This window comes from Lactobacillus iners, assembly GCF_011058775.1.
Classification (GTDB): Bacteria; Bacillota; Bacilli; order Lactobacillales; family Lactobacillaceae; genus Lactobacillus; species Lactobacillus iners.
In genome coordinates this window covers 403,700-519,042 of sequence record NZ_CP049230.1, presented here as the reverse complement: position 1 = coordinate 519,042, position 115,343 = coordinate 403,700, and the positions used below count along the sequence as shown (strand labels likewise).

The window sequence follows — 115,343 nt, the reverse complement described above, 5'->3', positions numbered from 1 at the left end:
CAGCATAATCTCCAAATTTTGCCGTCATTAAATAATCTGATACCAATTGCTCATTTATTGAATCAACTTCAATTTTTTTATTTTGAATATCTAATGCTATCTTAGAAATAGCAGCAGTTATTTCTTGCCTAGAGCCATAATTAAAAGCAAAATTCAATATCATACCATCATTGTCAGCAGTTTCTTGCTCTGCTTTTTTTATAATTTCAGCAGTTGCTAGAGGAAGCTTATCATTAAAACCCATAATATTGACTTTAATATTATTTTTCTGCAACTCTGGCATAAATTTATCAAAAAAATTAATAGGTAACTTCATTAAATAGTTAACCTCATCGCGAGGTCTTCCCCAGTTTTCTGTAGAAAAGGCATATAAAGTTAAAACTTTAACTCCTAACTCGTTAGCTACTAATGCAATTTCCTTAACCTTATTCATTCCACTACGATGACCAATAATCCTAGGTAAGTGCCTTTCTTGAGCCCATCTGCCATTGCCATCCATAATAATAGCTAAATGATCTAATCTTTTATTTTCTTGCTTCATGCTACTTGGTAATCCTTATGCTTTAGTAATTTCTTTACTCTTCTTATCTGCTAAAGCATCTACATCTTTTGTAGCATCATCAGTTATTTTTTGAATATCTTTCTCAAATTTATGCAAATCGTCTTCAGTAATTTCGCCATCTTTTTGTTGCTTTTTTAAAGCATCTATACCTTCTCTACGAATATTTCTAATTGCTATTTTAGCTTGTTCAGCTAACTTACCTACTTTTTTAGCAATCTCTATTCTTCTTTCTCCAGTCAATTGGGGAATTACTATTCTAACTACACTACCATCATTTGCAGGTGTAATTCCCAAATCAGATGCCAAAATTGCGTGTTCAATATTATTAAGAGTTGTTTTATCAAATGGCGTTATCATTAGCACACGTGCCTCTGGAATTGTAATACTAGACATTTGTGTCAAAGGAGTAGGAACACCGTAATATTCAACTTTTATACCATCCAACAAACTTGCATTAGCAACACCTGCACGTATACCGCCTAATTCTTTTTCAAAAACAGAAATAGATTTACTCATATTTGCTTTTGCTTTTTCAATAATTACATTCGACATTATTTACCACCTTTTATTACTGTACCAATATTTTCGCCTTCAATTACTTTCTTGATATTACCAGCTTCATTCACATTAAATACAATTAAAGGAATATTGTTGTCCATAGACAGCGAACTAGCTGTTCTATCCATAACCTTCAAATCTTTTGCAATAATATCAAGTTGTGTAAGTTCATCAAATTTAACTGCTTCTGGATAGATTTTAGGATCTGCAGAATATACTCCGTCAACACCATTTTTAGCCATTAAAATTACATCTGCATTAATTTCAGCTGCACGTAATGCAGCAGTAGTGTCAGTTGAAAAGTACGGATTACCTGTTCCACCACCGAAAATAACTACTCTACCTTTTTCTAAATGTCGTATAGCTTTTCTTCTTATGTACGGTTCTGCAATCTGTCGCATTTCAATAGATGTTTGCACACGTGTAGGAACACCCAAATTTTCCAAAGCATCTTGTAAAGCTAATCCATTCATAATTGTAGCTAGCATTCCCATATAATCTGCTTGGGCTCTCTCCATACCTAAGTTTGCTCCAGTTTCACCGCGCCACATGTTGCCACCGCCACATACAATGCCTATCTGAACGCCCATATCATGAATTTTTTTAACTTCCATAGCTAAATGTGCAATAACTTCTGGATTGATACCCCTACCTTCAGAACCTGCAAGAGCTTCTCCTGAAACTTTCAAAATTACACGCTTATACTTTAATTGACTCATGTTGATCCTCCTCTATAGCTCCTACCATTTTACCATAACAATACTCGTAATTATATGCTAATTTATAATGCTAGTTTTTTTCTCTACTTTTAAAATATAATATCTAAAAAAAAAACTCAAAAATACTAACATAAGTATTTTTGAGTTGATTAAAATTTATCTCATTTGTTCACGAACTTCAGCAGCAAAATCTTCTTGTTTCTTCTCGATTCCTTCACCAACTTCATAACGAACAAAATTCTTAACTTCTGACTTAACTGATTTAACATATTCAGCAACAGTCATATCTGAATCCTTAACGTATGGTTGATCAACAAGACAAATTTCTGCTAAGTATTTATTCATACGACCTTCAACAATCTTAGGAATAATCTTAGAAGGTTTTCCTTCTTTTTCTGTTTCTTTAGTGAAGACATCAGTTTGATGCTCTAAAACTTCAGCAGGAACTTGACTCTTATCTAAATATTCAGGATTAATAGCAGCTACATGCATAGCAATATTCTTGGCAGCTTCAGCGTTATCACCATCAAGGATAGTAACAGCAATAATAGCACCATTATTATGCTTGTATGCTCCGAAGACTTCATTATCTTTCTTAGTCAAAATAGTAAATCTTCTAAGAGTAATCTTCTCACCAATTACAGCAGTTAACTCAGTTTCAGCACTCGCAATAGTACCTTCACCTAATGGCACATTCATAGCAGCTTCTAAGTCAGCAGGCTTGGCAGCTAAAATTGCTTTAGTAACGTCATCAACAAACTTAACAAATTTATCATTTGAAGAAACAAAGTCTGTTTCAGAGTTAATCTCTACCAACACTGCATTATTTCCTTCAACATCAAACGCAGCTAATCCTTCAGCAGCTATACGACCACTCTTCTTAGCAGCTTTTGCAGCTCCAGATTCTCTCAAAATATCTGTAGCCTTATCCATATCACCATCGGCTTTTACTAAGGCTTTCTTTACATCCATCATACCAGCACCGGTACGCTCACGGAGTTCCTTAACTTGTGCAGCAGTAATTTTTGCCATCATCAATCTCCTTATCACAAATATGTCAAATATTAATCTTCGTCAGCAATTTCTTCGATTGACTTTTCGTCATCAGCTTCTGATTTTTCTGTGAATTCAGCTTCAACAGATTTTTCATCATCTTGACCTTGCTTTCCTTCAATAACAGCATCTGCCATTGCACCTGCAATTAATCTAATTGCACGAATTGCATCATCATTTGAAGGTATAACAACATCAACAGGTTCTGGATCAGTGTTAGTATCTACCATAGCTACAACTGGAATACCTAAAATGTTTGCTTCGTGTACTGCAATCTTTTCCTTCTTAGGATCAACTACAAACATAACATCTGGTATTCTAGGCATATCTTCGATACCACCTAAAAATCTTTGTAATTTATCTAATTCTTTAGTTAAAACAGCTACTTCTTTCTTTGGTAATAGTTCGAAAGTACCATCTTCAGACATTTTCTTTAATTGCTTTAATCTTTGAACACGGCTTTGAATAGTTGACCAGTTAGTAAGAGTACCACCTAACCAACGTTCATTAATGAAGTATTGTCCAGCACGAATTGCTTCTTCTTTTACAGCATCTTGTGCTTGCTTTTTAGTACCTACAAATAAGAATACACCACCGTCAGTAGCTACATCTTTCATAAAGTTGTATGCATCATCTAACATCTTAATGGTTTTTTGCAAGTCAATTATGTAAATACCATTTCTTTGTGTAAAGATGTAAGGAGCCATCTTAGGGTCCCATCTTCTAGTTTGGTGTCCAAAATGTACACCTGCTTCAAGCAATTGTTTCATTGTTACAACTGTCATAATAAATTCCTCCTATGGTTTTTCCTCTCAAAAGTTTAACTAAAATTTAGACCTACAAGGCACCATAATTTTAATCGCTTTTGATGTGATTTATAGTATGTAAAGACATACAAAGTAATTATATATGAATTAGTTATTAATTACAATCAAAATTTAACATTATGTTCTGTCAAAAAGTTTTCTTTCCACTTTCGATCATGATGTTTAAACCAATACTCTCGTTTTAAGGCTGCTCTTTTATCATCAAATTCTTCAAAATATAATAATTTAACTGGTCTTCTAATTTTAGTATACTTTGCACCTTTGCCTGCATTATGAGCTTCAATACGTTTTTTTAAATTATCAGTAAAGCCACCATAAAAGCTCCCATCAGCACATTGTAAGCAATAAAAATAATATTTTTTATTTTCTGTCTTGGAACTTGCAGCTTTATTTTCATGAATAATATTTTCAATTTCATCAGTAAATGAACTATCAGAATTATGCACAATAATCGGATTATTTAAAACCAAACCATCTGTTGGTGCATTATTAACAGCTTCAACTACAACTAAGTTAGTTTTATGATCTTTTTGTGGTGCAAAAGGCTGAATATTTTTTACTCCCATATGGTTACTCAAACAATAGTGGATAATTTCAGCTAATCTTTCTGGTCGATGAACAATAAAAAGTTTTCCCTTCATTTTTAATAACTGACTTGCAACAATGATCACTTGCTCCAAATTTATTAAAATTTCATGACGAGCAATCGCTTTTTGTTGATTAGGATTAATTCTATGTCCATCAGGTACCTTAAAATATGGAGGATTTACGGTAACTACATCAAATTTATCCTTTCCCAAATTTTTAGGGGCATCCAGTGCATTAATACAATGAACAGTTATCCTATTTTCTAACTGATTCAAGCTAACTGATCGCTTGGCCTGTGACGCAATTTCAGGTTGTATTTCAACAGCATCATAATGAGCCAAGTTAAAATATGACATATACAAAGTAGCTGCACCATTACCACAGCAAAGATCTACTACTTTATCACGATCATGTATCTTTTCTTTAGCAAAATAGGCTAACAATAATGTATCCAAGGAAAATGAAAAGGCATCTTTTCGTTGTATAACTTTAAGATGATCACTATACATATAATCTATTCGCTCATTACTTTTCAGAATTTCCATTTCTATTCTCCTTTATCGATATATGCTGTATAATACTATACATGAATTGGGAGGAAAACATGTTTTATAAATTTTTACGCTCAACTGTTCGCATTATTTTTTGGATCATTAATGGTCATTTACATATCCATAATAGTAATTATATACCTGAAGGAAATTATATCTTAGCTGCTCCACATCGAACATGGTGGGAACCTTTTTTATTTGCAATAGCAGCAAAAAATACAGAATTTGTAGTTATTGCAAAAAAAGAACTATTTAAAAATCCTATATATAGATTTTTATTAAAAAAGTGTAATGCATTTCCCGTAGATAGAGCCAATCCTGGACCGTCAGCTATCAAGATTCCAGTTAAAGAATTAAAAGCAGGACAACGATCATTTATGATTTTTCCATCAGGAACAAGGCATTCTGATCAGTTAAAAAGTGGTGTATTTATAATAGCAAAACTTGCAAATAAGCCTATTGTTCCTGTTATATACCAAGGTCCTTTAACTTTTAAAGGAATCCTAAAAAGACAAAATGTTGAAATTCGTTTTGGCAAGCCAATTTATTTAGACAGAAAAATCAAAATTAATAATGAAAACACACCAATATTGTATGCAAAATTAGAAAATGCTTGGCAAGAATTGGATAATGAACAAAATCCTAATTTTAAATATATTCCCAAATAATATATTTGTATTAAAAAAACTAAGTCATATCAAATGACTTAGTTTTTTTTAATCTTCACTATTTGTCTGCAAAGTGTATAAATCATAATAATAACCTTTTTTGGCTAATAAACTCTCATGATTACCACTTTCAACAATACGACCTTTATCTAAAACGATAATTTTATCAGCATTGGCAATCGTTGATAAACGGTGAGCAATAGCCAAGGTTGTTCGACCTTGTCTTAATTTATCTAATCCTTGCTGAATTAAAGTTTCTGTTTCAGTATCAACATTGGCTGTAGCTTCATCTAAAACTAAAATTTTAGGATTAGTTACTAAAGTTCTAGCAAAAGAAATAAGTTGTTTTTGTCCTTGACTTAATCCTTCGCCGCCTTCTAATACTCTAGTTTTATAACCATCTGCCATCTTTTGAATAAAGCCATCTGCTTGAACATTCTTGGCAGCATTAACTAATTCTTTATCAGTAATATCTTTATTATAAAGTCTGATATTAGATGCTATATCACCATAAAACATAAATGGTTCTTGCAACACAAGTCCTATTTTTTTACATAATTCACTCTTAGAATAATTTTTAATATCTACACCATCTATCAAAATTTGACCTTGATAGAATTCATAAAATCTAAGCATAACATTGATGATGGAACTCTTACCTGAACCAGTATGACCAACAATACCTAAGGTTTTACCTGGATCAACACTAAAGGAAATATCATGTAAAATTTCATTTTTTCCATCGTATGAAAAACTAACATGTTTAAATTCTACTTTACCGTTAAAAATTATATTATCATCTTTAGCATTTGCCGACTGCTTAGGCTCCAATTCGGGATTATCAAGTAAAGCAAAGATTCTTTTACCTGCAACAATACCATCTTGAAATAATGTCATAGTATCCATAACCATTGCTATCGGATTAAAAAATGTAGCTATATATTGTGAGAATGCATAGACTACACCAGCAGGGATAAAGGTTTCACGCAAAGGATAACCAAAATATAGTAATGATGCTATTAAAGCCAAAGAATATAACAAACTAGTTAAAGGTGATAAAAGAAATGCATTTAATAAAATCATTCTTTGACGTGTTTTCATCAATGCTATATTCTTTTTTTCAAATAATGACATCATTCTCTTTTCTTGCTTAAATTGTTGAATAAGAGATACACCTTCAATAGCTTCATTCAAATTAGTATTAATATCACTTAGATATTCTCTAAACTTACGATATAATCTGGAACTATTTCTTGAATAAAACCAAATAATAAACAGCAAAATTGGTAAAAATGCTAAAACGATTAAAGAAGCTGGCTTATTTGTGCAATACATTGCTACAAAGGATGTTACCAAAGAAAAAATTCCGATAACTGCACTGGCCCAAACTGATAAGAAACGACTTAAAGTCATAGTATCATTGGTAATTCTAGAAACTATCGAACCAGCTGGAGTTTGGTCAAAATATCTCATACCTAAACTGTGCATTTTCTTGTATAAACAGCGACGCACATTCTCCAGAGTCTTTTCTGATCCAACGGCATAAAAGTATTCATAGATGAATTGAATGATCGCTTTCATGATTGTTCCCACCGCAAAAAGCAACGCAAAAAATAGAATTAGCTTTAATGCAGGGTGTGATTTAATCAAATATTTATCAATAAAATATTGCAATACAAATGGTAACAACATATTAATAACACTGACTAAAAAAGCACCAACTAATGCTAATATCATTTCTAGCTTATAAGGTTTAACAAAGTGTAACAATCTAACAAATATTTTTAACTGCTCTTTAACGGGTATCGAATGTGCCCAGATAGATTCTTGCTTGTTATTCGTCAATATTTTCACCTACCTTACTCTGTAATTCTTGCCGCTCCCACATTTTTGCATACCAACCTTTTTTCTTAAGTAATTCATCATGTACACCTTGTTCAACAATTTGGCCATGCTTTAAAACCAAAATTAAATCAGCATCCATCACGGAACTTAATTTATGAGAAGCAATTAATGCTGTTTTATCATGCATTTCAGCTTTCAAATTATGCAAGATAATTCCTTCAGTTTTAGCGTCAACAGCTGAAAGTGCATCATCTAAAATTAAAACGCGACTGTCTTTTAGCAATGCTCGAGCTATCGACATTCTTTGTCTTTGACCACCTGAAAGTGAAACGCCTTTTTCACCAACAATTGTTTCATACTGTTCTGGCATAGCCATAATATCATCATGTAGTCCTGCTTTTTTGGCAGCAGCTTGTATCTCATCCATCGTTGCATCTGGATTAGAAAATGCAATATTTCCAGCTATAGTAGTTGAAAAGAGAAAATTTTTTTGAGGAACATAAGAAATTGCTTCTAATAATTCTTTCAAAGGAATTTTTTGAATATTTTCTCCACCAAACTTGATATTTCCAGCGTAATTATCATATTCACGTAATAATAATTTGATCAATGTAGTTTTACCAGCTCCTACTTTACCTACCAACCCTAAAGTTTGACCTGGTTTCAGCGTAAAATGAATATTTTTTAAAATATTGTGATCAACATCATCTGGATATGCAAAGGAATCAATATTAAATTCTAAATCTGAATGTAAATCTTGAATATTCAACAGAGAATCAGCATTTTTATCAGTAATTAAAGGTTTTTGCACCAATAATTTTTCAATACGATCATAGCTTGCAGAACCACGCTCTAAAATATTAAACAAATATCCGATAGCAAACATTGGCCAAACCATGTTACTTATATATGCAACAAAAGAAACCAATTGACCAACAGTAATTGACTGATTATTAACCAAAATACTGCCATAAATAATAGCAATAACATATGTTAACCCAATTAATAAACTACCCAACGGGTCAAACATTGATTGCCATTTAAAAACTTGTTTATTAATACAGATGGTTTCATCAACCATTTTATTAAAAGAATTAGTATCTTGTTTAGCTTGGCCAAAAGTTTTCAATACTTTGATCCCAGATACTGACTCTTGAGTCTTATTATTTAATTTGGAAAAAGCAGCTTGTGATTTATCATAAGCTACATATAGTTTGTCGCCAAAATACCTAGCAAAAATAGCTAATAATGGCATGGGAAGTAATGCAATTAGCGTTAATCTAAGATCCACAAACAAGATCATAGCAATAGCGGTGCAACCACCCAAAGTAATAGCATCTACTACCGTTAAAATACCATCTCCTGCTACTTCTTGAACAGCCATAACATCATTAGTAGCATGAGCCATTAAATCACCTGTTCGATTATTTTGAAAAAAGGTTCTATCCATTTTCATAAAATGAGCAAACAATTTAGCTCTTAACTCTTTTTCTAAAATCGTAGCTCCTCCCCAAATCAGACTTCTCCAGAGCAGCCTTAAAACATACAGTGATAATGCAGCAACTAATATTAATCCGGTATATTTAAAATAGCTAAACCAGGTTATTTGCTTTTTATTCAACTGGTCAGCCATTAATCCCAATATTCTAGGTGGAACCAAATTAGCTAAGGATGTCAACATTAGCATAGCAATTCCAAAAATATATCTTTTCTTGTGCTGTTTAAAAAACCACCCTAACTTTTGATAAATTCCCATATAAATTCCTCATGATTAAGTATAAAAAAATGAATAAGAACATAATTCTTATTCTATAAATATTATATATAAATTTAGCGTTGACTATGTTTCATCATATTCATTACTTGATTTAGCTTCTTAGCAGAAGGTTTCTGTCCCATTTGTGACATCATAGCTGCAATCATATCTTCACTAATAGGTGGATTTTCCTTAAAATATTTTTTCATATATAATCTTGCACCATAAAAACCCGCAGCTAATCCAACTAAAAAAGCAACAATAATTAAAATAATCCAAATATAATTCATATTCATCACTCCTAAATTAACATTCCTATATTATACTAAAAAAAAATCCAATTGAAAAGTTTTATTTAATCTTTTCTTAAGCCTTTCTTTCGCTGTACAGCTTTGGCTTTTTCCGATGTAACTTCATTGCCTTTTTCATCCACAAACACAATATCCTCTATTTGTTGCTTAAAACCTGCTCTGAAATTAGCTAAAAACTGTAAGCGAAGTTTTTTTTGCTCCTTTATTTCTAATTCAGTCAATTTTCTTTGTTTACTCAAATGATAAAGTTCATTAATACGTTTAACTAATTTCTCATCTGCCTCGTTCAAATCAATTACCTCACTTATGTTATGTATTTCACTTTAAATCGTCAAACAATAAAAGTATAACATATTTTTTATTTACTAACTAAAGTATTGTTGTTAGAATATCCTTAATCAAGAAGAGTCATCATGGAATTAACTAATGATAAAAATAAACAACTAGCAATACTAAGTTTCATTTACAATTATATATCAAAAAATAATTTTCCACCCACAGTAAGAGAAATATGTGATGGCATTGGATTATCCTCAACAGCTACAGTACATGGTCATTTATTGCGTTTAGAAAAAAAAGGATGGATAGTCAGAAATGCAGCTAAGCCTCGTGCTATTGAAATTACTCAATTAGGTAATAAAAAATTAAATCTTGATTCTAAAGCCATTCCTCTAGTTAAAAATATTCGTTCAAAAAAACCATATTTTGCCAAAAGCGATATCATAGACCAGTTTCCTATGCTACCTAATTTACAAAATTACGATAACCAATTACTAATATGGCAATATCCCGATACTTCTTTAAACGAGTTGCAAATTATGAACAATGATATGTTAATTATTCATTTAAAAAATCAGGAAATTAATATTAATGATATAATCGTATATGCAAACAGCTTTGATAAAATAAAACTTGCCAAATTAGACCACCATTTCAAATCTAAGCACATAAAAATATTAGGCACTGTAGTGGGCATATATAGAAACTTAACTAATTAAAAAAATGTTGTATAAGGTATAAAAACTCATACAACATTTTTTATTTATTCAAGACTGGATAACATTTTTAATGCAGTCGTAAGACTATGTGTATCTAACTGATAATATTTATCATTAAGTTGCCACTTAAATACGTTATTCAAAGAGCCTTTGCTTTTTCCAGCGGTTATATAAATGGTAGACTTACCTGTCGTCTTTGGTAATCCATACTTTTCTATTAAATTCAATAATTTTAAAGCAGGTTTTTCAGCAGATTGATTCATTATAGAACTAGCATGTACGATAATAGACCAATTTCCCTTAACGAAATGTAAATATTGTTGACCAGCACCAGCATCAACAGCAGCAGTAATACTGTCATTCAATTTTATTTGACGTAATCCAGCATCATCCTTAGCATCTCGATATCCAATCAATTTATCCATTTTCTCATTAGTCATATTTGATCTCATTGTCAAAATTGCATAAGGTAGCTCTTTTTTTAAAATTTCATCATTAAATTTCTGCTTAGACTCACCAACACTATAATATACAACGCTCTGATCAGGATTATTTTCAAATCTCATATTAAGGTTAGAACTACCTTGTTTAAGACCATCATCCTGTGGTAAAAGAATACCAGATGTTACACTTTTTATTTTTTTATTAAAGAATATCAATCTAGAATTTTCTTTTTTATTATTTGCTTCAACTACTTTTTTATTAACCTTTGTTGAAGAATTATTATGAGCCTTTACATTAATTGCACTACGATCATCTTGCTTAGTACAACCAGATAACATTAAAGCTAGCATTAAAGTGCCAACGAACAATTTTTTCTTATTCATAACTGTTCTCCTATTCTAATTATCCATAAGTGTATATTATCATAATTAAACAATATCAGATATATATATTTAAATAAAAAAGCATCGGAAAAATACAATCCAATGCTTTCTTAGTCATAAACATAAATATGACTTAATATATATTATCCACGACGTTTCTCAGCAATTCTTGCTGCCTTACCATGACGATCACGTAAGTAGTAAAGCTTAGCACGACGTACACGACCATGACGTAGAACTTCTACTTCAGCAACACGTGGATCATTCACAGGAAAAGTACGTTCAACACCTACACCTGACGCAATCTTACGTACAGTATATGTAGCACTAATGCCCGCACCTTTTTTCTTGATTACGACACCTTCAAACATCTGTATACGTTCGTGTGTACCTTCAACAATACGTACATGAACTCTAACAGTATCTCCTGCACGAAATTCAGGAATATCAGTACGAAGTTGTTCTTTTGTTAGTTCTGCAATTAATGGATCCATGAATATCTCTCCTTCTACGGCATTCATACACATACATGTCAGCGGAACACCCATAACTCGTGGCTAAAACCACATCGATAATTGTAACAAATCTCAAAAAAAATGTAAATAACTATATTTAAGATTCACGTTTTATTTCCTCTAATAGTTTTTGCTCCTGTGCTGTTAATACCCTATAAGCTAACATATCAGGTCTCTTTTTATATGTCATTCTCAATGCCTCTTTCAATCTCCATTCTGCTATCTTTTGATGATTACCTGACATTAATACTTCAGGGACCTTTTTACCTTCAAAATCAGCAGGTCTAGTATATTGAGGATACTCCAACAAGCCATGTGAAAATGATTCATCCACTGGAGATGCTGCATTGCCTAAAACACCTGGTAACAAACGAACTGTTGCATCAATCATGCTCATAGTTGGCAATTCACCACCAGTTAAAACAAAATCTCCTATTGAAACAATTTCATCTACAAAATCATAGATTCGATAGTCAAAGCCCTCATAATGGCCACAAATAAAAGTTAAATTATCCTCTTGTGCCCATTCTCGTGCCATTTCCTGATTAAAAGTTTTCCCTTGTGGTGCAGTAATAATAACCTTTCCTTTGTTTTCAATGGTATCCAAGGCCTTTTTTATAGGCATAATTTGTAAAACCATACCAGCACCACCACCATAGGGACTATCATCTACATGATGATGAATATCTGAAGTAAAGTCACGAAAATTTATTAAATTTAAATTCCATTTTTTGTCTTCAAGTCCACGCCCTAACATTGATTGTTGGACTGGTGCAAACATATCCGGAAATAAAGTTAATACATTAATTTTCATCTCTTAATCCTTCTAACAAAATTACCTCAATTTTTTTATTGACAAGATCAACTTGCTTAACGACAGATGAAATATTAGGTATCCAAAATATTTTTCCTTTGTTAGGCGTTATTTCCCATATATCATTAGCTCCTGGCATTTCAATATCAGTCAATATACCTATTTTTGTTTTAGTTTCATAATCAAATACATCAAGTCCAATCAATTGATGTATATAATACGAACCTTTCGGTAAATCAGTTTGATCTTCATCAGAGACATAAAGATTTTTATTAACAATTCTATTTGCTTCATCGATATCATTAATCTGTAAAAATTTAACTAAATATGCTTGTTTATGAAATCTAGCAGTTTCCACTGTCATTTTTACTTTTTGATCTCCAACACTGATATATAAATTACTATTGGGGCAAAAACGCTGCTGGGGAAAATCTGTTTCTGCTTTAACTTTAACTTCACCCTTTAAGCCGTGAGTATTAATTATTTTGCCAACAAAATAATATTCTGTCATTAAATTAACTCCATAAATAAAATAGTTTGAGAAATCAATCCCAAACTATCAATAATTACTTATTATATTTTGCTTCGTGATATTTCTTCATCAAGCCAGCTTTTGAAAGCAAACTTCTTACAGTATCTGAAGGTTGGGCACCTTTTTGAAGCCAAGCAAATACTTTTTCTTCATCAAGTTTAACACTATCAGTATCTGAAAGTGGATTATAAAAACCAACTTCCTCAATAAAACGACCATCACGTGGCATACGTGAATCAGCAACAACTAAACGATAAAAAGGCTTTCTTTTTGAGCCCATACGACGCATACGTATCTTAACTGACATTAATAATTTCCTCCTAAATATTTTGCTTAATTAGTATACCACAAAATAAAAATGTCTGTAAAGCTTTTTTACTTAACAGCTAAAAAATATTATGAATGGAACCTTTTTATATTTTTCAGACGTTTTTGTTTATTCTTTTTAAAATTCTTACTCATAGATTTCATTGCCATTTTAGCCATAGGAGTATCCATTCCAGGTAGATTACTTAATCCTTTAAAATTACCCGATGTTACCTTTTGCATCATATCCTTAGCCTGCTTAAATTGCTTAATCATGCGATTAACTTCTACAACAGATAATCCACATCCTCCAGCAATTCTACGTCTCCTAGAAGGATTCAGCAGATCTGGATTCTCTCTCTCAGCTGGCGTCATTGAATACACTATTGCTTTAGTATGTGCGATTTGCTTATCAGGTACTTTAAAATTTTTCAATGCTGGATTATTAGCCATACCTGGTATCATCTTAATTATTTGATCTAATGGTCCCATTTTTTGCATTTGATCCATTTGATCAACAAAATCATTAAAATCAAAGGTATTTTCACGCATTTTTTGAGCAACTTTTTCTGCTTCTTTAGCGTCAAAATCCTGCTGAGCCTTTTCAATCAGACTCAACATATCACCCATACCTAAAATTCTTGAAGCCATTCTGTCAGGATGAAATGTATCAAGTTCTGTTAACTTCTCTCCTTGACCAGTAAACAAAATCGGCAATCCTGTAACTTCTCTAATAGATAGAGCTGCACCACCACGTGTGTCACCATCAAGTTTTGTCAAAATCAAACCAGTCAATTTTAATTTTGAATTAAATCCTTCAGCAACTGTTGCAGCAACTTGACCTGTCATCGCATCAGCAACCAATATGATATTTTCAGGATGAGCTACATCAACAATATTTTTTAACTCATCCATCAACTGATCATCAATTTCTAAACGTCCAGCCGTATCAATAATGACATAATCATTATGATTTCTATCTGCTTGCATCAATCCATTTTCAACAATAGCTACTACATCTGTATTATTTTCACTATAAACTGGAACATTTAAAGATGCACCGATTGTTTTTAATTGATCAATAGCAGCTGGTCTATATATATCACCAGCAATTAACAATGGCCTTGCTTTTTTATTTTTAATTAAATAATTGGCTAATTTTCCTACTGTAGTAGTTTTACCAGTTCCTTGCAAACCAACCATCATAATTATAGTAGGTATATGTTTCGCCTCAATAATAGATGCAGTATCACTACCCATCATTTTTGTTAACTCATCATTAACTATTTTTATAATTTGTTGACCAGGATTTAAGCTCTCTTGAACTTCTTTTCCTAAAGCTTCAGCCTTAATAGTTTTAATAAATTTTTTGACTACTTTAAAATTAACATCTGCTTCTAACAATGCTAATCTAATTTCTCTAGACGCTTGATTGATATCATTTTCAGAAATTTTACCTTTACCAGTAAGTTTTCTTAATGCTTTTTGCAATTTTTCACTTAAATTTTCAAAAGCCATATTATTCTCCCTTTAATCTACTTAGCATTACTTCTATTACTGATTGTGTTGCTACATAGTCATTAACATTTAAACTATCTATACACTTTTGCAATGATTGTTCAAAAAAATCATAATCACTTTTCATACGCAACTTTGCTTCAAAATTGTTCAATAATTTACATGAACGTTTTAAATTATCAAAAACGGCTTGCCTGCTCACTCCATGATTATCTGCTATTTCACCTAAAGACAAATCACTATAATAATAATCTTCAAAATAATCTTGCTGTCTTTTAGTTAAAAGCTTTCCATAAAAACCATACAAATTAGAATATAATTCATTTTTTTGCAATTCATTCAATTTTCTCACCTATAACTTAGTATATCAAAATTAACTTTAAAGAAGATAGTTGTCTGATAAGCAATTAATAACTTTTGAATAAAAAAGATATATTAACATATCAGTTATTCATTATGTAACTTAGTAATAAGTTCTAAAGCATTTTGCTTAGAAATCTCAGTAATATCTTTGCCAGCCATCATTTTAGCAATAGTAATTACTGTTTCGTCTTTATTTAAAGAAAGAGCTTTGGTAAATGTTTCACCATCTTTAACTATCTTGCTTATAGCAAAATGATGATCACTTGCTGCAGCAACTTGAGGTGAATGTGTAATAGCTATCACTTGTTTTGCTAAGCCTATCTTATGCATTTTTTTACCTATTGCCGCAGCAACTCTACCAGACACACCAGTATCTATTTCATCAAAAATCATTGTTCCAACAGGTTCACTTTCACTAAAAATGGCCTTTAAAGCTAATAACAAACGTGATTGTTCTCCTCCTGAAACTATTCTGACCAACGGATGTAAATCATCCCCTGGATTCGTAGCTATCATAAAAGCAACTTTATCTAAACCAAATTTATTAAAAGTATTACATGGCTCTATTTTGATGACAAATCGTGCTTTATCCATATATAAACTAGATAATTCCTGCTTTATTTTTTTCTCCAAAATTTTAGCATTATTTTTCCTAGCTTGCGTTAATTCATTCGCATAAGTCATCAATTTTGCTTGCAAAGATTGCAAATCTTTATTCAACTTTTCTTCATCAAAATATTGATTATCAAATTGATTAATTTCACGTTGTATATTGTCGTAGAATATGAAAACATCTTTTAAAGTTGGTCCATACTTTTTCTTCAGTGTATTTAACAAGTTGATTCGCTCTGTTAAATATGCATAATGTTCACTATCAAATTCCAAATTATCGATAATCGAGGTCAATTCTTCATGTGCATCTTCTAAAGCATACACTCCATCATTAAATGTTTTTTCAAAATTTGAAAATTGTACACTATATCCAGCTAACTCACTAGCCGTTTTTTGACCGTCATCTAGCAATGTAGATAATCCCTGTTCATCTTCATACAATTGCATGAAATAATTTGCAGCAGTCATAATTTTTTGATAATTAGTTAATTGACGATATTCATCATCAACTCTTTCATCTTCTTTTTCATCCGTTAAATTGGCTGCCTTTAACTCATTAAGCTGATATTCCAAAATATCATGTTTTTGAGCAATTTCTTGAGCATTCTTTCTAATTGCAGAAAGTCTTTGCTTAATTTCTTGCCATTTAGCATATATTTTTTGATATTGACACAAGCTCTCCTTGAAATCATTATTAGCATAATTATCCAATAAATTAATATGTAAATCTTGATCCATCAAAATTTGCATATCTCTTTGACCGTGTATATCAACTAAATATTGGCTAAGATTTTTCAAAATATTAATAGTAGTAATTTGCCCATTAATTCTAACAATACTTCTACCTTTAATCGATAATTCTCTACAAATAACTAGTTGATTATCATCTAAGGGGATCCCAGCTTCAATACACATATCTATCAATACTTTATTTGTATCATCTACACTAAATAATCCTGTAATTATTGCTTTGGATTCACCAGAACGTATCATATCTATTTGAGCTCTTGATCCTAAAAGTAATGATAGAGCATCTATAATGATTGATTTACCTGCACCTGTTTCACCTATTAAAACTGTCATATTTTCTTTAAATGATACTTTTAATGACTTAATCACAGCAAAATTTTGGATATCCAATTCAACAAGCATATTAATAATCTCCTATAAATCAGCAACTGCAGCTAGAACTAATTTTTCAATATCACCTTGCCACAAATTCTCACCTAAATGATTTAAGTCTTTACGCAGATGAATTAAAAACTCAATATTACCTTTTCCACCTTTAATTGGCGAATAATCTAAATTAATCACATTGAACCCAATCTTTTGAGCTTCTAAAATAGTATGTTCAATGACATTACAATGAACGCGGTGATCATGGACTATCCCATTTTTTCCTACATTTTCTGGTCCTGCTTCAAATTGCGGTTTTATTAAACAGACTGCATCACAATTATTTTTTAAAATTTCGAACATTGGCTTCATAATTAAATCTAAGGATATGAAAGAAACATCAGTCATCGCAAAATCAGGTAATCCTTCTGTAAAATCAGCTGGAGTACTATATCTAAAATTCTGTTTTTCCATCACAATTACTTGTGGATTATCACGCAATTTCCATGAAAGTTGGTTATAACCTACATCTAGTGCATAAACTAATTTTGCATGATTTTGAAGTGCCACATCAGTAAAGCCACCAGTTGAAGCACCTATATCCAAACAGACTTTATCTGTTAAATCAATATTAAATACATTTAATGCCTTTTCCAGTTTATATCCGCCACGAGAAACATATTTTCTACTATCCTTTTTGACATAAAATACTTCATTTATTGGAAACTTTTCGCCACTTTTATCAATTCTTTGATGATTATGATCAGATATAAGTCCTGCCATAATTGCATGCTGTGCCTCAGTTCTTGAATAAAATAGACCTTGTTCAAATAATAAAACATCTGCACGTTTTTTTTCCATTATAATGCCTTTCGATACAAATCAAAAAAATCACTCAACAATTGATTATCCATATCTTTAATAGCTACCTTACCACGGGCAATTAGGTCAGATAATTCCGCTTGACTTTTCTCTAATCCCAGCATAGTCAATGTGTTATTTTTGCCATTATCTGCGTCCTTATGCGTCTTTTTCCCTGCTTGTACTGAAGTTTGCATTATATCTACAATATCGTCATAAATTTGATAAGCTCTGCCAAAAGCCTCCGCAAAATGCAGTAAATTCATTTGCACTTTATCATTACTATTGGCATATTTAGCAGCCATTTGCACACTAGCTACAATCAAACAACCAGTTTTCAAAAATTCCATTTTATCAATAAAAGTTTCATTACGCTTATACGATAAATTATTAGTAGAATCTATATCCATATATTGGCCACCAGCCATACCATTAGGTCCTATGGCCCTAGTAATAACTTTTATTAGTTCATAAGAATTGCTAGCCTCTGCTATCCATTGAATTCCTAAAGGCAATAAAGCATCCCCAGCTAAAATTGCTTCAGCTTCTCCCCATTTTTTATGTGATGTTAACTTACCTCGACGATAATCATCATTATCCATCGCAGGCAAATCATCGTGAATTAAAGAATAAGTATGAATTAGCTCTATTCCACACGCAATCTTTATTTCTTTTTCAGATATAGGGTGAGATAAGATCTCTAATGTAGCCAAAAATAATAGTGGTCTTAATCTTTTACCACCAGCCAAGACTGAATATGACATAATCTCACTAAATTTATGATCATTAATAGTGCACTCTAGTTGCTCTTTCAAAAAACTATTAATTTGTGGAAGATATAGTTCAGAAAAATCAGTTAATTTCATCTTTATTCCTCTGGACTATTGGAATCTTCAGGGTTAAGTTGCTTAACATTACCATCTTTATCGATTAACTTAGCTACTATTTTTTCAGCATCATTTAATTTTTGTTCTAATTCACGACTTAATTTGACACCCTCTTGAAATTGATTCAATGCATCTTCTAATGGAACATTGCCACCTTCCAATTTTGTTACAATGTCTTGTAATTGTTTAAGTTGTTCTTCAAATGTATTCTTTTGATCACTCATGATTTTCACCTTTTATTTTTAAAACCCTTGTCTTTACCAAACCATCTTTAAAATTCAAATTTAAAATATCATTTTCACATATTTGATGAACAGATGTAACAGTTTTTCCATCCTCATTAGCAGTATATACATACCCTCTACTAATTGCCTTTAAAGGACTATTATCATCTAATTTTTGTGATAAATTATAAAAATTATTCTTGTTATTATTAATTAAATAACATATACTTTTATTCAAATTTTGTGTTTTGAAAATTAATTCTTGATAATGATGTTTAATTATTTGATGGGGATTGGTAGATAATAAACTTTGATTTACCAATTGATATTTTGTTTTTACATTAAGCAAATAATTATTCGCTACTTGTTCTAACTTTTGTTCTAAAAGATCCAACGTTTGCATTTTTTCATCATAAAAACGTTGCGGTTCTCGTAAAAATACAGAATTTTTAGTTCTATTAAATAATATCTTATCACTATTAATTATTGAACGTATAGCAGCATATAGATGCGTTCTTAGTTCTATTATTTGCAACGTAATCGCTGATAATTCAGGTGTAGCATACTCCGCTGCTGCAGTTGGCGTTGCTGCTCTTTTATCAGCTACTAAATCTGATAAAGTAGTATCAGTTTCATGACCAACAGATGAAATTACAGGCATCGTCATACTATAAATTTGGCGTACTACCATTTCCTCATTAAATGGCCACAAATCTTCTAATGATCCGCCACCACGACCAATAATAACTACATCATATTTATCTTGTGAAGCTGCTATCTGCTGTAATGAAGCAATTATGGAAGCAGCAGCATCTTTACCTTGTACAATTGTAGGAAATAAATCAATTTCTACATGCGGGAATCTTCTATTTGCTGTCACCATAATATCATGAATAACAGCACCAGATGCACTAGTTACAACAGCTATTTTATCAGGAAATTTAGGTATCTTTTTTTTATGAGAATCTGCAAACAGACCTTCTTTATCTAACTTTTCCCTTAGTTGTCTCAGTTGTTCAAACAATGCACCTAATCCAGCAGGTTCAATAGTATGCACATAGAATTGATACGATCCCTGCGGTGAATATAAGTCAATATATCCTGAAACGTATACCTTCATTCCCTCTACTAATTTGAATTTTACTTTTTCAAAAAATGATTTATACATTACAGCATTTATTTTTGATTTCTCATCTTTTAATGAAAAATATTGAGTTGAATTCATACGCAGTCTAAAATTAGATACTTCACCTTGTAAAAACACTTTATGCAAATAAGGATCGTTCTTAAATTTTTTAGATAGATAAAAATTTAAATCTGTAACTGTTAAATATTTAGGACTAGTTTCCATAATTATGCCTCAATTTAGTTAAAATAATAACTTGTTTCATCAAATTGGCTACCGTCAACGGACCTACTCCACCAGGTACAGGAGTAATAGCTTCAGCGATTGGCAAACAATCATCATATTCTATATCTCCCATTAATTTACCATTTTCTCTATTCATACCAACATCAATTAGTATACTACCTGGTTTTACCATATTTTTAGTAATTAGATGTGCACGACCGACATCTGAAATAATTATATCGTTTAGTAAGGTAAGCTCTTGTAAATTTCTAGTGTGAGAATGTGCAATCGTCACAGTAGCATTACGAGCTAATAATTGACTAGCAACAGGTTTTCCTACAATAATACTTCGTCCAATAATTAAAGCATTTTTACCTTCAACATTTAATTGATAATAATCTAGTATAGTCATAATACTTCTCACTGTAGCCGGAATAATATTTACTTGTCCTTGCCACATCCGCCCTTGATTATAAGGAGTGAATCCATCTGCATCTTTTGCAGGATCAATTGCTTCCAACACTAGTCGAGTATTAATATGTTCAGGTATAGGTAATTGAACCATGATAGCATCCACATGAGGATCTGCATTCAGTTCCTTAATTTTGTCTATTAATTCATCTTGTCTGATGTCACCTGGGAATTTAATTGTTTGTTCGTTAATACCTATTTTCTTAGCAAGCTTACGTTTTAAGCGTAAATATATTTTACTTGCTGGATCTTCTCCAACTTCAATTACGCAAAATGTAGGCAATATATTTTTAGCTTTTAAATGCTCTACCTCTAATGTAAGCTCATCTATTATTTTTTTTGCTGGCTCTTTACCATCCAATATTAAAGTCAAATATAAATCCCCCTTAAAAAATGAGGTCGGCACTGCCGACCTCATAATCACCTATTTATCAATAAAGTTAGCCAATATACCATTAATAAAACCTTTTGATTTTGCAGATGAAAACTCATCACACATATTTAATGCTTCATTTAACGCAGACACTGGCTTAATCACTTTACTATTTTGTATTTCAAATAGTCCAACTTCTAGAATAACAAGATCGATTTTATTTAATCGCTCAAGTGTCCAACCTTTTTTTAAATACTTAGCTAAGTTGGCATCAATTGAGCTTTTTTCTTTCATAACACCTTGTAAAATTTCATAAGCATAATCGGGAAATTCTTTTATATCAAGTACATCCATGGTTTTTTTCTTGATAGCATCAACATCTTCATGTTCATGTACCTGATCGGCAAGATACAATGCCTGCATTGCAATCACTCTCACATCATGCTGTGTCATTAGTTTTTTACCTCTTTATATTCTACCTTAGTATTATTCTTATCATCTTCTGAAATTAAACCTACTACATGAATATTAGTTTCCACTAATTTCAAATTAGTCATTTGCTCTAATTGCAATCCTAATTGCTTTTGTAATTCTAATGCAACTTTAGGCACATTGACGCCATAATCAAAATAGGCATACACGTCAGCAATTAAATTACCATTTCGATTAGTTAAACTGACACCTTTGCCTTGATTACTACGCCCAAAGATTTTATCAATACTACTTTTTAAGGAACCACGCATCTCATTAACACCATCAACCTTTTTAGCAGCAATTCCTAAAATAACCTCAAGTACACCTAAATCTACTCTAGTTTCATCGCCATTTTCATTATTAGATAAAAGAATTGTTGAACTTTCTGGCATAATACCAACCTCTATTCCTATACCATCAAAATTTATTTATTAGCACGAGATACATAAGAACCATTTCCTGCAGTATTAATAGTTAAAACATCCCCTACATTTATAAACATTGGAACAGTAACTACTAACCCAGTTTCCATAGTAGCAGGCTTGCCTGAACCCGTTGATGTTGCAGGTGCTGTTTCTTTAACTACAAGATCAACTGTATTTGGAACCTCTATACCTAATGTTTTACCATCATGCATAATAATATTAACAACCATATTTTCCTTTAAAAACTTAGCTTCAGCTTCAGCTTGTGTTTCTGGAACTTCTAATTGCTCATATGTTGCCATATCCATAAATACAAAACTAGTACCATCATTATACAAATATTGCATAGTCTTAGTCTGGACATCTGCATCTTCAACCTTAGCTGTTGATCTGAAAGTATAATCTTGAACAGCACCTGTCTTTAGGCTCTTTAACTTCGATCTAACAAATGCCCCACCTTTACCAGGCTTAACATGTTGAAATTCAACAATACGCCAAATATCATTATTATATTGTATAGTTAAACCATTTTTAAAATCATTAACTGAAATCATAGTCATAGGAACTTACCTCACTTCTTAATACATCTATCTTATCAAATATTGGTTAACTTTTGATAGTAATTAAATTACTTTTATAAAAATTATAAAACAAGCAATTCTTCTTTAGGTAACTTGGACATAGTCTCAGGCGAATTACCATTAATTAAAATATCGTCTTCTATTCTTACACCGCCAAAATCTGGCAAATAAATTCCAGGTTCTACAGTAATAGCCATATTATCTTTTAAAACTTCCTTACTAAAAGGTAAAGCTGGCATACAAAGCTCATGTATTTCTAACCCTATACCATGACCAATTCCGTGACCAAAATATTGACCATATCCTTGCTCACAAATATAATCGCGAGCAGCCTTATCAACATCAGCACCGGTCTTACCAGCAACAGCAGTAGCAATTCCTTGTTTTTGAGCTTCATAAACAATCTTATAAATTTTTTGCAATTCAGCAGGAACTTGGCCTAAAGCCACTGTACGTGTAATATCTGCAGTATATCCATGATAAAAACTACCAAAATCAATTACCACAAGCTCGCCTTTTTGTAATTTTTTATCACTTGCTACGCCGTGAGCCCAACTTGAGCGATATCCTGAAGCAATAATAGTATCAAAAGAAGGGCCATCACCACCATTTAATTTAAATAAATAGTCTAGCTTGGCTCCAATTTCACGCTCAGTTACACCCGGTTGTAACATTGGTAAAATTTCTGTAAAACTATGCGATGAAATGGCTATTGCTTGTTTTAATGCATCCAATTCCAATTCATCTTTAACATTTCTAGCAACTTCAACCAACTCTAAGGACATTTCAAATTCTATATCTGAATTACTATTAACCAAATTTTGATAATCAATAGCAGAAATAGCTTCACCTTCAACTAAAACTTTTTTCAAAGATAGATGACGTAATTGCTCAGTAATTTCGCTAACTGAATTCTTATGTTTCATAATTACTTTCATTTCGCCAGGAGCTTGCTTTTTTATTTGTCCAGCAAATCTAGAATCAGATAACAAAATCCTGTCACCATTAGCACAAAGAATAAGTTCAGCTTCCTCACCTGTAAAATTTGTTAGGTAACGATAATTAGCTTGATTTATAATAATCAAGGCATCTGCATTTTTTTCTTTAATTAATTTTGTAACTTTTTCTATTCTAGCATTTATCAGAGTTAATAATTTTGACTTTGCATCCATACTTTTTACCTCTTAAAGTAGATAAAAAAAGCCAAACGTTAAAAAATACGTTTAGCTTTTTAAATAATTATTTTGCTTCTTCAGCTGAGTAAACAGAAACTTGTTTACGGTCTTTACCCAAACGTTCAAATTTAACAACACCATCTGTTAATGCAAATAAAGTGTCATCGCCACCACGACCTACGTTCTTTCCGGGATGTATCTTAGTACCACGTTGACGGTAAATAATAGCACCTGCAGTAACTTGTTGACCATCAGCACGCTTAGTACCTAAACGACGACCTGCTGAATTACGACCGTTAGTAGTAGAACCTCCACCTTTGTGGTGGGCAAATAACTTGAGTTGTACAAGATTATCGATCATCATATTATTTCCCCCTTAATTAAGCTTCAATACTTTCAATAATTACCTTGGTGTAAGGTTGACGGTGACCATACTTAGAATGTGAATGTTTCTTAGGCTTGTATTTGAAAGTTACAACTTTCTTTTCCTTGCCTTGTTTTTCAACTTTAGCAGTCACCTTAGCACCTTTAACAACAGGAGTTCCTATCTTAGTTGACTCACCATCATTTACAAGGATAACTTCATCAAAAGTTACTACAGTGCCTTCTTCAACATCAAGTTTCTCAACAAAAATGCTAGCACCTTCAGTAACCTTATATTGCTTACCACCGGTCTTAATAATTGCGTACATACGTACACCTCCATAAAAATACTTAGACTCGCCACGAAATGGTGAAATCTTTTTTAGACTCACTTCTAACCATCTGTGTGCGGTTGCAGATGTGAGGTATAAATCCACAAATACAACTACTATATTGTACTACCTTAATCTATCTTTAGCAAATAAAAATAATTTTTTTATCTAAACCAATAACTTTGATTAATGATATCTAACATATTAACTAATTGATAAGTTTCTGCAATATCATGAGCTCTAATCACTCTTCCACCACGTAAAAACATTGCCGACTCAGCTATTAATGTTACAGGTAAACGATCTTCCTTATTCAAATTGAATAATTTTTTACCAAATCCCTTACGTGATATTGCTACCATAATAGGACGATTAAATTTATTCAACTGATCAAGATTACGCATCATCGTATAATCTTGGTAACCATCAGCTACCTTAGCATAACCAATACCTTGATCTAAAATAATTCTATTTAAATCAACATTCTTAGTTTTAGAGGTGCCCTTATAAAAATCAATTTGATAGACTAGATTTTTTGTCTCTTAACAATTTTTCAATTTTATCAACATAATATTTCCAATACAATAAACCAATAATTGTAATAGGTATTCCTAACAAAACAAAATGGATTGCTATAGTAAAACTCAAGCCAGTGACTAGCATATATGCTATTTCAACCATACTAGATACTAAAAATATGGTAAGTAATTGAATATAGACGTTTTTCTGAAATTTAATGGAGTATTTAAATAATAACTCTAAAGCAAATACTTCAGCATATCCGAATATTATGAATAGAATAATATTGACCCAAGATGTTAAACTTGAATTTATAAGAGTAAAATATAGATTATAGATTGCACCAATGCAAAGCACGAGTAGAAGTTTTTTTAAGTATTTCACCACTAATCCTCCAAGTACTCTAAAAATTGTTTTTTATATTTTCGAGAAACCGTTAAGTTTTGACCATCTGTTAATTCAATGATAAATTTTCCATTCAGAGAAGGATAAATTTTTTCTACAACTAATATATTAACAATAAAAGATTTACTAATTCTCACATATAATTTACTGAACTCTTCAATCTCATATAACTTATTTTTTAGACTCAAAGTGAGATTATCAGCATAAGCATATACCTTATCGCCAATACCTTCAAAATACAACACATCCTGATAGTCGCATTTTCCTAAAATATCTCCATAAATATCATCTTGTCTATAACCCACAATAGCATGTTCAGGCTGTTGAATAGTATCTTTAAAAAAACTAATAATCTCTTCTTCGCTAAAACTTTCAAAAAGAAATGTAATGTTTCTTGTCCCTGTGGAGCGTACTCGCAAAGAGATTGGTAAATCAATCCAAGCAGACAACTTTTTCTCTAATTGAGATATACTCCCAAAATACTCTTTTATTTTCAAAATACCTCCTAATTAGCCTGCTCCTTTCTCTGTAATAAGATATAGATTGCCAAGAAGCATATAATATAAATAAAGAGAATGGCTACAGATTTAACATCAATGCCTTTATTTTCCAATAATCCCCATCCCAGGCGAGCATAGTTATATGATGGCAAGAAAGTTGCGATCTGAGAAAGAAACTTGGGCATAGCAGCCACTGGCATCCATAAACCACCCAAAAAAGAAAGTACTAAATACGTTATGGTTCCAATTGGTTGAGACAAACTATCTAATCTACCGATTAACAAGGCCATAATTAAAAATACAATGCTTCCTATATTTAGTGTAATTCCTATATTAATCATTTCAAGTACTCCTAAATTGATTCCCTTATAGAGGTAGGCAACTACAAACATAAGAAACGTAAAAGCAACTGAAATCAACAAATATGAAAACACATGACTTATTACATAATAAGTAGAATTAACTGGAGATACCTTCAAATAAGTATACCATTGTTTTTTTCGTTCATCTGCAATTTTAGTACCAAGTAGATTGATTGCATTCCCCATAATACCAAAAGCAATCATAGAAATCAAACAGTACTCTGACCACGGAACGCCGTTAACATTAGCATTCTCAGGAAAAATCGCTGTATATATAATATAAAAAATAACTGGCAAAGCAATAATAAATAATACATATTTGGTGTCCCTGAAAACCCTTTTTATATCTAGCCATATTAAAAAGAAAAGACTACTCACTTGGTTCATTTTCTAATACCTCCATAAAATATTGACGTAGATTACTTTGATTCTTTTTTATAATCGAAATAGGAATTTTTCCTACAGATACTACTTCATCTATCATTTGATACGTAAATTTTATTTCAGAATCAGTCTCTTCAAAGCTAAACTTTGTTACTACTTCTAATTGTTCTTGAGTTATTTGACTCTTATCTATTAAATATGATGAGTTTTTTTCGATTCTATCCTGAATATCAGTCATTTTACTATCTGAAACTAGCAGCCCCTTGGACAAAATTAGTACTCTGTTACAGAATTCAGCAACTTCCTCCATATCATGACTAATTAAGATTATTGTCAAATCTTTACTGAACGAAAATGTGTTTAACGTCTCCCAAAATGCTTTTTTTGATACTACATCCATACCTACTGTTGGTTCATCCAATATCAATACTTTAGGATTATTAATAATCGCAGTAGCAAATTGAACTCGTCTTTGTTGTCCACCTGATAAAGAATCACAATATTTATTCCTAACTGTTCTTAAGTTAACACTATCTAAAACACTTTCGACTGATTTAGAGTTTGTTGAAAAGCATTTCACCATATCTAGCCATTCGTATACCTTCATCTTCTCAGGCATAGAAATTTCCTGTAACATAACACCAACATCAGATTTAATATCGAAATTCCTCTTAACCTCCCCATAATCTTGAGAAAGTATACCTAAAATTATTTTTATTAAAGTGGACTTTCCTTCACCATTCAAACCTAAAAGTCCAATGATATCACCTCTATTCACAATCAAGTCAACACCTTTTAAAATTTGTTTATTCTTGAATGATTTAGTAATATTTGATATTTCAAAAACATTATTCACTTTAGCCACCACCCAGCATCAAAATTATTTTATTAATAAAACCGCTTTGAACAGAAGTAAATTCAGGAACATTGTTCTCAATAAATGTATCTGTCAAATATATTGCACACAGGTCTTCCTTAAAGTCCTGTACTCCAGTATTCTGGTTTTCATGATAATCATAAGCTCCATAGATAGAACCTAGTTCGTCAATAATATAGTCACAGCAATTTGGAACTGTTTGGTTTATTGAAATAATTAGAAAAAACTCTACATATTCTCTATGATATTTACAAAAGCAAAATGCATAATAAATACCTGAATCCCTCAACTTCTTCAAACTTTTATTAATATGATTCGAAAAATTTTGTAAGAAATAAAAACTAGAAAAATTGGGAATATCTAAAAGTGCTAATTTTATATATGAGTAGAAAAAATCAACATCATTATAATTAAGGACACCACTATTTGAACTGCTTTTCAACTTAGAAAAATCGACAAAATCTCTAGGCAAATCATTACTTTTTTTAATTTGATTAGAGATTGTCATACAACTCATTGAAGATAATACTTTTAAAAACCACTCCTTATAATTTTCAAACGTAACATTCTCTCCTCGTTTATGGTTTGTACAAATAATTTTGCTCAACAAATTACTGATGTTAGAGCTGATTAAAGCCTTCTCTTGTTCTATTTCTGACAAAGCAAAATAATATGACTCTTCTGAAAACCATAATTTAGAATCAATAATTTTAATAAGTTCTTGTAAGTCTATAAACGGATTAAAAATTTTAAACTTTATGAAGTCTTCTGTTGTCACTGCATCTACACCTTGGATGTCTTTTTTTGAGATAAAACTCATAATCATATGTTCAATTCATAAATATTTGTTCCATCCTTGATATAAATTTTTCCCTCTGACGACATATAATAAGTAATATTTGTTCTCATACTCACAATTCCCTAATTTATGGATAAAAAAGCACTATAAAATACAATTGAAAAGCAATGAATCACTATAGTGCTTTATTGACGGGTTAATAAACTAACCACAACAACAGCAACATGGACAGCAGCATAATGTTACACTCCAGTTCATTTGGTCACTAGATAAGAAATCATCTGTATCTAGTTTTTTGACTTCAAAACCTTGTGTTTGACATTCTGAAATTTCTAGTTGTTCCATAACTTTTTATCCTTTCCAAAACAAGAAAACAAGCCCATAAATTAAACCAGATAGCAATCCATAAAGTGCAAATGTTTGTTTACTAGGTTTCATTTAAGTTTCCCCTTTGTTTAAAATTTGTCACACTTGACATTATTTAGTATGGCTCATTAATAAGTTTTGTGAGCTTTTTTCCAATAAGTTGCAAAAATCGGCCTATAAGATGCATAGGGGTTTGGGGATTCCCCAAAAACACTTTAGCTGTAATTTGTGTGTACAAATATTTTAAGAAGATATATAAAAAACGCTGCGAATTTAACAGCGTTTTCTTATTTTAAAATCCTCATATATCTTTCTTTTTTATGGTTAGCATAATAGTATTCCAGTGTAGCATGATACAAACGAGCCTTCGTTTTATCTTGTTTTTTAATTCCATGAAAAAATAATTCTGCTCGCTTTAATTTTAATATGTATTCGCATGTCTGATCGAAACGATTATCCATATTACTTTTGAAAATAAACATCTTTTTTCTAAATCACATCAACTATTTTTTTGCATCAAAATAGACATATCCATTTTGTCTTCATAGCTTATTTTCCCCACTACAGTTGCAAGACAGGCTATATAATTGATATTCTTTCCAATTTGTTTGCTTGTCTTCTTTTTATATCCTATCATCAGCTCCACACAGTAGTGAAATATCCTTAAATTATCCAAATCTTCACTTTGTTCTGCTACTCTTTCTAATTGACGTAAGCTCCGAAAATTTCGATATAGAGAAAAAATATCTATACACAAATACAAAACAAAAATTAGCAAATAAAAATAAATTTTTTATCTAAACCAATAACTTTGATTAATGATATCTAACATATTAACTAATTGATAAGTTTCTGCAATATCATGAGCCCTAATTACTCTTCCACCGCGTAAAAACATTGCCGATTCGGCTATTAATGTTACAGGTAAACGATCTTCCTTATTCAAATTGAATAATTTTTTACCAAATCCCTTACGTGATATTGCTACCATAATAGGACGATTAAATTTGTTCAACTGATCAAGATTACGCATCATCGTATAATCTTGATAACCATCAGCTACCTTAGCATAACCAATACCTTGATCTAAAATAATTCTATTTAAATCAATGCCCGCATCTATAAGTGTTTTTAAATTATCTTTAAAAAATTTTATCATCTCATCACTTAAATTATCATACTCATGTTCACGGCTACTATGCATAGTAACTAATCCCACATTGCTTTTAGCCATTAATGCTCGTTTTTGATAAGAATCAAATGCTCTAACATCATTAATAATATCTACCCCAGCTTCAATAGCAGCTTGCATTACTGGTAGCTTATAAGTATCAATAGCTATGGCTATATTAGGATATTTATCATGAATAAATTTAATAGCAGGAATCGTCCGCATAATTTCATCTTCAGGCTTAACTTCAACATATCCTCCTGGTTTAGTAGTTTGTCCGCCTACTTCAATAATATCTGCACCTGAATCAACCATATTTGCAATGTGTTTTTTCATATCTTCTGGTGCATAATATTGACCACCATCATAAAATGAGTCGGGGGTAACATTTAAAATACCATAAACTAATGGCTTATCAGTAATATCGAAAGTAAAACGACCTGCTTTCCAAATAATGCAATGAGATTTAATAATTGCATCAATACTTAATGCTAATTTTTCATCATCTGGCCATAATATTTTAGATTTAGCTGCTAATATTTTTAAAGCAGTTATTGGAAAAAGAAATTGAATAGTATTTTCGCATCTAAAAAGCGGAATATCAAAATGATTCAAAAAATCTATTATTTTATTTTCCACACATTCAATACCCTGCCAAGCCAAGACAATCTCTTGTCTTTGCAAAATATCTCTCTTGATAATTTGTAAGGGTAGTCCTTCAATATTTATTTTGTCATATTTAATTTCTTTTATTTCCATTAACTAAAATTCCTTTTCTTTAAAAGATTCTGCAATGCTATTGCTCGATGCAAATATAAAAAACGAGTGTGCCAATCCATTTGAGCCATTGTTTTAGTAGATCCATCAGGAATTACTATTTTGTCAAATCCTGTCGACATATTTCCTAATTCCTCTAAAGCAATTTTACCCCGCATTTTCCCTGCTCCTTTAGCAATTATTACACCATTTTGAGCTAATGCGACTACAGACCTCAAAGTCATCTTTCTATCTTTTTCTTTAACCTTATTGAGCAAATATTGATTAAAATTACCATTCTTACATTCTTTCATCAATTGTCTTTTCGTACTAACACCATATTCTTGTGGAAAAGCATCTAAATATAATCCTGTATCATCAGCTATAACCAGTTCATTATTCAAATAATGACTAATAAATTCTGCTTTCGTACAGGCATTTTGCTCTAAACTATTATTTTGTTCATTAGGAAACTGAATATAAGGCATCAATTCGCTATAAATTATACTTTTATATCCTAAATGATATAAAATATTCTCTAATTCTTTAGCTTTTTTGATATTATTACTTGCTATAACAAAATTCATTTCATTACTAATCATCGTTTATTAAATCTTTCACTAAATAAAATGAACCTGTAACCACAATAAGATCATCAGGTTTAGCATTTTGACGAGCTATTTTTAGAGCAGATCTTACATTCACAGCTTGCATTACATGGTTGTTGAATTTTTGAGCCAAAATTGCAACAGGCAATTTTCGTTGTAGATGATCAGGTTCTGTCAAAATAAAATCATGCGATATTTCTTGATAAATTTGAATCATTTTTTGATAATTCTTATCCTTCAAAAATCCTAAAATCATAATCACCCTACGACCATGTCGCAAACTGATGATAGTTTGAGCAAGATTATATGCAGCATCTGGATTATGTGCTCCATCTATAAGAACATCAGGTAAAGAGGCTATTTTTTCACACCTTGCTGGTATTTTAATCGTTTCCAACATTTGCTTTAAAGGCATTAAACTAATTAAAACTTTTTCACGCATTAATTGCTTAACCAAAGCGATAACTGTTTTTAAATTTTCTCTTTGATATTCACCCAATAATGAAAAAGAACTTTCCAATGTGAAATCTGTTGAAATTATATTTATTTTGCTATTATGAACCTTAATTTTGGCTATCTCATCCGATAAAATTAATGGCACTTGGGCTTGACTACATTTTTCTTTGATAATATTAACAACTGCTTTTTGCTGTAAAGGAGCTATAATAGTAGCCTTCGTTCCATATTTAATAATTCCTGACTTAGCTTTAGCAATCTTTTCTACAGTATCACCTAAAATATGAATATGATCTAATGCAATATGCGTAAAAATAGCATATTCTGGTGCATTTATAATATTAGTTGCATCATCTGTTCCACCTAAGCCACATTCAATCACTGCCCAATCAACTTTTTTATTAGCAAAATAAACAAGCATAATCAACGTCCACCACTCAAATACACTAATCTTGGCACTTTCATCTGTGCTTAACTTATTTAAAATTTCATAGTATGTAGCTACAAAATCATTTCTACTAATCAATATATTATTAATAGAAATCTGTTCCCGATCATCTATTAAAGCAGGGCTATTAAAATATCCTACTTTATATCCTGCATGCTCTAAAACGCCTTTAATCATCATACCTGTTGAGCCTTTACCATTAGTTCCAGCAATATGAATAGTTTTAAAAGCTTGCTCTGGTGAACCTAGTCTTTTTTTTATGTTACGTAAAAAAACTACATGATTATGATCCCCTGCCAACATTTTTTGACTAAATCCCGAAATAATTTCTTCATAACTTAGCAAATATTTTATCCTCGCTGCTTTAAAAACTCTTGCTTTAATTTATCATCTTCATTAAATAGTCCAGCATAATCTGAAGTGTAAGTATATTGCCCATATTTATTAATACCTCGCATCTCCATACATAAATGCCGTGCTTTAATAGCAACTGCTATTCCTTTAGGATCAATGAATTTAGCTAATTGTTTAACAATATCAGTAGTAATCTTTTCTTGCATCGTTGGCTTTTTGCTAACAAATTCAACTAACCGCGGAATTTTACTTAATCCTAAGACCATATTATTGTTAGGAATATATGCGATATCAGCATATCCAAAAAATGGTAATAAATGATGCTCGCACATAGAATAGATAGGTATATGATTAATAGATACCATTTCTGGATTACTATCTACATGAAATTTTTTATAATTTGCAAAGTCTTCTGGTCGATGATTGAGTGACGAAAAGATTTCTTGATACATCTTAGCTACTCGTTTAGGTGTTTCTACTAATCCACTGCGATCAGGATCTTCACCTACTGCCACTAATAATTCTCTAACTGCATGTTCAATTTTTTGTTGATTCATTAAATACCTCACTTTGCTGTACTACTTTGATCCAATTCGTATCTTTAGTACACTTAATCTTTTCTTGTAATAGGTTATGATATGCTGGATCATCTTTGCTAATCTCTAACAATGGTTCTAATACAAACTTCCTATTATCTCTTTCTTTGTGGGGCAACGTCAAAATATCAGTTTTAATTTGATAATTTTCATAATCAATAATATCTAAATCAATAGTCCTAGGTCCCCAACGAACCAATCTCTTTCGATGTAATTTTTGCTCTATATCATGTAATGCTTCTAATAGTAAAAAAGGATCTAAATCTGTCTCTATCTTAATACCTATATTATAAAAATTCTGCTGTTCAACATTGCCTACCGGTTCGGTTTCATATACTGAAGATACTGTTACATTATAGATATGTTTATTACTTCGCAATAAATTGACGGCTTGGACTATATTATTAAGTCTATCACCAATATTACTTCCCACACTCAAATATGCTTTTGACTTCATTTTTGCTTTTTAAAAACCTCTATTTCTATATCATCAAAAGCTCCAGCCATAGGAACACCGTATTTTCTTACTTTCAATTGAACAGAAATTATCATGCTATCTTCAGATAAAATCTTATCTGCCAATTTATTTGCTAAAGTTTCAATTAAATTAAAACTTTGCTCTTGTGCATATTTTACTATTAATTCATAAATATCAACGTAACTTATTGTTTCAGATAAGTTATCATGAATTACTTTTTGTTCAATCGGATAAGATATTTCACAATCAATTTCTAACCTTTGACCCAAAATTTTTTCTTCTGCAAAAACTCCATTATGTGTATAAACCACAATATTATGTATTCTTATTTTTCCGATAGGTCATCACTCCATAACTAATAAATTTGACTATTAATTCTAAATATATATCCCATAGTATCAAAAAGCAACCAAGCTATATTAGTGCTTGATTGCTCATTAAAATTAAGCTAACTATACTAACCTTTTGCACATATCAGCTAATTCTGCTGCAAAAGAAGTTACATCGTCCTCACTAGTAAATCTACTAAAAGATACTCTAATCGACTCTCTTAAACGTGGAGATGATTCACCATACATTGCAGCTAAAACATGCGATGGATGTAAAGATCCTGCTGTACAAGCAGATCCTCCAGAAACAGAAAAACCGGCTAAATCTAAATTGGTAATAGCCAAGGCTGTATCTATTCCTTTCAGCCATAAATTTAAAACATGATGTGAAACAGATCCAGAGATACTACCATTAACTTCAAAATCAACATGATCATGTTTCAATTTATTAATAATAATATTCTGTAAATTTTGATATTTCTTTTGTTGTTCTTTTTTATCAATATTTGATTCTTTAACTGCAACACCAAAACCAGAAATAGCAGGAACATTTTCTGTACCAGGTCGACGCTTTAATTCCTGCTCACCACCTAATAATAATGGTGGCAAATTTATTCCTTCTTTTTCATATAAAAATCCCAAAAATTTAGGGCCATTTATTTTATGAGCTGACGTCGACATTAAATCAATATTTGACTTTTGAACATCAATATCTATATTACCAAATCCTTGAACATCATCAACATGAAATAAAGCATTAGTACCTTTGACCAACTGACCAATTTCTTCAATTGGCATAATAGAACCTACTTCATTATTAACTGACATGATGGATACCAGAATAGTATCATCCGTTAACTCATCTTTTAACTGCTCTAAAGAAATATGACCCGTTTGATCAACATCCAAATAAACTATATTGTAACCTTTCGATTCCAAATCTTTCATTGGATTTAACACTGATGGATGTTCCACTTTAGTAGTAATAATTTTTTTACCTAAATGACTACGTAATTTAGCTGTACCATAAATAGCAGTATTATTACTTTCTGTACCACCTGAAGTAAATACAATCTCATTTGCTTTTGCGTTGATGGAATCAGCAATAATTTTTCTAGCGACTTCTACAGCTGCACGAGCTTTACGTCCAAAATAATGCTGACTTGATGCATTTCCAAAATCATCAAGCATTTCGTCGTTAATTCTGGCAGCTACAGATGGCGAAACCGGTGTAGTAGCTGCATTATCTAAATATATATTCTTTTTCAAACCAATCTAACCCTTTATAAATTAATTTTTCAAATAATCGCAAATAATACTTGCAGCTTTTTTAGCAACATTTTTGACAAAGATATCAAAATCAACAGCAGCTTCATTGGCAGCATTATCTGAAATAGCTCGCAGTGCAACTAGCGGTACGCCAAATTTAGATGCAACTTGAGCAAAAGCAGCCCCTTCCATCTCCACGCAAAGTGCATCCGGGAAGTTTTTCAAAATACCATTCTTAGTTTCAAATGTTGCAATAAAACTATCACCAGTAACAGCTAATCCTGAAAAATATCTTATTTTTTTTGCCTGTAAATACTTAATAAAATCATCACGTAACATACTATTCAAGTCATATTCAGCAGGTTCTTGGGGTATCTGCCCTTCTACATAATCTCCCGCCATAGTATTATGTACATCAAAATAACGAAATGCATCAGGACAAACAAGATCATACTGATGAATATTAGTTTGCAACGCACCTGCTGAACCAGTGATAAATATTAGGTCAATTTTTTCATTAACTAATAATGAGGTAATATTCATGGCGGCATTTACCTTACCTATCCCAGAAAGACCTATAAAAACTTCATTATTACCTATAAAACCATGACTGTATTCGGTTATACCATACTTTTTAATTTCATTAAATTGAAAATTAGTATGATAATACTCTGCCTCTTCAGCCATTGGAACCATGATTGCAATCTTCACTATTAAATCCCCTAAAACTTCAATAAGTATAATAATACCAAAGCTAATAAAATCAATTCAATAATTATTGCTCGATTTAAAAAGCGTTTTAATCGTTTGCTTTTTTCCTCTTTGGTTAATTTTGGACGGTCAATTACTTCATCATTTGATATATTATCTTTTAAATCAGAATTATCAGCTGCATGGCGATCTTTTTTCTTAAAGAAGCCAAAAAGAGCTTTTTTTCTTTTTTCTTTAATATACTCAGACCTTTTTTCAGTCATTATTACGATTACCCGTTAATACCATATTTTCCCATAAATTAATAGCCATTACAGTCTTTGAATCAACGATCTTACCTTGTGCAAGCAATTGTTTCAACTCATCTAAACTATACCAGACTTGAGTGAGGAATTCATCATCGTCCAATGGACGCTTATTTTCTACTTTAGTCAAAGTATCACAATAAAATAAGTACAATTTTTCATTACAAAAACCGCATGATGAATAAAATTCAGAAATCTTTTCCCAATATTCTGCCCGATATCCACCTTCTTCATTTAATTCACGTTTCATTGCATCCAATGGTGAAGCATCCGTATCATCAATTAATCCCGCAGGTATCTCCAAAGTTTCTTGCTTAATAGTTTCACGCCATTGCCTTACCAACAGCATTTTATTTTGATTATTTATAGCAATTGTTGCACTAGCATCAGGATGATTAACTATCTCACGCAGAGCGGTCTTACCATTAGGCAAACTAATGGTTTCGACATCCAGATCGATCAATTTTCCAGAAAAAATACGTTTTCTAGAAATTTCTTCTTCTCTTATATCCATCTTAATTATCCTCTCTCATTGTTTTCAACATAGACGTTAATACATTGCAAGCCTTTTTTACCCTGTGCAAGCTGATAACGTACACGCTGTCCAACCTCTAATCTTTTATAGCCACTTTCTTTAATTGATTTATAAAAAACAAAATATGAAGCTCCTGTCAGATCATCTTCAATAAATCCATAAGGAGACCGACTATCAAATTGCTTAACTATGCCTGTTCTCATTACTCTTCAAGTCCTTCCTCTGACACTTGAGGATAATTTTTCAAAACAATATCTGCACATCTAGAACATAAATTAGATAAGCTACCATTCTTACAAAAATCATCAGTTGTACGACGACATCTTGGGCAAACATCACCTTGTGCATGTTCAACAACTATACCAGCAGTAGCAAACTCTTCTACATTCTGTGGCATTTTCGTCTCATTTTCGATAGTTAAATCAGATACTATCAAGATTTGACGAACATCTGCATTTAAAGATTCTAATAATTCAGCAGTATCTGCTTTCGGATATAAGATAACATGTGCTTCAAAAGATTTACCAATTACTTTTTTATTTCTAGCATCTTCTAGAGCCTTTAAAACATCAGATCTTAATGTCATAAATCTCTTCCAGTTGCTTAAAATCACATTTTCATTAGCGAAATGTTGTACTTCAGGCATATTTGTCAATTGTACAAATTTTTCTGGTTCTTTTAAATAACTCCAAATTTCTTCCATTGTATGTGGCAAAATAGGCGTCAACAATTTTGCCAATTTAACTAAGAAATCATATATGACAGTTTGCATCGAACGGCGAGCTTGACCATCTTCAGATTCAATATATAAAACATCTTTAGCAAAATCTAAATAGAAGGATGACAGATCATTAGACAAGAAGCTAAATACATTCTTATATACAGAAGTAAAATCATAATGATCATATGCCTCTAAACATTCAGCTAACAACTTATTAAGTTTAACTTCCATATATTGATCAACACCAGACATTTCATCATAAGGCACTGTATTCTTTTTTGGATCAAAATCAGAAGTATTAGCCAACATAAATCGCATAGTATTTCTAACTTTACGATAACTCTCAGCTGCCTGTTTCAAAATATCTTGAGAAACAGCAACATCGGAAGTTGTATCCGCACCAGCTACCCATAAGCGAATGATTTCAGCTCCCATTTGTTTAATTACATCATTTGGTGCAATAACATTTCCCAATGATTTAGACATTTTATGACCTTTATCATCTAAAACAAAACCTTGAGACAAAATTTGACGATATGGTGCTTGGCCTGAAATAGCAACAGAGGTAATTAAACTAGAATTAAACCAACCACGATATTGATCACTACCTTCAAGATATAAATCAGCAGGATAACTCAATTCTGGTCTTTGTGCCATAACTGCTGTATGAGACGAACCAGAATCAAACCATACATCTAATATATCTTTTTCTTTCGTAAATTCACCATTAGGTGAATGAGATGAAGTAAATCCATCAGGCAACAATTCTTTAGCTGTTTTAGTGAACCATGCCATAGAGCCCTCTTTTTCAAAAATCTTGGCAATATGTTCAATTGTTTCCGGAGTGACAATCGGTGTTCCATCTTCTGCATAAAAGATTGGTAATGGGACTCCCCATGCACGTTGACGTGAAATGACCCAATCTCCTCTATCTTTAATCATGTTGTAAAGACGGATTTTTCCCCAATCTGGCAAAAAATTGACTTTATCAATTTCATCAAGAATTTGTTGACGGAATGGTTCAATAGATGCAAACCATTGTGTCGTAGCTCTAAAAATAACAGGTTTTTTAGTACGCCAATCATGTGGATAAGAGTGAGTAAAGACTTTTAACTTAAGTAATGCACCGCACGCTTTAAGCTTTTCAAGCATTAATTTATCAACATCTTGATAAAACATTCCAGCCAATTCAGGCACTTCATCAGTATAATTTCCTTGACCATCTACTGGACTAAAAATTGGTAGGTTATATTTTAATCCTACATTAAAGTCATCTGCACCAAATCCCGGTGCGGTATGAACCAAGCCAGTACCATCATCTAAAGTAACATGGAATCCTTCAATAACTAAACTCTCTTTATCATATATAGGGTGTTTAGCTTTCATATACTCCATCTCTGAGCCCTTAAAGCTTTTAACCACATTATATTCATCCCAGCCAATTTCTTGAGCAACTTTTTCTAACAAGCCAGTAGCTACAACGAACTTCTTGTCATTAACTTGAACTAATGAATAATCAAACTTAGGATTGACACAAATAGCCTCATTGGCAGGAATTGTCCATGGTGTAGTAGTCCAGATAATCAAATATGTATTATCAGTGTCCAAAAGATCCTTACCATCAATCAACTTAAAAGCAACGAAAATCGAATTGGCTTCAACATCTTTATATTCAACTTCTGCTTCTGCTAAAGTTGACTCAGAAGACCATGACCAATATACAGGTTTTTTACCCTTATAGATATAACCTTTATTGTACATTTCGCCAAATACTCTAATTTCTTGAGCTTCAAATTGGGGTTGAAAAGTAATATATGGATGATTCCAATCAGCCATTACACCTAGTCGCTTAAAATCTTGACGTTGCTTTTCAATTTGACTCAAAGCATAATCATGGCACATCTGGCGATATTCAGCCATATTTAACTCTTTACGCTTAACACCTTTTTTAGCTAATTGCTGTTCAATAGGTAATCCATGAGTATCCCATCCAGGAACAAATGGAGCATAAAAGCCACGCATATTTTTATATCTAACAATAATATCTTTAGATATTTTATTTAATGCATGCCCCATATGAATATTACCATTAGCAAAAGGAGGTCCATCATGCATATCAAAGCGAGGATGTCCTTCATTTAATTTAAGTCTTTGTTCATATAAATCGTTATCCTCCCATTGCTTTTGCCATTCAGCTTCACGAACTGGAAGATTTCCACGCATTTTAAATTTAGTATTGCCTAAATTAAGTGTATCTTTTATTTTCATATTTTTCCTTTCTAAACAAAAAACTCCGCCCAAAATAGGACGAAGTTTTTCGTGGTACCACCTAACTTGAACATAAAAATGTTCCACTCATATTTCATGTAACGTATAGATTACGGTAAATCAATTGGCAGCTGATCAACATTTTCGATATCGCTAATCTCTCACCATCTAATAGCTCGCTGTTTCATCTACTTGTTTTACTGTCGATTTACTTTAATTATGATCTTTATAATCATCAGGGAAGATAATCTTAGGTCTGGAAAGTGAATCAGAATTACTATTTTCATCTTCTACTGTTTCCACGACAGTAGGATTATCGCCTTCTAAAATCTTATGAGTATCTTCTTTCTCATTATCAGAGTTTACTTCAGTATCAGTATTGTTGTCAATATCTTCGTCAAAGTTTTCTGCAGGTATATATTCTTGATATTTATCTATATCTTCTGGTTTAATTAAACCTTCCTCATCAATAATATTATCTGAATCATCAGTTTTAATTGGTTGTGAACCATCAGCAGGATACAAACGAGTCCTACCATAATGCTTATCTAAATATATCTGCCAATCATTATCATCTAATTCTTTGACTTGTTCATTTAATTTAGCCTTGGTATCATGAATAAAATTTGCAACCTCAGTTTTAAGCAATTCATAATCATTCATCAATGTATTATATTGTTCTAACATATTTTGTTGTTGAACAAGTTGCTTTTGCGTATCAGCTAACATGCTATCTGATTTATCCTTAGCATCGTCAATTATTTGTTGAGCCGTAACACGTGCTTGATTTACAATTTGTCTTGCTTGTTCTTGAACTTCTACCATGTGCTGACATATTTGCGTATTGTCAGAAGATGCATCCCTTAATTGTTTCTTAAGCTTATAATTTTCATTCTTTAAATCAACATTGCGATCAAGTACATCTGCATAATCATCAATAATCTGATCAAGAAATTCATCAACAGCTTCCGCACTATACCCATTTTTAACTATTGGAAATACTTTATCATGAATTTCCATTGGTGTTATTGTCATTGCCATCACCCTTATTCCAATTAAAATATTATTTTAACAAATATCAATATATTTATTAGTATATTATATTAAATAACCGATTGTATGCCAAATAACTATAAATATTTTATATTATAAATTTTTATCCATACTAAATGTTAATTTAGACATCTTAATAGATTCTATAAACATTTTGCCAAAAAGCTCATCAGACAATTTCTTAGTATGCTTGACAGTTTTTTGATTTTCCGCTGTTAAATATTCAGTTAACTTATTACCTGCAAGACCTTCACTATTAGCAATAATTTCTTCTATTCTGCCACGGTAATAACGATTAAGTTCTTCTAAATATTTAATATTAAGCTGCACAAATTGTGGATAATGGCTCTCCACTAAACTAGCTAATGATTTATAATACCACCAAGCATCATTTTGATTATAAGTTAAACTAGTATTATTAAATGAGGCATCAGTATCACTCATATTAGCAAAAAATGGAATAAATGGTGTAAAAGTAGGTCCACCTATACATAACCACATAATGCCTGCTTTATCAGCATCAACATCATTTCTAATTTGTAAAATATGTGCATTTTGCGTTCTATTTAATCCAATTGGACGATACATATGTTTTTCTTCATCAGTTCCATGACCAAATGGATCATATGGAGTATTTTGATAGTGAGATCCCAAGACAAATTCAATATCTTCTTGTGTAATTAATTTGTTAGCTTTTCTGATGAAAGGCAGATCACCATCTTGAGGATCCTGCTCAATATCTGGATTAAAATATTTTTGCCCATACCATACACGACTAGTATTATAATGTCTGTCTTGCTCAGTGTACGTACCAAATATATGGCGGAAATTCCATCCATGATGATCTGGATTCAAATGATGTGCATCAACAAATTCCCTAATTCCATCACTCCACATAAAATAATCTGCATTTGTAAAATCAACATTTTCAATAGATACTCTATTAGCAGCAATAGCATAACAATCATCAGGAATTCTTTTAGCCACCCAATGATGACCCGTTACAATTTCCATATACCATACTTCATCTTTATCACCAAATAAAACAGAATTACCTGCAGCACTTCCATACTTAGTAATCAATTCACCTAAATATTCAACTCCATTACGAGCTGACTTAATATAAGGTAAAACAACTGTTTGCATACAATCTTCATCTAACCCATCTACTACTAATGGATCAAAGGCTAAAGTTCTTTCATTACCATAAGTTGACTCAGTACAAGACATTGCCACATTGCATTCATTAATTCCGCTTTCATCATAGTAACCTAATTTTTTATAATCAACATTAGGTACAGCTGGCACACGTTGAGCATTTTCTGGTAATTCCATCTGAAAATTATTTAAATAAGATTTAATAATGCGTCCCTTATTATTTTTTTCTGCTTTCTGAATAATAAATTTTTGTGGTGTAATTGGACTATATGTATCGTCATTACGAGCAATCATTGTTGACCCATCTATCGTAGCTTTTTTTCCCACTAATATTGTTGTACAAGCACTTAATTTTTTCATCTAAATATTTCCTCCTCAAAAAAACTCTAAATCAACTCATGGAATAACCCAATCGCAAATTTTTCTGCATCAAACTCTGCTAGATCTTCTGCTTTTTCTCCTAAGCCAACTAATTTTACAGGTAATGACATTTCATTTCTAATTGCTAAAACGATTCCACCTTTTGAAGAACCATCTAATTTAGTCAACACTAATCCGGTTAATTTTGTTGTCTTATCAAATTCCTTAGCTTGATTTAAAGCATTTTGTCCAGTAGAACCATCAATAACCAATAATATTTCTTGCGGTTGATCAGGTATTTTGCGATGTATTGTACGATTTATCTTGTCTAATTCATTCATCAAATTAACCTTATTTTGCAACCTACCAGCAGTATCAACTAATAAATAATCTATATGATTCTTAACAGCACATTCTAACCCCTCATAAACCACTGATGAAGGATCAGCATTAGTATTGCCACTAATAACCTGTACATCTACACGCTGACCCCATGCCTTTAATTGCTCTACAGCACCAGCTCTAAAAGTATCTGCTGCCACTAACATCACAGAATTACCTGCATCTTTTAATTTTTTAGCTAATTTACCAATGGTTGTTGTCTTACCTGCTCCATTTACACCAACAAATAAAAACACAGCAGGCATATCTCCAGTTTTAAGGATTAGCTTACTATCTTTAGTATTATTTTGTTCATATAATTCGACTAATTTTTCAACAATAACATTTTTTAACAATTTGCTATCTTTAACATTTTTAAGCTTAGCCTCATTTCGTAATTCATCAGTCAGCATTTCTGCTGTCTCATAGCCCACATCTGCTTCAATTAATAAATCTTCCAAATCATCAAAAAAATCTTCATCAATTGTTCTAAACTGTGCTAAAAATGAATTCAGTTTTTCACCTAAAGAATTACTAGTCTTTTTCAAGCCACGATCATATGTTGCTTGAATATCATTGTCTTTTTTTGTAATTTGTGAATCTTTATTTTCTTCTGTTTTACCCAATAATTTTTCTTTTAACTTATTAAATAATCCCATGACTACCTCACCTATTTTGATCATCAGTTAATGACACTGATAAAACTTGAGAAACACCTGATTCTTGCATGACTACACCATATAAATTATTAACTTTTTTCATCGTACCTCTTCGATGAGTAATGACAATGAACTGTGTTTTTAATTCATATTTATTTAAAAAATCTGCAAAACGAACTACATTGGCTTCATCCAAAGCCGCTTCAACTTCATCTAGAATACAAAAAGGAACAGGACTCACTTCTAACATCGCAAATAATAAAGTTATTGCTGTTAAAGCTCTTTCTCCACCAGATAATAAACTCAAACTTTGTAATTTCTTGCCAGGTGGTTGTGCTACAATCTCGATTCCAGTTTCTAGTATATTTTTAGGATCAACCATCATCAACTGAGCATGTCCGCCACCAAACATAATAGGAAATATAGTTTTAAATTTTTGAGCTATTTTTAAGAAAGTATCCTCAAATCGTTTTTTCACTTCATTATCAAGTTTAGACATAGAAACTTCAATATTTTTACGTGCAGACAACAAATCATTTTGTTGCTCAGATAAAAAATCATACCTTGTTTTTACTTCCTGATACTCATCAATAGCATTTAAATTAACAGGACCTATTTCAGCAATAGACATTTTGTGCAATTTTACATCTTTTGCTAAATCCTGTTGCTTTTGCAAGTTATGTTCACCTTCAACCATATCTAAAGCAGCTTCATAACTAATATCATAATCCTGAGATAAAATATCTAATTTATGTCTGATACTATCAGAAAGTTTGGTAATATCAATAGATAATTTTTTGTGATTATCAGCAAGATTTTTTCTTAATTCATAATCTCTAGAAGCACGCGACTCTAACTGATTTAATTCAGCATCTATTTTACCTAATTGTGTATTTAATTCAGTTAAATCAGCAGTTAATTTTTCTTGACTGGCCTTTTTCATCGCAATCTTTTGGTTCAAATTTTCTTCATTTTGCGTATTATTTTTCTTAGCATCTAAATCATGCATTTTAATTGCTAAAGATTGCAATTGCTTTTCTACTAGCAGTGCTTGTTCCTGATTCTGTTTAATTTGCTCTTGTAAGTTAGCACATTTATTGTTAGCAACAGCCAATCTAGAACTATTATCAGCTAATTCAGCCTGTAAATGTTGGCGATCATTATCAAATTGCGTGATCTCACGCTTTAATGATTCCATCTTTGACTTCTGACTAACAAGCTTGTCTGCTATAACTTTTTGCAATGTTTCTTGTTCAACAAGCTGGCGTTTAATTTTTTCAATATCATTTTGTTTCTGCTTTTGAGCATTTGTTTGTAACAAAAGTAACTGATTTAATCTATCATTTTCCTTTTTTTGCCCTTGATAGTCTAAATTACTCTTATTAAATTCACTCTCAAGTGTCAATAATTGGCGTTGATATTCTTGAATAGTTATATCAAACTGATGAATCTTATCATTAAATTGGCTTAATTCTTGTTTTAAAGACTTCATCTTTTGCAAATCGACAACCACTTTATCTTCCAATTCTGCAATTTGTAAATTAATTTGCAATGGCGAATTCGTACGTTGATTGCGTATACCACCCGTAATACTACCACCCGGGCTAATGATATCGCCATCTAAAGTAACAATTCGATAGTATCCTCCAGTTTTTGATTGCACTTGCAATGCTGTCTGCATATCTTCGACAATAATAACATTACCTAGTAAATAATTTATAACTTCACTAATATCCTTATCAATTGTTGGTGTAACCAGTTCTGCTGCAACACCCAAAACTTTGTCCATCGATTTAATAACTCTGAGTGTTGAATCAGGAATCTTATTTTTTCGCAAACCACCTAAAGGTAAAAAAGTTACTCTACCAGCACGATATTTTTTTAATAATTCAACAGCATCTTTAGCACTATTTTTATCAATAGTAACTACACTTTGTACTCCTGAACCCAAAGACGTAATCAATGCAGCTTCCAATTTAGGAGAAAAGTTAAGCAAATCTCCTACTACACCGATTGCACCAGCAAATTTGCTCATATTATTTAAAATAAATTTGACTCCTGTATAGTAACCGTCATGACGTTGTTGTAATTTCTTTAACCCGTCAATTTGTGCTTGCTTTTGCGATAAGATGTTCTGAAGATGATTAATTTGCTCCTGAAGTTTCTGTCCATGTTGGGAAATAAGGTTATATTCTTTTGTTTTCTGATTATTTTTAGCAGCTAATTCTTCATGTTGCTGCATCAAATTTTTCTTATCTTGTAATAATTGGTGTAATTTTACTGAACTTTGCTGAACTTGCTCAGACAATGAAACTACTTGACTATCTTCAGCTCTAGTTAATCTTTGTATCTCATTTTTTAAAAACACCTGCTGATTATTGTTAGTAGTCTGATCTTGCAAAGTCTGAATATAGTCAGATCGAACTAGCTCCAAATTACGATTTAGTTCATTAGGAGTTGTATTTAATTTTGAACCTAATTTTTTCTTAAAATCTGCTAACTGTTGAGCATTATTAGTAACTTTAGCTAAATCATTTTGCTGATTAATTAAAATTTGCTGTAATTTGTTTTTTCTAACAATTAATTCTTGGTGTTGTTGCTCAAATTCTTTAGCAGTCGCAGCATCATATTCAAAACTTTGCTTTTGTATTTGTAATTCAGTACTTAATTGAGCTATCTCCTGTGTAATATGTAGTAAAGCACTCTGATGATCATCTTTTTGTTCATGTAATAATTTAGATTTTTTCTTTTTAGTTTCTAAATCTTTTTGAGATCTACTTACTTCTTCATCTATACGATCTAAATTTGTTTTACTATCAGATAATTTGCTACCTATTTCTTTTTTTTCTAACACAAGCGATTCAATTTCTAATGCAAGTAATTGCTTCAACTTTCGATCAAGTTGTTTCTTTTCAAATTTATATTGCTTCGCTAGTGAACTTTCTTCACATAATGGTTCGACTCTCGCTTTTAGCTCCTTAACCAAATCATTAATTCTAATCAAATTGTTATTAGTTTCATCTAATTTCTTTAAAGCAACTAATTTTTGTTGCTTAAAATGCAAAACGCCAGCTGCTTCTTCAAAAATATATCTTCTATCTTCTGCCTGAGAATTTAAAATTTGATCAACTTTACCTTGCGAAATAATGGCCAAACTATTTTGTGATAATCCAGAGTCAACAAATAAAGTTCTGATATCTTTCAAACGAACTGACTGATTATTAATAAAATATTCACTATCACCTGATCTCAAAATACGACGCATTATTGCTACTTTATCAGAATCAAGATGTAATTGTCGATCGTGATTGTCAAAAATAAGACAAACTTCAGCTTTATTCAATGGTCCTCTAAATTCACTACCAGCAAAAATAATATCACGCATATTTTCACCACGTAATGCTTTGGCAGAGTTTTCTCCCATTACCCATCTAATTGCTTCGGTAACATTGCTTTTACCACTACCATTGGGACCAACTATCCCTGTGATTCCCTTATTAAAATTAATCGTTGTTTTATCTGCAAATGATTTAAAACCATTTAAGACTAATTGTTTTAATGGCACAATTTCACCTTTTCTTACAAATCTAAATATTTTTCAAAGCAACAGAAGCTGCAACTTGTTCAGCAGCTTTTTTACTACGTCCAATACCTTGTGAAATATTCTCACCAGCTACTATGAGCTGAACAGTAAATCTAGGCTGTGCTTCATCTGAATCAATCACTTTATACTGAATATCAATGGCTCCATTAACTTGTAATTTTTCTTGTAATTCAGTTTTATAATCTCGAGATGAGTCAAAATCACCCTCGGCAATTAAAGGATATACAGTTAAATGTAAAAAGTGTTGTACTGCAGGCATGCCTTGATCTAAAAATAAAGCACCATTAAATGCTTCAAAAACATCTTCTAATAAAGTATGTCTAGTACGTGAACCAGATTTCTCTTCACCCTTTCCTAATTTTACTTCTCTAGAAAAACCACACTCAGTAGCAAATTGTGAAAAACCCTCCGTACGCACAATATTGGAACGCATTCTTGTTAATTCTCCCTCATTCATATTAGGAAAATGTCTATATAAATAATCCGATATCGCTAATTCAAGTACTGCATCACCCAAAAATTCTAATTTTTCATAATTTTTACATCCTTGATGTTCATTAGAATAAGATGAATGTGTCAATGCCTGCTCCAAAAGTTGTTCATTATTAAATTTTATTTGATATTTTTCTTGCAATTCATTTTTAAAAGATTCTGAAACCATGAATTATTCCTTCCTATAACTAACTAATTATACCTATTTTTTAAAGCAAATAAAAGGTTCATTAAAGCAAATAAAAAAGTTTGATCACTATAGAGCAATCAAACTTTCTATTAACAAATTTATTTTTAGATAAACTATTTAATAAATCCACAATTCATCCAGAATTTACAACTAGCTGAAGGACTTGCATCGTATCCACTAATCTTAGAGTTAACTGCAGTAATGGACCAATTGTTAGCTACTGGCAATACATATAACTCATCAGCCATGTATTTTTGCCATTCATGGAATTTAGCTATACGATATTTCTTATTGAATGCCTTAGTAGAATCAATAGCTTTTAGTAACTCTGAGTTCTTCTTAGTTACAAATCTTGTGAAGTTATAAGGTGCTTTTTCATTATACAAGTCATTTGGTGAAGGTTCACTAGATAAGCCCCATGCAGCCATAAACATATCAACACTAGGATCATCGTGCATAACTTTGTCATAGAATGAGTTCATTTCCATTAAACGGCCACCAGCCAATTTAACGTTCAATCCAAGCTTATGCCATTGTTTCAAGTAGTTTTGAATAATAGGTTCCTGAATTGCAGAACCAGACATTGCGGCAAAGTGAATTACTAATGGCTTGCCATTAGGTTGTACACGCCATTTACCTTTCTTCTTGTATCCTGCATCATCCAAAAGCTTGTTAGCCTTCTTGAAATCTTGAGTATATGGCTTAACGGATCCATTATAGAATGCACCAAATTGCTTAGGTATCAATGTTGGAATTTGGAAAGTTAATCCATTAGTATATCTCTTGTAAACTGGTGCAATATTCATACCATAAGCAATAGCTTGACGAAGTGCTTTATTATTCATCTTAGCCTTAGGGTTCATTACGTTCTTACCCTTCTTGGCACTCCATTTACCTACTTTAAATCCAACATAAGAATAACCTAATCCAACTTTTCCTACAAAGTTTACTCCCTTAGTATTCTTTACTTCTTTCCATTGAGAATTACGAACACCAATGATGTCAAACTTGTGTGACTTAAGAGCTTGTGAAGAGTTATTAGGGTTAAGCACTTGGATTACAACCTTGTCAAAGTTAGGCTTACCACGCCAGTAATATGGATTTCTAACAAATGTAGCAGATTGTCCACGTACTATCTTACTAAACTTATAAGGTCCAAAGAACAGAGGATTCTTTCTAACTTTATCACTTTCCTTAAGTTTCTTAAATGGAACATCCTTTAAATAATGATATGGTACAGCACATTCCCATATAAATCCATTACCTGATTGACGCATACCAGGTTTCATTTCTTTATAATGTAAAACTACTGTCAAGCCTTTTTCACCATCAGGCATTTCAATACCTGAAATAGTCTTAGCTTTACCATCATGATATTCTGTTAATCCCTTAAGGGCTTGTAAAGATTCAGTATATCTAGATGTTTGTGTATCTTTGTTTGCAATAATTTCATAAGCATATTCATAGTCTTTAGCACATACTTGCTTACCGTCAGACCACTTAACACCCTTTTTAATTTTAACTGTAACAGTCTTTTTCTTTACATCCATTTTAATGGTTGCAGGACCTTCGTCATTATATCCATATGAGTCATCAAAATAAAACAAGGATTCATTTGCAGGACTCATAACATCAGAATCATCTTGAGTATCTGCCAATTCATTTAAGAAAACTCCAGTAAATGGTGTATTTGTAGTTAATGCTTGACGCAATGTACCACCCTTTTTAACTTCTTTCTTAGGAACAGCACTCTTAAATGCCTTAGTAGAAACATTGGCATTATCAGACTTGCCGCCACACGCAGTCATTGTTAAAGCAACACCAGATAACAGTGCTAAGCTACTTAATAATCTAAATTTTTTCATAAATTATTTACCCCCAATAGATATTTTCGTAGTTATTAATTAGATAATAACATCTACTACTTAACCTTGCAATATTTTTTTGTAATTTTTTTATATTTTATTTAATTTAAGTTAAATTGTCTTATAGCAATTTAACTTAAATATTGCTATACATGTATCTAATTTTAAGCAACTAACGAGATTCGCATCTGATTTGCACATTAAACTTTTTCATAATTTATCATACTTAATTGGTACAAATAGTACTTACTATTTGTTATATAATCTTTTATGAACAAATTAATTTATCATATTTTTTATTTTTTTACTTTGTTACAGTATACTTTAAAAATCTTATCTTATAATCATCTTTTTTAAGTAGTTATCCATAAAGTGAAATTACTTATTATTAACACCATATTCAATTTAATTGAGCATAAAAAAAGAAGGAAAATGTGTATTTTCCTTCTTTTGCTTAATTTTCACGTTGACGTGCATCTCCTGCTCTTTGCAATGCTCGACCAACATAATTAAATGATAATGATAATGCTAATAAAACCACAGTGGCAGGCATCCATAACCATAATCGTGTCGTAACATTAACTGGATCCTGAGCAAATCCAATTAAAGTACCCAAAGATGGTGTAGAATTAGGCAATCCATATCCAATAAATGATAATGCAGTTTCAATACCAATATTACCAGCTACTCCCAAAACAACATCAATAATAATCATTGAGCTAATATTAGGCAAAACTTCACGAAACATAATCTGCCAATCACTTGACCCTGATGTTTTAGAAGCAAGAACGTATTCACGACCGCTTTGAGATAAGACAAAACTTCTATAGTATCTAGTAGTTCCAGTCCAACCAAAAAGGGAAATCAATGCTACTAAAATTACTGAGTTATAATTAGGAATTACACTAACTAAAACAATGATAATTGGTAATTGTGGCAAAATTTGAATAAAATCAATAATACGCATAATTATAGCATCAATAAAACCGCCATAATATCCTGAAATAACACCAACTACTAATCCAATTACTTCTGTAATAAAAGTAACTGATAAACCAATCATGATGGAATTTCTACCACCTACTATAAGTAGGTTTAAAATATCTCTACCACCATCATCAGTACCTAATATATGTCCCATCTGACCCCAAGAATAAAATGCATCCGCAATATTAGTGTCAGTAACATCGACATGTAATATACTAAAAGCAAATGAGCCAATAAAAGTCGTGGCAAAAATTAACGCAATTACCAAAAATGCTAACAATGAAATTTTATCTTTAATTATTTCTTTAGCAACAACCTTTATAGCGGAAGGTGGTAAGTCTGGCGTTGAATTATTAGCAGTTGCTTGAACATCAGCTTTTTTCTTCTTACTAAACATTTATATCAACCTCCCTACTTAATTCTAATACGTGGATCAACAATACTCATAATGATGTCTGATAATAAATTACCAACTAAAGTTAAAACACCAAAAAGTAAAATTAAAGCAGTTAAAGTCGTATAATCACGTTGCGAAATAGAATCTAAGAACAACTTACCCATACCAGGATATGAGAAGATTGTTTCTAAAATTACTGATCCAGCAAGTAAACCTGTAATAGTATTACCCATAAAAGCTGCAATTGGCAACAAGGAGTTACGCAAAATATGTTTGTTGAAAACAACTTTTTCTGGAACACCCTTACTACGTGCAGTTCTAACATAATCTTCAACCTTATTATCAACAATACCAGTTCTCAAATATTGAACAGTACCAGTAGTAGATAAAATAGCACATAACATAGCTGGTAATATCAAATGATAAAATCTACTCCAAATATATGCAAATACGCTAGAATCACAATCTGTACCAACAGACCCTGCTATTGGGAACCAACCCAGCGTAAAACCAAATAACCATAATCCCAAAATTAACGACACAAATCCTGGAATTGCAAAAGTAATATAGTTAAAAATCTGAATCGATTGATCTTGCCATTCATCTTGATGGTGACCAGCAATAATTCCTAGCGGTATCGAAATAGAGTAAGATAAGATAACAGTAACAATTGATAACCAGAAAGTATTAACAGCACGATCCCAAATAAGTGAAGTAACAGCAACATGTTGAATATATGATGTACCAAAGTCGCCATGAATAACATTACCTAACCATCTACAATACTGTATCCATGGGGCATCATTTAATCCCAATTCTTGTTTCAAATGTGCTATTGTCTTAGGGTCTTGGTTAGGATTTATCTGCCCAGAAAATGGATCGCCGGGCATCATCTTAGCTAAAACGAAAACCAATAAACTCAATACGATCAATTGTGGGATCATAATCAAAATACGTCGTAAAACCGTCTTCCACATATTACTTTTCCCCCTCTAATTCGCTATTAATAGCATCTTTAGGTAATGCAACGAAGTGACGATCGGATATTTGTTGTAATGGATATACACGACCATCCTTGTCATACCATTTATCACGATTATCCTGAAATTCTTTTTCAACCCTTTGACGCATTCTCTTATGTTCTTCACGACGATTAACATCAACAATTGGAATAGCAGACAACAATCTCTTAGTATATATATGCTGCGGATTATTATAAATATCAGTACTCTTTCCAATTTCAACAAATCGACCACGATGCATAATAGCAATATCTTCGGACATATGTTTAACAACACCCAAATCGTGGGAGATAAATAAATAAGCAATATTATACTGTTGTTGAATTTGTTTCATAAAGTTTAATACTTGTGCTTGAACTGATAAATCCAAGGCAGATGTTGGCTCGTCAGCAACAATCAAACGTGGCTTAGTGGCAACTGCTCGTGCAACACCAATTCTTTGTCTTTGACCACCTGAAAATTCATGTGGAAATTTATAAATAGCATCGCTTGGCATACCAACTATATCTAACAATTCCTGAACTCGTTTACGTTCTTCGTCAGTTGTTAAATTTTCAAAATTTCTGATAGGTTCAGCAATTATATCTTCAATTCTTTTTCTAGGATTAAGAGAAGACATAGAATCCTGAAAAATCATCTGAACATCTTTATTATAATTAAGCTTTTTTCTATTTCTAGACTTAGTTATATCTTTGCCTTTATATAAGATTTGGCCTTCTGTAGCTGCTTCTACACCAACAATTACTTTACCTATAGTAGACTTTCCTGAACCTGATTCACCAATTAATCCGTATGTTTCACCTTCCTTAATAGATAATGAAACACCGTCTACTGCACGCACATAATCAGTTATCCTATTCCAAAAACCTGAACGAATAGGATAATGGACCTTTAAATCTTTTATTTGAATAATTTCCTCAGCCATAATTATCTCCTACTTACTTTGATCTTGAAAATGGAAATTCTTCCAACATGTACACCTTACAAAATGTCCTGGTTCAACCTCATGAATTACAGGATTTTCTTCATGTTCGCTTGCAGGAATCCATGGAATTCTAGAAGCAAAACGATCCCCTTCTCTTGGCATATTTTTAAGAGATGGTACTGTACCTTGTATTACGTGTAACTGTTCTTTTTCATCGTCAGCCTGTGGCATTGAATTAAGAAGTGATCGTGTATATGGATGCAAAGGATGCTCAAAAATAGTTTTAACATCTGCCTTTTCAACTACCTGACCTGCGTACATTACTGCTACCTGATCAGCGGTTTCAGCAACAACACCCAAATCGTGTGTAATTAAAATAATGCCAGCTTGCATTTCCTTTTGAATATCTTTCAACAAATCCAAAATCTGTGCTTGGATAGTAACATCTAAAGCAGTCGTAGGTTCATCAGCAATAATAATTTCTGGCTTACATGCTATAGCAATAGCAATTACTACACGTTGCCTTAAACCACCTGATAGTTCGTGTGGATACATACGATACATCTTCTCAGGTTCAGGCATTCCTACTTGAGTAAATAACTCAATAACTCTTGCATATCGTGCTTTTTCATTTAATTTAGTATGATAATACAGAGTTTCAGCAACCTGATCACCAACTCTCATTAATGGGTTCAAGGAAGCAAGTGGATCCTGAAAAATCATACCGATATTATTTCCACGAATTTTATTAAATAAACTTTCGTTTAAATCGGATAAATTGAGTTCATTGTACATAATATCGCCAGTTACTCTAGTATTTTTATGATCATACAAACCAATAATACTTGAAGCAATGGTACTTTTACCGCAACCAGACTCTCCAACTATAGCTAATATTTCGTTTCGCTTTAACGTTAGATTTATATCATCGGCTGCATCATAAAACTTACCCTGTAATCTATATGCAGTATGTAAGTGCTCGATGTCTAACAATACATCACGCTGCTTTTCCAAAAGACATTCTCCTCTCAATAAATAGGTATCATATAATTAAAAGTCAATTAGATTTTAAATATTGCTATTATTATATACAAAAGCAAGACTTAAATCAATAACTTAATTAATTATTCTTTAAGTTTGCTAAAATCTTTTAAATTTATTTCAATTTTGCCTTTGATAAATATACTTGACAGCTTCACCAACTGTTTTTAATTTTTCTGCATCTTCATCGGAAATATCAGCACCAAATACTTCTTCCAAATCCATCACAAATTCAACAAAATCAATCGAATCAGCTTCTAAATCATTCTTAAAATTTAAATTCAACGTTATATTGCTACGATTAATTTCAAAACGGTCTTCAATAATATTGGCGATTTTATTAAAAATTTCTTCTTCTGACATACTATCCCTCCATAATAAAATAAAGTTTAATCTATTTATTCTCACAATGCTAGTTATTATTTAAAAAATATTTTTTGAATTCATCAATTAAATGTTCATCTAACATCTTATCGATTTGTAATAAAGTATAATAAACTGGACGTTTATCAGATCTACCATGTGTTTTAACAACTGGTGCATTTAACCCTATTAAAACAGCACCACCATATCTAGCAACGTCAAAATGTGATTTTAAACTTTGCAAACCCTGTTTGGCTAATAAAGCACCTAACTTAACTATAATTCCATTGTTAAGTAAACTTTGTTTCATCTCGTGAACTATAACTTGTGATGTACCTTCAAGTGTTTTAAGAGCAATATTGCCACAAAAACCATCTGTCACAACAATATCAGCCTTATCACTAAACAACTCATTTCCTTCAATATTGCCTACAAAATTTAAATCTTCTTTCAACAATTTTTTATATACTTCTTGATGCAAAGCATCCCCTTTATCAAATTCTGCACCATTATTTAACAAAGCGATTCTAGGGTGAGCAATTTTTCGAATTTTTTCAGCATACAGCTCTGCCATTTTTGCCCATTGTATTAAATATTCAGGCTTACTCTGAGCATTGGCACCAACGTCAATCATATTAAAACCCAATTTATTGGATGAACTAGGTAATGTAGGCATTAATGCTGGACGCTTAACTCCTTTAATCCGACCAATAATAAAAATACCACATGCCAGTAATGCACCTGTATTTCCCATAGAAAATAATGCATTAGCCTGACCATCTTTAACATATTTAGCTGCTACGACCATAGATGAATCACTTTTTTGCTTAATGGCTTTCACAGGTTCATCGCTATCATCTATAACTTCTGTAGTATTAACGATTTCTATTCTTTCACATTTAACACCAATTAAACAATTTTCTATTTTCTTTTTATCACCAAATAAAATAAATTTAGTTTGCGGTAATTGTTTAACTAAACTTAGCACTGCATCCACAATAGCTTGTGGTGCATGTTCACCACCCATTGCATCAATCGCTATTTTTTTCATGTCAACCTCACTTTTATTTATTAATCATCATACTCCATTAATAGTTTCAAGAAATCATATTCTTCACCAACTAACTCAGGATTTTGGTTCACTAAAACTTTGCTTTCCTTTTGAGCTGTAGTAAAAATATTATAATTATTAATTATATCTCCTAATTTAAATTGCGGGATACCAGATTGGGCTTGTCCAAAAATGTCGCCTTCACCACGTAATTTCAAGTCTTCACGTGCTAATGCAAAACCATCATCACATGTACTTATAATTTTCAGACGCTTTTTGGCACTATCAGTTTTAGGATCACTAACAAAAATACAATAACTTTGTGTTATACCACGACCGATTCGACCTCTGAGCTGATGCAATTGACTTAAGCCAAAATGGTCAGCATTAAAAATAATCATCATATTAGCATTAGCAACATCAACACCTACTTCTATTACACTGGTTGTAATCAAAATTTTGATACTTCCATGGATAAAAGCATCCATAATGTCACTTTTTTGACTACTAGCCATTTTCCCATGTAATAAAGCTACTTTATCTGAGCCGAAATATAGAGCCATTTTCTTATACAAGGTTTCTGCATTCTTTAAATGTAACTTATCTGATTCTGCTATTAGTGGAGCTACCACATAAATTTGAAATCCTTGTTCTAATTGTTCATTCATGAGCGTCAATAATTTTCTTAAACTGTCCGATGTGATCCAGTAAGATATAACTTTTTTTCTTCCAAGTGGCATCTGATGAATTTCAGAAACGCTATTTTCACCATAAACACTAAGAGCCAAAGTTCGCGGAATTGGCGTGGCAGACATTGCCAATATATCCACCATGTTTCCCTTATTTAACAACTGCTTTCTTTGATCGACACCAAATCTATGTTGCTCATCAATAATTACTAATCCTAGTTTTTTAAAAATAACTGGATCTTGAATAATAGCATGTGTGCCTATTACTAAGTTAATAATTCCATCTTTCAATTCACGATAGATCTCTTTTTTTTCATTCAACTTAGTGCTACTAGTTAATAATGCACAACGTACGCCTAAAGGCTCCAAAATAGCTACAATTTTATTCATATGCTGCTGGGCTAAAATTTCAGTAGGCACCATTAATGCAACTTGATAGCCAGCTGTAATACAGGCAAAAATTGCAAAAACAGCTACGATGGTTTTTCCTGAACCAACATCCCCTTGTAATAAACGATTCATTCGTTTAGCAGAAGCGAGATCAGCCAAAATTTCGTTAATAGCTTGAATTTGATCATCTGATAATTGAAAATTAATAGATTCTTTTAACTCATTAATTGCACTACTATCATATTTTTTAGCAATACCATTATTCTTTTGATCATTTGCATACAATAATTGTGATAATTGCAATTGAAAAACAAAAAACTCCAAAAAAATGGCTGTTCTTTGTGCGATTTTTACTTGCTGAAGATCCTTAGGTTGATGCATTTGAATAATCATTGATTTAACATCTAACAATTTATATTTATCTCGTAAATATTGCGGTATTACTTCTGGTAATTGGGGAAGATATTTTTCTATAGCCTGGCTAATAAAGCTAACTAATTTTTTTTGCTTAATATGACTATTTAATGAATAAACAGGTTCAAAGCCCTCCTCTTTCAAAACAATCTTATAAGCACTCAAAGTTTGACTAGCTAACACATATTTACCATAAATAGCGATATCATTTCCTTTTTGTAACTGCTTTTTTAACCATGGTTGATTAAAAAAATTGACCATGATAATATCATGGTCAATTTGCATCTTAAAATTTAGCCTTGTATTATGATAACCATATCTGCTAACTACAACATCAGTCACAATTTTTCCCTTCAGCAAAACCCTTTGACCATCTTTTAACTCATTTAAAGGAAAAGTTTCTAGACTATCATATCTACGCGGAAAATAAAATAGTAAGTCATATATAGTTTTAATTTTTAATTGTGATAAAGCTTCAGCAGTCTTAACGCCGACTCCATCTAAATCACTAACAGGGTTTAAAAGCACCTTTAAATTAACTATTTCCATTTTATTCTACAGATACCAAGAAATAATAAACTGGTTGTCCACCATCATGAATTTCAATTTCCAAATCTTCATGACTTGCTCTCAATTTATCAGCAATTTCCTCAGCCTGTGTTGCATTAGCATCACTACCATACATTAAAGTTACAATTTCACTATCATCATCTAACATATTTTCAATCATTCTAAGGCTAGCAGAAATAATATCAGGATCATCTATTTTTATTTTTCCATCAATGATACCTAAATAATCGCCTTCCTTAACTTCAATATCATCTATAGTTGTATCACGAATAGCTTTAGTAACTTCACCAGATACTACAGTATCAAGCTCAGAACTCATTGCTGTTACATTTTCTTCTACACTAACTTCAGGATCAAAAGCCAACATCGCAGTTAAGCCCTGTGAAATAGTCTTGGTTGGTACTATACCTACAGGAATATTAGCAACTTCTGCAGCTTGTTTTGCAGCCATAATAATATTGCCGTTATTTGGTAAAATTATGGCCTTAGAAGCACCAGATTTATTAATGGCATCTATAATGTCTTGTGTTGAAGGATTCATAGTCTGTCCACCAGAAATAATCCGATTAACGCCTTCACTCTTAAAAATATCCCTAATTCCATGACCAGATGCAACTGCAATAACTGCGAAATCTACACTTTCTTCTTGTTCTTTACTATTTTCAACAATTGTTTCGTGCTGGATTCGCATATTATCAATTTTAATTTTACCTAGTTTTCCAAATTGCTTACCATATGCAAAGATTTTAGCAGGATATTCAGTATGAATATGAACCTTAGCAATATCACCATCAGAAACTGCTAATAAAGAATCACCTAATTCAGATAAATATGCTCTAAACTCTGCTAAATCAAATTTCTTCTTATCTGCTATAGATGCTGTCAAATCGACCATAATCTCAGTACAATAGCCATTTTTAATATCACCCGTAGATAATTGAACTTGTGCAGATTCAGCTTGATGATGAGTTACATTGATTAACTCATCCATTTCATTTTCACCAAGTTGAAAGGCATCATTGACTTTTTTGCCCATTAAACCTTCAAGAAATCCTTGATAGATAAAAACTAGACCTTGACCACCAGAATCAACTACACCAACTTGTTTTAAAACTGGTAACAAATCAGGAGTCGTTTTTAATGCATCCTTAGCACCGCTTACAATTGCTTTCATAACTGAAATTACATCATTAGTTTCACTTGCTTTGCTTGCACCTTTTTCAGCTGCAACACGTGCTACAGTCAAAATAGTACCTTCTACTGGTTTCATAACTGCTTTATATGCAGTTGCAACACCATTAGAAAAAGCTTGAGATAAGTCTTGAGCAGTTAGTACTTTTTTATGTTCAGTAGATTTATAGAATCCTCTAAATAATTGAGATGTAATTACTCCTGAATTACCACGAGCTCCCATTAGCATTCCTTTAGCAAGACTCTTGGTTAAATCGCCTACACAACTGCTATTATTTTCATTAACGGCTCTTGCACCGCTTTCCATTGTTAAATTCATATTAGTTCCTGTATCACCATCTGGAACAGGAAAAACATTTAATTTGTTAACAAATTCAGCATTTTTTCCCATACGATGCGTGGCCACACGAACCATATCTTTAAAACGCTGACTATCAATATTATTCAATACCACTACTAATCCTCCAGTTAAGCATATTAATCTAAAACTTTTACACCTTGTACCACAACATTGACGGTTTTAGCTTTAATGCCTAAAAGATTTTCAAGATTATATTTAACACTATCCTGAACATTTCTGCTGACTTCAGAAATCTTCAAGCCATAACCTACAATTATGTAAACGTCGACAACAATTTGATTATCATCTATCTTAACAACAACACCTTTGCGATAATTTTCCTTATTTAAAATCGCAAACGCACCATCTCTTAATGCATTTTTTGATGCCATGCCAACAACTCCATAATTAGTGGTTGCAGCACCACCTACTACAGTAGAAATGACATTACTTGATATATCAACCAAACCATATTTTGTTTTAATTTTAACAGCCATTTTTTTCCTCCATTTCTGAAGAATATATTTACTTAACCATTTTAACATAGCTATAATAACAGAAAACAATTCTTAAGCAAAAAAAGCAAAAAATAATATCTTAAGTTGCATTTGTTTCACATATATGATAAATTATTAAAGTACTATGACTACATTTAAAGGAGGGTTTAGCACAATGGCAAAAGATATTATTACTGGTTGCAAGACAACATTTGGTAACAAACGCTCAAAGGCTTTGAACGCTGTTAGACGTTCATGGAAGCCAAACCTTCAAAAAGTTCGCATTCTTGTTGATGGTAAGCCTAAGCGTGTATGGGTTTCAGCACGTACTTTGAAGTCCGGTAAGGTTACTCGTGTATAAAACTCAGTTAAACATGATTAACTAAATAAGCAAGTCTAATTTTAGGCTTGCTTTTTTTATTGTATTTTGACTCAAAAAAATAAGGATCTAAAAATAGATTCATTATTGTAACCCTGTTAGTATCCAAATAGTAAAAAAATACTTCGATAAAATATCGAAGTATTTTTCATACGAAATTATTTTGCTGAATACTGCTTTTGCAAATGATCAGCTATTAATGATAATGTAAAACATATAATAAAGTACATTAACGCAACTATCACATACATCGGAAGTAAATAAGTCGTATTTTGACTATATATAATTTGAGCATGATACAACAATTCTGGTAGAACTATAATTGTAGCTAATGATGTGTCCTTAATTAAGGATACAAATTGTGATAAGATTGCTGGTATCATAAAATGCAATGCCTGCGGTACCACAACATGATACATTGCTTGAGCATATGTCATACCATTAGATAACGCACCCTCTAGTTGCCCTTTATTAACTGCACCAATACCACTACGTACAATTTCTGCTAACATTGCTCCTTCAAAAACAACTAAAGCAATAATTGCGGCACAGGTAACATTAGTTACAATCCCTAATTGTGGTAATCCAAAATATGCGAAGAAAATTATCAAAAGCAAAGGTAAATTTCTTAAAATATCAACAATGAATCCCACAATATGCGAAATCACTTTAATTTTCAAATATCTAACTATGCCTAAAAATAATCCTAAGATAAAACTCAAAATAATAGAAACTATTGATATATATACTGTAACCATCAAACCTTGCAAAAGAAAACGCAGGTTAATCCAAGAATACGCATGAATAAATGTCTCCATATAACCCTCCTAAGCAAGCTTTTCTTCTAAATATCTCATGTAATAACTTAAAGGTAAAGTTAGTACCAAATAAAGTAGACCAACTACAACATAAGTATTAACTGTCTCAAAAGATGCAAGAGAAATAACATCTGCCTGATACATTAAATCAAAACCAGCTACAAATGCCAACACCGAAGAGTTCTTAATCAAACTGATAAATTGATTGCCCAAAGGTGGTATCACAACTTTTAAAGCTTGTGGCAAGACAACATATCGCATAGCTTGAACATAAGACATACCATTAGATCTCGCACCTTCCATTTGACCAATACCAATAGAATTAATACCAGATTTTACCGTTTCAGAAATAAAAGCGGAAGTATATAAGGTTAATGCAATCGGTCCAGCACCAAATCCTGTTAACTTTAAGCCCATTTGCGGAACTACCAGATAAAAAATCATAACGATAATTAGCAATGGTATATTACGAAAAATCTCAACATAAATTCGAGCTATTAAATGCGGTATTCTACACGGAGAAACCTCTACCAAAGCACAAATAACTCCAATAATCAAACTAAAAAATATAGCAATCAAACTACACATTATAGTTGAACTCAAGCCCTGCATAAATTGAGGCCAATGATTAACTAAAATATTGATCATAGAACTTCAGCCTCCTTAATGTTAAAACCAGGAATTCCATCAAACCATTTAACTAGCAAACGATGATAAGTACCATTCTTTTTAAGTGCTAATAAGGCCTTATTAATATGATCTCTTAACTCAGCTTGACCTTTGTCAACTGCAATACCATATGGTTGATTGGTATAATTTTTACCAATTAAATGAAAACCAGGATTTTCACTAGCTATACCAGCTAGCAAACAATTATCAGTAGTCAATGCAACTCCTTGACCAGCTTTTAAGGCACTAAAAGCTTGACCATAGTCATCATATTCCAAAACTTTTGCCTTAGGAGCAACTTTTTTAATATCAGCTACGGCTGTAGTTCCTTTAACAGCTAGCACTTTTTTATTATTAAGTTGATGAACATCCTTTATTTTGGAATTATTAGGTACCAGTAGGGATGCACCTGCACCAATATAAGGTCTAGCAAAATCAACTTGCTTTTTTCGTTCAGGCGTAATCGTCATCGTAGCCCATATCGCATTGATATTACGATTTTTCAACAATGGTATCCTCGTTTTAGGAGTTGTTTGCACAAATTTAGCAACTGCATCTTTGCCTAACATTTGCTTGGTAACAGCTTTGGCCATATCTATCTCAAAACCTATTATTTTAGAGCTCTTTATATCCATATAACCAAATAACCTAGTATCTGCCCTAGTACCCCATATCATTGTTCTACTTTGTTTAACTTTTTGATATACATTTACTTTTTTAGCTTGCCCACAACCACCTAAGAAAAGTAACAAAAATAGAATGAAGGGAGCAAGCAAAATTTTATGAATCTTTTTCATTTTTTTACTCACTTCGTTGAAATAACTTTGCTTAAAAATTGACGTGCACGTTCTGTTTCTGGATGATTAAAGAACTTCTCTGGATCTGTATCTTCAAGAACTTGACCATTTTCAAAGAAAATAAGCCTATTAGCTACCTCACGTGCAAATCCCATTTCGTGAGTAATAACTACCATCGTTATTCCTTGTTCAGCAACATATTTCATAACATCCAACACGTCTTGTATCATTTCAGGATCAAGAGCTGAAGTTGGTTCATCAAATAAAATTGCCTTAGGACGCATTGCTAATGATCTTGCAATAGCAACACGTTGTTTTTGTCCACCTGATAAATTTCTTGGATACTGTTGGGCTTTATCCTCTAATCCAACTTTTCTTAATAAATCCATTGCAATTTTTTCATTTTCTGCATCAGGTCTTTTTAATACTATTTTAGGTGCTAACGTGATATTTTCTAAAACAGTATGATTCTCATATAAATTAAAGTGTTGAAAAACCATACCCACATCACGTCTTATCTTATTAATATCAGTATGCTTATCCGTTACATCATATCCATCAACTATCAACTGCCCCGAATCAATTGTTTCAAGACCATTCATAGTTCTTATTAACGTACTTTTACCTGAACCGGATGGACCAATAATTGAAACCACCTGTCCTTCATCAATTGTTAAATTAATATCTTTTAAGGCATGCAACTTTCCGAAATATTTATTAACATGCTTAAACTCAATAATTGACGACATACCCTTGTACCCCTCTCTTTTTTACTCACGAGTTTTATTATACACGTCTTTAGATAGTTTTCATATATTTTTTAAAATAAATCCGTTTTTTTCAAATATGGGCTATTATAAATGTTCGTTTTTTAAAAATATGAGACGCTGTGAATTAATTATCTTTTTACGTCACAATACTTTATAAACTTTGTAACTTAAATGAATTTAACTTTTCCACTGTCAAATCACGAACTAAAGCAGTAGCTAAATCAACGCTAGCCTTAAAATCAGTATAGGCAGAGAAACAATAAGGTGAATGTTCGTATCGAACAGGAATTCCAATCACAATTGTTGGAGCACCATTTTCATAATAAATTGCAGCACCATCCTGTCCGCCACCTGTTCTAACTGAACGAGTATAAGGGATGTTTAATTGATCAGCTAATTGGCAAGCATATTGTTGGAACCTAGGATTTGGTAAAAAACTAGTATCCATATCTCGCAACATCGGTCCCCTTTTTAAGCCTGTTTGTGATAACCATTCAGGTTCAAAAGTATCATCAGCAGGACAAGATTCTAAAACTAAACATACATCAGGTTTTACTTTCCTAGCAGTAACATATGCTCCTCTTAATCCAACTTCTTCTTGAGCAGATAATGCACACACGAGGTCAAAATTTAGCTTTTCATTTTTTAAATTATCTAAGATAGAAATCATAGCTCCAGCACCAAATCTATCATCAAAATCTTTGCCAAAGAACAACCCAGTTTTAGGATTGTATGCACATTCAACATCAACAAAAATTGGACACCCTGTATCAATTTTGTAATCGTTAATTGTCTCTTCTCTGCTGCAAGAACCAACATCGATAGACATGCTTGCAATATCAGGTGTGGTATTTCGCTCAGCAGCGGTCATAAAATGAGGTGGTTTAGTGGCAACTACACCTGATATATATTCACCTTCTTTATTGCGAATCCTTACTTTTAAGGATGGTATATTATATTTAACCCAACCACCTAAAGGAACGAACTTTATTAAACCATTTGGTCTAACAGCTTGTGTAATAAATCCTACTGCATCTGAATGAGCATCTATTTGAATAACTGGTCGATTACCTTGATTTTCTTTTTTGGAAGCATACAAATTATACATACCATCAATCTCAACATTGGCAATATCTTGAGCATATGTTGCAAATAATTTTACAAATTCCTCTTCAAATCCTGAAGTAGAATTGGCATTTGAAAATTCTTTAAGCATCTTAATTTCTTGTTCTTTTTTCATAAAAGTTCTCCTGTATCAAAACATCTCTTAATATTTTACAGTATTTTTAAATAAATACACTATCTTGTCTATCATTTTTTATCAGCAATAGTTATTATTGGCAATTTAAATGTAATAAGCATATAATTAAACATACTTCTTTTCTTATTAGTGCTGGAGGTCTTATATGAACAAACAAGAAATTATTTTTAAGCAAAATTTATTTGTTTTAGCCATTGATGTTTTTATTGCAGGTATTGGCTTTTCTGAAGCTTTACCTTTTTTACCCTTGTATATAAAAACTTTGGGCACTTTTACACATAAAGAATTAAACTTTTGGGTAGGTTTTACCTTCTCCACAACTTACTTTGTTTCTGCACTTGTATCTCCTTGGTGGGGCAAATTAGCTGATCAAAGGGGACGAAAATTAATGATTTTACGTTCATCAATTGGCATGGCAATTGCTATTGGCTCCATGGGATTTGTAACTAATGTATATCAGCTTTTTTGTTTACGTATGTTACAAGGATTTTTTGCTGGATTTGTTTCAAATGCTAATGCATTAATCGCTACGGAATCGCCAAAAAATCAAGCTGGAAAAGCTATGGGAACTATGGCCGCTTCATTTACTGCTGGTAATTTATTAGGACCACTTTTGGGTGGTTTATTAGCATCAATGTTTACATATCACTTCACTTTTTTATTAACTGGAATCTTACTATTTATTTCATTCATCTTATCATTCTTATTTGTAAAAGAAGAATTTAAGCCTATCAGCAAACAAAGTGTTATAACTAATAAACAAGTTATCAATTCTTTAAAATCATCAAATTTAATTTTTGGTTTATTATTAACTACTATAATCATTCAAACCGCTAATAGTTCAATCAATCCTATAGTTGCTTTATACGTAGCCAATTTAATGCATAATCAAGGAAATACTATTTTTGTTGCAGGAATTATCGCTGCATTGCCTGGTATTGCAACATTTTTAGCTGCACCCCGCTTTGGTGAATTAGGTGATAAAATTGGAACACACAAAATCATAATCGGTGGTCTAATTTCTGCTATTATTTTCTTCTTTGCTACAGCTTTTGTGACAAATGCTGTCCAACTTGGTTTTTTGCGTTTCTTAATTGGCTTTTCAGATGCATGTTTATTTTCACAAGTGCAAACAATGCTAGCTAAAAATTCTTCAATCCAAACTACTGGTAGAATTTTTTCTTGGAACCAAAGTGCTATGTATATTGGCAATATTTTTGGACCTTTAGTTGGATCAACCGTAGCTGGTTTCTTTAATTACAATGTTTTATTTATCGTTACCGCTGCATTGGTAGGCATCAATTTATTATTATTTCACATTAACGTAGTTAAAAATATCAATTAATTTTATATTTATACTTGACTTTATAAACTATTATAGTTTAAATTACATGTAGATATTTGATACCTTTAAATTGGTCCTGTGAGGCCAAGAAGGAGCTTTGCTTTTATATTATGATAATCACCGTTGAATGCAAAACCATCTTGGACTCAGTCTAAGATGGTTTTTAGGTATAATAATCTATAGAATAGGAGTTACGCATGAATAAAGAGAATTTTCATAATGATGATGCCATTCTAGACGTATATGAAAAGCCTAATTTATCACAAGGTGTTTTATTATCATTACAACACCTATTTGCGATGTTTGGCTCGACAGTACTCGTACCTATTTTGGTAGGACTGGATCCAAGCATTGCATTACTTGCTTCTGGTGTGGGAACCTTGGTTCACATGATTTTAACTCATTTTAAAATCCCAGCATACCTAGGTTCAAGTTTCGCTTTCATAGCTACAATGCAAGCACTAATGAAAGCAGATGGGTATCCTGCAATTGCACAAGGGGCAATCGCAGCTGGTTTAGTCTATTTGGTAGTTGCATATGTTGTCAGCAAAATTGGTTCAGCTTGGGTAGACAAAGTTTTACCACCAATTGTAGTCGGACCAGTAATTATAGTTATCGGATTATCATTAGCTACAACGGCAGCAAATGATGCTATGTTACATAATCAGAAATATAATTTGATTTATTTCTTAGTTGCCATTTTCACACTAGTAGTAACACTTTGTTTCCAGATGTTTTTCAAAGGATTTACTAGTTTAGTATCTATTTTATTAGGAATAATATGTGGGTATATTTTATCCTGTTGTTTAGGTATTGTGAATTTTAGTGGGGTTGCTAAAGCAGCTTGGTTTACATTCCCTGCTCTCGATGTTCCCATTATATCTTATAAACTTAAACTATATCCTGCAGCTATTCTAACAATGGCACCTATTTCATTTGTTACCATGTCAGAACATATGGGACATATTATGGTTCTTAATTCTCTGACTAAACGAGACTTTTTTAAAAATCCCGGTTTACATAGAACGCTGTTAGGTGATGGATTATCAACGATTACCGCAGGATTTATTGGTGGACCCCCGACCACTTCATATGGTGAAAATATTGGAGTCTTAGCAATGACAAAAGTTCACTCTGTTTGGGTTTTAGCTGGTGCTGCCGTGTTTGCAATTATCTTCTCATTCATTGGAAAAATTGCCGCTCTAATAGAATCAATACCGATGCCAGTTATTGGTGGTATTTCCTTCCTATTATTTGGTACTATTGCATCCAACGGTTTAAAGATCCTCGTTGATGACAAAGTAGACTTTAGTGAAAAGAGAAATCTATTGATTGCTTCTGTCATCATGGTAGTGGGTATTGGTGGAGCTTACTTACAATTAGGTAATTTCCAATTAACTAGTGTTGCTCTATCAACTATTTTAGGGATGATCTTGAATGGTATATTACCTAAACATGCAGCTATTGAACAACAACAATTAGCTGAAAAAGAAGGCACCAAGATAATTTAATGACAAAATTAAAACAGTAGTAGTTAATTAACTACTACTGTTTTTGTATAAACTAATATTCAGTTAAATTCAACTTCGATTTAGCAACCAAGTTACTGGATAAAGCAGTTGCAGCAAGTGCAAACACTAATAATATAATGATTGGCTGAAAGTATTGATTCAACATCACACCTTGTCTAAGTGCACCTAATTGATAAGTAACTGGATTAATTTTGGCTAACCATTTCATCCACAATGGTGCATAATCTAGCACATAAAATACAGGGGCTGTAAAACTCAAAGGAGTGATTACAAATGAAAGAATATTATCTCTCACTTGATAATTAGAGATACGTAATGTGATAGCAACTGCTAAGGCCGACCAAAATAACAAAGTCAAAATGATAATAACAATCATCACTCCTATTTTCATCAAAGAGTAATGGATGCCAAAAAAGTTAGCTAAAATAATTAATGCAAACATTTGAACTGATAAGCCAAGCATAGCATAGGTGCTCATACCTATTACATAGTAAAAAGGTTTAATACCACTAAGTAATTTTAGTGCTAACAGACCATATTTTTTATCAATTGTAGTCCGATAGATAGTCTGACTCATTTGTCCAAGAACCAGATAAATCATAATTCCTAAATAAGAATATTCTAAATATGAAACTTTCATGCCAGCATAAATAACATTACCCGTCATCCTACTAATTCCTGTACTAATAAATACAAAAAATAAAATTGGTGTCAAAAGTAAACTTAATACTGAACCCTTATCTTCAAAAAATGCTTTGGTTTCATACTTAATGAGTAATCCTAATCCATAAAGTCCTAGGTTAGATTTTTTTCTAAAATCAGTTGGTTTCATAATTACCACTCCTTTTTGACATTGATAGATATACTTCCTTTAAGGTCTTCTCATGTTCAACACAACTAGTAACTTTTATTTCTTTTTTAAACATCAACATCAGATCACTAATTGTTACCTCAGGCTTTACTTCAAGCTGCCAAGTATTATCTGATTCATGCTCCACCCTAATTACGTCATCATTTTTAGCCATGAAATCATCAGCAACTGAATATTCATTGTCCAAAGTAATGATAAATTTTCGACTATTGCCTCTATCTTTAAGCAAATCATTAATTGAACCATGGTAGATCAACTTTCCCTCATCTAGTAAGAGCAAATCTTCAGCATATTCTTGCAAAAGAAAAAGGTCGTGCGATGATACGATTACTAGTTTTCCACTTTGTGCTTCTTTAACGAGATACTTCATTAAATTATCAGTATTTTGTGCATCTAATCCTACAGTAGGTTCGTCTAAAATATAAATTAATGGATTATGAACAATTGCACGTGCAATTTGCACACGTTGCAACTGTCCACCAGATAAATCAGTTAAACTTCTATCCCTTAAATCTGATAAATCTAATAGTCGTAAAATCAAGTCAAGTTGATTCTTAGCTTCATTAGGCTTTAAATGAGCTAATTGTGCTCCTAGCATGATATTTGCTTCAACATTAGAATACCAATCAACAACCTGAGATTGTGGTGCAAAACCAATGGTAGAAAAATTTTGTTTATCAGTTGATAAGTCCTGAATATTAATATCACCTTCACTAGGTTCTAATAACCCTACGAGTGCGTTACATAAAGTGGTCTTTCCTGAACCATTATGACCAACTAAAGCGACAAATTTACCTGCAGTTAATTCACAGCTAATATTTTTTATTCCGTAATGATCTTGGTATTTTATTGCCAAGTTATTGACGCTAATTTTCATTTGTCAACTCTCCTTTATTTTTCCTTTATTTTTATTTATAAATTGGCTAAGAAATAATAACGTCTGTTCATAGAAATCACTCTTTCTTTATTTTTTACATGTATTATTTAAATATCATGTTAATAATAATAATATATTATAATTTTGTCTACTAATATTTTATCTTTTTTTATATAAACATTAACATTTATACAAAAAAATATCGACCTCAATTTAGAGATCGATATCTAAACACTTTTTTAATGTCGTGGATTAAATTTATAATTGATTACCAAAGATATAACCAATAATAAACAAGAAACCAACATGATAACTCTAATGCCTGAATGAGAAATTGCTCTCATTAATGGTAACAACTTAGCTGGTAATTCACTAGCTGTTCGACAATCACTCATTTTATTCAGCATAGAAAGGGTTATCTGTGGATGGGCTTTGATACCTTGATTAAGTGATAAATTCATAATCACACCATAAATAGCAGCCATTACTGTTTGAGCTAAAATTCGAATTAAATACGATGTAGAGGTGGCATCAGCCATATGTTCACGTCCAGCATCAACCTGTACCTTTACTTGTAATTCTACAAAAATAAAACCTACACCCATACCTGAAAAGGCAGATGTAAAAATCAATATCCATAAAGGAATACTTAAATCAGCAATTAATAAGGAAAATGATGAAATAAGCATTCCGATTATTCCAACTAAAATTATATAATAAGTTTTGGTCCGCCCTTGTAAAACATAAACAAATTGTGAAGCGACAATAGAAAAACACGAATTAGGTATTAATGTCATACCTCCAATCAGTGCTGTCATACCCAAAAATGCCTGTGCCCACATCGGCAAATAAACATTAACTGCAATAAAAGCTCCCCAAGTTAAAGCAAATAGCAAAAAATCACCTATCAAATTTTTATTAGTAAATAAACTGAGGGGTAATACAGGATTTTCTTCTTTACTCTCATGTATAAAGAAATATGTCATAATTAATAAACTAATTATTAAACAACAAATAACTAGCCAAACACTAACTAGCCCTAATAATTGAATTCCTAATAAAAAAGTAATTAAACCTGTTACTAATAAAGTCGAACCAACAGTATCGAATTTAGAAAATTTACTAATAGATTCTTTTTTATAAAATATTGCAGTTAATAACATAGCAAGCAAGCCGATCGGAATATTAATATAAAATATCCAATGCCACGATGAGATATCAATAATCCATCCACCGATTAGGGGACCAACAATTGCTGCTGCATTAAAACCGCTTGTTAAAATCCCTAATGCCTTTGTTCTTTGCTTAATATTTGGATAAATATAACCTACGATGATGTATGGTAAAGATCCCATACCCCCTGCACCTATGCCCATTATTATTCTAACTGAAAGGAAAAATGTCATATCTTGTGATATAGCTTCTAAAATAGAACCTACTATAAAAAAGGAAAGCGTAACTAAAAAAGCATTTTTATTACCTATTCGCTCAGCAACCTTTGTCCACAAAGGGATCGAAATTGACATTCCAAGCAGGAAAATCGCAATAATCCAACCCATAAATTGAATTCCATGTAAATTAGCAACAATAGATGGAATTGCAGTATTAATAATAGTACTGTCCAATCCAGACATGATATTTCCTAAAATTAATGCAATGGTTAAAAATTTTAATTGATTTTTTGTCATTTTCCTAACCTTTCAAATCCATTTTCTTGTTAAGTTATCTTATTATTTTAACATTAAAAAGCCCAAGTTTAGTAATTTTACTAAAACTTTGGCTTTTATTGATAATTATTTATTCAAAATATCTATATAAATCATCTGTTGTTAATTTTATTTTAGCATTATGATCTAAATCGGCTATAATTTTTCCTTGTTTTAATACTAACAACCTATTACCATAATTCAATGCATCCTCTAAATGATGAGTAATCATCAGTGCCGTAATCTTATCTTGCGAAATTATTTCTCTAGTGGCATTAAGTAAAGACTGACTAGTATGTGGATCTAATGCAGCTGTATGTTCATCTAGCAAAAGAATATCTGGTTTCTTTAATATAGCCATTAAAAAGCTCAAAGCTTGCCTTTGACCACCTGATAAATTACCTGTAAAAGTATCCATGCGTTCTTCTAGTCCATTGTGCATCATTTTTGCTAATTTTAAAAAGCGTTCTCGATTTTGCTTTAATTTTCTTGGAACTAAAAATCTTCTTTCACCACGTTTGAGAGCCAATAACATATTCTCAGCTACAGTCATTCTAGGAGCTGTACCTAATTGAGGATCTTGAAAAACTCTACTCAAAAATTTGGTATGCTCTTCCTCGCTTAAATTTGTAATATCACGTCCATTATGTAAAATGATACCATCATCAATGGCTAATGCTCCTGAAATAACATTCAATAAAGTAGATTTTCCGGCACCATTAGTACCAATAACCGTAATAAAATCACCATCATTAATAGTCAAACTCAAATTATTCAATATTTTGGTTACATTACTACTATTTTTGTTACCTAAAACGGTAACATTTTTTAATTCAAAAATTGGCTTATTCACTGCTCTTCACGCTCCTCAATATAGTCTTTTTAATTTTAAATAGTTTATCAAATCGTGGAATCATCATACAAATTGCTAATACAATAGATGAAAGCAAATTCAAATCATTAGTGCTAAAGCCTAACTGCAACACACACAATATAATTAAGCGATAGAGAATACTGCCTAAGGTAACCGCTACTAGACGTTGATTTAAGGTTAATTCTCCAAAAGCTACCTCACCAATAATAATAGATGCTAAAGCAATTACAATTGTACCCAAACCCATATTTATATCTGCATAGCCATTACTTTGTGCTATTAATGCACCACATACTGCTACTAACCCATTTGAGCCCATCAAACCTGCAATAATTGTATTATCAGTCTTTATACCCAATGACTTAGCCATCTTTGGATTATCACCTGTCGCAATAAAAGCTTGCCCATAATCGGTTTGTAAAAAAAGAATAACTATAGTAGTAATTACAACCATAACCGTTAATCCTAAAAAGACATTATCAAAGTATTTAGGCAGCCTAAGTAAAAATTTATTAGAAAATAATGTTTTGCATCCCAATAAGGAAATATTTGATCGACCCATAATCCGCAAATTAATTGAATAAATCGCTGTCATCACTAATATACCAGCCAATATAGTAGGAATTTTCCCTTTGGTATATAATAACCCCGTAATCAATCCCGCAAACATCCCGCCTAAAAAGGCAATTAAAGTTGCTAATAAAGGATTAAAGCCATGACTAATTAATGTAACACTAATTACAGCACCTAAAGGAAAAGTTCCTTCTACAGTCATATCTGTAATATTCAAAATTCTAAATGAAATATATAATCCTAATCCTAATAGACCCCATAATAAGCCTTGCCCAATAGCAGATACCATCAAATTCATTATTCGAATACCTCTCCTTCTTTTATACTTTCCTTTAAAAAGTCGACTGGAATTTTAATACCCAGTTGATTGGCTTTTTTCAGATTTAAAATTGGAATTCCATGACGCACATATTGAATAGGGGTTGTAGCAATTTTTTTCTTACCTTTTAAAATATCTACAACTAAGCGTGCAATTAAAACTCCTAAGTAATTTTGATTAATCCCATATGTAGCTAAACCACCTTGTTTCACCATTGTATCAACTGCTGGGAAAATCGGCTTTCTAACTGCATCCGCATTTTTAACTAAGGTTTGCATAGCTCCAGCTATAGTATTATCCGTTGGCACAATCACAGCATCTACTTCATTTAACATTTTTTGAGAAACTTGATTCAGATCATTACTATTAGCAATAGAATATGATTTCAAATTAACATGATATTTTTTAGCCATTTTCACAAATAAGTCATGTTCAGTAACAGCAGAACTATCATTTGACGTATAAATAATACCTACCTTCGCATTTTTAGGCATTAATTTCTTTACTAATTTTAATTGTTCCTCAACAGGTGCTTGATCGGACACACCACTAATATTGGTATTAGGATGATCGTTATTAGCAACTAAGCCTGCTTTTTTAGGATTAGTTACTGCTCCCAGCACAATTGGAATACTACTAGTTGCATGAGCCAATGATTGACTAGCTGGTGTTGTAATACCTACTAATATATCAGGTGACATATTAACTAATTTTTTAGACATGATTTCTAAATTACTTTGATCACCTTGAGCATTTTGATATTCTAATTTATAATTTTTGTCTTTATAATAACCTTGTTTTGCCATTTCTTTCACAAATCCATCATAAATTTGATCTAAAGCTGGATGATGCAATAAAGTTAATACACCAACTACAGGCATATTATGCTTTGGCTTACTTTGTGTTTTTTGATTAACAAAAGCTACACTTAATATAATTAATAAGATAGCTACTAATGTGTACAATCTTTTCATAACTCTTCCTCTTAAACAATAATCAAAAAAGGAAAGTACATCAATACAGTACTTTCCTCTACAACAATGAAATAAAAAAAGCCTGCATGTTATACAAATCCATGCAGACTAGACAATTCAAAAAGCTAACCGGCACAGATACAATCTGAAAACTCAGGTTGCATCCGAAAACCGAAGCAACCAGATTACCGGCTTTGCCAACGATTATTTAAATGATTAACACAATTACTTAAATAATACATTATCAACTCTTCCTCCATAATTAAGCATTTTTAAATAGTATATGACTATCTAAATCATAAGTCAAATATATTTTTAATAAAATATATTTTTATCCCCTGAAGTGGTATAATAACAGTAATTGTAGTAGTTTATTCAAAAAGGAAGATACCAATGAAAAAGAGAAAATTTGTTCGTAATTTATCAAAAGGATTGATACTTTCAGTTGCAACATTATGTGGTGAAAGCTTGTTAAATGTACAACAATCTAAAGCAGATACTAGAACCTCAATGAATGGATCAACACTACGTATAGTTTACAATGGCCGAGGCAAAGTAAACTTACTTAATAGTAAATTTAAGTATCAAAATCAATATGTTGCTAATGGCACTAATTGGAAAGTATGGGAAAAGTTAGTTTCTAATCAAGGAACTTTATACAGAATTGGAAATGAGAATCAATGGGTTCCTGAACAATATACTGATAAAAAATCTACTACACAAGCTCCTAAAAAACCAACTACTAATACTAACAATAATGTGCACGCAAAAACGACTTTGCCTACTGCTAATGTAGTTAAGATTAAGGCAGCAACTGGTGTAAATGTATATACAGCTCCCGTCAACGGCAGATATGTCAAGCATTTAAATCCTAATACATCTTGGAAATATTTTAAAATCGAACATGGCAATGATGGGTATACCTGGTTTAATTTAGGTGGTGCACAGTGGATTTCATCAAAATTAACTGATCAGCCACAACTTGTTAAGAATATTTCACGTGTTACGCAAGCTCCTAAAACTGTTGAAAAAGCGAAGACTATATCTAAAGCAAAATCAACATATAATCCTGTACAGAATTTAACTAATATTTATATTCCTAAACATGTTTACATCCCTAAACACAACAATATGTCAATTTATGATATGGGGCTAAACAATGGACCAGTAAATATTGATTCTGCTATTTCATTTATGCGTCAACTCAAAAACAATGGTGTGCAATACTCCATGTTTGGTAAGCGTGATGGTTCTGATGGTACTGCAGATTGTTCTGGTGCTGTTTATGCTGCATTGAGAGCTGGTGGTGCATCTTCATTAGGATATATACCAAATACCGATTCTATGCACAATTGGTTATTAAAAAACAATTTTACAGAAGTCGCACATTCTACCAGAATCCCTAATCAAAAGGGGGATGTTGTAATTTTCGGAACTAAAGGTCTTAGTGGAGGAGCTGCAGGACATGTAGTCTTGTACACTTCACCATATACTATTATTCACTGTACTGACCGCGATGACTCACACAGTGGTGTTTTAGAAGAACCTGCATCTAACATTGAAGGATGTTATACAAGCATGGGTGGCTTTTACATATATCGTCAAATTTAATAAAAATAAAAAAGCGAAATTTAATAATTTCGCTTTTCTTATGCAATCGTTACTACAAATGCTTGATATGGTTTTAAAATAATATTTTGTAAATTACTTGGGGTCGTATAATTTTCAACTAAAACTTTTTGATATTGTTCGTGACAATTGAATGGCTTTTCTTTATCAGTGAGATTAGCGACCACAAGCCACTTTTGATCTCCTAAAATACGATAATATGCTAAAATCTGTGCATCCGTTTCCTCTATTAATTGAAAATCACCATCTACAACTATTTGATTATGATGACGCAATTCAATCAACTTTTGATATGTATAAAAAATGGAATCAGGATCTGCCAAACATTGTTTAACATTAATATCAGTATAATTAGAATTTACACGCAACCATGGCTTACCACTCGTAAATCCAGCATTCAATGCATCAGACCACTGCATTGGCGTTCTTGCATTATCACGCCCCTTAACATTTATGGCATGCAACAATTCATCCTTATCATAACCAGCATCTAAGCGTTCATTATACATATTGATACTTTCAATATCTTCCACTTCATTAATATTTTTAACTGGGGAATTGGTCATACCAATTTCTTCTCCATTAAAAATATATGGTGTACCATGCATCAAATGTAAAACGATAGCAAACATCTTAGCACAAACTACCCGATATTTTTGATCATTACCCCAGCGAGAAATAACTCTCGGAATATCATGATTTTCCCAAAACAAGCTATTCCAAGCATGTTTGAAATCGAGTTCAGTCTGCCATTTAACCAATATCTTTTTTAATTCGACTAAATCAATAGGTTTTAAGTCCCACTTGCTACAACCATCTTTTTGATCTAATGTTTGATTTTCAAATTGAAAAACCATTGATAATTCATGCCTTGCTGGATCGGAATAATCCTCAGCAATTTTAGGAGTAGCATTCCAAGTTTCACCAACTGTCAACAAATCTGATTGACCAAAAGTTTTTTGATTCATTTCCTGTAAATAGGGATGTAGCATTTTTCCATTTTCACGAACCATTTTATCTGGATCTTTACCTATTAGCTCAATGACATCCATTCTAAAACCACCAATGCCCTTGTCAATCCAATAGTTCATCATTTGATAAATTTTATCACGGACAATACTATTAGACCAATTTAAATCAGGTTGTTGCTTGGCGAAAAAGTGTAAATAATATTGTTTGGTAGTTTCATCATATTGCCATGCAGAACCAGAAAATGCAGATTGCAAACCATTTGGTTCATGTCCATCTACAGGATCACGCCAAATATAATAATCTCGGTATTGATTTTCTTTATTTTTTCTAGCCTCTACAAACCACGCATGCTGATCTGAAGTGTGATTTACAACTAGATCCATAATAATTTTAATATTTCTTTTTTTAGCTTCCAAAATCAAATTATCCATGTCATCCATAGTTCCATATTGGGGATCGATTGCTTGATAATCTGATATGTCATAACCATTATCTATGCCTGGGGATTGATATACTGGAGATAACCAAATAGCATCAATTCCTAACTTAGCTAAATAATCTAACCGAGTAATAATTCCAGGTAAATCTCCAATACCATCACCATTGCTATCTTGAAATGATTTAGGATAAATTTGATAAATTACTGCTTTTTTCCACCATGGTGTCATACTTTTTCTCCTTATAAAATTTACTTATATAATTTATTTTAACATGTACAGCAACTTATCCGTTGCTTGACAATTTAATCACATGATCGACAGTTTGATTCAAAAATTCTACATCATGTGAAACGATAATAATAATATTATTGTTGGTACTACTATCTCTAAGCAATTTGGAAATAGCAATCATATTCAAATAATCCATTCCACTAGTTGGCTCATCAAAATATAATAATGTCTTTTGACTTAAAATAGTTGAAGCAATTGCCACTCGCTGTTTTTGACCAACAGATAAGCTTAATGGATGGCGATCTAGCAATGAAGATAACTTCAATTTTTTAATCACTTGATTTACTTTATCTGCAGAAATATTTCCAGTTCCTAATTTTATTTCAGCCATAACATTATCAGTAAATAATTGATTATTAACATCTTGCATAACCCATGAAGAGAGCTTAATTCGTTGTCTAGTTGATAATAACTTATCGTCTAAATAAATAGCAACTTGGCATTTTTTATCTACACCAAGTAAAGCTTTAATTAAACTGGTTTTACCTGAGCCATTTAAGCCTACTATTCCATAAATATTACCTTTTTTTAACGATAAATCTCTTATCTTTAAAATTTGATGATTAATTAACTTTTTATATAAAGATTTAATATAAAATTCGCCACTAGTCATCGGAGAAAAAGGCTTTAATTGTACCTCTTGCCTAGTTCTAAGTCCCATAGCATATAACTTTTTTTCACTTAATTGCTTAAATTTAGAAATAGAATATTCTTGACTAATGGTACCATTAGCAACAACCAACACTCTATCAGCAACATCCATTAAATAATATAAACGATGTTCTGCTACTAACAAAGTAACTCCTCTTTTTTTCAAGATAGCTAACATTTTAGCAACTATTTTAATATACTTACTATCCAAATTAGCTGATGGTTCATCCAATAAAACGCATTGAACTCCCGAAATATAAGCTGTAGCAATGGATAAGATTTGCCTTTCGCCACCCGACAATTCAAAAATATTGCGATTTAATAAATTGGCAATAGGAAATAAATTTAATAAATCAGATAATCTTTTTTGCATTTCTTGTCTAGGAACACCATTATTTTCTAAAAAAAATAGCAACTCCATTGTCGTATTAACATTAAAAAATGAAGTTTTTGGATTTTGAAAAACACTAGCAATGAGCTGAGCTATTTGATACAATTCTAATTTAACTGTATCGTGATGTTGAAATAAAACTTCACCACTAATTTTACAATTATCATATCTAGTTGCCAGTCCATTAATCAAATTCAAAATACTAGATTTACCTGAACCACTGATACCCGTCAAAACTACACATTCACCAGTTTTAATATTCAAATTCAAATTTTTTAATACTATTTTTCGATCTGGATATGATAAATAGGCATTTCTTATTGTTAACATAACTTACACCCCTTTGTCACCAGCACCAATAAACTCAACAAGTATAAGATATCCATTAAACCAAATTTGATCGAAAAATAATGCGTGCGTTTGATTGGATTATAAATACATTTTGTTTCAGCTACTTTAGCAATATCATCAGCAATATTTGAAGATAGAATCAGCAATGGTATCCACATATATGTAATATATTTTATTGGTGTACGCCAAGTAATATTTTTCACCTTCATAGCTAAATGCATATTTTGATATTCTTGTTTAAATGATGGAAAGAAACGAAAAATAACTGCAATTGGAATTCTGATAGTTCGTGGAATATTGATTTGTGATAAAGCTGATAATAATGAACCTACATCCGTTGTTTTAATCAATAATTTGGCAGATAAACATGGTAAATAAAAAGCCTTAATAATTAATATAAGGCTAAATAACACATGAATTAGGCCAATATGTTTAAAATTCATATCAGATGGCAACAAAGATAAAAATCCAAAATATATTACTGCCTTAATAGCATCCCTATAATTAAATTGCAAAGCAAATAAAATGGCAATTGTTGCAACAACAACCCAGCAATATAACGCACTTACACGATAAAATGGCGTAAAGCTCAAACAAATTACAGCAAAGAATTTAGTCAAGGGATGTAAATTATGACGATTATCATCATGGATAAACTGCATTATAAAATACCAGCTTTAGTAAAATACTTTTTTAGCATTTTCTTGCCTAACAAAGCACCTAACAACCCACCAACTAAAGCAAACATTAGAATTAATAAGACATTAGGTGTAGTAAATACATTATTTACTAACGCCAAACCCATTTTTTGGATCATTTTTAACCTTTTAGCTCTAACAAATAAGATATCAGCTAAGGGTAACATCGTCCAAATATTATAACAAGCATATGCTATCAGCATCGCCTTAAAAGACTTATATTTACCTAAATATAAAATAAATTCAGCAATAGCAGCCAGCAATATACCACCTATAGCAGGAATAAAACTATTATGCCCACTAAGCCATAAAAGAATTGGTGATAAAATTCCAAAGGTAAAAAATCCCCATGGTTTTTGTAATTTAGCCATCAATAAAATAACTGGCGTACCTAAAATTATACCAGTAACAAATGGTGCTAAAGCAAAACAAAGCAATGCCAAAGTCGATTTAACCATAGTCATACCTAAAAAGACAAAGGTCATACTTGATATACCTAGAATAAGAAAATAAATAACTACAAAGACACCAATATTAACGAGATCTTTTACTTTCAACTTGGAATTTTCCATAATTGTCCTCCACAAAGATAATTTCTAATATAGTATTTTACCCTAAATAAAAAACATGACAATACGACAATTCAATTTTTGACTATATAAAATATGTGGCAATTAGCTCTTATTCTAAATTTAACTTAAAGATGTAGTTTTTCTAATGCACACTAAAAATGATAAAATATTAATAGATAATTTTTATCATAGTTAGCCTAATAATTATTACCTATAATTAATAGTTTTTCGATTAACAAAAAGATTTAGTCATATGTTGAATAAAAAAATACTAAATAAAGCAAACATAAATTAATTACGTTGGTTAAATATCTAGCATATTTTAATATTTAGTCCGAAATGACGATAAACTAATTTAATATAAATATTACGGAGGGCGTAATGAAGAAAAATATAATTACATTATTAGGAATGGCTAGTATTTCTCTTGTATTAGGTGGATGTTCTAGTGTAACTACTAAGACGTCAAAACAGACTTCATTTTCTCAATCTAAAAAAAGAAAGAACAATGAAAAAAGTAATAACCAAAATAGCAATGAGAAAATAGTCCAAATAAACAAATCTTCTAACCTAGTGGGACCACTTAAAGTGCATGTATCTAGTATTAAATATGAAAAAGTTAAAAATAAGGAATCTAACTGGACTAATGCCGAATATAACATGGAAGGCGACCCTGAAAAAGATTTAAACAATTATTACTATCGTGCTATTGTATATTTAAACATCGAAAACACTGGAAATACGAGTGTAGATCTTAGTTATGGTGAACGTTCATATATTGTAGATGATGGAACTGCTTTCCCAGAGCAAGGTGGTGCCAATGGAAATTCTTTCGAAAGCTCTACAGCTAAAATAGTACCCCACACTAAACTAGCCAACACTGTAATATTGGTCTCCAACAAAAAATTTACTGCTAACAAATTACAAATAACATTTACTGATATTTGCGAAAATGATAATAATGTCTTATCCAATGGCGGTACTGCCAAAATATAAATTTATATAACAATTATTAAAAAACCACTCTTTGTAACAAAAGAGTGGTTTTTGATTGAATATTAATAAAAATTAATATTTAATCAAAACTATTATGGAGATGAGGGGATTTGAACCCCTGTCCAAACGCATTTTGTCACTGATATCTACAATCATAGTTATATTATTTGATTTCACAACAGCAAAACGCCATATAACGGGGCAAGTAGCTATTGCTAACCTAAAATCTTAGTCTAACTACCTAGGTAATCAGTTAAATGCAACTCGTTAAATATAAAACCTTTGGATAACCACGAGTACAACCATCACAAAGATCACGCAGGCTGGTTATTAAGCAGCTAATGCGTAAGAATTTTGATTATTTGCAGTTATATTTAAACTGTAACGTTTTTACGTAGACGTAACCTACGAACTGCAATCAATGCAAATCTACGCCTGTCGAATCCCAAAACATCCCCGACTACATACTAGCATAGCATAATTGATGCAAAAATATCAATCACTTATCTTGGCAATTCGAACTACGTCACGTGCAATCATTAATTCTTCATTAGTTGGTATTACCATAGCAACTATTTTAGAATTTGGAGCGGAAATAATTTTTTCAATACCATTGATTTGGTTTGCATCATAATCAGGTATTAATCCATAACAGCTCATTTGGTTCATAATTTCTTTACGAATGCCAATATCATTTTCTCCAACACCAGCTGTAAAAGCAATTACGTCAATTCCTTGCAATTCTAAATAATAAGCACCAATATATCGCACAATACGATTAATAAAAATATTTCTAGCTAAACTAGCACGCTCATTCCCTTGGCTAATAGCTTTGCGAATGTCCCGCATATCAGGAGAAATTCCAGAGATACCTAACAATCCAGATTTATTATTTAAAATATCGATCATTTGATCAAAATTTAAATCAGTTTCTTTACCCAATATATATTGCAATGCAGATGGATCAATATCTCCACTACGTGAACTCATAGTAACACCAGCTAATGGACTAAAACCCATTGATGTATCATATGATTGCCCATTTTTCATTGCTGTTATTGATACGCCGCTGCCTAAATGGCAAATAACCATATTCAATTCATCCAAAGGCCGTTTTAAAATAGAAGCTATCCGTTGAGATACATATCTAACTGAAGTTCCGTGAGCTCCATATTTTCTAACTTTATATTTTTCATAATATTCATATGGTAAAGAATACATATAATGAACTTGATCAAGTGTTTGATGAATTGATGTATCAAACATACCAACTTGTGGCACATTTGGTAATAATTTCATAAAGGCCTTAATGCCATCTGCTTCATGACAATTATGTAAAGGTGCATATTCATTAAGCTCATAAATTTTCTGTAAATTATCTTGATCAATCAATGTACTATGAGCAAAATACTCACCACCAGCAACTACTCGATGTCCAACACCAGCTATTTCACTTAAATCATTAACAATCTTAGATTTTGTCAACCATGATAATAATTTTTCAACTGCATCCTCTTGTGTTCTTATCTCAGTTTTATCTTGATAAACTTCACCATTTTCTAATTTCAAAACAAATGTCGCCTCAGGTAGCCCTATTCGGTCTGCTTGTCCATGAGCCAACACTTGTTCGTCTTTTAGCGAAAACAACTTGAATTTTAGAGAAGAACTACCAGCATTAACAGCCAAAATTTTTTTCATCATTTCCATTTATATCTCACTATTCATTTACCCAATTATTCAATTCAACATTTAATTTTACCAAAGATGACTTATCTTTGAGTGAACCTAATTTTGTTACTAGAACTTTTCTTAACCGCATATTCTGACCATGGTTTTGCAAAACTAAAATAGATTTTGGATATTTCATATTGGCAAACAAATCATCAGGTAAATCAACTACTGCCAAAATATTAACTTTTTTAGTTAACCAAGTCATAAAATCTGCTGCCTCTTTTCCTGAAAGGATCATTTTAGGCACAATTAAAAAAGCATAACCACTAGGCTTTAAATTTTTTATAATCTGTTCAATAAAAAGAATATGAGCAAATGAGTGTCCAGATAACTGGCAATTATCAAAATTTTTAGCATTATTATCTAATGGATAATAACCAACTGGCACATCAGATACAGCAACGTCTTTTTTTCCTGTCAACCAAGGCTGTAAAGCATCTTGACGCAATAAATCTACAGGTAATTTATTTAAATATGAACTAACGTCCGCTAAATCTAACATTGCCGGATCATTATCAATGCCGGTCAAAACAAATGAATTTTTAGAATGATTGAGAAAACGTAATTGATCAATTAATGAAAACAATAATGTACCACTACCTATAGCTGGATCGATAACTTCTTTAGCCGTTTGGGGTACTATTTTTGACCATAATAATGCCACAATAGTGGCCAAAATACGGGGCGTTGGTAATTGCGTACTATTAAAATTATCAACATCAGCTGCTTTAAGTGTAAGCAAATAGAATAAGTGACTTTTGACAGACGTTTCAAGTTTTTCATACTCTAAATTTGCATACTTTTTTGTTAATAATTCAACAATCTTAGCACTAGGAGCATTAGCTTCCACTTTTATTTTTTTGTGTTCAAGATTATCAAACGTTTCAACTAACGCTTCGGTAAATGTTACATTTAATTCTTTTCTTAAAATATCAACTACTTCTTCAAAACTTAAATAAAGCTCATTCAGATGTTCAAGATCTTCCATATAATCCACTCCTCTACGTTATTATTTTATAGATATCAACTATAAATAACCAGTATTTTATACCTTTTTAGTATATTCTTTACTAGAAAATTAACGTAGACTCTTATAAATATCTAAATTTATTTGAAGATCAGCAAAAAAAGCCGATTGATAATATTTTATAAAAACTATGCAAGTTACAATTACTAACAAAGCACAAAATAATGCAGTAGCTGGAACTTTCATTTTTAAAATAGAAAATATGCAATTATTTTTTAGGTTCATTAGCACGTTTATCCTTTTCCATTTCTTTCAATTTAAAAGCTAATATGCTACAACGACCATCTCGTTCAACAATTTTCATCTTCATTACATCTTTATTCACATATGAAAAATATACTGTTCTTAAATTCATCATCAAGGGCATATATCCCTGTGACATCCTTAATTGCCCTTTTCTCTCATAAAATGAATATGTCTCATAGTATACTTTATTCTCTTCATCCTTCTTTTTTTGTTTAAGTATCGCTCGTTTTACATCTGAATGTTTTATATCAAGCATCAACTCTCTATCCTTAATGAAGCGATTAAGCTGAATATAGGCGAAGGCAACATTATTGACTCCATCCCTTTTATGGGAAACTGTCCTAACTGTATTAATAGTTGAATATAAAATCTCAAAACATAAAACTGTTATTAAAATAGCTATTATAGCCTCCGCCAACATAAATCCTTTATTTTTTGTCTTAAATATTTTCATAAGTCCTATTATGTAATTTAACAGTAGTTATTTTTGTTTCTGCCATCATTTTTTCAGCCAATTTACGATCAACTTTAATTTCTACAGTTGTTTTTATTTTTTGTAATTCTACAACACTATAATAAACCAAGCTCATAGCAACTATTGACAGAAATAAACCTAGACAGGCATCTGCTAACAAAAATGCACGTATTTTATTTTTCAATTAGTCGTCCCCACATTAACTGTACAGTCATTCTTTTTGTAATTTTGCCACATTTAAAATAGATTGTCCGAGGAGCAACGTATGATTTCTTTTTTATTGTTAAATTATCAATATTAATTATTTTTACTTGCGAATTTATCAAAAAAGTTTTTTCAGCAGTCGACCAATCAGACATCACTTTTAATTTATTACTAGTTTCAGAATAACGAATGAAATATACCCGTTTATTGATAATTGACTCTTTCAAGCAAAAATTAATAGCTGATTTAACTTGTGCTCTAGTATTAATTAAAGCTAAATTATCTCTATATCCCTTCAATTCAATAATCGGAAAAGAAATAATTGAACACGTAATAACCAAAACTATTAAACTTTCAATTAAAGTAAAGCCTCGACTTAATCTTTTAATTCTTAGGAGCAATTACTTTACCATCTTTAATCGTAATGTGGTTTGCTTCTATCTTTTTAACCTGATTATCAGTTAAATAATTCTTATCGTGCATATCACTTACCGTTATATTTTTTCCATACTCATCTTTATATAAATCTACCTGCATCTGCACAGTTTTAATAAATGCATCGTTTGCAGTATTATTTGCTTTATCACGATATGAAAATAAATTTGGGGCAATTAATAAAATCAACATGGCTATAATTGCTATAACTACTACCATTTCTATCAAAGTAAAACCTTTAACTTTTCTTTTGAATAATTTATGTAAAACTTTCATTAACTTTTTTCTCCTTAAATATTTTGAATAGATGCGTACATAGGCATTAAAATTTTTAAATACATGGCTAAAATGCAAAAGCCAATTAAAATGAAACAAAAGGGTTGGATACTGACTACAGCCTTGCCTAATTTGAAATTTAATTCATAAAATAATGTTTGACTAAGCAAAACACACTTTTTGCTAAGTTCTTTAGTATCTGCACCAACTCCAAAAAGTAAAACTAAACTATCTGGCAAAAATTCTTCTTGTTTAATAATCTCCTCAATATCATTTCCCTTAATTAAAGCATCATTCATCTTACAAGTAATTGTTTTTGCAATGCTTTGATTCGTCTCATGATCAAAAAAATTACATATCTGTTGCAAGGTATAGCCATTGCACATTAAAATAGCAAATTCAGAAACAATTAGATAATGAATATATAATTTAACTAAACGCCCTAATATTGGAACATGAATCAACTTTTTAAATGACGTATAATCCTGCTTTTTAGCTAAAATGACAACATAAGAACAACCAATAAAAAATATACCTATTAAACTAATAATAATAGCAAAAATAAAATCGCTACTCGAACTATCAGAGCTTAATTCTGAATGCAAAAAAGTCTGCATAGCAATCAAAAGACTAACCATCATCACAATTAAAACAGCAGGATATGCCATCTCGCTCTTAATTTTTTTGATTTGTTCATTTTTGAGTCGCATAATCTTGGTTAATTGAGACAATGATTCAATTAAATTACCATGCTTAATTGCAAATGATATCTGTTGTGCGATCATACGAGAAAATCCAATAGCGACTAAAGATTGACCAATATCATTTCCTTGTGCAATATTGCTAGAAAGTTTTTGAATAATATTAACTTTTTCATTCCAAACGTGAGGTAGTATTTTTAATGATTGATTGAATGAAAAGCCATTATTTAAACTTTGTTGCAAATAATCCAAAAAGACCAATTGTTCACTTTTATTAAGCTTATCCTTCGAGAAAACTTTGAAAAACATCACTATCGATAACTCCCTTATGATATAAATTTTCTATATTTTGCTGCCAATCTACAAAATTAGTATCATGTTCACTAACTGATTTTCGCCATTTTGTAGCATCAGCTATATCCAATAAACACGAAAATGTGTTTTTCACAGTTGGCAACAATCGTTGGTAACTGATTGCTGTCAATGCATTTTCCAATTCTGGCATTTTAATACCTAATCCTAAAAAACGATCAATAATCTGATATGTGCTTTTAGCATGAATTGTTGTTAAAACTAAGTGCCCACTTAAAGCCGCATTGATTGCTACTTTAGCAGTTTGTGCATCTCTAATTTCACCAATGACTAAAATATCGGGTCTATGACGTAAAGCAGCCTTTAACAAAGATAGATAATCTATACCAGCTTGATTATTAATTTGCGTTTGCAAAAAATCAGGTTCTAATATTTCAATTGGATCTTCAATCGTCATAACAAATTTTTCTGAACTAATTTGCTTAATTAACTGATACATAGTAGTTGTTTTTCCAGACCCCGTTGGACCACTAGTCACAATCATTCCTCTTTTTTTCGAAAGTTGTTTTAATTTTTCAAATTGTTCTGGAAAAAAATAATGACAATCTCCCATATCATAAATAAGCCTAATTACCATAGATTCTCTATTTAAAAAATCACCAACACTAGAAAAACGCAAAAAAACATTTTTTCCATTAGTTTCCTTAATAAAAGAACCTACCTGAGGGCGACGATGTTCTGCAATGTCCATTTCAGCAATAAATTTAAAATGATTAATTACTTCGACACCTTTATTTGCAGAAATATTTTCAACAATCTGCAGACCAACTAATGTTTTAAATTTAATAGTATAACCATCAGCAGTTGGTAAGACAAAAATATCACTAACTCGCTGTTTAATTGCATGTTTAATTAATTCATCGGCATACATACTAGTATCCATACAACACCTCCTTTCTATCCATAAAATAATTACGCAAAAAAACATTTTTTATAAAAAAGAAGATAAAAAAATACACACAAAAAAAGGCAGTAAACGTTGTTACCGCCCTTTTGGACTTAAAAATTATTTTTTATTTTTACGTTTTTTATCTGCTAAAGTAAGCAAACAACTCAATCCTAAAATGGCCATTCCTAATGCGTAACCCTCATCCGAACCAGTCTGTGGTAATTTCTTTTGTTCAGACTTTGGCTCCAGCTGCGGCTTAGGCTGCGACTCTGGTTTAGGATCAGGCACCGGAGTTGGAGCTGGCGTTGGCTCTGGAGCTGGCGTCGGTTCAGGCTTTGGCTCCAGCTGTGGCTTAGGCTGCAACTCTGGTTTAGGCTCTGGAGCTGGCATCGGTTCAGGCGTTGGAGTTGGAGCTGGTTGTTCCTTCTTAACGACTTTCTCATAGACGTAAGTTATCGATTGATTCTTATCTCCTACTATCTTGCCTTTTGTACTCTTGCCGTCTGTTGAATAAGTTGGATTATCTTGGAGACCTTTTATTCCTTTAAATTCAAATCCATCTTTTTCATTCTTCTCGGTCGTGTACTCGTCGCCGTCATAACCATTCAATTTATTTTCACTTTGGATTGTACTAATAATCTTTCCGTCTTCATCCTTAGTGACATAAATGTGAATTTCCTTGAAGGTTCCCTTCTTCGGCTGTGGCTGCGGCGTTGGAACTGGCGTTGGAGTTGGAGCTGGTTGTTCCTTCTTAACGACTTTTTCATAGACGTAAGTTATCGATTGATTCTTATCTCCTACTATCTTGCCTGTTGTACTCTTGCCGTCTGTTGAATAAGTTGGATTATCTTGTAGATCTTTTATTCCTTTAAATTCAAATCCATCTTTTTCATTCTTCTCGGTTGTGTACTCGTCGCCGTCATAACCATTCACTTTATTTTCACTTTGGATTGTACTAATAATCTTTCCGTCTTCATCCTTAGTGACATAAATGTGAATTTCCTTGAAGGTTCCCTTCTTCGGCTCTGGCTTAGGCACTGGACATACTGGACACGGTTCTGGTTTCGGAGCTTGACGATAACTAGCTTCAAAGGTCGTATTCTGAGTAAATTGACCCTTAAGTTTCTTATTCCAACCGCTAAACTGCTGACCAGTATTGGCTGTCACACCTGGTTGAATAGAAGTCAAATCTACTTCACGATCAGGATCAACAAAGTATGTTGTTGCACCATCCAATTGCCCATCTTTACCTGCATCAAAGGTGATCGTATGATAATTCTTCTTAATGTAGTCCACACAATCTGGTGCAGTTTCAGATCCTTGAGCAATCACAGTCGGCAAAACAGTAAGATATGCTACACAATTAGCTGTTCTTGTAATTTTATCTGCTTGTTTATAAGTCAATGTTAACGGAATAACTTTAGTATGTCCTACTTCATCTTGAGCATATTTTTGAGCAGATTCTGATCCAAAGTTGTAAGCAACATCTGTACCTTGAGGTAAAGACTCAATGAATTCACTTGCCTTCGGCAAAGACATCCCTTGTCTAATAATCAAATGCTTGGTCGTCGGATCAACTTCCTGATAAGTAGCTACAATGTCTGTATCATAATCGAAACGAACATCCTTCAACTTGCAACTAAATCCTGTATTAGCTAAACCATTTCCTTGCTTATATCCCATCTTAGCTATTACATGCGGAGCTAACTGGCTAAGATCATGTACACGATCAGGATTTACATAATAGATAGTTTCATCTTTAGGATCAAATTGACCATGTTGACCAGCTGAAAAGGCAATTCGCTTATAATGTGCTTTAATATAAGCCTTTTCTGCTTCACTCAAGCCTTGGAGTTGCTTATTAGAAACGATATTATCAATCACTTGAATGGTAGTTGACTGCTTAACACCATCTGTATTAACAACTGTAACTTGTTGTTTACCTGCTTTTTGTGTAGTTGGGGCAGACCCACTATAACTAAACTTAGCAGCATCAGACAACTTATCACTATTAGTTACCAATGCCTTAGCTTCTGGTGCCTGATCACCAACACTCAGAATCATTGGCTTAAGCGTCATCGCATGTGCCTGATAGTCCGCTTCAATGGTCGTCTTATCACTGAATTTACCCTTCACTACCTTGGAATAAGGCGTATTTCCTTGTTTCCAACCGCTGAAATCATAACCAGCTTTAGCTATCACTCCAGGTCTTGGAATAGTGACTTCGACATCTGGTTTTACATAGTAACTACGCTCCACGTCAGGACTAGCAAAATCACCATTTTGTTTAGCATCAAAAGTAACGAGCTTATAGTGTGTGCGAATATAGCGATCGACAGCTAGCGTATGCTTATCAATTCCGCTATTCTTTTGATCTTGATCACTCAAATCAGCAGACAAGATTCTAGATTGAGCTACTACAGGGTTAACCACAGTTAAAGTGGTATCTAACTCGATTGTCCTGTGACTAGGTTTTCCTGCGTCATCGACTGCATCATAGTTAATCAATAACTTAACTGGACGGTCAACATAAGTTCGATCAGGTACTTTGGCACCGTTTGGTACAATAAAGTCTCCATTAAGCTGTCCTTGACCCTTAGCATAAGATACTATTACATTGTTTGGCAGATTTTTTGCACCTGCTAATAACTCTTTAGCATCTGGTAATGGATCACCAACGCTAATGATATATGGATTATCTTTTCTCGTGCTAATATCTGGTTCAAAAATTGCAGTGTAAGTTCGTGATTTAACTGAAGCCAATGTATCTGGTACAGCTGGATCCCAACGGACAAAGCGATAACCTGGGTTGGCCTGTGGTTTAATATCTGGCAACAACCCATTCTGCAAACCGTCAACAACATCATAAGTCAAATTAGCTACAGGTTGCTTGTCTTTATCATCAGTAGTTACTAATTTTCCGTTGCCATCAGTGTTGTAATAAATCCGCTGATAACCTGCTGGAGTTGCTTGTGATTGATCTTTTCGCTTCAATATCCGTACATCATCATAGGTGAAAATAACATTATATACTTTATTAACTCCGTTACCTTCTGGAGTCACTTCAAATGTCATTTGTCCTTGTGGATGTGTGTCATCTTTTTGCTTATCTTTGGCATCTCGGTCAGGTACGCTTACTTTGTTAAAGCGATAACCTTGAATTTGCGGTGCTGTAGCAACATCCCAATCAAGATTACCTGTTCTAATCGTCTGCGGTGGTAAAATATCCTTTCCATTCGCATCATGATACTGAACTTTATACACGTTTTGTCCAAATACTTGGTAAACAAACCAAGCAACATTCTTCTTTGCATCTTTGTTAACAGTAATCTGGTCAAATTGTGTATCTGGGAAATATTGTGGTCCTTCATAAACTGCCTGAGCAGAATAAGCTGCATCAGGTCGCAAATTATCTATTGTCTGCACAGCATCTATATCAACCATCGCCATTCGTTTCTTGGTCAATTCTGATTTTGTAGCACGCAATTCATTAACCTTGTTTGCATCAGTGCAAGCAGTTATTTGCTTATCTAGGTCTTGTTCTTGCTTAAAGAGGTCATAATAAGCTTTGATTGTTTCACCAGGCTTGAGTAAATAATGATGGATAGTTGCTGTCACACGCACATCTGGCACATATTTTGCCTTCAATGTCATATCTTCAACCACTGGATTATCAAAAGCATATGGATGCTCTTGCACCTTGCCATCTTTACCTTTAACCTCAATTACCCAACCAGTAAAGGCATAACCTTTCTGATGCGGCGGATCTTTCAAGAAGGGGGCATCCGTTCCTTCTGGTTTCTCATGCTCATGTAAAATCTGATTATGAACTAACTCCATATCATAGAACTTATTGCCCCAATAATTGATGGTCACTTTATGTTTAACTTCAGAAGGTCCCCATATTGGATAAAGAGCTAAGCCTCCTTCAGGCATCCCAATTGGTGTTAGATTCTTCTGTACTTCCTTAGTAAAGCCACTTGGAATTAAAGGCTGCGTACCACCAGCATCCAGTGCCCAACCTTTAAAGACGTAATCTTCTGGTAAATAAGTTGGTCTAGTAATTGTTTGACCTCTAAATTCCCATTGATAAGGTAGATGATGCTTAGTATCATTGGCCTTAAGTGGAACGACCGTCACTTCATCATTATATGAAACATTTCTAATATTTTCGCTATAAGGATGGTCTTCTTCAGCAAGTGCCGTATCAGCATCCCTACTACCAAAGAATTTCAGCTTATAGTGACAACGCTTATACCTATAAACTAATAACGTATTCTTTTCATAAGGTTCAGTATCCATATTATCTGGACCATCCAACTTATCAGTAGAATTATACTTAGTATAATAAATAGGTGATGCATGTTGCTCAAATAGAAAAGTAAAATCTGTCGGACTTCCTAAAAAATCAGGATGCTTAGTTTTATAATCCTCATACATCTCGTCTAAAGGATGCTCTTTATCAAGTAACTTACGATTACCTAAAACCCAACGCTTATATTCAGGTAACTCCAAAACAGGGCTAGATGGTGAAAGATGATCTGGATCATCTGGATCAGCTGGCTCAATATCAGATTCGTCACCACCTTTTGCTACCCAATCTTTCTTATATTGTTCATAAGACTCTTTAACATAATTATTAATATCTTCACTTAATTGCTTATATCGGGTAAAACCAGCTTCTAATTGTTCATAAGCTTTTTGGACTTGGTCCTTATCTCCAGTTAAACGGCCACTAATTAATAAATTAAAGAAATCATTCTTGTGACGACCCGGATGCTTAGCTACATAATCTGCTACCATCGGTTTTAATTCAGGAAGATATTCAGGATGATGGCGTAAATAAAACTCATATTGCCAGCGTTGATTACCTGAAAGAACTAGCAACTTGTAATCCTCTAAAGATCCCTCATAATCAGGATGATCTTTTTGATAGTTCTCATAATCTTCTTCCATCATATTATCAAGCTTGTCATTCATATCGTCAGCATCAACTTGTTCAGCTTTTTGCTTAGCATCTTCTGGAATTACCTGATAACCTTTAATCAGCGGACAGTTAAACGTATAGTCGTTGCTTGTGTCATTTTTGGAATAGGATTCCAATGAGAAGGCATAATGACGATCCTTATCATCATTTTTCTTAGCTGATTGATCAGTTTCCAACCTGATAATCACTTTTTGTGGTTCAACTTTACCTCTGTTTAGCCTTAAATCAGTTAAATCTGTCGTCAGCAACCGCCAATTGGATTTCAATGGTTTCCCATACAAAGTAAGATGTGGATTAGGTAAAGAATCCGTTCCTCCCAAAAAGGCCTTGGTTACTCGATAAGGTGGCGTATCCCTATATGCACCATATTCAGCATATTCACTTTTACCCTTTTCAGCTTTGTTTTTCAATACAAAGCCCAAAAATCCAATGGCATCATCTGACCCTCTAGTAGGATCACCATGTGTATCAAGATCAACACCTTCATGTCGTTGCATTCTGACTTCTGATTCTATTGGCCAGCGATATTGTAATGACGCACCATAGCGTGCTCTGACGACATAAGGCGAATAAAGTGTCTTGCCATCTGTTCTAGGCTTCATTTTGACAATATTTCGCTCGTCAAATTGAAAATCACCATTCTTATCAAAATCTGGCTGAGCAGTATTATCATACCAATAAGTTACCCATTTTCCTTCAGCATCCGGTTTGACAATTGGTGTATTGTAACCACTATCAACACCCTTTGCAACATCCCCTTTAGCAAAAATCAGATCATAAGGTTTGCGATCATAAATCAGATCTAGCACTGTGTCGCCTTCTGGACGGATGATCGCACGACTCTGGTGTCGTGCATCTGGCTGAGTAAACTTAAGTGTCGTTTTGCCTGTTTTCTTATCCACCATTAAGTGGTTCATTACTTTAGTAAATCTGTCATTTAAGACGTAGTACTTTCCAAACTCAGCAGCAGTCTTACGATCGCTTTCTACTGTATCAGGGAAAGCCATCTTTTCTATTTCTGTTTGCTCTATATGAGGATCATCAATTGTAGTCGGTTTAGATTCATCTACTGAACCATCACCATTTTTAGCAAATGTATCAACAGTTCGCTTAACACGTCCGACAAAGTCATAGTTCACAATATTATCTGGATGAGCATAATCGACAAGATCTGCTTTTTGAGCCCAAACGTTAACTGTATACTCAGCTTTTTCAACTGCTTTCCAGTGTGCTTTAAAGGTGACTCCATTAGCTGGCATCGATTTAATACTTGTAAACTTTTGTTCCTTATTTATTTTGGAACCTGAATGTTCACTATCTGATAATCCACTAACTGTCCAGCCTTGAAATACATAACCGCGACGTGTAGGATTAGCAACCTCTGTAACTGGTTGCTGGTAGTATACTCGCTTAGTACGTATGCTAGTACCATTATCCGTGTCATATTTGACTTCATAACTATCACGATAATAACGCAAAGTAAATATTACTGGCTGATCACTATCTGGTAAAGCAGAACGAAGCAGGTTAGTTTCCGGACGATAACCTGGAATAAAGATTGGCTGAGCATATGCCACCGTACCTACAGTTCCATAATTACGAGTTAATACAACCTGTTTTTGTTTACCATTTTCGGTAATTGTCTTAGTAACTTTATAAACAGAATCAGGTAACTTGACATCTTCAAATTCATTAGGATTATCAAATTTTTGCACTAAATGACGAACGTAATAAACTTTTTGTTCTGGTGTATATGGTACATTAACTATTCCTTTATAATGCAAGCCACTTTTATCAGCTGAATCAGCTTTGGCATGTTCTTTAATATAAGCGGCATCAATTTTGATATAATGTGTCTTTTTTTCATCTAAATCAGTTGCTGTAACATATTTGCCATCTTTTTTGATATAAGTTCCAGCGTATGTACGATATCCTACCAAATGAGGCACTTCCAAATATTTAACAAAGTCTTTTTTGTTAAGTTCTCTTTCAGTAAGTGTTAGTTCATATGGCTGATAGAGTTGCGAAACGACATTATCATTTAGTGTATAAACAAAACGCAAGTTATAAACTTTGCCACTTTTTTCATTAGTCACTTGATCATTAGCAGTTGATTGATCTTTGGCTTCTAGATGATTTGGATTAACAGGTACTTTATTAGAATGACTTGTTTCATCAACTGGCGTATCTTGTTTTGCCTTTTGCTCAGGTTTTTTGTCCTTAATCTCACTAGTTACAGCTTGATGATCTTTTTCCTTAGAAGTCTGATCTTTTTTCTTATTGTCAGTTGCAGACTTTTTATTTTCTTGTTTATTAACAGTCTCCTCAGTCTTTACTTCCGTTGCAGATACCGTGTTTGTACCCATAGGTAAAACAAAACAACCAGCAATTGCGACTGAAGCGACACCTACCTTAAGTTTTCTGATGCTGTAACGATTTATATGTTCAAATATATGCCTTGATTTATTAAGTTCATTATTTTTTCCTACCATATATCATTACCTCTATACTAAATTATTTTTTCAATTATTAAAATCATTATGCTAAATTATTATCCTATAACTCAATTTTATTATAGTATAAAAGTAAACTTATTACATTAATTTAAACTTTTGATTTTTATAAAAAAGGTGATCAACTTGGCATTTCATCACTTTTTCGACCACTGATATGCAATTCTAGGAGAGCCATCATCAACATGAATAATCCCGCATCTGGTGAATCCATTTTTTGCAATTAGCGACTGCATAATCAAATTGTTGGCATGGGTATCAAGCTTAACATTATCAATCATATTCTTGCAATAATCGGCAACAGTTTTAAAGACGCCATGTACCCGACCATCACTTGCAATTCGATGAATAGTAATATAGGGATCATTATTAAGCCAAGATCCATCTTCAATATGCACATATGTAGGATCTATACCTTCATATAAAGCAACAACCCCGTGTATTCCAGTTTCATCGTAGACTACTTTACATGCCTGATTCAAAATATCGCAATCAATTAATTCTCTTGTAGGGTAGCTATGACCCCATTGAGTTGGATTGCCACATTTAATCATAAATTCTTGTGCATAACAATATATCTCCATAATCCGTGGTACATCCTCTTTAACAGCATTTCTGATTTTTAACATCTAACTTTTCCTTTCAATGTATATTAATTACCAAACTAAGCCAAAATAATGGCCATTTATGACTTAAAATATGCCATTTATACAACTTAAGTATAAATTGCGATTTTACCTGATATACTTATTCTATCAAAAGAAAACAGGAGGGACGTAATGAAAATCAACTTACATGTAGATGCATCCATTAGTGAAGAACATGCCGAAATATGGGTTAAACAAATGAAACCAAATCTGGAAAGTATGTTGCAATATCTAAATAATAATCAGGTATTGTGGTGCTATTATGATGATCAACTAAAACCTATTAGTTTAAATGATATTTTTATTATCCAAACTGATGATCGAAAATTGGATATATCCACGCAAAATAGACATTATAGTTGTCGCAAGCCGCTTAAAGAAGTCAAGGCAATTTTAAATAATGACTTTATTGAAGCATCTCGCAGTGCTTATTTCAATTTCAAACATATCGATCATCTAGTATTGCTAAATGATGGTGCGATTGATGTAGTATTGACGAATCAAGAGCGTATAGCAATTTCACGTAGAAAAATCAAAAATTTAAAGGAGAGATTAGGATTATGAAAAAATATATATTAAGTGCGATTAAAGGAATGTTTTTAGGTATTGCAATCGGTTTATGTGTCTCAATATTTTTTAACTATTTAAATGGTGCTGACACATACCTACCTTCTACTCCCGTCTTTACCAGCCATTTTGCTCGCCCTCTCAATGCAGTAACCTTTTCAGTTGTACTTTGGGCTTTAATGGGATTGGTATTCAGTATGGGAGCCTTAATTTTCCAAATTGAACGATGGACCTTATTAAAGAGAACTATTGTCAATTTCTTTGTCTACTATATCTTTTTTACACCTCTAGCATTTACGGCTCACTGGTTTATTATTGATGTACCACATATATTAGTATTCACTATCATATTCACCCTTATTTATGTGTTGATCTGGTTTATTAATGCCCAGTTAATCAAAAATGATATTAAACAAATCAATGAAAAATTAAGGAAATAGTTTTAAATATAGACAGATAGAAATAAAGAAAGCTACATTTTAAAATGTAGCTTTTTTGTATCTTAAATCGATAATAACTCTAAAAACATCCAATTTAATCTTTACATCAAAAAAGCTCTCTGCTATACTGTTAGCAATTTAGACTGAAATAGAAGGATTAACGATTTAATAAGGAGTTTAGAAATGAAAAATTATTTCAGAAAAATTAGTCAACCCGATCAAAGTCGCGTAAATGAGATTGATCAAGAATATGCCCATAGTCGAGTTAAAGGCAATCGTAAGAATTTTTGGCAAATGCTCGTTATAATGGTCGGTTTTACATATTTTTCACCAAGTATGACAGCAGGTGGTCATTTAGGATTAGGGTTAAATTTATCACAATTCATTATTGCAGTTATTTTAGGTAATTTATTTTTAGCTATATATACAGGCTGTTTAGCATATATTGGACAACACACTGGCATGAATCTAGATTTGCTAGCAAGGCAGACATTCGGCAGCAAAGGTGCTCACCTAGCTTCATTCGTAATTGGTATCACTCAAACAGGTTGGTTCGGTGTTGGCGTAGCAATGTTTGCTATCCCTGTTGCCGCATTTTACCACTTGAATGTTTATTTGCTAGTTTTAATTATGGGATTTTTGATGACTTTAACGTCCGTAAAAGGAATTAAAGCTCTCTCTATCTTCGGTATTATTGCAGTTCCGCTTATAACGGTGCTCGGATTTTATTCAGTATATCTTTCATTTCATACAAGTGGCAGTTTGCAAAATATGTTTAGCAATCATCCTCTCAAGCCACTATCTATGGCGATGGCTTTGAGTATAGTTATTGGTAATTTCATATCTGGTGGTACTTCTACGCCAAACTTCACTCGTTTTTCCAAAAATAGTATTGGTGCAATCAGTGCGACAGTAATAGCATTTTTCGTAGGAAATATTTTTATGTTTATCTTCGGAGCTACTGGAGCTGCTGCCTTTGGTAAAGCTGATATCTTTGACACACTAATTATGCAAGGCTTAGCAATACCAGCAATTTTATCTTTAGGCCTTAACATTTGGTCAACAAATAATAATGCTTTATATGCTTCCGGTATTTCTTTAGCAAATATCACTAATAATTCCATGAAACTAATGACAATGATTGCTGGAACAATCGGTACCTTACTTTCCATCTTCTTATTTGAACATTTCACAACATATCTATCACTATTAAGCTCATTAATTCCGCCAATCGGTAGTATTATTGTAGTAGATTATTTTATGCATCGCTCAAATTACAAGACTGAAGAATGTCCAATTAACTATAATCTTTCAGCTCTATGTCCAATTTTTATTGGTGCTTTCGTTGGTTGTGTTATTAAAATTGGTATTCCACCTATTAACAGTCTAATTGCGGCTATTATTAGTTATTTACTTTTGCAATATATTAAAATAAACAAATAGGAGATTCAGACATGCTATTAAAAAACGCTTATATTGAAAATGCTACTAAATCACAAGATATTCGAATTGAAAAAGAAACTTTTACTGCTATTGCAGATCATTTAACACCATTACCGAATGAAAAAGTAATTGATTTAAATTATAAGTTGGTGCTACCACCCTTTATCGAACCGCATGTTCATCTTGATTCTGCATTAACTGCCGGGCAACCAAAGTGGAATGAATCTGGTACTCTTTTTGAAGGCATCGAAACGTGGGCTCTACGCAAAAAAGATTTAACAGTAGAAGATGTTAAATATCGAGCAATTCAAGCAATTAAGAAACAAGCAAGTAATGGCATCCAATTTGTACGTTCTCATGTAGATTCAACTGATCCAAATCTTACTGCTATGCGAGCACTATTAGAAGTTCGTGAAGAATTAAAGGGAACGATTGAATTACAAATTTGTGCTTTTCCTCAAGAAGGAATTCTATCTTTTCCAAATGGAGCAACATTGTTAGAAGAATGCTTAAAAATGGGAGCAGACGTTATCGGAGGAATTCCTCATTACGAATTTACTCGTGAATATTCAGTACAATCATTGCATAAAATAATTGATCTTGCCTTAAAATATAATGTTTTAGTCGATGTTCACTGTGATGAAATTGATGATGATCAATCAAGAAGTTTAGAGACTTTAGCATGCCTCGCCTTAGAAAGTGGTCTCAAGCAAAAAGTAACTGCCTCACACACTACCGCAATGCACAGCTATAATAATGCCTATGTCCAAAAACTATTTCGCTTACTACGTTTAGCAGATATTAACTTTATTGCCAATCCGCTAGTCAATACACACTTACAAGGGCGAATTGATACCTATCCTAAACGCCGAGGGATGACAAGAGTCAAAGAATTACTAGCCAATGGTAACAATGTTGCAATGGGACATGATGATATTTTTGATCCTTGGTATCCACTAGGTGACGGGAATTGTTTAGATGTTATTCATATGGGATTGCATGTTGGACATATGATGGGATACAAAGAAATAATGAATAGCTATCGGTTTTCAACGTACAATGCAGCACGTGTCCTAAATATTAGCGATCGTTATGGCATCGAAGTTGGTAAACCGGCGAACTTGATTGTATTAAATGGTAAGAATTTCTACCAAGTTTTAAATGAACATAGTGAAGTTTTATATTCTATTCATAAAGGTAGAGTCATTGCTAAAACAATTCCAAAGAAGAAAGAAATTTTATTTTAATTAAAACACCAAAAAAACCTTTCCGTGGTTGCATCGCAATCCAGAAAGGTTTTTATTAAACGTAATATTACTTATTCATCTTCATCCGCTGCTGCAGTATAAACATTTGATACATCATCATCATCTTCTAATGCATCGATCAAACGTTCAAATTGTTCCTTCTTTTCTGCAGGAACCGCTGTAGTATTCTGCGGAACCATAGTTAATTCAGCATCTGCAAGCTTATAGCCAGCTTTTTCTAAAGCATCCCTTACACCAGTGAAGGCCTTAGGATCAGTATAAATCTCAAATGCATCATCACTAGCTTGCAAATCGTCACCGCCTGCATCCATAACGTCCATCAAAACTTGATCTTCATCAGCATCTGTAGTTGAACGATCAATAACAATATAGCCCTTGCGATCAAACATGTATGCAACAGAGCCAGTTGCACCCATTGTACCGCCATTACGAGTAAATGCAACACGCACAGCTGAAGCAGTTCTATTTTTATTATCAGTTAATGCTTCTACTAAAACTGCCACACCACCTGGTGCATAACCTTCATAAGTAATTTCGTCGTAATGCTCATCTGAATTACCTTCAGCTTTTTTAATAGCACGTTCAATATTTGACTTAGGCATATTAGCCGCACGTGCTTTATCCATAACTAAACGCAAGCTAGGATTACCTGAAGGGTCAGGACCACCACTCTTTGCAGCCATAAAAAGCTCACGCGATAATTTTTGGAATATTTTACCTTTTTTTGCGTCTTGTGCATTCTTACGCCCTTGAATATTGTGCCATTTTGAATGTCCTGACATAAGGATCCTTCTTTCTTTTTTTAATATAGTTCACCTTGTAAATCATACCTCATAGTAAAGATAATTTCAAATAGCAATTAACTTTATACAAATATTTATTCAAAAAAATGATAAGCAATCTTGATGTGACCCCCAAAAAGTTAGACCAGAATCTAACGATTGGGAGGTCGGTACATTATTTATCATTTTAAATTGGTATCTTGTTCAGCATCTTTTTTATTTTCTTCATTAAGTTGCAATATTCTGATGTGCTTTAATAATGTTTCTTCTGTATATTTTCCTACTAAATTTTCGAATTTTGTAGGATCTTTTTTTATTTGTGAATCTAACAGAATATCCATGTACTCATTTCTTGATTCTTTATCAGGCATGATATTTACTACAGGGAATCCGGCTTCTGTTAATGCTAAATTCATTAATAATCTAGCTGTTCGACCGTTACCATCTCTAAATGGGTGAATAGTAACAAATTTATAATGTAAATCTGCTGCGTATTGAACTGGATGCAAGTTATTTTGTGCACTGTTTGCCCATGTTATTAGTGCGTCCATGTCTGGTCGTATATCAAAAGGTTCTGCATAAGGATTGTAATCTATTTTAGCTGGATGTACTTCTAAAGTTCGATATTCTCCTCCCCATTCTGGATGAGTTTTTGCTAGGGATAAACGATTTAAATCTCTAATAATAGTTTGCGTTAGAGGTTTTTTTCTACTTGCTAAATCCAGCATGTAATCATAAGCCTCATTCAAATCTATTGTAGATAACACATCACCGATAGACTCACCATGAATCGTCATTCCTCGTTCAATAATTGCTTCTGTTTCGAATTTGCTGATTTTACTACCTTCAATAGCATTTGAAGACCATACATGTTCAACTCGAATTTCTTTCTCTAAAGCCCTTAATTGATCTTGGTCCAATGGACGATATTTAGACATTTGAACTTTTAATCCGTCAAGCTTTGTAAATTTCATTTTTTGTCTCCTCTTGTGTTTTAGCTAATTCTTCACGTTTTTTAACACGATATATTTGCTGCCTACTAATCCCTACTTTGCGTGAAATAGCACCTATAGAGTAATTATTGCTCTTAAACATATTTATTTGCTTTAGCGAGTTTTATTCCTTGCATCTGTCGTTCTCTTATTTTATCTCTTTCATTTTGTGCGACAAACCCCATAAGTTGAATCATCATGTCTAACATAAATTGATCCACCAATTCATTATTAGTATGTGCTTGTGACAGATCATCAACTATTAATTTAACCTTCGATTTTTTTAGTAATTGAACAAATTCTTTTAAATCATTATAGTCTCTACTAAGTCTATCAAGACTAACTACTTCTAAGGTATCTCCTTTTCAATGATATCACGGTTTTTATATTGTAACATCAAAGTAGACCCTGCTGTGACATTTGCTTTAATAAAACAACTCTTTTATGTGCTTTATTGTATTTTTCATAGCGTAAAAATTAAAATTAGGTCTTCAATAGCACACACTTAATTGTTTTAAGACCAACATAAGCAAACGTAATCACTATATTTTTAAATTATCCTACTGAAACATATTAAGTGAATAATTATCCGTTTACTTTCTTGCCGTTTCTATAAATTCTATTTTTATTTACTTTCATTTTTTCTATAATTTCTACACCTAAATCTTTATCTAATATTTCAGCAATTCCCAATAAAAATATTGCTACATCAGCTAACTCTTCTCCTATGTTTTGATCATCGTCTTTAAGCCAAGCTTGAAACAATTCATTTACTTCACCATAAAGTAATAACAATTCAAATTTAATATCTGTAGTGTTAAAACCGTGTTCTTTTTTATTTTGTATAATTTCCTTTTGTAATTTTTTTATGTCTAATATCATTGCTCTTTGCCCCTTAGCACTATCACTTTATCATATTTCTGCTTTTCATTATCGCTTATTTTATGTGCAGCTTCAATAAAACCTCTGTCTAACGAAAAACCTTCTAACCCTTTCAGCATACACCTTATCATACTTCTTTTTGATAAGAGCATTTTTTTACAATGTTGATACAATCAGTAAATAATCTACAAATTTGCATTATTTTTTATTGACTAAAAGTAAGTATAGTTATATCCTTAAATATATGTTTTTAGAAAGAAGGCTTTAAAGTGAATTTTAAAAAATTAGGCACAATCGGTATTTTTTTAGGAATGATTATTTTATTATGTACCGCTTGTACTAAGGAAAATAAAAGCAATTCAAAAATATCAATAGTTTCATCAACAAATGTCTATGCTGATATTGCCAAAAACATTGTAGGTAAGTATGGTATATCATCTGCGATTATCAAAAGCAGTTCAGTTGATCCTCATGATTTTGAACCTAAAACATCTGATGCTAAAGATTTAAAACATGCCGATATAATTATCGCAAATGGAATGGATTACGATGGCTGGATGAAAAAATTAGCCAAAGCTAATGGCAAAAAGATAACTAGAGTTGGTGAAGATCTAATGCACCTCAAAACAGATGCTAACCCACATATTTGGTACAATCTTAAAATGCCACAAGCATATGTTAAATATCTGGTTAAACGTTTATCCACACTGGATAAAAAACATAGTGCTTATTACAAAAATAATGCTCAAAAATATCTGAAAAAAATTGCTAAAATCCAAAAAATTGCTAACAATATTAAAGCAGTTAAAAAACCAGTATTAGTAAGTGAGCCAGTATTTGACTATGCTTTAATAGCAGCCGGATACAAGATAGGCAATCCAGAATTTGAAGAAGCTGTTGAAAAAGAAACAGATCCAAGTCCAAAAATCATTAAACATATGAATAAGATGATTGCCACTAAAAAAATTGCTTTCTTTGTAAACAATACTCAAGTTAATAGTGCAACTATCAATTCATTTATTAAAAAAGCTAAAGCAAATAAAATTCCAATCTTAAAAGTAAGAGAAACTATACCTAATGACACTACATATTTTGATTGGATGTTAACTAACTACCAAAACTTAGCTAAAATCAGTAAATAAGATAAAAAAGCATTTGTAATAATTATTACAAATGCTTTTTATATGCACATTTTATTTAGCTAATATATATCCTATAAGCAATAAAGTAAAACCGCCGAGGTATGTAAGCACAAAATAAGAGATAAATATTAGATATTGCTTATTACGTAATGCATCTAACAATTCAAAATTCATTGTTGAAAAGGTCGTCAACCCACCCAAAAAGCCTGTACCTAATAAAGCATAACTATAACCTGCACAAACTTTAGCAAATAAAATCCCCATCAGAAATGAACCAGCTAAATTAACACATAAAGTGGCTAGTGGAAAAGTTCCTAAATAAAAATTACTAGTATAAATATTAATTTTATAGCGAACTAATGCCCCGCATATACCACCGATCAAAACCATCAACCATGCCATTAACGATTTTTACCTACCTTTACTACTAGTTTTTCTAAAAGCATCCCTATCCATGTAAAAAATAGCCCCAAAGCTGCAAATAATACAAAATAAGTCAGACCTGCAAGATATTGCTTATGATTAATTAATTTAAAAATTTCTAAATTATAGGACGAAAATGTAGTAAATGAGCCAATAAAACCTACCGTTAACCCCTTAGCTAATGATAAATTGCTATAATTATAATCTTTCAAAAAAAGATTAATAAAGCCTAAAGCAATGCATCCTAAAATATTAACTAGTAAAACCCCATTTATTTCTTTAGCTAGACAGCTTCTAAGTATAGAGCCAATAGCGGCTAAAATAGCAATCACTAAATATATCTTAAGACTCTTGACTTGTATAATCTTTTTTACCAACTGAAATAACCTCCACTACTTAACTTTTTTCTGCTGTAACAACATAAAGCCAAAAGTAAAGCTGGCAATAAGTGAAGCAGTCAAGAAATCCATAACATTTCCAGAATTATATGCTACTAAAATAAGTAGACCATTAGACATAATCAAAAAGCTATTTAACATCGTACGTAATTGACTATATCTTAGCCATTTATAGATTGAATATACTATCATAATAGGATAAATGCCTACCAGTAAAATCATACCAATAAAGCCCATCGAATCTTTTTGGGATACAAAATCCCGTTCTAAATGGAATAATTGCGTCATTGCCAAATATGAAATACCAAATATTTTAACAAGACCGACTGACTTTTGACTCATATATTCTTTGACCATAGTTTCTTCAAGCAAACGATTATCCATTCGTTTAATAGACGGCCAATGATAAACTTTATTCCAAAATTGATAATTATTTTCTACTGGAATACTATACTTGATATATTTTTTAGGGATATTAAAGCGATTATGATATTTTTTTACAAAGGCAATAATATATTCTTTCTTTTCGGCTTTAGTCTCTTTTTGCGATAATGCCTTATCTAACTTTTTTATTAACCGCTTAGTATGATGTTTAGTAGATTTTTTAGCTACTGTTTCAGTAGACTGATTTCTGCGAGACATCGGACTATATGGTATAGTTGCACAATATGCACCAACAAAAATGGCAATCAATATTAATGGTTTAATACTAAATTTGGCATTGCGTAAAATAAATATATGCACTAAATATACTAAAATAGAAAGGATATTTATAGCGACAAAACCCAGAGTACCAACTCGTGTACCCAGCATAATCATTGCCATACCTGTAACTATATAAAGTATGCTGTTAATGAAATTAAATCTAGTTAAGAGCAGATAAATTATAAGTGGCACTAATAATACTAAAATTGCTGAAATAGTATTAGCAAAGTAAAACCAGCCTTTTGAAGCAATTTCTCTAAAAGTAAAATCACTACGACTGAACCACGAAAATATATTAGCCACAATTAGCTTGTGATTGTCATATGAGCACATTGACTTACAAATCAGATTACTAATAACAATAGAACCTGAAATTAACGCAACTAGTCCTTGAATTACGACCATAAACTGCTGAATTGAAAATTCAGTATGATAGATAATATATATCATAATCACCGGTAACAGCATCCGGACAATATAAAAAGCTTCTTTGATTATCATTACCTTACTAATCGCTGGAAAAGTTGAAAAATACCAAAGATGCCCCACCGAATAAAATACTAAGATCAATGCATACACACAAATATATTTAAAATATCGACTCCGTGATTCGCTGATACTGAATTTCCAAAAAAGAAAGACAATTAAAGCTATCAACCCAAATCTTAAGAGCGTTGGTATAGAAAAAACAAATAATTTTTTTAATTTAGAATTGGCATAAAAGAAATATGTATCCAATAAAGGCTGAATTAAAATAAAACATTGTAATAATCTAATAAAAAATTGATTTTTCTTCGAATTTTCTTGTAACATAAATATTCTCCATTAGTCTACTATATATAAAATATACAGTATTTTAAGCAATAATAAAATAGGCTAAACAAATTAGCTTAGCCTATTTCATTATTGTATTCAATGCTTACTCTACAGTAACACTTTTAGCTAAATTTCTTGGCTTATCTACATCTAACCCTTTATTTTTGGATGCATAGTAAGCTAATAATTGAGCTGGTACAACAGTAACCAATGGTGATAAATAGTAATCTACATCAGGTAATATAATATCATCAGTAGCTTTAGCAAATTTCTTAGCAACAATCGTGATAACATTTGCACCACGAGATTCAACCTCTTGAATATTACCACGTGTCAAATCAGCAGTTGCAGGATCATTGATTAAGGTAACAACTGGTACTCCTTTTTCAATTAAAGCAATCGTTCCATGTTTTAATTCAGCAGCAGCAAAACCTTCTGTTTGAATATATGAAACTTCCTTTAGTTTTAAAGCACCTTCTAAAGCTACTGCATAATCTACACCACGACCAATATAAAAAGCATTTCTGGTAGTAGCAAGATATTTTTTAGCCAAACTATTAATTTTCTCTTTGCCATCAACTATCTCTTGCATGCCTTCAGCAACTAAAGCCAATTGTCGTTTTAAATCAAAATCAATAGCCGCTGCTATTTTCAAATACTCACCAACAGCTTTAGCTAAAATAGCTTGTACCGCAACTTGAGCAGTATATGCTTTAGTTGATGCAACAGCTATTTCAGGGCCAGCTTTTAATAGCATCGTATAGGTAGCTTCTCTAGATAAAGTTGAACCTGCTACATTAGTAATAGTTAAGCTAGGTAACCCTAATTGGTTAACCTGTTTTAATACTACACGTGAATCAGCTGTTTCACCTGATTGTGATAGAAAAATAAAGAATGGTTTCTTAGATAATTTAGGAAAATGATATCCAAACTCCGATGCAATACCAACTTCTACTGGTATATCAGTATACTTTTCAATAATATTCTTACCTACTAAACCAGCGTGATAACTAGTACCAGCAGCTAAAATATAGATTCTGTCACTTTGTGCTACTGATTGGACGATATTTGCATCAACCTTAACATCTGCATCATCATTAAAGTACTCTTTCGATAAACGACGCATAACTGAAGGCTGTTCATCAATTTCTTTAAGCATATAAAATTCATACGTCCCTTTAGACGCTGAATTTGGATCAATATTTACTAGATAAGGCTTACGTTCAATATGATTGCCTGCAATATCTTCAATATTAATTGCACTAGCAGTAACATCTGCGACATCACCATCTTGCAAATCAATAAAAAGTTTGGTCTGATCTAAAACAGAAATTGCATCTGAAGCGATTATATTAAAGCCATCACCAATACCCAACATCATCGGGCTCTTATTCTTAGCTATAAAAATATGATCCGGTTCTTTATTATCAACTAATAAGAAGGCATAAGAACCATTTATTAATTTCAATGCTTCTTTAAAGGCTAAAAAACCTGATAAACATTTTTCTTTAGCAATTTTAGCAATTAATTGAACTACGACTTCAGTATCTGTATCCGAATTAAAACTGACATCAGACAAGTATTTTTCCTTTAATTCAGCATAATTTTCAATAACACCATTATGAACCAAATAAAAACGCTTATCAGATGAATAATGCGGATGAGAATTGGCAATAGAAGGTTTGCCATGAGTAGCCCATCTTGTATGTCCAATACCTACTAATCCTTGTTCATTATCACTTAGCTTATCTTCTAAGTTCTTGATACGACCTACAGCTTTAGTTAAATATTCATGACCATTTAAATCGTTTAAATAAATACCAGCAGAATCATAACCCCTATATTCTAGCTTCTTTAAACCATTTAAAACAACGTCACGTGCTGACTTACCAATTATACCAACTATACCGCACATAATTTATCTCCTCTATCTATGCCAAAAATTGGTATAGACTATATTGTTTTCTAAGAACTCTTAGCAAATGTTATATTAGCCGATTTAAGGTTAGTAGTCAAGCCAAAAATTAAAAAAGCAGACTACAATTGGTATAGTTATAATAGTGAAACCAAAAAAGGGTTCTTATCATCGCAAACCCTTTTAATATTTATATACCCATTTCAGCTTTAACTACATCAACTACATCCTGACAACACTTATCAGCCAATTCTTGCGTAGGTGCTTCAGTCATTACACGAATTAATTCTTGTGTACCTGAAGGTCTAACAAAAATACGTCCATCATCGCCTAAAGTCTTTTCAACTTCAGCGATAGCTGCAGATATTTTGGTACTCTTTTTCCAATCTTGCTTATTACGAACTGGTACATTAACTAACTTTTGTGGATATGATTTAAAATCACTAAGCAATTCGGATAATGATTTACCAGTATCTTTCATAACATATAAGAGATGTAATCCTGTGAGCATACCATCACCAGTATTATGATAATCACTGATAATTACATGACCAGACTGCTCACCACCCAAATTATAGCCGTTAGCACGCATCTCTTCAGAAACATAGCGATCTCCAACCTGGGTTCTGATATTTTTAATTCCACGACGTTCTAATGCCTTAGTAAATCCTAAATTACTCATTACTGTAGTAACAATAGTATCATTTTTCAAGCGTCCATGATCTGCTAAATAGCAACCTATAACATACATGATATGATCGCCATCAACTTCATTACCTTTTTCATCTACAGCAATACATCTATCAGCATCCCCATCAAATGCCAAGCCTAATTGTGCACCCTGTTTTACTACCTCTTGTTGTAATAATTCAGTATGTGTTGCACCAACATGATCATTAATATTTAAGCCATCTGGATGAGTTGCAATAGTTGTAAAATCAACTCCCATATCCGCAAATAAACGTGAAATTAACGCACTAGAAGCACCATTAGCACCATCAACTACCACTTTAATACCATCTAATTGTTCAGGTAAGGTATTTTCAATAAATTGCAAATACTTAGATGATCCTTCATGATAACTAGTAACAGTACCTAATCCTTGAGCGGATGGTCTAGGCAAAGTATCTTCTTTAGAGTCAATTAAAGCTTCAATTTCAGCTTCTTTTTCATCAGAAAGTTTCAACCCGTCACTACCAAAGAATTTAATACCATTATCTTCAACTGGATTATGAGAAGCAGAAATTTGGACACCAGCATCTGCTCCTTGAGCTCTAACTAAATAAGATAGCCCTGGAGTAGTAATAACACCTAACTCCAAAACTTCAATCCCTACAGAAAGTAAACCAGAAATTAAAGCATACTCCAACATTTGTCCAGAAATTCTAGTATCTCTAGAAACTAAAACTCTAGCTCTTTCACCTGCACTCTTATGTTTGGTTAAAATATAACCTCCATCACGTCCTAATTTAAATGCCATTTCTGGAGTCAATCCAGCATTAGCAACACCTCTAACACCATCGGTACCAAAGTACTTAAGCATCTTACAAATCGACCTTTCTTATATTAATTTTTAATCGCTGAAATGTCAGCCATTTCAATTTTTACCCAAATGTCACTAGGGTCTGCTTTAACTACTCCCTTTGGTAACTTAAGTCTTACCTTTTTAGAAGTATTATGAACAATACCTGCCAAATTAACATCAACATCTAATTGAACTATATCTTTTAACGTTGATGCTGCACCATAAAGCGTAACTTTCTTTATGGAACTGGTCAGCGAATACATTCTATTACTTGCAGCATTATGAGAAGTAATATTTAGTCTTACCCTTTTTTTGGACTTTCTTATTGGTATATATACATGCGTAGTTTCTGGCTGAATTACAACATTCAACTGTTTACCTGAAGCATCTACTGCTACCAACATAACCTCACTATCAAAAGAATGTATTGTTTTTTTCCTGATATCAACATTAGCAATAATTTTACTAATATGGTTAACTTCAGATTTTTCTCCCGTAACTTCAACCATACTTGGTTTGCAATATGGTGCATAAACAAAATACTCTTTGGATAAGACATCACTATTATACCTTATTTTTATCGGTAATGTCCGAGTTTTTCTTTCCTGAATATCAACCACTATTTTCTTAGGAGAAATTTTGTAACTTAATTGATTACTAAGCCCGCTAACTCTAATAGGAACTTGATGTTTGCCTATTTTTAATTCACTTAAATCAATAAAAGCTCTAAAATTTTTAGTATTAATGGCTGATACAACTAAAGCACTAGGACCTGTAATATTGACCTTTACTTTTTCTGGATATCCAGTTACATAATATTTATCAGTATTAACAGAAATCTGCAACGGCAGCTTAAGTGTCTCAGTCTTGGTAACAGTTTGCAAAGTCCGAGTTCGTTGACCACGCGGTATAAAGCCGACTTGATTATAACTAACATAAACAGTTAACAAAATAGTGATTATAAGGGCCAGAAGTTTATAAAATAATTTAGAATCGAAAAATTTATTCATCTTATACTCGACCCCCAATTCCATATTTTAGATATCATTCGCTGAAAATTAGTAGGTTGATCGTCAGTCTCAGGAACTAACTGTGCTCTTAAATATTTCAAATATTCTTCTCTAGTTAAATCTAGCATCAAATTACTGTTGCGTGTAATCGTTACACCACCTGTTTCTTCCGAAACTACAATTGTAATTGCATCTGTAACTTCTGAAATACCTACTGCAGCTCGATGTCTAGTACCTAAATTTTTAGGTATTGTATTATTATCAGACAATGGTAAATAAGCTGCCGCAACTGATACTTTATTATCTTTAATAATTACAGCTCCATCATGCAAAGGGGTATTAGGAATAAAAATATTAATTAATAATGCTCCAGTAATCGTAGCATTGATAGGAATACCTGTTTCAATATAATCTTCTAACCCAGTTTTTTGTTGTAAAGTAATCAATGCACCTATACGCCTTTTAGACATATATTGAATAGCCTTATCCAATTCTTCTATCATAATTTCAGAACTTTTTTTAGCGACTACATTACCGCCTAGTAATGGTGATCTACCTAAATGTTCCAACCCTCGACGTATTTCAGGTTGAAAAATAATGATCATACCAATCACTGACCATGATAAAATTTGATCTACCAAATATGACAATATCACAACATGTAAAAAGCCAGCAACTAATCTAATTACAATAATTAAAGCGATACCCTTAGCTAATTGTACGGCCTTTGTACCTTTTATAATCATAATTAAACGATAAATTAAAAACCATACAATCAAAATATCAATCAAATTCATAAGATGTTGCCAAGTAAAGATATGATATATATCCCAAACCATTCCTATCACCCCTTTTTTATAATCAATAACCTATCCTTCTAGTGTGCATACATTTTAAACTCTAAAAATAGGTCATTATATTCTTGTATCTTTTCTGATCGCAAATTTTTAAAGACCTGTAAATGCTTCATAGTAGATGTAGCAGGATAAAATTGACGATCTTTTTTAATTGAATCTGGTAATAATTTCTTAGCTAACATGTTAGGTGTTGCATACCCTATGTATTTAGCATTTTGAGCAGCATTTTTAGGATCAAGCATAAAATTAATAAAGGCATATGCACCCGCCTGATTTTTAGCAGTCTTCGGAATAACAATATTATCTAACCATAAATTAGATCCTTCGGAAGGAACTACATAATGCAAATGTGGATTTTCATTTAACATAGTTCTTGCTTCTCCTGACCATGTTACTCCAATTGAAGCTTCATTTCTTATCATATACATTTTTAATTCATCGGCAATAATGGCTTTTACATTTGCACCTAAAGCATCCAATTTTGTTTTAGCTAATTTTAATTTTAACGAATCTTGACTATTAACAGAATTTTTCATAGAAATTAATGATAAGCCCATAATATCACGAGCAGAATCTACTAATAAAATCTGATGCTTAAATTTGCTTTTCCACAAATCGTTCCAATGTTTAATCTCACCTTTTTTAACAAATTTATCGTTATAAATAATTCCTAATGTTCCCCAAAAATAAGGGATAGAATAATTATTACCATAATCAAATGATTGGTTCATAAATTGAGGATCAATATTTTTAATATTGGAAATTTTACGCAAATTGATCTTTTTTAGCAAGTGTGATTCTTTCATCTTGGAAACCATATAATCTGACGGAATACAAATATCATACGCAGTACCACCTTGTTTAATCTTGGTATACATCGATTCATTAGAATCAAATGTTTCATAAATTACATGGTATCCAGTCTGCTTTTCAAATTTTTTCAATAATTTAGGATCAATATAATCACCCCAATTATATATAATTAAATCTTTACTGCCTGAAGATACACCTGAATTATTTAATTTATCAGCTAAAATTTGTAACCCTAAACATACCAAAATGATGGTAATCGCCGCTAACACTAATTTCTTCATAAATTACCAGCCCTTCCTTTAGTATGTCCTTTTTTACAAGTAATTAAATAATAAATAAACACTAAAATCAAAACAAATATGAACATTACTGTACTTAATGCATTAATTTCCAGATTAATTCCTTGTCTTGCCCGAGAATATATTTCCACCGATAATGTTGAAAAGCCATTACCAGTAACAAAAAATGTGACAGCAAAATCATCTAAAGAATAAGTTAAAGCCATGAAAAAACCTGATAAAATACCAGGAGTAATAGCTGGTAGTAAAATTTTACTAAATATCTGCCAAGAATTAGCTCCTAAATCACTAGCAGCATCGACTAATGATTTATCAAATTCTTTAAGCCGTGGCAAAACCATTAATACAACTATTGGTATCGAAAAAGCAATATGACTCAATAAAACGGATCCCATGCCTAAACTAATGCCCATAGCCGTAAATAAAATCAAAAAACTCGCACCTATGATAACATCCGGTGAAACCATTAACACATTATTTAAAGTAAGCAATAATTTTTTTCGATTTCTATTTTTAATATTATTAATGGCAATAGCCCCTAAAGTTCCAACAATAGTTGCAAACAATGATGACAGCAAGGCCAATATAATTGTTTCTATAAAAATTGCCAACAAGCGATTATCATTAATCAAATCCCAATAATGATCAAAGGTAAAATTTTTAAAATTATCCATATTATTTCCACTAGAAAATGAATAGATAATCAAATAAAAAATTGGAATATACAAAGTCAGCAAAATAAAAGTTAGGTAAAACTTATCCCACTTGAATTTTTTCATAATTTTACCTCCTTTTTCTTTTTGCTATCAGATGACGTTGAAATCATTACTGCAATCATTAAAATAATTAAAATCACACCAATTGTTGACCCCATTGGCCAATTCATAGTAGACATGAAATATTCTTCAATTGCGGTACCTAAAGTAATAACTCGATTACCTCCTATTAATCTAGTTAACATGAACAATGATAATGAAGGAATAAAAACAGCTTGCACACCTGCTTCAACTCCTGACTTTGATAGTGGCCATAAAATGCGAATGAAAGTTTGAAAATTACTTGCTCCCAAATCTTTGGCAGCCTTAACGACCGCAGGATCAATATCACAAATAGCATTATAAATAGGTAAAACCATAAAAGGAATTTCAATATACGCTGCTACTACTACAAAAGCAAAATTAGTAAATAAAATATTAACAGGACTGATTCCTACTAAACCTAAAAAATTATTTAATAGACCATGTTTGCCAAAGATGCCAATAAAAGCATATGCTTTCAGTAATAAATTGATCCATGTTGGCAAAATAATCAACAATAGCCAAAATTGCTGATTTTTCATTCTACTCAAAATATATGCAGTAGGATATGATAAAAGCAAAGTAATAAATGTAATTAAAAAGGCATACCAAAAGGAATTTAGCGTCATTCGCAAAAAAGTACCATTAATAAAAAATTGTTTAAAATTATTAATAGTTAACCCATACTTACTACTAAAAGCATTCAAAGTAATCATCACTAATGGAGCAATTACAAATAAAATAATCCACAACGAATATGGAATCAAAAATAAGAGTTTATTTTTCTTCATCATCATCCTCTCCTTCATATGATTCCAATCGTTTATCAAATTCAGCTTCAGATTCGCCAAATCTCATAACATGAATATCTTCAGGGTCAAAATATAGGCCAATTTCTTTGCCGATTTTGGAAGCGTTAGTTGAATGGATTAACCACTCATTATTATCAGTATCTGTTGCCTTAATTTCAAAATGATCGCCTAAAAATAATTGACTTTCTACAGTTGCTGACAATTTACCATCAGCTACTTCAACTATATCTAAATCTTCTGGACGCAATACAACTTCAACTTTTTCACCTGGCTTAATTCCCGCATCAGCACATTCAAAACGACGATTATTGAATTCAACTAAATAATCTTCAATCATTCTTCCATTAAGAATATTAGAATCACCGATGAATCTAGCTACAAAATCATTAACTGGCTCATCATATATATCAACAGGTGTACCACTTTGTTGAATTGTACCTTGATTTAATACAAATATTTCATCACTCATTGCCAAAGCTTCTTCTTGATCATGTGTAACAAAAATAAAAGTAATACCTAACTTCTTTTGAATTTCACGCAATTCAAATTGCATATCTTTTCGCAAACGTTTATCTAAGGCAGATAATGATTCATCCAGCAATAAAACTTGCGGCTTATTAACCAAAGCTCTAGCAATAGCCACACGTTGTTGCTGCCCACCTGATAGCTCAGAAATTTCTCGATTAACAAAATCATCAAGCTGAACCATATGCAAAGCAGCTTTGACTGATCTAATAATTTCTGATTTTTCTTTCTTTTTGATCTTCAAACCAAAGGCGACATTTTCAAAAACATTCATATGCGGAAATAAGGCATAATTCTGAAAAACTGTATTAATTTGCCTTTTTGCTGCATCTAAGTGAGTAATATCCTGATTATCAAAGAATACTTTACCCGCACTAACTTCACTAAAGCCAGCAATGATTCGTAAGATGGTAGTTTTACCCGAACCTGAAGGACCAACTAAAGAATAAAATTTGCCCGATTCAATGGAAAGATTTACATCATCCAATGCCACAAATCCATCATCATACTCTTTTCTAACATGTTCTAACCTTATAATGTTGCTCATTATCTTATCCTTTACCTAAAAAAAGCTACAAGTCCTACAACTTGCAGTCTCTAATTAATCATCTATTCTCTTTTCCTTGCCAATAATTCTAACTTCTGTTTGTAAATCGACATCAAATTTTTCTTTGATAACTTTTTGAATTAAGTGAATTAAATTTAAATAATCAGTAGCAGTAGCCCCACCAACATTAATTATAAAACCAGCGTGTTTTTTAGAATCTTCAGCTCCACCAATTCTTGTACCTTGCAAACCAGCTTCTATAATCATCGGTCCTACAAAATGACCTTTAGGACGTTTAAAGACACTACCACATGATGGATATTCTAAGGGCTGCTTAGCACGTCGCAAATCATTTAGATATTTCATTCTATCCGCAATAGCTTTCTTTTCGCCCGCTTTTAATCCAAATGTAGCACTAACAACAATATCACCAGTATCTTGTACAATTGAATGGCGATAACCAAATTGCATTTCATCATGCGTATAAGTTTTAAAGACACCATCTCTAGTTAAAACTTTAACCGATTTAATCACATTTTCAGTTTCTCCATCATAAGCTCCAGCATTCATAAATACGGCACCACCGACGCTACCTGGAATACCTGCTGCAAACTCTAACCCAGTTAAGCCAGCATCCCTAGCAGCATTAGACGTATTAATAATCGTTGCACCAGCTTGTGCACTTATAGTGCAATCGGATTCATTAGCAATAATTTGATTCATTTTGGTTAAAATGATCACTAATCCATCAATACCACCGTCTTTGATAATCAAATTCGATGCATTACCAATTACAGTTAATTGCATATTTTCCTGACGAACGCTTTTTACTAATAATTCTAATTCCGGCAAATTTTTAGGAAAAGCTAAAAATTCAGCTGGTCCACCTGTTTTGGTAAAAGTAAAGCGGCTTAACGGTATATTCTGTTGAATATCAATTCCTTGTTGCCTTAAAGTCATCAAATTCATTTGTCGCCACCCCCATCTTTTATTACATTAATTATAATAACGCAAAAACAACTCTTTTTTCTACTATATGTTATACTGAACTTAAATTTGTTTGTTTACATTGGAGAATATTTATGAATTTCACTGCAATGGACTTTGAAACAGCTAATCGTCATTATGATAGTGCTTGTTCACTAGCCTTAGTTTTAGTTAGAGATAATAAAATTATTGACAGTTTTTATACTGTAATTAATCCACAAATGCCTTTTGATAAAAATAATATTAAAATTCATGGTATAACAGCTAATGATGTAAAAGATGCACCAACCATGAACGAAGTTTGGCCAAAAATAAGATTATTATTTCAACCTGGTATGCTGGTTGTAGCTCATAATGCACGTTTTGACTGTAATGTCATGAAAAAATCTTTGAAAAAATATAATATTGCCGAACCACACTATCTTACCATTGATACCTTAGCTACAAGTAGAGCATTGATGCCAAATTTAAAAAATTATCGTTTGGACACTGTATCCAATCAATTAAATATTGATTTATGGCATCATCATAATGCATTAAGTGATAGTGAAGCATGTGCTGAAATCTTGATTAAACAAAATCAACAGTTTGGTGATGAACAAATCAAGAACTTTATTAAATACATATAAACTATCCAATTTATCGGTATAAAAATATCTACAAAAAAAGATTAACGACACATACATGCTGTTAATCTTTAAAACTTCTATTTTTCGATATCAGGTAA

The 115,343-nt window shown here is 32.1% G+C and carries 118 protein-coding genes, 1 other RNA gene, 2 pseudogenes and 1 other annotated feature (2 of these 122 running past the window's edge); of the genes and pseudogenes, 13 read left to right on the top strand and 108 right to left on the bottom strand.

All coding sequences use genetic code 11. The features are described 5' to 3' along the window. From G6Z82_RS02625 to G6Z82_RS02600, 6 genes are all read right to left on the bottom strand, one after another. A protein-coding gene (locus tag G6Z82_RS02625; protein ID WP_006729133.1) for an isoprenyl transferase crosses the window boundary here: on the bottom strand, window positions 1-541 show its 5' portion. 179 nt of this gene lie to the left of the window's left edge; the window shows 541 of its 720 coding nt (coding positions 1-541); its start codon is at window positions 539-541; its stop codon lies beyond the left edge, outside the window. Window positions 542-556: 15 nt separating this feature from the next. Beyond that, window positions 557-1,114, bottom strand: a complete 558-nt coding sequence (gene frr, locus G6Z82_RS02620) for a ribosome recycling factor (protein WP_006735228.1) — start codon at window positions 1,112-1,114, stop codon at window positions 557-559. Then, the gene (pyrH, locus tag G6Z82_RS02615) at window positions 1,114-1,839 is read right to left on the bottom strand and encodes a UMP kinase (RefSeq protein WP_006729131.1); all 726 of its coding nucleotides are present in this window, start codon (window positions 1,837-1,839) and stop codon (window positions 1,114-1,116) included. Before pyrH ends, frr begins: the two co-directional genes overlap by 1 nt. Before the next feature lie 156 nt (window positions 1,840-1,995). Beyond that, window positions 1,996-2,871 (bottom strand): translation elongation factor Ts, encoded by an 876-nt coding sequence (tsf, locus tag G6Z82_RS02610; RefSeq protein ID WP_006730987.1) that lies wholly within the window; start codon window positions 2,869-2,871, stop codon window positions 1,996-1,998. 32 nt (window positions 2,872-2,903) lie between these two features. Further along, complete coding sequence (rpsB, locus tag G6Z82_RS02605) at window positions 2,904-3,677, bottom strand: 30S ribosomal protein S2 (protein ID WP_006729129.1); 774 nt, start codon at window positions 3,675-3,677, stop codon at window positions 2,904-2,906. Window positions 3,678-3,823: 146 nt separating this feature from the next. Then, the gene (locus G6Z82_RS02600; RefSeq protein WP_006729128.1) at window positions 3,824-4,852 is read right to left on the bottom strand and encodes a GIY-YIG nuclease family protein; all 1,029 of its coding nucleotides are present in this window, start codon (window positions 4,850-4,852) and stop codon (window positions 3,824-3,826) included. 59 nt (window positions 4,853-4,911) lie between these two features. Between G6Z82_RS02600 and G6Z82_RS02595 the strand changes: the two genes are divergently transcribed. After that, a complete protein-coding gene (locus G6Z82_RS02595; RefSeq protein WP_006730929.1) occupies window positions 4,912-5,526 on the top strand; it encodes a lysophospholipid acyltransferase family protein in 615 nt (204 codons plus the stop codon). A 48-nt stretch (window positions 5,527-5,574) separates the two neighbouring features. Here the strand turns inward: G6Z82_RS02595 and G6Z82_RS02590 are convergent, their stop codons facing one another. The 4 genes from G6Z82_RS02590 to G6Z82_RS02575 all read right to left on the bottom strand — a co-directional run bounded on the left by G6Z82_RS02590 (window position 5,575) and on the right by G6Z82_RS02575 (window position 9,728). Continuing rightward, window positions 5,575-7,371, bottom strand: a complete 1,797-nt coding sequence (locus tag G6Z82_RS02590) for an ABC transporter ATP-binding protein (RefSeq protein WP_164785772.1) — start codon at window positions 7,369-7,371, stop codon at window positions 5,575-5,577. Further along, the gene (locus tag G6Z82_RS02585) at window positions 7,361-9,127 is read right to left on the bottom strand and encodes an ABC transporter ATP-binding protein (RefSeq protein WP_006737897.1); all 1,767 of its coding nucleotides are present in this window, start codon (window positions 9,125-9,127) and stop codon (window positions 7,361-7,363) included. The genes G6Z82_RS02590 and G6Z82_RS02585 overlap by 11 nt, the downstream gene beginning before the upstream one ends. A gap of 74 nt (window positions 9,128-9,201) precedes the next feature. Then, window positions 9,202-9,417, bottom strand: coding sequence for a YneF family protein (locus tag G6Z82_RS02580; protein ID WP_006730997.1), 216 nt, complete (start codon window positions 9,415-9,417; stop codon window positions 9,202-9,204). A gap of 65 nt (window positions 9,418-9,482) precedes the next feature. Continuing rightward, on the bottom strand, window positions 9,483-9,728 hold the full coding sequence (locus G6Z82_RS02575; RefSeq protein ID WP_006729123.1) for a DUF896 domain-containing protein: 246 nt from the start codon (window positions 9,726-9,728) through the stop codon (window positions 9,483-9,485). A gap of 123 nt (window positions 9,729-9,851) precedes the next feature. On the opposite strand from G6Z82_RS02575, the gene G6Z82_RS02570 reads away from it, so the two are divergent. After that, complete coding sequence (locus tag G6Z82_RS02570) at window positions 9,852-10,436, top strand: LexA family protein (RefSeq protein ID WP_006732439.1); 585 nt, start codon at window positions 9,852-9,854, stop codon at window positions 10,434-10,436. 44 nt (window positions 10,437-10,480) lie between these two features. On the opposite strand, the gene G6Z82_RS02565 is transcribed toward G6Z82_RS02570, so the two are convergent. From G6Z82_RS02565 to G6Z82_RS02305, 53 genes and pseudogenes are all read right to left on the bottom strand, one after another. After that, entirely contained in the window at window positions 10,481-11,263 is a 783-nt protein-coding gene (locus G6Z82_RS02565) for a hypothetical protein (RefSeq protein ID WP_006729121.1), read from the bottom strand. Window positions 11,264-11,406: 143 nt separating this feature from the next. Continuing rightward, complete coding sequence (gene rplS, locus G6Z82_RS02560; protein WP_006730924.1) at window positions 11,407-11,757, bottom strand: 50S ribosomal protein L19; 351 nt, start codon at window positions 11,755-11,757, stop codon at window positions 11,407-11,409. A gap of 118 nt (window positions 11,758-11,875) precedes the next feature. Then, window positions 11,876-12,592: a tRNA (guanosine(37)-N1)-methyltransferase TrmD gene (gene trmD, locus G6Z82_RS02555; protein ID WP_006729119.1), complete on the bottom strand. Its 717-nt coding sequence runs from the start codon at window positions 12,590-12,592 to the stop codon at window positions 11,876-11,878. Then, window positions 12,582-13,103 carry a ribosome maturation factor RimM gene (gene rimM / locus G6Z82_RS02550; protein ID WP_006734201.1) on the bottom strand — a complete coding sequence of 174 codons (522 nt, stop codon included), beginning with the start codon at window positions 13,101-13,103 and terminating at the stop codon, window positions 12,582-12,584. The genes trmD and rimM overlap by 11 nt, the downstream gene beginning before the upstream one ends. Before the next feature lie 55 nt (window positions 13,104-13,158). Beyond that, window positions 13,159-13,431, bottom strand: a complete 273-nt coding sequence (rpsP, locus tag G6Z82_RS02545) for a 30S ribosomal protein S16 (RefSeq protein ID WP_006729117.1) — start codon at window positions 13,429-13,431, stop codon at window positions 13,159-13,161. A gap of 89 nt (window positions 13,432-13,520) precedes the next feature. Beyond that, window positions 13,521-14,948, bottom strand: a complete 1,428-nt coding sequence (gene ffh, locus G6Z82_RS02540) for a signal recognition particle protein (protein ID WP_006731810.1) — start codon at window positions 14,946-14,948, stop codon at window positions 13,521-13,523. Window position 14,949: 1 nt separating this feature from the next. Then, the gene (gene ylxM, locus G6Z82_RS02535) at window positions 14,950-15,291 is read right to left on the bottom strand and encodes a YlxM family DNA-binding protein (RefSeq protein WP_006732571.1); all 342 of its coding nucleotides are present in this window, start codon (window positions 15,289-15,291) and stop codon (window positions 14,950-14,952) included. A gap of 104 nt (window positions 15,292-15,395) precedes the next feature. Beyond that, the gene (recN, locus tag G6Z82_RS02530) at window positions 15,396-17,075 is read right to left on the bottom strand and encodes a DNA repair protein RecN (protein WP_164785771.1); all 1,680 of its coding nucleotides are present in this window, start codon (window positions 17,073-17,075) and stop codon (window positions 15,396-15,398) included. A 12-nt stretch (window positions 17,076-17,087) separates the two neighbouring features. Further along, window positions 17,088-17,900 (bottom strand): TlyA family RNA methyltransferase, encoded by an 813-nt coding sequence (locus G6Z82_RS02525; protein ID WP_164785770.1) that lies wholly within the window; start codon window positions 17,898-17,900, stop codon window positions 17,088-17,090. Then, the gene (locus G6Z82_RS02520; protein WP_006734583.1) at window positions 17,900-18,766 is read right to left on the bottom strand and encodes a polyprenyl synthetase family protein; all 867 of its coding nucleotides are present in this window, start codon (window positions 18,764-18,766) and stop codon (window positions 17,900-17,902) included. The genes G6Z82_RS02525 and G6Z82_RS02520 overlap by 1 nt, the downstream gene beginning before the upstream one ends. 2 nt (window positions 18,767-18,768) lie before the next feature. Beyond that, window positions 18,769-19,011, bottom strand: a complete 243-nt coding sequence (locus G6Z82_RS02515; protein WP_006729111.1) for an exodeoxyribonuclease VII small subunit — start codon at window positions 19,009-19,011, stop codon at window positions 18,769-18,771. Next, complete coding sequence (gene xseA / locus G6Z82_RS02510; RefSeq protein ID WP_164785769.1) at window positions 19,004-20,362, bottom strand: exodeoxyribonuclease VII large subunit; 1,359 nt, start codon at window positions 20,360-20,362, stop codon at window positions 19,004-19,006. The genes G6Z82_RS02515 and xseA overlap by 8 nt, the downstream gene beginning before the upstream one ends. Then, window positions 20,352-21,206: a bifunctional 5,10-methylenetetrahydrofolate dehydrogenase/5,10-methenyltetrahydrofolate cyclohydrolase gene (locus G6Z82_RS02505; RefSeq protein ID WP_006736685.1), complete on the bottom strand. Its 855-nt coding sequence runs from the start codon at window positions 21,204-21,206 to the stop codon at window positions 20,352-20,354. Before G6Z82_RS02505 ends, xseA begins: the two co-directional genes overlap by 11 nt. A gap of 51 nt (window positions 21,207-21,257) precedes the next feature. Next, window positions 21,258-21,659: a transcription antitermination factor NusB gene (nusB, locus tag G6Z82_RS02500; protein ID WP_006729108.1), complete on the bottom strand. Its 402-nt coding sequence runs from the start codon at window positions 21,657-21,659 to the stop codon at window positions 21,258-21,260. Continuing rightward, entirely contained in the window at window positions 21,659-22,072 is a 414-nt protein-coding gene (locus G6Z82_RS02495; RefSeq protein WP_006729107.1) for an Asp23/Gls24 family envelope stress response protein, read from the bottom strand. The genes nusB and G6Z82_RS02495 overlap by 1 nt, the downstream gene beginning before the upstream one ends. Window positions 22,073-22,104: 32 nt before the next feature. Next, window positions 22,105-22,665 carry an elongation factor P gene (gene efp, locus G6Z82_RS02490; RefSeq protein ID WP_006730980.1) on the bottom strand — a complete coding sequence of 187 codons (561 nt, stop codon included), beginning with the start codon at window positions 22,663-22,665 and terminating at the stop codon, window positions 22,105-22,107. 83 nt (window positions 22,666-22,748) lie between these two features. Then, entirely contained in the window at window positions 22,749-23,858 is a 1,110-nt protein-coding gene (locus G6Z82_RS02485) for a M24 family metallopeptidase (RefSeq protein ID WP_164785768.1), read from the bottom strand. A gap of 67 nt (window positions 23,859-23,925) precedes the next feature. Further along, window positions 23,926-24,225 carry a 50S ribosomal protein L27 gene (gene rpmA / locus G6Z82_RS02480; protein WP_006729104.1) on the bottom strand — a complete coding sequence of 100 codons (300 nt, stop codon included), beginning with the start codon at window positions 24,223-24,225 and terminating at the stop codon, window positions 23,926-23,928. A gap of 16 nt (window positions 24,226-24,241) precedes the next feature. After that, window positions 24,242-24,553 carry a 50S ribosomal protein L21 gene (gene rplU, locus G6Z82_RS02475; RefSeq protein ID WP_006731828.1) on the bottom strand — a complete coding sequence of 104 codons (312 nt, stop codon included), beginning with the start codon at window positions 24,551-24,553 and terminating at the stop codon, window positions 24,242-24,244. Window positions 24,554-24,567: 14 nt separating this feature from the next. After that, window positions 24,568-24,648 (bottom strand) — a sequence feature (ribosomal protein L21 leader region). Between the two features lie 72 nt (window positions 24,649-24,720). Continuing rightward, window positions 24,721-25,038: pseudogene (locus G6Z82_RS02470) on the bottom strand (dihydropteroate synthase); the annotation flags it as partial. Between the two features lie 31 nt (window positions 25,039-25,069). After that, on the bottom strand, window positions 25,070-25,237 hold the full coding sequence (locus G6Z82_RS02465; protein ID WP_006731805.1) for a hypothetical protein: 168 nt from the start codon (window positions 25,235-25,237) through the stop codon (window positions 25,070-25,072). A 224-nt stretch (window positions 25,238-25,461) separates the two neighbouring features. Then, window positions 25,462-25,977, bottom strand: coding sequence for a LytTR family DNA-binding domain-containing protein (locus tag G6Z82_RS02460; RefSeq protein WP_006730901.1), 516 nt, complete (start codon window positions 25,975-25,977; stop codon window positions 25,462-25,464). Window positions 25,978-25,985: 8 nt separating this feature from the next. After that, window positions 25,986-26,729 (bottom strand): ABC transporter permease, encoded by a 744-nt coding sequence (locus G6Z82_RS02455; protein WP_164785767.1) that lies wholly within the window; start codon window positions 26,727-26,729, stop codon window positions 25,986-25,988. Beyond that, a complete protein-coding gene (locus tag G6Z82_RS02450) occupies window positions 26,713-27,582 on the bottom strand; it encodes an ABC transporter ATP-binding protein (RefSeq protein WP_009310675.1) in 870 nt (289 codons plus the stop codon). The genes G6Z82_RS02455 and G6Z82_RS02450 overlap by 17 nt, the downstream gene beginning before the upstream one ends. A 1-nt stretch (window position 27,583) precedes the next feature. Then, a complete protein-coding gene (locus G6Z82_RS02445) occupies window positions 27,584-28,429 on the bottom strand; it encodes a hypothetical protein (RefSeq protein WP_009310676.1) in 846 nt (281 codons plus the stop codon). A 626-nt stretch (window positions 28,430-29,055) separates the two neighbouring features. Continuing rightward, window positions 29,056-29,250 carry a hypothetical protein gene (locus G6Z82_RS02440; RefSeq protein ID WP_039919506.1) on the bottom strand — a complete coding sequence of 65 codons (195 nt, stop codon included), beginning with the start codon at window positions 29,248-29,250 and terminating at the stop codon, window positions 29,056-29,058. A gap of 311 nt (window positions 29,251-29,561) precedes the next feature. Next, window positions 29,562-30,698 carry a dihydropteroate synthase gene (gene folP / locus G6Z82_RS02435; RefSeq protein WP_006734199.1) on the bottom strand — a complete coding sequence of 379 codons (1,137 nt, stop codon included), beginning with the start codon at window positions 30,696-30,698 and terminating at the stop codon, window positions 29,562-29,564. Further along, window positions 30,698-31,297 carry a non-canonical purine NTP pyrophosphatase gene (locus tag G6Z82_RS02430; RefSeq protein ID WP_035517226.1) on the bottom strand — a complete coding sequence of 200 codons (600 nt, stop codon included), beginning with the start codon at window positions 31,295-31,297 and terminating at the stop codon, window positions 30,698-30,700. Before G6Z82_RS02430 ends, folP begins: the two co-directional genes overlap by 1 nt. Continuing rightward, window positions 31,290-32,552 carry a bifunctional folylpolyglutamate synthase/dihydrofolate synthase gene (locus G6Z82_RS02425; RefSeq protein ID WP_164785766.1) on the bottom strand — a complete coding sequence of 421 codons (1,263 nt, stop codon included), beginning with the start codon at window positions 32,550-32,552 and terminating at the stop codon, window positions 31,290-31,292. Before G6Z82_RS02425 ends, G6Z82_RS02430 begins: the two co-directional genes overlap by 8 nt. 5 nt (window positions 32,553-32,557) lie before the next feature. Continuing rightward, the gene (folE, locus tag G6Z82_RS02420; protein ID WP_006733783.1) at window positions 32,558-33,118 is read right to left on the bottom strand and encodes a GTP cyclohydrolase I FolE; all 561 of its coding nucleotides are present in this window, start codon (window positions 33,116-33,118) and stop codon (window positions 32,558-32,560) included. Continuing rightward, the gene (gene folK, locus G6Z82_RS02415; RefSeq protein WP_006729098.1) at window positions 33,099-33,614 is read right to left on the bottom strand and encodes a 2-amino-4-hydroxy-6-hydroxymethyldihydropteridine diphosphokinase; all 516 of its coding nucleotides are present in this window, start codon (window positions 33,612-33,614) and stop codon (window positions 33,099-33,101) included. The genes folE and folK overlap by 20 nt, the downstream gene beginning before the upstream one ends. Next, window positions 33,611-33,946: a dihydroneopterin aldolase gene (folB, locus tag G6Z82_RS02410; RefSeq protein ID WP_006734186.1), complete on the bottom strand. Its 336-nt coding sequence runs from the start codon at window positions 33,944-33,946 to the stop codon at window positions 33,611-33,613. The genes folK and folB overlap by 4 nt, the downstream gene beginning before the upstream one ends. Window positions 33,947-34,087: 141 nt before the next feature. Continuing rightward, window positions 34,088-35,233 carry a cysteine desulfurase family protein gene (locus tag G6Z82_RS02405; protein ID WP_006734196.1) on the bottom strand — a complete coding sequence of 382 codons (1,146 nt, stop codon included), beginning with the start codon at window positions 35,231-35,233 and terminating at the stop codon, window positions 34,088-34,090. 21 nt (window positions 35,234-35,254) lie between these two features. Further along, window positions 35,255-35,944, bottom strand: coding sequence for a 5'-methylthioadenosine/adenosylhomocysteine nucleosidase (locus G6Z82_RS02400; RefSeq protein ID WP_006736047.1), 690 nt, complete (start codon window positions 35,942-35,944; stop codon window positions 35,255-35,257). Window positions 35,945-35,955: 11 nt separating this feature from the next. Beyond that, window positions 35,956-36,207 carry a hypothetical protein gene (locus G6Z82_RS02395; protein WP_006736041.1) on the bottom strand — a complete coding sequence of 84 codons (252 nt, stop codon included), beginning with the start codon at window positions 36,205-36,207 and terminating at the stop codon, window positions 35,956-35,958. Continuing rightward, window positions 36,200-36,763: an NUDIX hydrolase gene (locus tag G6Z82_RS02390; protein ID WP_164785765.1), complete on the bottom strand. Its 564-nt coding sequence runs from the start codon at window positions 36,761-36,763 to the stop codon at window positions 36,200-36,202. The genes G6Z82_RS02395 and G6Z82_RS02390 overlap by 8 nt, the downstream gene beginning before the upstream one ends. Before the next feature lie 5 nt (window positions 36,764-36,768). Further along, entirely contained in the window at window positions 36,769-36,987 is a 219-nt protein-coding gene (locus tag G6Z82_RS02385) for a cold-shock protein (RefSeq protein WP_006729092.1), read from the bottom strand. Next, a complete protein-coding gene (gene ileS, locus G6Z82_RS02380; protein WP_006736028.1) occupies window positions 36,987-39,773 on the bottom strand; it encodes an isoleucine--tRNA ligase in 2,787 nt (928 codons plus the stop codon). Before ileS ends, G6Z82_RS02385 begins: the two co-directional genes overlap by 1 nt. Window positions 39,774-39,986: 213 nt before the next feature. Continuing rightward, window positions 39,987-40,814: a DivIVA domain-containing protein gene (locus tag G6Z82_RS02375; RefSeq protein ID WP_164785764.1), complete on the bottom strand. Its 828-nt coding sequence runs from the start codon at window positions 40,812-40,814 to the stop codon at window positions 39,987-39,989. A 105-nt stretch (window positions 40,815-40,919) separates the two neighbouring features. Beyond that, the gene (locus G6Z82_RS02370) at window positions 40,920-42,344 is read right to left on the bottom strand and encodes a C69 family dipeptidase (protein ID WP_164785763.1); all 1,425 of its coding nucleotides are present in this window, start codon (window positions 42,342-42,344) and stop codon (window positions 40,920-40,922) included. Window positions 42,345-42,370: 26 nt separating this feature from the next. Beyond that, on the bottom strand, window positions 42,371-43,384 hold the full coding sequence (ftsY, locus tag G6Z82_RS02365; RefSeq protein WP_164785762.1) for a signal recognition particle-docking protein FtsY: 1,014 nt from the start codon (window positions 43,382-43,384) through the stop codon (window positions 42,371-42,373). Window positions 43,385-43,391: 7 nt separating this feature from the next. Continuing rightward, window positions 43,392-46,949 carry a chromosome segregation protein SMC gene (gene smc / locus G6Z82_RS02360; protein WP_164785761.1) on the bottom strand — a complete coding sequence of 1,186 codons (3,558 nt, stop codon included), beginning with the start codon at window positions 46,947-46,949 and terminating at the stop codon, window positions 43,392-43,394. Window positions 46,950-46,971: 22 nt separating this feature from the next. Further along, on the bottom strand, window positions 46,972-47,649 hold the full coding sequence (rnc, locus tag G6Z82_RS02355; protein WP_006729087.1) for a ribonuclease III: 678 nt from the start codon (window positions 47,647-47,649) through the stop codon (window positions 46,972-46,974). A gap of 134 nt (window positions 47,650-47,783) precedes the next feature. Continuing rightward, on the bottom strand, window positions 47,784-49,535 hold the full coding sequence (locus G6Z82_RS02350; RefSeq protein WP_006732651.1) for an oligopeptide ABC transporter substrate-binding protein: 1,752 nt from the start codon (window positions 49,533-49,535) through the stop codon (window positions 47,784-47,786). 454 nt (window positions 49,536-49,989) lie between these two features. After that, window positions 49,990-50,919 (bottom strand): ABC transporter permease, encoded by a 930-nt coding sequence (locus G6Z82_RS02345; RefSeq protein WP_164785760.1) that lies wholly within the window; start codon window positions 50,917-50,919, stop codon window positions 49,990-49,992. 14 nt (window positions 50,920-50,933) lie between these two features. Beyond that, entirely contained in the window at window positions 50,934-51,896 is a 963-nt protein-coding gene (opp4B, locus tag G6Z82_RS02340) for an oligopeptide ABC transporter permease (RefSeq protein ID WP_006731796.1), read from the bottom strand. A 1-nt stretch (window position 51,897) separates the two neighbouring features. Next, window positions 51,898-52,866, bottom strand: a complete 969-nt coding sequence (locus G6Z82_RS02335) for an ATP-binding cassette domain-containing protein (RefSeq protein ID WP_006730921.1) — start codon at window positions 52,864-52,866, stop codon at window positions 51,898-51,900. A 9-nt stretch (window positions 52,867-52,875) separates the two neighbouring features. Then, a complete protein-coding gene (locus G6Z82_RS02330; RefSeq protein ID WP_006730938.1) occupies window positions 52,876-53,880 on the bottom strand; it encodes an ABC transporter ATP-binding protein in 1,005 nt (334 codons plus the stop codon). A gap of 147 nt (window positions 53,881-54,027) precedes the next feature. Beyond that, window positions 54,028-54,270 carry an acyl carrier protein gene (acpP, locus tag G6Z82_RS02325; RefSeq protein ID WP_164785759.1) on the bottom strand — a complete coding sequence of 81 codons (243 nt, stop codon included), beginning with the start codon at window positions 54,268-54,270 and terminating at the stop codon, window positions 54,028-54,030. Window positions 54,271-54,319: 49 nt separating this feature from the next. After that, on the bottom strand, window positions 54,320-55,321 hold the full coding sequence (plsX, locus tag G6Z82_RS02320) for a phosphate acyltransferase PlsX (protein WP_164785758.1): 1,002 nt from the start codon (window positions 55,319-55,321) through the stop codon (window positions 54,320-54,322). Between the two features lie 20 nt (window positions 55,322-55,341). Beyond that, the gene (gene recG, locus G6Z82_RS02315; RefSeq protein ID WP_164785757.1) at window positions 55,342-57,363 is read right to left on the bottom strand and encodes an ATP-dependent DNA helicase RecG; all 2,022 of its coding nucleotides are present in this window, start codon (window positions 57,361-57,363) and stop codon (window positions 55,342-55,344) included. A 1-nt stretch (window position 57,364) separates the two neighbouring features. Further along, window positions 57,365-59,029 carry a DAK2 domain-containing protein gene (locus G6Z82_RS02310; protein WP_164785756.1) on the bottom strand — a complete coding sequence of 555 codons (1,665 nt, stop codon included), beginning with the start codon at window positions 59,027-59,029 and terminating at the stop codon, window positions 57,365-57,367. Window positions 59,030-59,052: 23 nt separating this feature from the next. Continuing rightward, window positions 59,053-59,412, bottom strand: coding sequence for an Asp23/Gls24 family envelope stress response protein (locus G6Z82_RS02305; RefSeq protein ID WP_006730927.1), 360 nt, complete (start codon window positions 59,410-59,412; stop codon window positions 59,053-59,055). A 175-nt stretch (window positions 59,413-59,587) separates the two neighbouring features. Here G6Z82_RS02305 and rpmB point away from each other — a divergent pair, with 175 nt between their 5' ends. Then, a complete protein-coding gene (rpmB, locus tag G6Z82_RS02300; protein ID WP_006730994.1) occupies window positions 59,588-59,773 on the top strand; it encodes a 50S ribosomal protein L28 in 186 nt (61 codons plus the stop codon). 176 nt (window positions 59,774-59,949) lie between these two features. Here rpmB and G6Z82_RS02295 read toward each other — a convergent pair whose 3' ends face one another. The 5 genes from G6Z82_RS02295 to G6Z82_RS02275 all read right to left on the bottom strand — a co-directional run bounded on the left by G6Z82_RS02295 (window position 59,950) and on the right by G6Z82_RS02275 (window position 64,085). After that, window positions 59,950-60,609 carry an amino acid ABC transporter permease gene (locus tag G6Z82_RS02295; RefSeq protein WP_006729075.1) on the bottom strand — a complete coding sequence of 220 codons (660 nt, stop codon included), beginning with the start codon at window positions 60,607-60,609 and terminating at the stop codon, window positions 59,950-59,952. Between the two features lie 9 nt (window positions 60,610-60,618). Continuing rightward, window positions 60,619-61,257 (bottom strand): amino acid ABC transporter permease, encoded by a 639-nt coding sequence (locus G6Z82_RS02290; protein WP_164785755.1) that lies wholly within the window; start codon window positions 61,255-61,257, stop codon window positions 60,619-60,621. Beyond that, window positions 61,254-62,075: a transporter substrate-binding domain-containing protein gene (locus G6Z82_RS02285; RefSeq protein WP_006730965.1), complete on the bottom strand. Its 822-nt coding sequence runs from the start codon at window positions 62,073-62,075 to the stop codon at window positions 61,254-61,256. Before G6Z82_RS02285 ends, G6Z82_RS02290 begins: the two co-directional genes overlap by 4 nt. A gap of 8 nt (window positions 62,076-62,083) precedes the next feature. Further along, entirely contained in the window at window positions 62,084-62,824 is a 741-nt protein-coding gene (locus G6Z82_RS02280) for an amino acid ABC transporter ATP-binding protein (RefSeq protein ID WP_006730939.1), read from the bottom strand. Between the two features lie 172 nt (window positions 62,825-62,996). Next, window positions 62,997-64,085, bottom strand: coding sequence for a M42 family metallopeptidase (locus G6Z82_RS02275; RefSeq protein ID WP_006730909.1), 1,089 nt, complete (start codon window positions 64,083-64,085; stop codon window positions 62,997-62,999). Between the two features lie 166 nt (window positions 64,086-64,251). Here G6Z82_RS02275 and G6Z82_RS02270 point away from each other — a divergent pair, with 166 nt between their 5' ends. Both G6Z82_RS02270 and G6Z82_RS02265 read left to right on the top strand, forming a co-directional pair. Next, window positions 64,252-65,451, top strand: coding sequence for an MFS transporter (locus G6Z82_RS02270; protein WP_164785754.1), 1,200 nt, complete (start codon window positions 64,252-64,254; stop codon window positions 65,449-65,451). Between the two features lie 197 nt (window positions 65,452-65,648). Beyond that, on the top strand, window positions 65,649-66,962 hold the full coding sequence (locus tag G6Z82_RS02265; protein ID WP_006730907.1) for a solute carrier family 23 protein: 1,314 nt from the start codon (window positions 65,649-65,651) through the stop codon (window positions 66,960-66,962). Window positions 66,963-67,014: 52 nt separating this feature from the next. On the opposite strand, the gene G6Z82_RS02260 is transcribed toward G6Z82_RS02265, so the two are convergent. The 6 genes from G6Z82_RS02260 to trpX all read right to left on the bottom strand — a co-directional run bounded on the left by G6Z82_RS02260 (window position 67,015) and on the right by trpX (window position 73,177). Continuing rightward, a complete protein-coding gene (locus G6Z82_RS02260) occupies window positions 67,015-67,815 on the bottom strand; it encodes an ABC transporter permease (RefSeq protein ID WP_006732640.1) in 801 nt (266 codons plus the stop codon). Beyond that, window positions 67,802-68,731, bottom strand: a complete 930-nt coding sequence (locus tag G6Z82_RS02255; protein ID WP_009310699.1) for an ATP-binding cassette domain-containing protein — start codon at window positions 68,729-68,731, stop codon at window positions 67,802-67,804. Before G6Z82_RS02255 ends, G6Z82_RS02260 begins: the two co-directional genes overlap by 14 nt. A 239-nt stretch (window positions 68,732-68,970) precedes the next feature. After that, window positions 68,971-70,419: an MFS transporter gene (locus tag G6Z82_RS02250; RefSeq protein WP_009310700.1), complete on the bottom strand. Its 1,449-nt coding sequence runs from the start codon at window positions 70,417-70,419 to the stop codon at window positions 68,971-68,973. A gap of 109 nt (window positions 70,420-70,528) precedes the next feature. After that, window positions 70,529-71,290: an ABC transporter ATP-binding protein gene (locus tag G6Z82_RS02245; RefSeq protein ID WP_009310701.1), complete on the bottom strand. Its 762-nt coding sequence runs from the start codon at window positions 71,288-71,290 to the stop codon at window positions 70,529-70,531. Next, window positions 71,283-72,182 (bottom strand): ABC transporter permease, encoded by a 900-nt coding sequence (locus tag G6Z82_RS02240; RefSeq protein ID WP_009310702.1) that lies wholly within the window; start codon window positions 72,180-72,182, stop codon window positions 71,283-71,285. Before G6Z82_RS02240 ends, G6Z82_RS02245 begins: the two co-directional genes overlap by 8 nt. Next, window positions 72,182-73,177 carry a tryptophan ABC transporter substrate-binding protein gene (gene trpX / locus G6Z82_RS02235; RefSeq protein ID WP_009310703.1) on the bottom strand — a complete coding sequence of 332 codons (996 nt, stop codon included), beginning with the start codon at window positions 73,175-73,177 and terminating at the stop codon, window positions 72,182-72,184. Before trpX ends, G6Z82_RS02240 begins: the two co-directional genes overlap by 1 nt. A gap of 393 nt (window positions 73,178-73,570) precedes the next feature. Between trpX and G6Z82_RS02230 the strand changes: the two genes are divergently transcribed. Next, window positions 73,571-74,788 (top strand): peptidoglycan amidohydrolase family protein, encoded by a 1,218-nt coding sequence (locus G6Z82_RS02230; RefSeq protein WP_006729062.1) that lies wholly within the window; start codon window positions 73,571-73,573, stop codon window positions 74,786-74,788. Window positions 74,789-74,826: 38 nt separating this feature from the next. Here the strand turns inward: G6Z82_RS02230 and G6Z82_RS02225 are convergent, their stop codons facing one another. Genes G6Z82_RS02225 through G6Z82_RS02210 form a run of 4 tightly spaced genes read right to left on the bottom strand, consistent with a single transcriptional unit; the run spans window position 74,827 to window position 79,172 of the window. Beyond that, a complete protein-coding gene (locus G6Z82_RS02225) occupies window positions 74,827-76,446 on the bottom strand; it encodes a glycoside hydrolase family 13 protein (protein WP_006729061.1) in 1,620 nt (539 codons plus the stop codon). A 55-nt stretch (window positions 76,447-76,501) separates the two neighbouring features. Continuing rightward, window positions 76,502-77,881 carry an ABC transporter ATP-binding protein gene (locus G6Z82_RS02220; RefSeq protein ID WP_009310704.1) on the bottom strand — a complete coding sequence of 460 codons (1,380 nt, stop codon included), beginning with the start codon at window positions 77,879-77,881 and terminating at the stop codon, window positions 76,502-76,504. Beyond that, window positions 77,875-78,564 (bottom strand): energy-coupling factor transporter transmembrane component T family protein, encoded by a 690-nt coding sequence (locus G6Z82_RS02215; RefSeq protein WP_009310705.1) that lies wholly within the window; start codon window positions 78,562-78,564, stop codon window positions 77,875-77,877. The genes G6Z82_RS02220 and G6Z82_RS02215 overlap by 7 nt, the downstream gene beginning before the upstream one ends. Beyond that, a complete protein-coding gene (locus tag G6Z82_RS02210; RefSeq protein WP_009310706.1) occupies window positions 78,564-79,172 on the bottom strand; it encodes an MptD family putative ECF transporter S component in 609 nt (202 codons plus the stop codon). The genes G6Z82_RS02215 and G6Z82_RS02210 overlap by 1 nt, the downstream gene beginning before the upstream one ends. Window positions 79,173-79,553: 381 nt before the next feature. On the opposite strand from G6Z82_RS02210, the gene G6Z82_RS02205 reads away from it, so the two are divergent. Next, a complete protein-coding gene (locus tag G6Z82_RS02205; RefSeq protein ID WP_164785753.1) occupies window positions 79,554-80,168 on the top strand; it encodes a hypothetical protein in 615 nt (204 codons plus the stop codon). Between the two features lie 92 nt (window positions 80,169-80,260). Here G6Z82_RS02205 and ssrA read toward each other — a convergent pair. From ssrA to G6Z82_RS02150, 11 genes are all read right to left on the bottom strand, one after another. Next, window positions 80,261-80,626, bottom strand: a transfer-messenger RNA (tmRNA) gene (gene ssrA / locus G6Z82_RS02200). 37 nt (window positions 80,627-80,663) lie between these two features. Next, window positions 80,664-81,875 (bottom strand): acetate/propionate family kinase, encoded by a 1,212-nt coding sequence (locus G6Z82_RS02195; protein ID WP_164785752.1) that lies wholly within the window; start codon window positions 81,873-81,875, stop codon window positions 80,664-80,666. A gap of 10 nt (window positions 81,876-81,885) precedes the next feature. Next, window positions 81,886-82,887, bottom strand: coding sequence for a class I SAM-dependent methyltransferase (locus G6Z82_RS02190; protein ID WP_006737755.1), 1,002 nt, complete (start codon window positions 82,885-82,887; stop codon window positions 81,886-81,888). A 247-nt stretch (window positions 82,888-83,134) separates the two neighbouring features. Continuing rightward, window positions 83,135-83,626 (bottom strand): competence type IV pilus minor pilin ComGF, encoded by a 492-nt coding sequence (locus tag G6Z82_RS02185; protein WP_006735815.1) that lies wholly within the window; start codon window positions 83,624-83,626, stop codon window positions 83,135-83,137. Next, window positions 83,613-83,831, bottom strand: a complete 219-nt coding sequence (locus G6Z82_RS02180; protein WP_006729047.1) for a hypothetical protein — start codon at window positions 83,829-83,831, stop codon at window positions 83,613-83,615. The genes G6Z82_RS02185 and G6Z82_RS02180 overlap by 14 nt, the downstream gene beginning before the upstream one ends. After that, the gene (locus G6Z82_RS02175) at window positions 83,821-84,252 is read right to left on the bottom strand and encodes a type II secretion system protein (protein ID WP_080550276.1); all 432 of its coding nucleotides are present in this window, start codon (window positions 84,250-84,252) and stop codon (window positions 83,821-83,823) included. The genes G6Z82_RS02180 and G6Z82_RS02175 overlap by 11 nt, the downstream gene beginning before the upstream one ends. After that, window positions 84,236-84,562 (bottom strand): competence type IV pilus major pilin ComGC, encoded by a 327-nt coding sequence (gene comGC / locus G6Z82_RS02170; RefSeq protein ID WP_006731741.1) that lies wholly within the window; start codon window positions 84,560-84,562, stop codon window positions 84,236-84,238. Before comGC ends, G6Z82_RS02175 begins: the two co-directional genes overlap by 17 nt. Window positions 84,563-84,576: 14 nt before the next feature. Continuing rightward, the gene (locus G6Z82_RS02165) at window positions 84,577-85,572 is read right to left on the bottom strand and encodes a type II secretion system F family protein (RefSeq protein ID WP_006735790.1); all 996 of its coding nucleotides are present in this window, start codon (window positions 85,570-85,572) and stop codon (window positions 84,577-84,579) included. After that, on the bottom strand, window positions 85,544-86,518 hold the full coding sequence (gene comGA / locus G6Z82_RS02160) for a competence type IV pilus ATPase ComGA (protein ID WP_006733800.1): 975 nt from the start codon (window positions 86,516-86,518) through the stop codon (window positions 85,544-85,546). The genes G6Z82_RS02165 and comGA overlap by 29 nt, the downstream gene beginning before the upstream one ends. A gap of 123 nt (window positions 86,519-86,641) precedes the next feature. Beyond that, complete coding sequence (locus tag G6Z82_RS02155) at window positions 86,642-94,003, bottom strand: InlB B-repeat-containing protein (RefSeq protein ID WP_164785751.1); 7,362 nt, start codon at window positions 94,001-94,003, stop codon at window positions 86,642-86,644. Between the two features lie 158 nt (window positions 94,004-94,161). Then, window positions 94,162-94,653, bottom strand: a complete 492-nt coding sequence (locus G6Z82_RS02150) for an N-acetyltransferase (protein WP_160807902.1) — start codon at window positions 94,651-94,653, stop codon at window positions 94,162-94,164. A gap of 150 nt (window positions 94,654-94,803) precedes the next feature. Between G6Z82_RS02150 and G6Z82_RS02145 the strand changes: the two genes are divergently transcribed. From G6Z82_RS02145 to codA, 4 genes are all read left to right on the top strand, one after another. Beyond that, the gene (locus G6Z82_RS02145) at window positions 94,804-95,235 is read left to right on the top strand and encodes a LytTR family DNA-binding domain-containing protein (protein ID WP_006729038.1); all 432 of its coding nucleotides are present in this window, start codon (window positions 94,804-94,806) and stop codon (window positions 95,233-95,235) included. Then, entirely contained in the window at window positions 95,232-95,678 is a 447-nt protein-coding gene (locus tag G6Z82_RS02140; RefSeq protein ID WP_164785750.1) for a DUF3021 domain-containing protein, read from the top strand. Before G6Z82_RS02145 ends, G6Z82_RS02140 begins: the two co-directional genes overlap by 4 nt. Window positions 95,679-95,861: 183 nt before the next feature. Further along, entirely contained in the window at window positions 95,862-97,121 is a 1,260-nt protein-coding gene (gene codB / locus G6Z82_RS02135) for a cytosine permease (RefSeq protein WP_006730679.1), read from the top strand. 11 nt (window positions 97,122-97,132) lie between these two features. After that, window positions 97,133-98,368, top strand: coding sequence for a cytosine deaminase (codA, locus tag G6Z82_RS02130; protein ID WP_164785749.1), 1,236 nt, complete (start codon window positions 97,133-97,135; stop codon window positions 98,366-98,368). 71 nt (window positions 98,369-98,439) lie between these two features. Here codA and G6Z82_RS02125 read toward each other — a convergent pair whose 3' ends face one another. From G6Z82_RS02125 to G6Z82_RS06665, 6 genes and pseudogenes are all read right to left on the bottom strand, one after another. Continuing rightward, window positions 98,440-99,171: a YebC/PmpR family DNA-binding transcriptional regulator gene (locus G6Z82_RS02125; RefSeq protein WP_006729034.1), complete on the bottom strand. Its 732-nt coding sequence runs from the start codon at window positions 99,169-99,171 to the stop codon at window positions 98,440-98,442. A gap of 182 nt (window positions 99,172-99,353) precedes the next feature. Next, window positions 99,354-100,145 carry a Fic family protein gene (locus G6Z82_RS02120; RefSeq protein WP_164785748.1) on the bottom strand — a complete coding sequence of 264 codons (792 nt, stop codon included), beginning with the start codon at window positions 100,143-100,145 and terminating at the stop codon, window positions 99,354-99,356. After that, the gene (locus G6Z82_RS02115) at window positions 100,126-100,266 is read right to left on the bottom strand and encodes a helix-turn-helix domain-containing protein (RefSeq protein ID WP_006731165.1); all 141 of its coding nucleotides are present in this window, start codon (window positions 100,264-100,266) and stop codon (window positions 100,126-100,128) included. The genes G6Z82_RS02120 and G6Z82_RS02115 overlap by 20 nt, the downstream gene beginning before the upstream one ends. Further along, window positions 100,259-100,468: pseudogene (locus G6Z82_RS02110) on the bottom strand (recombinase family protein); the annotation flags it as partial. The pseudogene G6Z82_RS02110 and the gene G6Z82_RS02115, both read right to left, overlap by 8 nt. Before the next feature lie 280 nt (window positions 100,469-100,748). Continuing rightward, the gene (locus G6Z82_RS02105) at window positions 100,749-101,045 is read right to left on the bottom strand and encodes a MazG nucleotide pyrophosphohydrolase domain-containing protein (protein WP_164785747.1); all 297 of its coding nucleotides are present in this window, start codon (window positions 101,043-101,045) and stop codon (window positions 100,749-100,751) included. After that, entirely contained in the window at window positions 101,042-101,164 is a 123-nt protein-coding gene (locus G6Z82_RS06665; RefSeq protein WP_006730681.1) for a hypothetical protein, read from the bottom strand. The genes G6Z82_RS02105 and G6Z82_RS06665 overlap by 4 nt, the downstream gene beginning before the upstream one ends. Window positions 101,165-101,314: 150 nt before the next feature. On the opposite strand from G6Z82_RS06665, the gene G6Z82_RS02100 reads away from it, so the two are divergent. Then, window positions 101,315-102,187, top strand: coding sequence for a metal ABC transporter solute-binding protein, Zn/Mn family (locus G6Z82_RS02100; protein ID WP_006731168.1), 873 nt, complete (start codon window positions 101,315-101,317; stop codon window positions 102,185-102,187). 51 nt (window positions 102,188-102,238) lie between these two features. On the opposite strand, the gene G6Z82_RS02095 is transcribed toward G6Z82_RS02100, so the two are convergent. The 12 genes from G6Z82_RS02095 to murB form a co-directional block, all read right to left on the bottom strand. Then, a complete protein-coding gene (locus G6Z82_RS02095; protein WP_006730691.1) occupies window positions 102,239-102,589 on the bottom strand; it encodes a CrcB family protein in 351 nt (116 codons plus the stop codon). After that, entirely contained in the window at window positions 102,589-102,987 is a 399-nt protein-coding gene (locus G6Z82_RS02090) for a fluoride efflux transporter FluC (RefSeq protein ID WP_006729031.1), read from the bottom strand. The genes G6Z82_RS02095 and G6Z82_RS02090 overlap by 1 nt, the downstream gene beginning before the upstream one ends. 15 nt (window positions 102,988-103,002) lie before the next feature. Further along, a complete protein-coding gene (locus tag G6Z82_RS02085; protein WP_006736502.1) occupies window positions 103,003-104,526 on the bottom strand; it encodes an O-antigen ligase family protein in 1,524 nt (507 codons plus the stop codon). A gap of 106 nt (window positions 104,527-104,632) precedes the next feature. Then, a complete protein-coding gene (gene glmS, locus G6Z82_RS02080; RefSeq protein WP_006729029.1) occupies window positions 104,633-106,444 on the bottom strand; it encodes a glutamine--fructose-6-phosphate transaminase (isomerizing) in 1,812 nt (603 codons plus the stop codon). 190 nt (window positions 106,445-106,634) lie between these two features. Beyond that, a complete protein-coding gene (glmM, locus tag G6Z82_RS02075; protein WP_006729028.1) occupies window positions 106,635-107,987 on the bottom strand; it encodes a phosphoglucosamine mutase in 1,353 nt (450 codons plus the stop codon). Window positions 107,988-108,010: 23 nt separating this feature from the next. After that, window positions 108,011-108,979, bottom strand: coding sequence for a CdaR family protein (locus tag G6Z82_RS02070; protein WP_006729027.1), 969 nt, complete (start codon window positions 108,977-108,979; stop codon window positions 108,011-108,013). Next, window positions 108,976-109,818: a diadenylate cyclase CdaA gene (cdaA, locus tag G6Z82_RS02065; protein ID WP_006729026.1), complete on the bottom strand. Its 843-nt coding sequence runs from the start codon at window positions 109,816-109,818 to the stop codon at window positions 108,976-108,978. Before cdaA ends, G6Z82_RS02070 begins: the two co-directional genes overlap by 4 nt. A 38-nt stretch (window positions 109,819-109,856) precedes the next feature. Then, complete coding sequence (locus G6Z82_RS02060) at window positions 109,857-110,930, bottom strand: ABC transporter substrate-binding protein (RefSeq protein WP_164785746.1); 1,074 nt, start codon at window positions 110,928-110,930, stop codon at window positions 109,857-109,859. Next, a complete protein-coding gene (locus G6Z82_RS02055; RefSeq protein ID WP_006734926.1) occupies window positions 110,927-111,727 on the bottom strand; it encodes an ABC transporter permease in 801 nt (266 codons plus the stop codon). Before G6Z82_RS02055 ends, G6Z82_RS02060 begins: the two co-directional genes overlap by 4 nt. Next, entirely contained in the window at window positions 111,724-112,536 is an 813-nt protein-coding gene (locus tag G6Z82_RS02050; protein WP_006730672.1) for an ABC transporter permease, read from the bottom strand. The genes G6Z82_RS02055 and G6Z82_RS02050 overlap by 4 nt, the downstream gene beginning before the upstream one ends. Continuing rightward, window positions 112,523-113,629, bottom strand: coding sequence for an ABC transporter ATP-binding protein (locus G6Z82_RS02045; protein ID WP_006730689.1), 1,107 nt, complete (start codon window positions 113,627-113,629; stop codon window positions 112,523-112,525). The genes G6Z82_RS02050 and G6Z82_RS02045 overlap by 14 nt, the downstream gene beginning before the upstream one ends. A gap of 54 nt (window positions 113,630-113,683) precedes the next feature. Continuing rightward, on the bottom strand, window positions 113,684-114,598 hold the full coding sequence (gene murB, locus G6Z82_RS02040) for a UDP-N-acetylmuramate dehydrogenase (RefSeq protein WP_006731171.1): 915 nt from the start codon (window positions 114,596-114,598) through the stop codon (window positions 113,684-113,686). Between the two features lie 113 nt (window positions 114,599-114,711). Between murB and G6Z82_RS02035 the strand changes: the two genes are divergently transcribed. After that, window positions 114,712-115,245: a 3'-5' exonuclease gene (locus G6Z82_RS02035; RefSeq protein WP_006734935.1), complete on the top strand. Its 534-nt coding sequence runs from the start codon at window positions 114,712-114,714 to the stop codon at window positions 115,243-115,245. 77 nt (window positions 115,246-115,322) lie between these two features. Here G6Z82_RS02035 and tsaE read toward each other — a convergent pair whose 3' ends face one another. Next, a protein-coding gene (tsaE, locus tag G6Z82_RS02030) for a tRNA (adenosine(37)-N6)-threonylcarbamoyltransferase complex ATPase subunit type 1 TsaE (RefSeq protein WP_006736505.1) crosses the window boundary here: on the bottom strand, window positions 115,323-115,343 show its 3' portion. The gene runs 456 nt beyond the window's last position; 21 of the gene's 477 nt are visible here — the last part of the coding sequence; the start codon falls outside the window, past its right edge; the stop codon is at window positions 115,323-115,325.

Excerpts from the sequence above, each read along its gene's own strand:
- G6Z82_RS02115 (WP_006731165.1), bottom strand. The coding sequence starts at position 100,266 with ATGTTTAAGAGCAATAATTACTCTATAGGTGCTATTTCACGCAAAGTA.
- G6Z82_RS02055 (WP_006734926.1), bottom strand. The coding sequence starts at position 111,727 with ATGAAAAAATTCAAGTGGGATAAGTTTTACCTAACTTTTATTTTGCTG.
- G6Z82_RS02275 (WP_006730909.1), bottom strand. The coding sequence starts at position 64,085 with ATGAAAAAAGAACAAGAAATTAAGATGCTTAAAGAATTTTCAAATGCC.
- acpP (WP_164785759.1), bottom strand. The coding sequence starts at position 54,270 with ATGTCAGAAGAAGAAATTTTTAATAAAATCGCCAATATTATTGAAGAC.
- comGA (WP_006733800.1), bottom strand. The coding sequence starts at position 86,518 with ATGGATACTAGTATGTATGCCGATGAATTAATTAAACATGCAATTAAA.
- G6Z82_RS02205 (WP_164785753.1), top strand. The coding sequence starts at position 79,554 with ATGAAGAAAAATATAATTACATTATTAGGAATGGCTAGTATTTCTCTT.
- folE (WP_006733783.1), bottom strand. The coding sequence starts at position 33,118 with ATGAATCAACAAAAAATTGAACATGCAGTTAGAGAATTATTAGTGGCA.
- G6Z82_RS02565 (WP_006729121.1), bottom strand. The coding sequence starts at position 11,263 with ATGAATAAGAAAAAATTGTTCGTTGGCACTTTAATGCTAGCTTTAATG.
- G6Z82_RS02120 (WP_164785748.1), bottom strand. The coding sequence starts at position 100,145 with ATGAAATTTACAAAGCTTGACGGATTAAAAGTTCAAATGTCTAAATAT.
- comGC (WP_006731741.1), bottom strand. The coding sequence starts at position 84,562 with ATGAAAGTTTTACATAAATTATTCAAAAGAAAAGTTAAAGGTTTTACT.
- G6Z82_RS02455 (WP_164785767.1), bottom strand. The coding sequence starts at position 26,729 with ATGAACCAAGTGAGTAGTCTTTTCTTTTTAATATGGCTAGATATAAAA.
- G6Z82_RS02145 (WP_006729038.1), top strand. The coding sequence starts at position 94,804 with ATGAAAATCAACTTACATGTAGATGCATCCATTAGTGAAGAACATGCC.
- trpX (WP_009310703.1), bottom strand. The coding sequence starts at position 73,177 with ATGAAAAGATTGTACACATTAGTAGCTATCTTATTAATTATATTAAGT.
- G6Z82_RS02375 (WP_164785764.1), bottom strand. The coding sequence starts at position 40,814 with ATGGCAATGACAATAACACCAATGGAAATTCATGATAAAGTATTTCCA.
- G6Z82_RS02260 (WP_006732640.1), bottom strand. The coding sequence starts at position 67,815 with ATGAAACCAACTGATTTTAGAAAAAAATCTAACCTAGGACTTTATGGA.
- G6Z82_RS02195 (WP_164785752.1), bottom strand. The coding sequence starts at position 81,875 with ATGGAAATGATGAAAAAAATTTTGGCTGTTAATGCTGGTAGTTCTTCT.
- G6Z82_RS02140 (WP_164785750.1), top strand. The coding sequence starts at position 95,232 with ATGAAAAAATATATATTAAGTGCGATTAAAGGAATGTTTTTAGGTATT.
- G6Z82_RS02465 (WP_006731805.1), bottom strand. The coding sequence starts at position 25,237 with ATGGTTGAAATAGCATATATGCTAGTCACTGGCTTGAGTTTTACTATA.
- G6Z82_RS02600 (WP_006729128.1), bottom strand. The coding sequence starts at position 4,852 with ATGGAAATTCTGAAAAGTAATGAGCGAATAGATTATATGTATAGTGAT.
- G6Z82_RS02345 (WP_164785760.1), bottom strand. The coding sequence starts at position 50,919 with ATGTTTAGTAAGAAGAAAAAAGCTGATGTTCAAGCAACTGCTAATAAT.
- G6Z82_RS02250 (WP_009310700.1), bottom strand. The coding sequence starts at position 70,419 with ATGACAAAAAATCAATTAAAATTTTTAACCATTGCATTAATTTTAGGA.
- G6Z82_RS02580 (WP_006730997.1), bottom strand. The coding sequence starts at position 9,417 with ATGAATTATATTTGGATTATTTTAATTATTGTTGCTTTTTTAGTTGGA.
- G6Z82_RS02185 (WP_006735815.1), bottom strand. The coding sequence starts at position 83,626 with ATGAAAATATTTAAGACAAAAAATAAAGGATTTATGTTGGCGGAGGCT.
- G6Z82_RS02050 (WP_006730672.1), bottom strand. The coding sequence starts at position 112,536 with ATGAAGAAAAATAAACTCTTATTTTTGATTCCATATTCGTTGTGGATT.
- G6Z82_RS02335 (WP_006730921.1), bottom strand. The coding sequence starts at position 52,866 with ATGGCTGAGGAAATTATTCAAATAAAAGATTTAAAGGTCCATTATCCT.
- nusB (WP_006729108.1), bottom strand. The coding sequence starts at position 21,659 with ATGACACAGCATGATGTGAGAGTGATTGCAATGCAGGCATTGTATCTT.
- G6Z82_RS02525 (WP_164785770.1), bottom strand. The coding sequence starts at position 17,900 with ATGGAAAAAAAACGTGCAGATGTTTTATTATTTGAACAAGGTCTATTT.
- G6Z82_RS02070 (WP_006729027.1), bottom strand. The coding sequence starts at position 108,979 with ATGAATAAATTTTTCGATTCTAAATTATTTTATAAACTTCTGGCCCTT.
- G6Z82_RS02430 (WP_035517226.1), bottom strand. The coding sequence starts at position 31,297 with ATGATTAGTAATGAAATGAATTTTGTTATAGCAAGTAATAATATCAAA.
- recG (WP_164785757.1), bottom strand. The coding sequence starts at position 57,363 with ATGGAAATAGTTAATTTAAAGGTGCTTTTAAACCCTGTTAGTGATTTA.
- G6Z82_RS02105 (WP_164785747.1), bottom strand. The coding sequence starts at position 101,045 with ATGATATTAGACATAAAAAAATTACAAAAGGAAATTATACAAAATAAA.
- G6Z82_RS02570 (WP_006732439.1), top strand. The coding sequence starts at position 9,852 with ATGGAATTAACTAATGATAAAAATAAACAACTAGCAATACTAAGTTTC.
- G6Z82_RS02295 (WP_006729075.1), bottom strand. The coding sequence starts at position 60,609 with ATGGAGACATTTATTCATGCGTATTCTTGGATTAACCTGCGTTTTCTT.
- G6Z82_RS02520 (WP_006734583.1), bottom strand. The coding sequence starts at position 18,766 with ATGAAATTAACTGATTTTTCTGAACTATATCTTCCACAAATTAATAGT.
- rpsB (WP_006729129.1), bottom strand. The coding sequence starts at position 3,677 with ATGACAGTTGTAACAATGAAACAATTGCTTGAAGCAGGTGTACATTTT.
- cdaA (WP_006729026.1), bottom strand. The coding sequence starts at position 109,818 with ATGGTTTGGGATATATATCATATCTTTACTTGGCAACATCTTATGAAT.
- G6Z82_RS02485 (WP_164785768.1), bottom strand. The coding sequence starts at position 23,858 with ATGGATGCAAAGTCAAAATTATTAACTCTGATAAATGCTAGAATAGAA.
- rpmB (WP_006730994.1), top strand. The coding sequence starts at position 59,588 with ATGGCAAAAGATATTATTACTGGTTGCAAGACAACATTTGGTAACAAA.
- G6Z82_RS02290 (WP_164785755.1), bottom strand. The coding sequence starts at position 61,257 with ATGATCAATATTTTAGTTAATCATTGGCCTCAATTTATGCAGGGCTTG.
- G6Z82_RS02155 (WP_164785751.1), bottom strand. The coding sequence starts at position 94,003 with ATGGTAGGAAAAAATAATGAACTTAATAAATCAAGGCATATATTTGAA.
- G6Z82_RS02385 (WP_006729092.1), bottom strand. The coding sequence starts at position 36,987 with ATGAGAACAGGCATAGTTAAGCAATTTGATAGTCGGTCTCCTTATGGA.
- G6Z82_RS02585 (WP_006737897.1), bottom strand. The coding sequence starts at position 9,127 with ATGGGAATTTATCAAAAGTTAGGGTGGTTTTTTAAACAGCACAAGAAA.
- folP (WP_006734199.1), bottom strand. The coding sequence starts at position 30,698 with ATGGAAATAAAAGAAATTAAATATGACAAAATAAATATTGAAGGACTA.
- G6Z82_RS02270 (WP_164785754.1), top strand. The coding sequence starts at position 64,252 with ATGAACAAACAAGAAATTATTTTTAAGCAAAATTTATTTGTTTTAGCC.
- ffh (WP_006731810.1), bottom strand. The coding sequence starts at position 14,948 with ATGGCTTTTGAAAATTTAAGTGAAAAATTGCAAAAAGCATTAAGAAAA.
- G6Z82_RS02255 (WP_009310699.1), bottom strand. The coding sequence starts at position 68,731 with ATGAAAATTAGCGTCAATAACTTGGCAATAAAATACCAAGATCATTAC.
- G6Z82_RS02515 (WP_006729111.1), bottom strand. The coding sequence starts at position 19,011 with ATGAGTGATCAAAAGAATACATTTGAAGAACAACTTAAACAATTACAA.
- G6Z82_RS02395 (WP_006736041.1), bottom strand. The coding sequence starts at position 36,207 with ATGACTGAAAAAAGGTCTGAGTATATTAAAGAAAAAAGAAAAAAAGCT.
- G6Z82_RS02240 (WP_009310702.1), bottom strand. The coding sequence starts at position 72,182 with ATGAATTTGATGGTATCTGCTATTGGGCAAGGCTTATTATGGGGTCTA.
- G6Z82_RS02095 (WP_006730691.1), bottom strand. The coding sequence starts at position 102,589 with ATGGCATGGTTGATGGTTTTGATCGGTGGTATATGCGGGGCATTAGTT.
- G6Z82_RS02190 (WP_006737755.1), bottom strand. The coding sequence starts at position 82,887 with ATGGAAGATCTTGAACATCTGAATGAGCTTTATTTAAGTTTTGAAGAA.
- G6Z82_RS02220 (WP_009310704.1), bottom strand. The coding sequence starts at position 77,881 with ATGTTAACAATAAGAAATGCCTATTTATCATATCCAGATCGAAAAATA.
- G6Z82_RS02370 (WP_164785763.1), bottom strand. The coding sequence starts at position 42,344 with ATGAAAAAATTAAGTGCTTGTACAACAATATTAGTGGGAAAAAAAGCT.
- G6Z82_RS02210 (WP_009310706.1), bottom strand. The coding sequence starts at position 79,172 with ATGGAAAATTCCAAGTTGAAAGTAAAAGATCTCGTTAATATTGGTGTC.
- opp4B (WP_006731796.1), bottom strand. The coding sequence starts at position 51,896 with ATGTGGAAGACGGTTTTACGACGTATTTTGATTATGATCCCACAATTG.
- plsX (WP_164785758.1), bottom strand. The coding sequence starts at position 55,321 with ATGAAAAAAATAGCGATTGATGCAATGGGTGGTGAACATGCACCACAA.
- efp (WP_006730980.1), bottom strand. The coding sequence starts at position 22,665 with ATGACTATGATTTCAGTTAATGATTTTAAAAATGGTTTAACTATACAA.
- codB (WP_006730679.1), top strand. The coding sequence starts at position 95,862 with ATGAAAAATTATTTCAGAAAAATTAGTCAACCCGATCAAAGTCGCGTA.
- G6Z82_RS02085 (WP_006736502.1), bottom strand. The coding sequence starts at position 104,526 with ATGTTACAAGAAAATTCGAAGAAAAATCAATTTTTTATTAGATTATTA.
- murB (WP_006731171.1), bottom strand. The coding sequence starts at position 114,598 with ATGAATTTGATGACTTTAAGGCAACAAGGAATTGATATTCAACAGAAT.
- rnc (WP_006729087.1), bottom strand. The coding sequence starts at position 47,649 with ATGGTTTCAGAATCTTTTAAAAATGAATTGCAAGAAAAATATCAAATA.
- G6Z82_RS02150 (WP_160807902.1), bottom strand. The coding sequence starts at position 94,653 with ATGTTAAAAATCAGAAATGCTGTTAAAGAGGATGTACCACGGATTATG.
- tsf (WP_006730987.1), bottom strand. The coding sequence starts at position 2,871 with ATGGCAAAAATTACTGCTGCACAAGTTAAGGAACTCCGTGAGCGTACC.
- G6Z82_RS02230 (WP_006729062.1), top strand. The coding sequence starts at position 73,571 with ATGAAAAAGAGAAAATTTGTTCGTAATTTATCAAAAGGATTGATACTT.
- frr (WP_006735228.1), bottom strand. The coding sequence starts at position 1,114 with ATGTCGAATGTAATTATTGAAAAAGCAAAAGCAAATATGAGTAAATCT.
- G6Z82_RS02060 (WP_164785746.1), bottom strand. The coding sequence starts at position 110,930 with ATGAAGAAATTAGTGTTAGCGGCGATTACCATCATTTTGGTATGTTTA.
- rplU (WP_006731828.1), bottom strand. The coding sequence starts at position 24,553 with ATGTACGCAATTATTAAGACCGGTGGTAAGCAATATAAGGTTACTGAA.
- G6Z82_RS02390 (WP_164785765.1), bottom strand. The coding sequence starts at position 36,763 with ATGGATATAAGAGAAGAAGAAATTTCTAGAAAACGTATTTTTTCTGGA.
- G6Z82_RS02225 (WP_006729061.1), bottom strand. The coding sequence starts at position 76,446 with ATGACACCATGGTGGAAAAAAGCAGTAATTTATCAAATTTATCCTAAA.
- G6Z82_RS02280 (WP_006730939.1), bottom strand. The coding sequence starts at position 62,824 with ATGTCGTCAATTATTGAGTTTAAGCATGTTAATAAATATTTCGGAAAG.
- G6Z82_RS02045 (WP_006730689.1), bottom strand. The coding sequence starts at position 113,629 with ATGAGCAACATTATAAGGTTAGAACATGTTAGAAAAGAGTATGATGAT.
- G6Z82_RS02350 (WP_006732651.1), bottom strand. The coding sequence starts at position 49,535 with ATGAAAAAATTTAGATTATTAAGTAGCTTAGCACTGTTATCTGGTGTT.
- G6Z82_RS02265 (WP_006730907.1), top strand. The coding sequence starts at position 65,649 with ATGAATAAAGAGAATTTTCATAATGATGATGCCATTCTAGACGTATAT.
- pyrH (WP_006729131.1), bottom strand. The coding sequence starts at position 1,839 with ATGAGTCAATTAAAGTATAAGCGTGTAATTTTGAAAGTTTCAGGAGAA.
- G6Z82_RS02440 (WP_039919506.1), bottom strand. The coding sequence starts at position 29,250 with ATGTTTATTTTCAAAAGTAATATGGATAATCGTTTCGATCAGACATGC.
- G6Z82_RS02305 (WP_006730927.1), bottom strand. The coding sequence starts at position 59,412 with ATGGCTGTTAAAATTAAAACAAAATATGGTTTGGTTGATATATCAAGT.
- G6Z82_RS02495 (WP_006729107.1), bottom strand. The coding sequence starts at position 22,072 with ATGCCAGAAAGTTCAACAATTCTTTTATCTAATAATGAAAATGGCGAT.
- codA (WP_164785749.1), top strand. The coding sequence starts at position 97,133 with ATGCTATTAAAAAACGCTTATATTGAAAATGCTACTAAATCACAAGAT.
- G6Z82_RS02215 (WP_009310705.1), bottom strand. The coding sequence starts at position 78,564 with ATGCAGTTTATCCATGATGATAATCGTCATAATTTACATCCCTTGACT.
- rpsP (WP_006729117.1), bottom strand. The coding sequence starts at position 13,431 with ATGTCAGTTAAGATACGTATGCGTCGTATGGGCTCAAAAAGAAAGCCT.
- folK (WP_006729098.1), bottom strand. The coding sequence starts at position 33,614 with ATGAAGTCAAAAGCATATTTGAGTGTGGGAAGTAATATTGGTGATAGA.
- G6Z82_RS06665 (WP_006730681.1), bottom strand. The coding sequence starts at position 101,164 with ATGCTGAAAGGGTTAGAAGGTTTTTCGTTAGACAGAGGTTTTATTGAA.
- ileS (WP_006736028.1), bottom strand. The coding sequence starts at position 39,773 with ATGAAAATAAAAGATACACTTAATTTAGGCAATACTAAATTTAAAATG.
- G6Z82_RS02445 (WP_009310676.1), bottom strand. The coding sequence starts at position 28,429 with ATGATTATGAGTTTTATCTCAAAAAAAGACATCCAAGGTGTAGATGCA.
- rpmA (WP_006729104.1), bottom strand. The coding sequence starts at position 24,225 with ATGATGATCGATAATCTTGTACAACTCAAGTTATTTGCCCACCACAAA.
- recN (WP_164785771.1), bottom strand. The coding sequence starts at position 17,075 with ATGCTTGTTGAATTGGATATCCAAAATTTTGCTGTGATTAAGTCATTA.
- rimM (WP_006734201.1), bottom strand. The coding sequence starts at position 13,103 with ATGACAGAATATTATTTTGTTGGCAAAATAATTAATACTCACGGCTTA.
- trmD (WP_006729119.1), bottom strand. The coding sequence starts at position 12,592 with ATGAAAATTAATGTATTAACTTTATTTCCGGATATGTTTGCACCAGTC.
- glmS (WP_006729029.1), bottom strand. The coding sequence starts at position 106,444 with ATGTGCGGTATAGTTGGTATAATTGGTAAGTCAGCACGTGACGTTGTT.
- xseA (WP_164785769.1), bottom strand. The coding sequence starts at position 20,362 with ATGGAAACTAGTCCTAAATATTTAACAGTTACAGATTTAAATTTTTAT.
- glmM (WP_006729028.1), bottom strand. The coding sequence starts at position 107,987 with ATGCTTAAGTACTTTGGTACCGATGGTGTTAGAGGTGTTGCTAATGCT.
- ftsY (WP_164785762.1), bottom strand. The coding sequence starts at position 43,384 with ATGGGATTATTTAATAAGTTAAAAGAAAAATTATTGGGTAAAACAGAA.
- G6Z82_RS02285 (WP_006730965.1), bottom strand. The coding sequence starts at position 62,075 with ATGAAAAAGATTCATAAAATTTTGCTTGCTCCCTTCATTCTATTTTTG.
- rplS (WP_006730924.1), bottom strand. The coding sequence starts at position 11,757 with ATGGATCCATTAATTGCAGAACTAACAAAAGAACAACTTCGTACTGAT.
- G6Z82_RS02165 (WP_006735790.1), bottom strand. The coding sequence starts at position 85,572 with ATGTTTTTCAAAGTTTTCTCGAAGGATAAGCTTAATAAAAGTGAACAA.
- G6Z82_RS02125 (WP_006729034.1), bottom strand. The coding sequence starts at position 99,171 with ATGTCAGGACATTCAAAATGGCACAATATTCAAGGGCGTAAGAATGCA.
- G6Z82_RS02035 (WP_006734935.1), top strand. The coding sequence starts at position 114,712 with ATGAATTTCACTGCAATGGACTTTGAAACAGCTAATCGTCATTATGAT.
- G6Z82_RS02595 (WP_006730929.1), top strand. The coding sequence starts at position 4,912 with ATGTTTTATAAATTTTTACGCTCAACTGTTCGCATTATTTTTTGGATC.